General features: G+C 35.3%; 93 protein-coding genes and 2 tRNA genes (1 of these 95 running past the window's edge). 60 read left to right on the forward strand and 35 right to left on the reverse strand.

From position 1 onward, the window contains the following. Positions 1 to 584 precede the first annotated feature (584 nt). From BMY56_RS03645 to BMY56_RS03655, 3 genes are all read right to left on the reverse strand, one after another. The gene (locus BMY56_RS03645) at positions 585 to 2,576 is read right to left on the reverse strand and encodes a putative porin (RefSeq protein WP_091620091.1); all 1,992 of its coding nucleotides are present in this window, start codon (positions 2,574 to 2,576) and stop codon (positions 585 to 587) included. Positions 2,577 to 2,692: 116 nt separating this feature from the next. Continuing rightward, on the reverse strand, positions 2,693 to 4,111 hold the full coding sequence (locus BMY56_RS03650; protein WP_091620094.1) for a hypothetical protein: 1,419 nt from the start codon (positions 4,109 to 4,111) through the stop codon (positions 2,693 to 2,695). A 12-nt stretch (positions 4,112 to 4,123) separates the two neighbouring features. Beyond that, positions 4,124 to 6,940, reverse strand: coding sequence for a TonB-dependent receptor domain-containing protein (locus BMY56_RS03655; protein WP_091620097.1), 2,817 nt, complete (start codon positions 6,938 to 6,940; stop codon positions 4,124 to 4,126). Between the two features lie 207 nt (positions 6,941 to 7,147). On the opposite strand from BMY56_RS03655, the gene BMY56_RS03660 reads away from it, so the two are divergent. From BMY56_RS03660 to BMY56_RS03695, 8 genes are all read left to right on the forward strand, one after another. Beyond that, positions 7,148 to 7,735: a ribonuclease HII gene (locus BMY56_RS03660; protein ID WP_091620100.1), complete on the forward strand. Its 588-nt coding sequence runs from the start codon at positions 7,148 to 7,150 to the stop codon at positions 7,733 to 7,735. A gap of 37 nt (positions 7,736 to 7,772) precedes the next feature. After that, entirely contained in the window at positions 7,773 to 10,229 is a 2,457-nt protein-coding gene (locus BMY56_RS03665) for a hypothetical protein (protein WP_091620103.1), read from the forward strand. A 120-nt stretch (positions 10,230 to 10,349) separates the two neighbouring features. Next, a complete protein-coding gene (locus BMY56_RS03670; protein WP_091620106.1) occupies positions 10,350 to 11,042 on the forward strand; it encodes a TapB family protein in 693 nt (230 codons plus the stop codon). A 66-nt stretch (positions 11,043 to 11,108) separates the two neighbouring features. Continuing rightward, entirely contained in the window at positions 11,109 to 13,988 is a 2,880-nt protein-coding gene (locus BMY56_RS03675; RefSeq protein ID WP_091620108.1) for an ATP-binding protein, read from the forward strand. A gap of 319 nt (positions 13,989 to 14,307) precedes the next feature. Continuing rightward, entirely contained in the window at positions 14,308 to 14,652 is a 345-nt protein-coding gene (locus BMY56_RS03680) for a hypothetical protein (protein ID WP_091620111.1), read from the forward strand. 39 nt (positions 14,653 to 14,691) lie between these two features. Then, positions 14,692 to 15,306: a hypothetical protein gene (locus BMY56_RS03685; RefSeq protein ID WP_091620114.1), complete on the forward strand. Its 615-nt coding sequence runs from the start codon at positions 14,692 to 14,694 to the stop codon at positions 15,304 to 15,306. 11 nt (positions 15,307 to 15,317) lie between these two features. Continuing rightward, positions 15,318 to 17,522: a hypothetical protein gene (locus BMY56_RS03690; protein WP_091620117.1), complete on the forward strand. Its 2,205-nt coding sequence runs from the start codon at positions 15,318 to 15,320 to the stop codon at positions 17,520 to 17,522. Position 17,523: 1 nt separating this feature from the next. Then, positions 17,524 to 18,933 carry an OmpA family protein gene (locus tag BMY56_RS03695; protein ID WP_091620120.1) on the forward strand — a complete coding sequence of 470 codons (1,410 nt, stop codon included), beginning with the start codon at positions 17,524 to 17,526 and terminating at the stop codon, positions 18,931 to 18,933. A 25-nt stretch (positions 18,934 to 18,958) separates the two neighbouring features. Here BMY56_RS03695 and lipB read toward each other — a convergent pair whose 3' ends face one another. Genes lipB through BMY56_RS03710 form a run of 3 tightly spaced genes read right to left on the reverse strand, consistent with a single transcriptional unit; the run spans position 18,959 to position 20,591 of the window. Next, positions 18,959 to 19,660, reverse strand: coding sequence for a lipoyl(octanoyl) transferase LipB (lipB, locus tag BMY56_RS03700; protein WP_091620123.1), 702 nt, complete (start codon positions 19,658 to 19,660; stop codon positions 18,959 to 18,961). A 26-nt stretch (positions 19,661 to 19,686) separates the two neighbouring features. After that, positions 19,687 to 20,424 carry a hypothetical protein gene (locus BMY56_RS03705; protein WP_091620125.1) on the reverse strand — a complete coding sequence of 246 codons (738 nt, stop codon included), beginning with the start codon at positions 20,422 to 20,424 and terminating at the stop codon, positions 19,687 to 19,689. Between the two features lie 11 nt (positions 20,425 to 20,435). Next, positions 20,436 to 20,591 (reverse strand): YqaE/Pmp3 family membrane protein, encoded by a 156-nt coding sequence (locus BMY56_RS03710; RefSeq protein WP_091620128.1) that lies wholly within the window; start codon positions 20,589 to 20,591, stop codon positions 20,436 to 20,438. Between the two features lie 92 nt (positions 20,592 to 20,683). Between BMY56_RS03710 and BMY56_RS03715 the strand changes: the two genes are divergently transcribed. The 10 genes from BMY56_RS03715 (at position 20,684) to BMY56_RS03760 (ending at position 32,203) form a co-directional block, all read left to right on the forward strand. Further along, on the forward strand, positions 20,684 to 21,736 hold the full coding sequence (locus BMY56_RS03715) for a response regulator transcription factor (RefSeq protein WP_091620131.1): 1,053 nt from the start codon (positions 20,684 to 20,686) through the stop codon (positions 21,734 to 21,736). A gap of 105 nt (positions 21,737 to 21,841) precedes the next feature. Continuing rightward, positions 21,842 to 22,402 (forward strand): thioredoxin family protein, encoded by a 561-nt coding sequence (locus BMY56_RS03720; RefSeq protein ID WP_091620133.1) that lies wholly within the window; start codon positions 21,842 to 21,844, stop codon positions 22,400 to 22,402. Between the two features lie 94 nt (positions 22,403 to 22,496). Next, complete coding sequence (locus BMY56_RS03725) at positions 22,497 to 23,207, forward strand: SGNH/GDSL hydrolase family protein (RefSeq protein ID WP_245737132.1); 711 nt, start codon at positions 22,497 to 22,499, stop codon at positions 23,205 to 23,207. Positions 23,208 to 23,246: 39 nt separating this feature from the next. Next, positions 23,247 to 24,938, forward strand: a complete 1,692-nt coding sequence (gene lysS / locus BMY56_RS03730; RefSeq protein ID WP_091620136.1) for a lysine--tRNA ligase — start codon at positions 23,247 to 23,249, stop codon at positions 24,936 to 24,938. Positions 24,939 to 24,993: 55 nt separating this feature from the next. Continuing rightward, complete coding sequence (locus BMY56_RS03735; RefSeq protein WP_091620139.1) at positions 24,994 to 26,424, forward strand: SLC13 family permease; 1,431 nt, start codon at positions 24,994 to 24,996, stop codon at positions 26,422 to 26,424. A gap of 194 nt (positions 26,425 to 26,618) precedes the next feature. Then, positions 26,619 to 29,108, forward strand: a complete 2,490-nt coding sequence (locus BMY56_RS03740; protein ID WP_091620140.1) for a zinc-dependent metalloprotease — start codon at positions 26,619 to 26,621, stop codon at positions 29,106 to 29,108. 180 nt (positions 29,109 to 29,288) lie between these two features. After that, positions 29,289 to 29,468, forward strand: a complete 180-nt coding sequence (locus BMY56_RS18470; protein ID WP_143057775.1) for a hypothetical protein — start codon at positions 29,289 to 29,291, stop codon at positions 29,466 to 29,468. 161 nt (positions 29,469 to 29,629) lie between these two features. Further along, positions 29,630 to 30,076 (forward strand): hypothetical protein, encoded by a 447-nt coding sequence (locus BMY56_RS03750; RefSeq protein WP_143057776.1) that lies wholly within the window; start codon positions 29,630 to 29,632, stop codon positions 30,074 to 30,076. A gap of 1,084 nt (positions 30,077 to 31,160) precedes the next feature. Continuing rightward, on the forward strand, positions 31,161 to 31,472 hold the full coding sequence (locus BMY56_RS03755; RefSeq protein ID WP_091620148.1) for a hypothetical protein: 312 nt from the start codon (positions 31,161 to 31,163) through the stop codon (positions 31,470 to 31,472). Between the two features lie 356 nt (positions 31,473 to 31,828). Next, a complete protein-coding gene (locus tag BMY56_RS03760) occupies positions 31,829 to 32,203 on the forward strand; it encodes a MauE/DoxX family redox-associated membrane protein (protein WP_091620151.1) in 375 nt (124 codons plus the stop codon). Here the strand turns inward: BMY56_RS03760 and hemL are convergent. From hemL to BMY56_RS03775, 3 genes are read right to left on the reverse strand one after another with little or no spacing between them, the layout of a single operon-like run. Beyond that, positions 32,200 to 33,480 (reverse strand): glutamate-1-semialdehyde 2,1-aminomutase, encoded by a 1,281-nt coding sequence (gene hemL / locus BMY56_RS03765; RefSeq protein ID WP_091620153.1) that lies wholly within the window; start codon positions 33,478 to 33,480, stop codon positions 32,200 to 32,202. The genes BMY56_RS03760 and hemL overlap by 4 nt on opposite strands. Positions 33,481 to 33,485: 5 nt before the next feature. Beyond that, complete coding sequence (locus BMY56_RS03770; RefSeq protein ID WP_091620156.1) at positions 33,486 to 34,322, reverse strand: glucosaminidase domain-containing protein; 837 nt, start codon at positions 34,320 to 34,322, stop codon at positions 33,486 to 33,488. After that, entirely contained in the window at positions 34,319 to 35,224 is a 906-nt protein-coding gene (locus BMY56_RS03775) for a 1-aminocyclopropane-1-carboxylate deaminase/D-cysteine desulfhydrase (protein WP_091620159.1), read from the reverse strand. Before BMY56_RS03775 ends, BMY56_RS03770 begins: the two co-directional genes overlap by 4 nt. 536 nt (positions 35,225 to 35,760) lie before the next feature. Here BMY56_RS03775 and BMY56_RS18575 point away from each other — a divergent pair. Both BMY56_RS18575 and BMY56_RS03785 read left to right on the forward strand, forming a co-directional pair. Beyond that, complete coding sequence (locus BMY56_RS18575) at positions 35,761 to 35,919, forward strand: C1orf53 family protein (RefSeq protein ID WP_177170916.1); 159 nt, start codon at positions 35,761 to 35,763, stop codon at positions 35,917 to 35,919. Between the two features lie 74 nt (positions 35,920 to 35,993). Next, positions 35,994 to 36,563 carry a DUF4136 domain-containing protein gene (locus BMY56_RS03785; RefSeq protein WP_091620165.1) on the forward strand — a complete coding sequence of 190 codons (570 nt, stop codon included), beginning with the start codon at positions 35,994 to 35,996 and terminating at the stop codon, positions 36,561 to 36,563. 59 nt (positions 36,564 to 36,622) lie between these two features. Here the strand turns inward: BMY56_RS03785 and BMY56_RS03790 are convergent, their stop codons facing one another. Continuing rightward, complete coding sequence (locus BMY56_RS03790) at positions 36,623 to 37,090, reverse strand: Lrp/AsnC family transcriptional regulator (protein ID WP_091620168.1); 468 nt, start codon at positions 37,088 to 37,090, stop codon at positions 36,623 to 36,625. A 146-nt stretch (positions 37,091 to 37,236) separates the two neighbouring features. Between BMY56_RS03790 and BMY56_RS03795 the strand changes: the two genes are divergently transcribed. Beyond that, entirely contained in the window at positions 37,237 to 37,701 is a 465-nt protein-coding gene (locus BMY56_RS03795; RefSeq protein ID WP_091620171.1) for a DUF3291 domain-containing protein, read from the forward strand. Beyond that, complete coding sequence (locus BMY56_RS03800) at positions 37,698 to 39,470, forward strand: aromatic amino acid hydroxylase (protein WP_245737133.1); 1,773 nt, start codon at positions 37,698 to 37,700, stop codon at positions 39,468 to 39,470. The genes BMY56_RS03795 and BMY56_RS03800 overlap by 4 nt, the downstream gene beginning before the upstream one ends. On the opposite strand, the gene BMY56_RS03805 is transcribed toward BMY56_RS03800, so the two are convergent. The 4 genes from BMY56_RS03805 to alaS form a co-directional block, all read right to left on the reverse strand. Continuing rightward, on the reverse strand, positions 39,460 to 40,074 hold the full coding sequence (locus BMY56_RS03805; protein ID WP_091620173.1) for a DUF4230 domain-containing protein: 615 nt from the start codon (positions 40,072 to 40,074) through the stop codon (positions 39,460 to 39,462). The two genes, BMY56_RS03800 and BMY56_RS03805, sit on opposite strands and share 11 nt — an antisense overlap. Then, positions 40,071 to 41,030 (reverse strand): GSCFA domain-containing protein, encoded by a 960-nt coding sequence (locus tag BMY56_RS03810; protein ID WP_091620176.1) that lies wholly within the window; start codon positions 41,028 to 41,030, stop codon positions 40,071 to 40,073. Before BMY56_RS03810 ends, BMY56_RS03805 begins: the two co-directional genes overlap by 4 nt. After that, positions 41,027 to 41,872: a tetratricopeptide repeat protein gene (locus tag BMY56_RS03815; RefSeq protein ID WP_091620179.1), complete on the reverse strand. Its 846-nt coding sequence runs from the start codon at positions 41,870 to 41,872 to the stop codon at positions 41,027 to 41,029. Before BMY56_RS03815 ends, BMY56_RS03810 begins: the two co-directional genes overlap by 4 nt. Positions 41,873 to 42,019: 147 nt before the next feature. Continuing rightward, positions 42,020 to 44,635 carry an alanine--tRNA ligase gene (gene alaS / locus BMY56_RS03820; RefSeq protein WP_091620182.1) on the reverse strand — a complete coding sequence of 872 codons (2,616 nt, stop codon included), beginning with the start codon at positions 44,633 to 44,635 and terminating at the stop codon, positions 42,020 to 42,022. Between the two features lie 104 nt (positions 44,636 to 44,739). On the opposite strand from alaS, the gene BMY56_RS03825 reads away from it, so the two are divergent. Genes BMY56_RS03825 through BMY56_RS03845 form a run of 5 tightly spaced genes read left to right on the forward strand, consistent with a single transcriptional unit; the run spans position 44,740 to position 47,873 of the window. Continuing rightward, entirely contained in the window at positions 44,740 to 45,717 is a 978-nt protein-coding gene (locus BMY56_RS03825) for a M23 family metallopeptidase (protein ID WP_091620184.1), read from the forward strand. Next, a complete protein-coding gene (locus BMY56_RS03830; protein ID WP_091620187.1) occupies positions 45,717 to 46,046 on the forward strand; it encodes a MerR family transcriptional regulator in 330 nt (109 codons plus the stop codon). Before BMY56_RS03825 ends, BMY56_RS03830 begins: the two co-directional genes overlap by 1 nt. Positions 46,047 to 46,056: 10 nt before the next feature. After that, complete coding sequence (locus tag BMY56_RS03835; RefSeq protein WP_091620189.1) at positions 46,057 to 46,656, forward strand: LemA family protein; 600 nt, start codon at positions 46,057 to 46,059, stop codon at positions 46,654 to 46,656. A 7-nt stretch (positions 46,657 to 46,663) separates the two neighbouring features. Next, positions 46,664 to 47,101: a TPM domain-containing protein gene (locus BMY56_RS03840; protein ID WP_091620192.1), complete on the forward strand. Its 438-nt coding sequence runs from the start codon at positions 46,664 to 46,666 to the stop codon at positions 47,099 to 47,101. Beyond that, positions 47,082 to 47,873, forward strand: a complete 792-nt coding sequence (locus tag BMY56_RS03845; RefSeq protein WP_091620194.1) for a TPM domain-containing protein — start codon at positions 47,082 to 47,084, stop codon at positions 47,871 to 47,873. The genes BMY56_RS03840 and BMY56_RS03845 overlap by 20 nt, the downstream gene beginning before the upstream one ends. 88 nt (positions 47,874 to 47,961) lie before the next feature. Here the strand turns inward: BMY56_RS03845 and der are convergent, their stop codons facing one another. The 4 genes from der to BMY56_RS03865 form a co-directional block, all read right to left on the reverse strand. Next, positions 47,962 to 49,266, reverse strand: coding sequence for a ribosome biogenesis GTPase Der (gene der / locus BMY56_RS03850; RefSeq protein WP_091620197.1), 1,305 nt, complete (start codon positions 49,264 to 49,266; stop codon positions 47,962 to 47,964). A 51-nt stretch (positions 49,267 to 49,317) separates the two neighbouring features. After that, positions 49,318 to 50,001 carry an acetyltransferase gene (locus tag BMY56_RS03855; protein ID WP_245737162.1) on the reverse strand — a complete coding sequence of 228 codons (684 nt, stop codon included), beginning with the start codon at positions 49,999 to 50,001 and terminating at the stop codon, positions 49,318 to 49,320. 291 nt (positions 50,002 to 50,292) lie between these two features. After that, positions 50,293 to 51,177 carry a GTPase Era gene (gene era, locus BMY56_RS03860; RefSeq protein WP_091620200.1) on the reverse strand — a complete coding sequence of 295 codons (885 nt, stop codon included), beginning with the start codon at positions 51,175 to 51,177 and terminating at the stop codon, positions 50,293 to 50,295. Then, positions 51,164 to 52,528, reverse strand: coding sequence for an alanine/glycine:cation symporter family protein (locus tag BMY56_RS03865; RefSeq protein ID WP_091620203.1), 1,365 nt, complete (start codon positions 52,526 to 52,528; stop codon positions 51,164 to 51,166). Before BMY56_RS03865 ends, era begins: the two co-directional genes overlap by 14 nt. A gap of 188 nt (positions 52,529 to 52,716) precedes the next feature. On the opposite strand from BMY56_RS03865, the gene BMY56_RS03870 reads away from it, so the two are divergent. The 6 genes from BMY56_RS03870 (at position 52,717) to BMY56_RS03895 (ending at position 58,505) form a co-directional block, all read left to right on the forward strand. Then, positions 52,717 to 52,789, forward strand: a tRNA-Met gene (locus BMY56_RS03870). Between the two features lie 272 nt (positions 52,790 to 53,061). Continuing rightward, positions 53,062 to 53,322: a hypothetical protein gene (locus BMY56_RS03875; RefSeq protein ID WP_091620206.1), complete on the forward strand. Its 261-nt coding sequence runs from the start codon at positions 53,062 to 53,064 to the stop codon at positions 53,320 to 53,322. Between the two features lie 343 nt (positions 53,323 to 53,665). After that, the gene (locus tag BMY56_RS03880) at positions 53,666 to 54,430 is read left to right on the forward strand and encodes a DUF6090 family protein (protein WP_091620208.1); all 765 of its coding nucleotides are present in this window, start codon (positions 53,666 to 53,668) and stop codon (positions 54,428 to 54,430) included. 231 nt (positions 54,431 to 54,661) lie between these two features. Beyond that, entirely contained in the window at positions 54,662 to 56,182 is a 1,521-nt protein-coding gene (locus tag BMY56_RS03885; RefSeq protein ID WP_177170917.1) for a serine hydrolase, read from the forward strand. Positions 56,183 to 56,391: 209 nt separating this feature from the next. Then, positions 56,392 to 57,687, forward strand: coding sequence for an APC family permease (locus tag BMY56_RS03890; protein ID WP_091620213.1), 1,296 nt, complete (start codon positions 56,392 to 56,394; stop codon positions 57,685 to 57,687). Between the two features lie 392 nt (positions 57,688 to 58,079). After that, entirely contained in the window at positions 58,080 to 58,505 is a 426-nt protein-coding gene (locus tag BMY56_RS03895; RefSeq protein WP_091620216.1) for a response regulator, read from the forward strand. 894 nt (positions 58,506 to 59,399) lie between these two features. Here the strand turns inward: BMY56_RS03895 and BMY56_RS03900 are convergent. After that, positions 59,400 to 59,882, reverse strand: a complete 483-nt coding sequence (locus BMY56_RS03900; RefSeq protein WP_091620219.1) for an outer membrane beta-barrel protein — start codon at positions 59,880 to 59,882, stop codon at positions 59,400 to 59,402. A gap of 1,090 nt (positions 59,883 to 60,972) precedes the next feature. On the opposite strand from BMY56_RS03900, the gene BMY56_RS03905 reads away from it, so the two are divergent. Further along, positions 60,973 to 61,533 (forward strand): helix-turn-helix domain-containing protein, encoded by a 561-nt coding sequence (locus BMY56_RS03905; RefSeq protein ID WP_091620222.1) that lies wholly within the window; start codon positions 60,973 to 60,975, stop codon positions 61,531 to 61,533. Positions 61,534 to 62,715: 1,182 nt separating this feature from the next. Here the strand turns inward: BMY56_RS03905 and BMY56_RS03915 are convergent. Next, the gene (locus BMY56_RS03915; protein WP_091620226.1) at positions 62,716 to 63,732 is read right to left on the reverse strand and encodes a LacI family DNA-binding transcriptional regulator; all 1,017 of its coding nucleotides are present in this window, start codon (positions 63,730 to 63,732) and stop codon (positions 62,716 to 62,718) included. Positions 63,733 to 63,881: 149 nt separating this feature from the next. On the opposite strand from BMY56_RS03915, the gene BMY56_RS03920 reads away from it, so the two are divergent. The 5 genes from BMY56_RS03920 to amrB all read left to right on the forward strand — a co-directional run bounded on the left by BMY56_RS03920 (position 63,882) and on the right by amrB (position 69,616). After that, complete coding sequence (locus tag BMY56_RS03920) at positions 63,882 to 64,928, forward strand: sugar kinase (RefSeq protein ID WP_091620229.1); 1,047 nt, start codon at positions 63,882 to 63,884, stop codon at positions 64,926 to 64,928. A 117-nt stretch (positions 64,929 to 65,045) separates the two neighbouring features. Further along, positions 65,046 to 65,714 carry a bifunctional 4-hydroxy-2-oxoglutarate aldolase/2-dehydro-3-deoxy-phosphogluconate aldolase gene (locus BMY56_RS03925; RefSeq protein ID WP_091620231.1) on the forward strand — a complete coding sequence of 223 codons (669 nt, stop codon included), beginning with the start codon at positions 65,046 to 65,048 and terminating at the stop codon, positions 65,712 to 65,714. 200 nt (positions 65,715 to 65,914) lie between these two features. Beyond that, positions 65,915 to 67,579, forward strand: a complete 1,665-nt coding sequence (locus BMY56_RS03930; RefSeq protein WP_091620234.1) for a tetratricopeptide repeat-containing sensor histidine kinase — start codon at positions 65,915 to 65,917, stop codon at positions 67,577 to 67,579. A gap of 3 nt (positions 67,580 to 67,582) precedes the next feature. Then, entirely contained in the window at positions 67,583 to 68,248 is a 666-nt protein-coding gene (locus BMY56_RS03935; protein WP_091620237.1) for a response regulator, read from the forward strand. Positions 68,249 to 68,548: 300 nt separating this feature from the next. Next, the gene (amrB, locus tag BMY56_RS03940) at positions 68,549 to 69,616 is read left to right on the forward strand and encodes an AmmeMemoRadiSam system protein B (protein WP_091620240.1); all 1,068 of its coding nucleotides are present in this window, start codon (positions 68,549 to 68,551) and stop codon (positions 69,614 to 69,616) included. A gap of 63 nt (positions 69,617 to 69,679) precedes the next feature. Here the strand turns inward: amrB and BMY56_RS03945 are convergent, their stop codons facing one another. Beyond that, positions 69,680 to 72,949, reverse strand: a complete 3,270-nt coding sequence (locus tag BMY56_RS03945) for a WD40/YVTN/BNR-like repeat-containing protein (RefSeq protein ID WP_091620243.1) — start codon at positions 72,947 to 72,949, stop codon at positions 69,680 to 69,682. Between the two features lie 289 nt (positions 72,950 to 73,238). Here BMY56_RS03945 and BMY56_RS03950 point away from each other — a divergent pair, with 289 nt between their 5' ends. Genes BMY56_RS03950 through madM form a run of 3 tightly spaced genes read left to right on the forward strand, consistent with a single transcriptional unit; the run spans position 73,239 to position 75,853 of the window. Continuing rightward, positions 73,239 to 74,717, forward strand: a complete 1,479-nt coding sequence (locus BMY56_RS03950; RefSeq protein ID WP_091620246.1) for an acyl-CoA synthetase — start codon at positions 73,239 to 73,241, stop codon at positions 74,715 to 74,717. Between the two features lie 12 nt (positions 74,718 to 74,729). After that, positions 74,730 to 75,104: a malonate transporter subunit MadL gene (madL, locus tag BMY56_RS03955; RefSeq protein WP_091620248.1), complete on the forward strand. Its 375-nt coding sequence runs from the start codon at positions 74,730 to 74,732 to the stop codon at positions 75,102 to 75,104. A 2-nt stretch (positions 75,105 to 75,106) separates the two neighbouring features. After that, on the forward strand, positions 75,107 to 75,853 hold the full coding sequence (madM, locus tag BMY56_RS03960; RefSeq protein ID WP_091620251.1) for a malonate transporter subunit MadM: 747 nt from the start codon (positions 75,107 to 75,109) through the stop codon (positions 75,851 to 75,853). A gap of 30 nt (positions 75,854 to 75,883) precedes the next feature. On the opposite strand, the gene BMY56_RS03965 is transcribed toward madM, so the two are convergent. From BMY56_RS03965 to BMY56_RS03975, 3 genes are read right to left on the reverse strand one after another with little or no spacing between them, the layout of a single operon-like run. Continuing rightward, entirely contained in the window at positions 75,884 to 76,774 is an 891-nt protein-coding gene (locus BMY56_RS03965; RefSeq protein WP_091620254.1) for a transglutaminase family protein, read from the reverse strand. Positions 76,775 to 76,776: 2 nt separating this feature from the next. Further along, complete coding sequence (locus BMY56_RS03970) at positions 76,777 to 79,338, reverse strand: circularly permuted type 2 ATP-grasp protein (RefSeq protein WP_091621765.1); 2,562 nt, start codon at positions 79,336 to 79,338, stop codon at positions 76,777 to 76,779. Positions 79,339 to 79,350: 12 nt separating this feature from the next. Beyond that, positions 79,351 to 82,677, reverse strand: coding sequence for a transglutaminase family protein (locus tag BMY56_RS03975; RefSeq protein ID WP_091620256.1), 3,327 nt, complete (start codon positions 82,675 to 82,677; stop codon positions 79,351 to 79,353). 275 nt (positions 82,678 to 82,952) lie between these two features. Here BMY56_RS03975 and BMY56_RS03980 point away from each other — a divergent pair, with 275 nt between their 5' ends. Continuing rightward, the gene (locus BMY56_RS03980; protein WP_091620259.1) at positions 82,953 to 83,495 is read left to right on the forward strand and encodes a DUF4287 domain-containing protein; all 543 of its coding nucleotides are present in this window, start codon (positions 82,953 to 82,955) and stop codon (positions 83,493 to 83,495) included. An 80-nt stretch (positions 83,496 to 83,575) separates the two neighbouring features. Beyond that, positions 83,576 to 84,448 (forward strand): cation diffusion facilitator family transporter, encoded by an 873-nt coding sequence (locus BMY56_RS03985; protein ID WP_091620261.1) that lies wholly within the window; start codon positions 83,576 to 83,578, stop codon positions 84,446 to 84,448. A gap of 32 nt (positions 84,449 to 84,480) precedes the next feature. Here BMY56_RS03985 and BMY56_RS03990 read toward each other — a convergent pair whose 3' ends face one another. The 5 genes from BMY56_RS03990 to hisC form a co-directional block, all read right to left on the reverse strand. After that, on the reverse strand, positions 84,481 to 85,368 hold the full coding sequence (locus tag BMY56_RS03990) for a flavin reductase family protein (protein WP_091620264.1): 888 nt from the start codon (positions 85,366 to 85,368) through the stop codon (positions 84,481 to 84,483). Between the two features lie 17 nt (positions 85,369 to 85,385). Further along, the gene (gene fahA / locus BMY56_RS03995; RefSeq protein ID WP_091621767.1) at positions 85,386 to 86,621 is read right to left on the reverse strand and encodes a fumarylacetoacetase; all 1,236 of its coding nucleotides are present in this window, start codon (positions 86,619 to 86,621) and stop codon (positions 85,386 to 85,388) included. A gap of 17 nt (positions 86,622 to 86,638) precedes the next feature. Continuing rightward, positions 86,639 to 87,793 carry a homogentisate 1,2-dioxygenase gene (locus BMY56_RS04000; RefSeq protein ID WP_091620267.1) on the reverse strand — a complete coding sequence of 385 codons (1,155 nt, stop codon included), beginning with the start codon at positions 87,791 to 87,793 and terminating at the stop codon, positions 86,639 to 86,641. A gap of 169 nt (positions 87,794 to 87,962) precedes the next feature. Then, positions 87,963 to 89,093 carry a 4-hydroxyphenylpyruvate dioxygenase gene (gene hppD, locus BMY56_RS04005; protein WP_091620269.1) on the reverse strand — a complete coding sequence of 377 codons (1,131 nt, stop codon included), beginning with the start codon at positions 89,091 to 89,093 and terminating at the stop codon, positions 87,963 to 87,965. A 64-nt stretch (positions 89,094 to 89,157) separates the two neighbouring features. Continuing rightward, positions 89,158 to 90,264 (reverse strand): histidinol-phosphate transaminase, encoded by a 1,107-nt coding sequence (gene hisC / locus BMY56_RS04010; protein WP_091620271.1) that lies wholly within the window; start codon positions 90,262 to 90,264, stop codon positions 89,158 to 89,160. Between the two features lie 119 nt (positions 90,265 to 90,383). Between hisC and BMY56_RS04015 the strand changes: the two genes are divergently transcribed. From BMY56_RS04015 to BMY56_RS04030, 4 genes are all read left to right on the forward strand, one after another. Further along, a complete protein-coding gene (locus tag BMY56_RS04015; RefSeq protein ID WP_091620274.1) occupies positions 90,384 to 90,830 on the forward strand; it encodes a MarR family winged helix-turn-helix transcriptional regulator in 447 nt (148 codons plus the stop codon). Between the two features lie 105 nt (positions 90,831 to 90,935). Further along, positions 90,936 to 91,009: transfer RNA gene (locus tag BMY56_RS04020), tRNA-Arg, on the forward strand. A gap of 178 nt (positions 91,010 to 91,187) precedes the next feature. Continuing rightward, positions 91,188 to 91,619, forward strand: a complete 432-nt coding sequence (locus BMY56_RS04025) for a BLUF domain-containing protein (protein ID WP_091620277.1) — start codon at positions 91,188 to 91,190, stop codon at positions 91,617 to 91,619. 342 nt (positions 91,620 to 91,961) lie between these two features. After that, positions 91,962 to 92,405 (forward strand): response regulator, encoded by a 444-nt coding sequence (locus BMY56_RS04030; protein ID WP_091620279.1) that lies wholly within the window; start codon positions 91,962 to 91,964, stop codon positions 92,403 to 92,405. 291 nt (positions 92,406 to 92,696) lie between these two features. Here the strand turns inward: BMY56_RS04030 and BMY56_RS04035 are convergent, their stop codons facing one another. From BMY56_RS04035 to BMY56_RS04055, 5 genes are all read right to left on the reverse strand, one after another. Continuing rightward, positions 92,697 to 93,692 (reverse strand): helix-turn-helix transcriptional regulator, encoded by a 996-nt coding sequence (locus BMY56_RS04035; protein ID WP_091620282.1) that lies wholly within the window; start codon positions 93,690 to 93,692, stop codon positions 92,697 to 92,699. Positions 93,693 to 93,969: 277 nt separating this feature from the next. Then, positions 93,970 to 95,910, reverse strand: coding sequence for a PAS domain-containing sensor histidine kinase (locus BMY56_RS04040; protein WP_091620284.1), 1,941 nt, complete (start codon positions 95,908 to 95,910; stop codon positions 93,970 to 93,972). A gap of 134 nt (positions 95,911 to 96,044) precedes the next feature. Continuing rightward, on the reverse strand, positions 96,045 to 96,485 hold the full coding sequence (locus tag BMY56_RS04045) for a response regulator (protein ID WP_091620287.1): 441 nt from the start codon (positions 96,483 to 96,485) through the stop codon (positions 96,045 to 96,047). A 35-nt stretch (positions 96,486 to 96,520) separates the two neighbouring features. Then, positions 96,521 to 97,054, reverse strand: coding sequence for a helix-turn-helix domain-containing protein (locus BMY56_RS04050; protein ID WP_091620290.1), 534 nt, complete (start codon positions 97,052 to 97,054; stop codon positions 96,521 to 96,523). Between the two features lie 227 nt (positions 97,055 to 97,281). Beyond that, complete coding sequence (locus BMY56_RS04055; RefSeq protein WP_091620293.1) at positions 97,282 to 98,946, reverse strand: PAS domain-containing sensor histidine kinase; 1,665 nt, start codon at positions 98,944 to 98,946, stop codon at positions 97,282 to 97,284. A 416-nt stretch (positions 98,947 to 99,362) separates the two neighbouring features. Between BMY56_RS04055 and BMY56_RS04060 the strand changes: the two genes are divergently transcribed. From BMY56_RS04060 to BMY56_RS04070, 3 genes are read left to right on the forward strand one after another with little or no spacing between them, the layout of a single operon-like run. After that, positions 99,363 to 101,009, forward strand: coding sequence for a hypothetical protein (locus BMY56_RS04060; protein ID WP_245737134.1), 1,647 nt, complete (start codon positions 99,363 to 99,365; stop codon positions 101,007 to 101,009). Between the two features lie 25 nt (positions 101,010 to 101,034). Further along, positions 101,035 to 102,522, forward strand: a complete 1,488-nt coding sequence (locus BMY56_RS04065; RefSeq protein WP_218144547.1) for an APC family permease — start codon at positions 101,035 to 101,037, stop codon at positions 102,520 to 102,522. A gap of 3 nt (positions 102,523 to 102,525) precedes the next feature. After that, complete coding sequence (locus BMY56_RS04070) at positions 102,526 to 103,974, forward strand: aldo/keto reductase (RefSeq protein WP_091620296.1); 1,449 nt, start codon at positions 102,526 to 102,528, stop codon at positions 103,972 to 103,974. Positions 103,975 to 103,985: 11 nt separating this feature from the next. Here the strand turns inward: BMY56_RS04070 and BMY56_RS04075 are convergent, their stop codons facing one another. Next, entirely contained in the window at positions 103,986 to 106,988 is a 3,003-nt protein-coding gene (locus BMY56_RS04075) for a hypothetical protein (RefSeq protein WP_218144548.1), read from the reverse strand. Positions 106,989 to 107,404: 416 nt separating this feature from the next. Here BMY56_RS04075 and BMY56_RS04080 point away from each other — a divergent pair, with 416 nt between their 5' ends. The 9 genes from BMY56_RS04080 to BMY56_RS04120 all read left to right on the forward strand — a co-directional run. Next, positions 107,405 to 108,265 (forward strand): sigma-70 family RNA polymerase sigma factor, encoded by an 861-nt coding sequence (locus tag BMY56_RS04080; protein WP_091620301.1) that lies wholly within the window; start codon positions 107,405 to 107,407, stop codon positions 108,263 to 108,265. Positions 108,266 to 108,405: 140 nt separating this feature from the next. After that, positions 108,406 to 108,597, forward strand: a complete 192-nt coding sequence (locus BMY56_RS18580) for a hypothetical protein (protein WP_091620304.1) — start codon at positions 108,406 to 108,408, stop codon at positions 108,595 to 108,597. Positions 108,598 to 108,635: 38 nt separating this feature from the next. Beyond that, positions 108,636 to 109,451 (forward strand): pyrroline-5-carboxylate reductase, encoded by an 816-nt coding sequence (proC, locus tag BMY56_RS04090; RefSeq protein ID WP_091620307.1) that lies wholly within the window; start codon positions 108,636 to 108,638, stop codon positions 109,449 to 109,451. Next, positions 109,444 to 110,232, forward strand: a complete 789-nt coding sequence (gene proB, locus BMY56_RS04095; RefSeq protein WP_091620310.1) for a glutamate 5-kinase — start codon at positions 109,444 to 109,446, stop codon at positions 110,230 to 110,232. The genes proC and proB overlap by 8 nt, the downstream gene beginning before the upstream one ends. Further along, positions 110,232 to 111,428 (forward strand): glutamate-5-semialdehyde dehydrogenase, encoded by a 1,197-nt coding sequence (locus BMY56_RS04100; RefSeq protein ID WP_091620313.1) that lies wholly within the window; start codon positions 110,232 to 110,234, stop codon positions 111,426 to 111,428. The genes proB and BMY56_RS04100 overlap by 1 nt, the downstream gene beginning before the upstream one ends. A 36-nt stretch (positions 111,429 to 111,464) precedes the next feature. Beyond that, entirely contained in the window at positions 111,465 to 112,307 is an 843-nt protein-coding gene (locus BMY56_RS04105; RefSeq protein WP_091620317.1) for a GNAT family N-acetyltransferase, read from the forward strand. A 188-nt stretch (positions 112,308 to 112,495) separates the two neighbouring features. Continuing rightward, entirely contained in the window at positions 112,496 to 113,194 is a 699-nt protein-coding gene (locus BMY56_RS04110) for an NUDIX hydrolase (protein WP_091620320.1), read from the forward strand. Between the two features lie 41 nt (positions 113,195 to 113,235). Beyond that, positions 113,236 to 114,114, forward strand: a complete 879-nt coding sequence (locus BMY56_RS04115) for a sugar phosphate isomerase/epimerase family protein (RefSeq protein ID WP_091620322.1) — start codon at positions 113,236 to 113,238, stop codon at positions 114,112 to 114,114. 49 nt (positions 114,115 to 114,163) lie between these two features. Then, on the forward strand, positions 114,164 to 115,343 hold the 5' portion of the coding sequence (locus tag BMY56_RS04120) for a D-arabinono-1,4-lactone oxidase (RefSeq protein ID WP_091620325.1). It continues 194 nt past the right edge of the window; only the first 1,180 of its 1,374 coding nucleotides appear in the window; it begins with the start codon at positions 114,164 to 114,166; its stop codon lies beyond the right edge, outside the window.

Below are 115,343 nucleotides of genomic sequence, written 5' to 3' on the forward strand. Positions count from 1 at the left end.
GGCCCCGACTCTCGATTCAATTCCTTATATATGTAACCGAAAACTAATCCGGTCACACAGTAAATTCTATGTTTCCTTAATTCTTGTTCCTCTCGAACAGGTCCTCACCCATTCTCGATTCTTATCTCCACAATATTTCAATGAACTTCCAACAAAGGACCTATGTCCTGCGACCTTCGCCCCTTCGTTCCCCCTAGGTCTTTCCCTAAGCGGCTGCAAATATACAACTGTTTTTTAACCCGGCAACTACTTTGAGAAAAAAATAAATTCTTTTTTTATCGCCCGGTAAACCAACATCTATATGAACTTGTTTCCGACCCACGATTCCGATACAATCTTCCTCGTTTGCGGGGTGCAAATGTACACCCATTTTTCAAATCCACAAACACTTTATCCAAAAAAAATACGATACTTCACATACATCAGCATACAACCCTGATTTAACGCCGATTACACGGAAAAAATAATCAATAAAAATACAATGAATATTCATGTTGTTGATAATCAACAACATACATCCGGTAAAAACATTGAAACAACAATAAATAGCATGTTATCAGGCATTTACCAATACCACTAACCGTTTAAGAAAAGAAATTCCAGACTAAACCAAAACGAATTACAAAATCACGATAAGGATAATTTGGCGCAGCATAGTAATTGTATCCAGAAAAAGCGGAGTTAAAATGTTCTGCCTTTAAATAAATACGTGTTTGCTTGATACGTGCGTTTATGAAAAAATCCAGCAAAGGGTAACCTCCTAACTCTTCTTTGTTCTGAACATAAAACTCTCCCAAAATAGGATTGTAGGCATTCATATTATAACTGGTGAAATATTTGAAGGTAATACCTGTTTGTAAGTACATCGCTTTCTTAAAAACATCTGAAGAAAAGTATAATGTATTTCTTGTAACAATTTGAGGTAGATTCATTACTTGCTCATCTTGTGTAACGTTTTGATACATTACTGTATTGTTTAAAGCAAACATCCCGACTTTGAATTCCTTTTCATACTTGACTTTCAAATATGAGATGCCATTATTTTCTTGTAAGGGCTTAATGTATGCATTCTCCAAACCATCTTCAATTATATTCTCAGACACAGGAGCAAAATAAGTGTAGTTATCTATATTACTGTATTTAAGCATCAAGTTACCCCAGGCGCTAGAATTGAACTCTGCTTTAAGACTACTTATTCTTTCCTTTTCAAACACACTACTATTATCCCAGTTATAGTTTAAATATTCACTTTGATATAATAGATAATTAAAATTAGGCAACCTAGATGAAGAATGAAGAGTGAATTTTAATTTGTTATCCTTATTAATGGCATATGATGCCACAGCATTTAAAAGGTTCCCTGTCAAACTTCCAGAAATATTATATTTCAAATCGGCATTGAAATCAAAGTCTCCTATTCTTTTTTCATACTTACCTCCTATACCGAACTCCGTACCGTTTAATCTATTTGGAATAACAGTACCATCTTCCTTTATAAAGAGGCTATTGAAATAATAATCATAATTATAGACATTAATACCTCCTGTAAGTTTACCTAACGTTCTATTATAAAATTCGGCGTTTACTTCGTTGTAGAAGGTTTTTAAATATGCTTTATCATCAATATCAGAAAGAATAACATCTCCAAAAAGCGTGTCATTTTGTGATTGTATTAGCTGATAATACTTAGTTTCATAATCAAATACATGACCAATAGAGAGGGATGTCTTTTCAAACCTAGTTGAATCTAATTGCGTTCTTACCAATTTATATACTTGGTCTAAATAATAACGCTTACCTAATATCTTATTATCTGTATCATCTAAAAGCACATCAACTCTAGGTCTATTAATAAAATCTGGATCACCAGATTCGAACTGAGCTTCTTTTTCTGCCAAACCACCATTTTCTTGAGATAAAATATTCTGCGCAGCAATATGAGCTCTTAAAGAATATCTTCCATTTTTTGACAAGTAATTGGTCGTAGTAATAAAATTACCGGACTGTATTTGACTATTATTATACTTACCCAAGGAACGATGGCCAATATAACCTATAGAAAAATTAAGCCTTCTAGAAGTATTGAACGTTAAATTCGCATCTAACAATTGACCTTGTTCTAATGTAGTTTTAAAAAATAACTCGGTCATTGGAGTGGCAACATTATAATAATTTATCTGCTCTTTTTCCAGATATTTTCTGTCCTTTGCCGTTGCACCCAAACTTGGGTATATATTTATTCTCTCTAAATCAACACCAAGAGTATTATATGCTTGCCCAATATTTGAAAAAGACATTAGTTCAAAATCATCTTCACGAAGGTAATTATACTTATATTCTTTTTGAATGGTAAGAGTAGTATCTAGAAAGGTAGTATCTCTCTCGAAAGTGATAATTTTATAATCTTTTATAGTTATGCCAACAGTATCTGCCTTCAACTTATCTATTGGCTTAACTGGAATTGCCTTTTTTGAAAGCGAAAGGGAATCGGTCTTTTTATCTCTTCTATCTATTTTTTCTTGACCAATAATAATTGAAGATGTGAAAAACACTAAAACTAGTACTATATATTTCATGCAGCTTTGTTACCCTTGCAAAGTTAATTTTTTTGTTGCTAAGTAAATGTGAAAGTTTTAGCCATAAAAAAACCCCTTTTAAATAAGGGGCTTTTTTGTAAACATATAAGTTCGTTTTATTCAAAAGGAACAACTTGATCAGAGCTTTTATTAGCTACTAAAATATCATTTAAATTAATAGATGTAGAAGCGACACCTGTACCGATATTATAGGTAATAGCATCTAAATCTGCTACTACTGCAGAAATAAAGGATGGTATCACCGGAGTTGTTCCTAAGTCACCTTCATTGATGTTTTCATTTATCAATATCTCGTTCTCATCAATTACTAATTTAACGCCCATATCTACAAAACGAAGACCTTCTGCAATAAACACTTCTTGCCTTGTTCTATACAACAAAGACAAACCTGCATCGTCATCTTGCATCGCAGCAATGTCATCAGTCGTTAATGATGTACCTGAAACAGATGCGATATTTACTTGACCAGACTGACGGTCTAACACTAGACCTGTTCTACCATTAACGATAATATCTGCATTATCGGGTCTAGAACCTTCATCTACTTGAGAACGCTGCTCAATTGAATCATCAATAGTTCTTACCTCCCGAGTATCAACCAAATTAACCAATGCCGTTAAATTTGCTCTTGCAGCAACAATATCGTTATCTGACAATGCAGCTTCAGCTAAAATCAAATAAGCTTCCTCTGCTTTTAAATAATGTACAGGCGCATCTTCATTTGGATCCAAAAATGAATATTTTGGGTCTAAAAAGTCAAGTGTTGGAAGAGGTTGCAAATCATCAAAAGTAGCTCTCTCGTACAAAGCATCCTCAAAAGTATTACTAGGACCGTTTGATTCATCGAACAATACAGTTCTATCAAAAGCTGTATCTATTGCCAATGCAGCATTGGCAGCAACTATGGCCTCACTTTTATTACCTAAATAATAATTAGCCCTAGCTTTTGCCAAATAATATTCAGCCTTAGCATTAATTGCTATTGCTGCATCAAAAGCGACTACTGCATTTTGATAATGTTGTGCTGATGGTATTGGTGTACCAACTGGTTCTTGTGGTAGAGCTGAAAAATACATTCCCGAAAGTAAATAAGAAAAACCTTCAAAGAAATTGAATTCAGCTTCCGTCTCAGCATCATAGTTAGGATCACCTGGTCCTACTTCTGCGATACCAAACACAGCCAATTCTCTAAGACGTTGTATTTGTCTTTGAGTATCTCTCATGTCAGGATCAGTAATTTGAATCTCCAAACCGTCCATGAACTGATTAAAGAATGTCTGAGTATTTACATAATTATCCGACCCTAATTCAGATAACACTAAAGTTTCATTGAAAACTAGTGCCAATTGTCTTTCTAAACCTGTAAGCCAAATAGAAGCCGAATTAGGCTGCCCTACCACAGATGTCTCAGAAAGATTTGGATTCTCAACGTCTTTAAAATCGGTCACGTCACCAAAATCACCGGTACAACTAAATATAAATATAGCCGTACAAATTATTATTATTTTTTTCATCTTTTCTTTTTATTAAAATTCAAATCTTAATGATGCAATATATGTTCTTGGAGCAGATTCTGTTCCATAAGCGAAACCTCCACTTGCAAAACCATTCTGTGCAGAAATACCAGACCCTGTAGTTTCTGGATCAAAAGTTCCTGCAGTCCAATTAAATGGATTAGTAACCGTAACACCTAAACGAATATTGCTGAATAATGGTTTAGCTATATCTCCAAAATTATATGAAGCTCCAATATTTCTAACTTTTAAGAAATCATTATCAAAGACAAAATAATTCACATAATTAAAAGGAGAAGTTCCTAAATCAATCAATTCTTGAGGAATACCGGTATCATCGGTTCCACGTAAATGTCTCAATAAGAAACTTAAATCTGTGATTTTACCACCGAATTGATAATCTGCAGTTGCATAGAAATTAAAATCACCATAGGTATAATTTAATCCCATTGAACCAAAGTTTGGAGCAAAAGTATCACCTAAAGCAGTATTAGCCTCGAAAGCATAAGTTCCATCATCTTGTAATATTGCTGCCGTCCCTCTTAAGTATCCAAGACTTTGTCCTTCTTCAACAACAGAACCTAATACAGTAAATCCACCAACCACAAATGGTGGTGCGCCACCTGAATCTGTCACCAAGTTTTCATTTGTGTTATAAGATAGATTAATACTTAAATTTTGTTTTTCCTTTTGAATCAATGTCGCATTCAAAGCAAACTCATAACCTTTGTTCTCTACCTCACCAATATTCTGTATTTGATTCGCTTGTCCTGAAGAAGGAGGATCTTGAGGCGTAAACAATGCATCTTCAGTAATACCCATATATCTAGTACCACTCAAGTATAATCTATTGCTAAAAAAGCCTAACTCTAAACCAAACTCTGTGGTTTTAACTCTTTCCGACACTAAATCTTCATTACCTTGATTATCAAAAGTAAAAGAAGGTCCACCTAAAAATGGATTTTGAGCAAATGTCTTATCTTGATCGAAAGGTTGCGCAAAATTTGTGGCCTCACCATAATTAGCTCTTAACTTAATTGTAGAAACTACATCACTAATACCTGAATTGATGTAAAAATCATGATCACTTAAGTTATACGTAAGTCCGATTTTAGGTAATAATAGTGGATCTGTATTCGCACCCGAAATCGTATTCTTATCCAATCTACCTCCAAATTCTAAGAAAGCAACATCATAAATACCTACGTTTTCTAAGAAATACAAACCGTAGTTGGAATTTTCTAATACAAAATCTGAAAAGGTTTGTTCTGAAAAGTTGTTCAAAGATCTTGTGCCATCAACACCACCAGAACCGTTCAATCTATTTTGTCTATCTGAAGATCTAAAAAATTGGCCCCCTAAAATACTTACAAAAGATAAGTTATCAGTGTATGCTTTGTGAGTAAGGTTAATGTCTGTTGTTACTGTAAAAGCAGACCTTAAAACCCTTGTTAGTTCACCTTGGTCAGTTGTACCAGGAGCAACTGAGCCTAGCTCAACTTGTAATGCATTACTTAACAATTCTTCCTGAACCGTATTTCTATTATCAATACCTAATGTAGCATTGACCTGGAAATTTTCATCAATATCATATATGAATTTGTTGGATGCAGTAATACGATTTGTAGTACTAGAAATATCAACTAACTTTCCGATTCTTTGATACCTTGCAGTTTCTTCTGCAAATTCGGCATCAGTAAACTCATCTGTAGCCCCTCGTGCAGAACCCTCTAAATTAGAGAATCTTGAAAAACTTGTATTAGCGTTATAATCTAAATTAGACTCGAAATTTACAAATGAGAATGAACCTTGATACCTTAACTTATCTGTTACCTTAGCGGTTAGACCAAATGTGAACGTTCTTCTAATTTGCTCGTTGATATCATTATAGCTATCATCCTTATACAAACTACCACCGAAATTATAAGTGAATTTTTCTGAACCACCACTTAAGCCTACTCTGAATTGCTGTGACCAACCTGGCTGAAATATCACATCAGCAGTTCTATCATATTTCAAAAAATCTTTGGTAGCATTGATAACACCTACATTACTTTCGAAAAAAGCAGCACTTTTGCCGTCCTTACCTTTTTTAGTGATTATTTGAATTATACCATTCGCAGCATCTGCTCCATATAAAGTAGTAGCGGCACCACCTTTGATATATTCAATTCTTTCAATTGACTCTACAGGTATATCTGCCAAGGCAGAAACGTTTGCTCCACCCGTCGCAATACCTAATTGAGGGTTTGAATTTAGATTATCTACACGAACCCCATCGATAATAACAACAGGTGTAGCAGAAGATGCAGCTGAAATAGGGCCACGTGTTCTAATAATTGCAGCAGTACCAGGTTGCCCTGAGCTTAAGCGTATTTGAGCGCTTGGGGTTGTAGACTGCAACAATTGATCTATTTGATTCGCTGGAAGCTTATCGATATCTTCCGCATCCAATACATCTACAGTTGTAGATAGTTTTCTACGAGCAATACCAGAACCTTGTCCTGTTACAATAACTTCTTCCAAAGCCTCTGCATCTTCTTGTAATTGAACATCCATTTTAGCAGATGCCCCAACTACCATACTTACTGTTTTCTGACCTAGGTATGAATACCTTAAGGTCTGACCTTGATTTACATTAATAGTATAATTACCATCAAAATCTGTTTGCGTACCATTAGTTGTACCAACAACAAGTACTGATACTCCAGGTAAGGGCAACCCCCCTTGATCGGTCACAACACCGGTTACTTTTTTTTCCTGTGCAAAGGAAAATGTCATGAAGAGCACCAATATCGGTGTCAACATCAACGTCAACTTCTGTTTCATAAATTCTTTTTTTTGAATTAGCTTGCTTCAAAATTCTTAAAAATTGTTAAGCCTTACAAGACTCTTTAACAACTCAATAAGCCAATTGTTAAAAATTTATTGTTTATTATTATATTAATAATGTTAAACAAAAATATTTTTTTTATCCATAAATTTTTAACTTAAAAAAATCTTAAAAAATTAAAATTTTTAACAACTCGAATTTGAATGCTTCATAAATTCTATAAAAATCACAAGGAAACGGGAACTGATGAGGCCGGAAGAGGGTGTTTGGCCGGCCCTGTAACAGCAGCCGCTATCATACTTCCGAAATCATTCGAAAACCTGATTTTAACAGATTCTAAGCTTTTAACAGAAAGAAAAAGAGAACTATTAGAACCACTTTTGAAGAATGAATGCATCTGTTATGGCATTGCTCATATTCATCCAACAATAATTGATGATATCAACATATTAAACGCTTCAATCTTAGCAATGCACAATGCCATAGATTCTTTGTCAAAAATACCCTCTTATATTATAGTTGATGGCAATAGATTTAAACCTTATAAGGATATACCTTATATGTGCATTATAAAAGGAGACTCTAAATATACCAGCATAGCAGCGGCATCTGTTTTGGCTAAAACTGCTAGAGATGCCTATATGCTTAAATTACATGAAGAATACCCAATGTACAATTGGAAGCAGAACAAAGGATATCCTACAAAAGAGCATCGGGCGGCGATTGCAAAATATGGCGCTACAAAATATCATAGAATGAGCTTTAAGCTTTTGGCCAACAACCAATCTTAATATTACAAATAGTATAACTTTACACAAACTTTATCCCATGAGGCATACATTATTATATGCATTGATTATTTTTTCATGCATAACCTGCACTACTAAAGTAAATACAGAAAATTCTATTTTAGATATAGTGCCGAATAATGCCACTTTAGTTTTTAAGGTAAATGATTTTGAATCTTTAAAAGACGAACTATCAAGCAATGAGATCATACAAAATCTTATAACCTTAGAACCTTTTAAAAAAATTGCGAACCAATTACAACCATTAGATTATTTAGCAAACCAAAAAAAAGGACTACTTGCCATATCACCTTTAGACAGTACCAACATAGCATACACCTACATATCTAATGACAGTCTATCATTTAATAACTGGGAAGGTCTTGCCAATAAAAGTATTGAAACTCATTCTTATAAGAATTTGAATATTACTCAATATCAAATTAATGAATCTCTTTTTTTTAGCTCATCTGTTGAAAATTATTGGGTAACGTGCTCATCTGAAAAATTATTACAACAGCTTATTGACGAAATTGATTCGCCGAAAATAAATTCTTCTTTGAAAAGGTTTTACGCTATTTCCAATACAAAAAAAGTGATGAATATTTGGTTTGATATTAAGCAAGGTGAACTTTTAATAAACCAAATTCTTACTCCCGACCAAAGCATATCTAATTTTACAAGTTGGATGTCACTTGACCTTACTTTAAACGAAACAGAAATCTTATTAAATGGTGTTACAGAAATAAACATGGAAACAAACCGTTTTCTAAATCTTTTCAAAAATACAAAGCCTGTACAAAACAAAACAGCAACATTAATACCTAGTGAGGCCCATTACTATAAATCTTTTGGATTTGATGATTTTAAAAAGTTCTCAAAGAATAAACCTTCTGCCAATTACACAACTACAATTTTAGATTCACTTTTAAACACGGTTGAAGAAATTGGCTTAACTGAAGTCGGTAATGAGAAAATTTTACTCCTACGAACATATGGTACAGCTACGCTATTAGATTATATTAATGATGAGAAAGTATCTACAGAAGAATATAACGGAAATGAAATTTGGGAACTAAATTCAAATATTGAGATTTTCAAACCTCTTGAACCTATAATTGGTGCGGCTTCATTTACATATTCAAGTATTATTGAAAACACCTTTCTCTTTTCTAAAACCAAAAGTGCGCTCGAATCTTTACTTTCAAAATATAAAACGGGTGATACCTTCAATAAAACGAGCCTATATAAAACTGCTGAAAACAAACTTACTTCAGCAACAAGCATCTTAACTATATCTGACTTGAAAGGCACAATTGATATTCTTGACGAAACAGTTTCTAAATCTTTGAGTAATTCATTTGATAAAAGCAACCTCAACGACTATGTTTTTGGCTCGCAATTTATTGCGGACGATGGATTCTACCATTCAAACTTTTTGATTAAAAAAATTACAGAGGAAGATGAACAAAATACCATAACACCTGCCTTCAATGTTCAATTTAATACAGACCTTGCCATATTACCTCAATTTGTAACCAACCACAATAATCGTAAAAAGGAAATCATTGTACAAGACCAAGAAAACAATCTTTATCTAATATCAAACAGTGGAAAGATTTTATGGAAAAAGCAATTGTCTAGCACTGTTCAAGGCAAAGTACAGCAAGTAGATCTTTATAAAAATGGAAAACTACAATTTGCTTTCACCACTAATAATGAGTTTTTAATTTTAGATAGAAATGGAAATGAAGTAAAACCATTTACCATGAAATTCTCTGGTGGAAACTTAAATCCACTTGCTGTTTTTGACTATGAGAGTAAAAAGAATTACCGCTTTGTCGTAACACAAAATGAAAAGACCTTCATGTACAACAGTAAAGGTGATATTGTCAAAGGCTTCAAATATGATAATGCAGAGGCAAATATCTTAGACGCTCCTCAACATTTTCGAATTGGCAAAAAAGACTATCTCGTTTTTAAATTGGCAAATGGTCAATTAAAAATCACCGACAGGGTAGGCAAAACTAGAGTAACTGTTAAGGATAAATTTTCGTTTTCTGATAATAGCATAAAATTGTATCAAAACAAATTTACATTTACTTCTTTAGATGGTGATTTAATTCAAGTTGATACAAAAGGGGGTATTTCTTCTACCAAACTAAATTTAGCCAAAGACCACGGAATGGATGCTACAACCAGAACCTTGGCCGTAATGAACGATAATATTTTACAAATACGTGATAAGAAAATTCAATTAGAGTTAGGAGTATATTCAAAACCTAGTATTTTCTACCTTAATGATAAAATATACGTTTCTGTAACCGATATTCAAAATCAGAAAATTTACCTTTTTGATAGTCAGGCTGAATCCATACCGAATTTTCCGATTTTCGGAAATTCAGTTATAGATATGGCTGATATCAACAATAATAAAAAAGCAGAGTTAGTTTTTAAAGACCAAGAAAACACTATCCAGGTTTATAAGCTACGATAACACATTAAATTGAAGATTTTATGGTCGGTTAGCTACCGATTATACATTAATTACAAATAATTAATTTAGTTTTTTATATTTTTAAGTAGTTATTTATTAGACCCTTAACTACTATTGAAAATGAAAACTAAGTTACTTCTTATACTATTTTTTTTACTTGGCATAATTTCACTTACCGCTCAAGACAATTGTAGCAAATTCTATCCTATGACAGAAGGTGTTGCTATGGAATACACCAATTATAACAAGAAAGGTAAAGTTGAAGGTATAAGCTCATACAAGGTTATTGAAACAAATACAGTGGGTAATACTACCAACGCGACAATGGCCATCAATCTTAAAGACGAAAAAGGTAAAGAAATTTATAACACCGACTATAAGTTATCATGTACTGGAAACATGGTTACATTAGATTACGAATCTTTATTACCGAGCGATATGATGAAACAATATGGTGATATGGATATCGAAATTAGTGGTAATGATATTGAAATACCTAATGATTTAAGCGTTGGTCAAAATCTAAATGATGCCAATGTGACCATGAAAATTGGCATGAGCGGTATTAATATGAATATCGCAGTAGATATGTTAAACAGAAAAGTTGAGAAAAAAGAAAGCGTTACTACACCTGCAGGAACTTATGATTGTTACGTTGTATACAGCGAAAATCAATCTAAGATGATGATGGCAAATCAAGTTTACCCTTCAAGGGTATGGCTAGCAGAAGGTGTAGGTATGGTAAAACAAGAAACTTATAAGAAAAATGGAGATTTAATGAGCAGTACTTTGCTCACTGCTTATAGTAATTAATAACCAATCCGATTTTTAATAAAAACCGAAGCTTAGGCTTCGGTTTTTATTCTTAAAACAAATCGTATGGCATATCAAAACTATATGGAATTTCTTTTAAATATACCGAACATTTTAAAGAGTAAAACTTGTCTCATCAACTTGGTCTTCCTTTTGCACTTAGCTTCGTATGGACAAGATATGACGCTAACCGAACACCATCAAAAAGCTCTTGAAAAATCAGATGCCTTTTATCGAAAACAGCTTTACGACAGTGCCCATTATTATGCGACTATCAATTATAAGGCTCTTGACCATATTGCGCAAGATACCTTTGTAGTAAGTGCTTTATTACAGCTCATCAAAACCTCCCATAAAATTCCCTTTGAAGACCGAAAGGCATACTGTAGCATGGTAGAGCAAAAGGCAATTGAAAATAATCAAAAAAATCACCTCATCGATCTTTACAAAACCATGGGAGACCTCTATTTTGAAAAACAAAATTTTGTCGATGCCATCCCCTATTACTTAAAAGTGGATTCTATATCCAAAAGTTATGGTATTAGAAATAAGACCGTCATTGGCGCTATGCTCAATCGTGCCGAAATATCAAAATTATCATTTACCTACGAAACCACCAATATGGCGCATAGCCTGCTCTATGAGGCCTTGGATATTGCTAAGGAGATAAAGGCCGTTGAAAGTGAGCATCTGACCTATATTCAACTGGCAGACATCAATCAAATGATAAGGGAATTTAAAGAAGCCAAAAAATATATTGATTTGGCCCTACCCTATTTTAAAAAGCAGGGCAATGATATTAAAGTCGTGCGAACTCTGTTGATGAAGTCAGCATATTATATGGGCGTTGATAGCCTGAACAGAGCGGAAGAGACCCATTTGGAAAGTATTGCCTACCTCACTAACAAAGACCTTACCCTTGACCAAGCAAAGGCAGTCTATTATTATGGGAATTTTTTAAGAAGGAAAAAAAGTGCGTATGCCAAAGCCATCACACAATTGGAAATTGCAAAAGATTTGTTCCAAAAAGCGAACAAGGACAGTATTGAACTGTACCATCGTACCCTACGGGATTTGGCTTTTTGCAACCATCAATTGGGCCATTATAAAGAAGCTAGTGAATATTATCAGGCAGCCTATGACCTTAAAATAGATTTGCTCGAAAAATTCAATAGAAGCTCATCCAAAACCCTGGAGGCCCAATACCAGAACGGAAAAAAAGAACAGGAAATTGCTCTATTATCCTCACAAAAAGAGCTGGCCGAGCAACAGAAAAAAAGTCAACAGAATATTCTAATGGGGGTACTGGGAATGACCTCCTTGGCCGGCTTGTTCGTTTTTGTACTCTTTAAAAACCGCGCCAAAACAAGTGCCAAACTGAGGGAATTGGACGCCTTAAAGACCAATTTCTTTGCGAACATTTCGCATGAATTCAGAACCCCGCTCACCTTAATATCTTCCCCTATTGAAACGACTCTGGAGGAAACGGACCTGCCTACTGAAAAAAGAAAGCATTTTGAAATGGCCTCAAGGAATACCAAAAGGCTATTGTCCCTTGTGAATCAACTGCTCGACATTTCCAAAATAGATAGTGGGACCTTAAAACTTCAGCTGGAAAAAGGGAAGCCAGCACAGTTAATAACGGCATGGGGCGAATCTTTTTCATACTTGGCAAAACAAAAGAACATTGCATTTAGAATTACAGCCTCAGATAAGGATAAAGAAGGTTGGTTCGATAGGGATGCTCTCGAAAAAATTGCGGTCAATCTTTTGGGTAATGCCATAAAATATGTCCCAGAAAATGGTGAAATTGAAGTAAAAGTTTCATGCTCCAAAGACCAGATCGATTTGGAGGTTCGTAATACCGGAAAAGGACTCACCCAACAGCAAATAAAGACCATTTTTGATCGCTTTTACCAAACCGATGGCTTCAACGATGGAGTGGGCATAGGCCTTTCCTTGGTAAAGGAACTGACAGCGCTACACAAGGGCACCATCAAAGTATCGCAAGAAGAAGATCGGTGGACCACCTTTTTGGTGCAATTATGTACCGATAAAAAACAGTTTAAAAATGCGGTCATTATAGATGCTGGGGCGGGACAGGAAATAAAGCAGTTTAAGGCGGACATTACACAAGTCCCTCAATCCGTTCCAGAAATATCGGAAGATGGTTTGCCCATTTTATTGGTGGTGGAAGACAACCCCGATGTTCAGTTGCTCTTGTACGATACGTTCAAAACTACCTTTAAGGTCATAACCGCCAACCATGGAGAAGAAGGAATTAAAAAAGCCTTGAAATATGTTCCCGATATCATTGTTTCCGATGTCATGATGCCCGTTAAAGATGGCATTGAACTAACCAAAACATTGAAAAAAGATGAACGCACTAGCCATATCCCAATTGTATTGCTAACAGCAAAAGCGGGAGATGAAAACAAGTTGGTGGGGATAGAAATGGGCGCAGACGATTATATCACCAAGCCCTTTAATCAAAAAATCCTGAAGTCGAAGGTGAACAATCTCATCGCCCTTAGGATAAAACTGCAAGCCAGATATAGCCAGGAAGTCGTATTAAGGCCCAAGGATATTGCCATTACTTCGGTCGACGAACGCTTTCTTGAAAAAGTACAAGCGGTATTGGATGTACACTTAACGGAATCTACTTTTACTGTTGCGGCCTTTAGCAAGGCAGTGCATATGAGCCGTATGCAGCTCCATAGAAAATTAAAAGCCCTTACGGGTTTATCCGCTTCAGAATTTGTTCGTTCGCAGCGCCTCAAACTGTCCACGCAAATTTTAGGGCAATCCGATATCAATATCTCAGAGGTTGGCTATAGTGTTGGTTTCAATGACCCTGCTTATTTTACCAAATGTTTTAGGGAAACGTATTCCTGCACCCCTTCCGAGTACGGTAATCGGACAAAATTCAAGGCGAAAACCCCATAAATAAAGGGCCTTCTGGCCATGTTACATAATTTATAGCTTCTGTTACATCGTTCATGATCCTTTTAGGAACATGGTACTACCTTCATTCTTATAGAAAGAGACTCCCCCAACTGTAATCTAAAAGTGATGAAGCAAAAGCAAGATGGTCTTGAAGGCACACTTGATCATGTCCCCGAAAACCAAATTTACCTGAACATCAACTATTTGGAGGATGGGCAATATCGCCTGAACATTATGCACAAAAACAAGGTTATTAAGCACACCACTTTTAAAAAGAAATAATAAGGGCAACAAAAATAAATATGCAAAAACAAGAACGATGAAAACATTAAAAACATTCCTTTTAGTAGCCTGTGTGGGCGCTCTTGCCACAGTCCAGGCACAGACCAATCCAAAACTGCAAACGCCGGTCACCAATAATTTCCTAGACCTGCAGGCAGGCGAGCTCGGCGATATTTTTGGCGATTCACTTACGGGGGGTAAAGGCAAGGTCACCAATTATTTGGAACTGGTAGAAAAAAGCGATAGACCCGAAGCGGAAAAGAAACAACTGAGAGAGGCGTACTTCCTTTATTCAAAAGCGTTGGATGCCAAGGGCAAAGATTCCTTGCAAACGGTCCTTAGCAAACAGTTTTTGACCACCAAAAAAGACACCATTAAATAGATGCCCCCAACGAAAACAATACTTTAAAAATAGAATACGATGCAAAAAACAATAGGTAGTGCATTAATGCTTTTGGCAGTTATCTCCTGTGGGGAAACTGCGGAAAAGAAGGTCGACCAGAACACCAATCAAACCAGCCCTAAAAATGAAGAAAGCGGTAAGGTATTGCCTAGTGGCGATTACAGCTCTCTCCTGCTAAACTATGAATGTGACATGGATGCTGCGGAAGTCGCCAGAGTGCTCAATATCCCTGAAACAGATGTTAGTATTCCAGAATTTACCCAGGCGGGCAACTGTAGTTTTGAAATTAAAGGGTTTGGCGAAAATGCCTTAGGTGGAACGATTCTGTCATGGGGTGCTACGCCATTTAGCAAAGCAGATAGCAAAAAAGAAATTCAAAGTGCTTTAAAAGACAAAGAGAAAAACGAAAATATCTTCGGCATGGACATCGAACTCAGTGAAACAGGGGATTGCTATATACGAATCTTACCACATGTTGGTCGCGTTATCATATACAACGAGAACTACGACCACGCCTTCTTTTTTACTTATTCTCAAAGGGGAATTTACAAGAGAACCGAGGAAGAACACGCCGCATTGGGAGCGAAAACCATTGCACTGGCCAATTATTTATTGAAAAAACATAAAAGATAAATCTATTCCCAATGAAAGAGGTGAAAAATATATGGATGGGCACAATACTGGTTTTTGTGTTATCATCAAGTGCTTTTGCTCAAAATAAAAAAATACTAATCCCAGAATTAGATGCTAAGAAAAACACTTACATCTTAAAATTCACTCCCGATCCCCAGAATGAAAAAGTTATTTCAGCTTATATGGAAGGGGAAACAGAATTAGATAGTTTAAGATTTAAGGCAGAAATTTCAAAAGTTGTAGAGCGAGTTATGGTAACCGTTATAACTAAAGATCCGAGTCAAGAAATAAAAATAGACATCGTAAAAAACAATTGGCACGATGTTAAAAGAAGTGGTAAGACAACAAATGGTATTTATCAGATTTCATTTGATACTGCCGAAAAATTCGGGATAGTTCTTACCAGTTCGGACAGTAAGGTGCCATTTAACCTAGGAGTATGGACCAGTGGGGCAATTATACCGAAATCAAATTTATTTTATGCAGTAAATAACTCAAATTCGGTAGTAAATACGAATTTAATATCAAGTGAGGATACAGAACAAGTTGAAAATAATGGAAGTCAAGAAAATAATAAAACGCTATACTATATAGTAGCATTGCTGGCTATAATAGTGATTTTATTGGTCTTTATTTTATTAAAAAAGAAGTCTAATAAAAGCAGTCTGCTACTTATACTATTTCTTTTAAGCCAAACAATAATTTATAGCAATGCCAGGAGATCAAGTTCCGGGGGTTTTCAACAAGCAATAGTGAATGCAATGAAAAATAGCGATGAATTTATGGAGGTAATCTTTAAAATGGATGACTATGCCAGTGCATTAAATGCACTTCAACAAGGAATGGACGATATGAAAAACTATCTGGATGAAATGGATAAAGATTCGAAAGTCGATATGGATCCCGCCGGTCAACCTAGCTTACCTTCCTCTTGCTTAAGCTCGTACACCAATCGCGATCCAAATATCCAAGAATCAGATGGAAATGAGAATGATGTCATTGAGAATGAAAACGACGATACTAATTTTAATGATTCGGCAAACGAAGGATCTAACCGTCAGAATGAAAACCAACCTATTGTAGCCTCTGGAAACAACGCTAATGACAAACCTGATAATGGTCCGGGTGTATTACAAAATCCAGGGAATTCAAAACCACTTCAATTGCCACAATATGATACACAAGGAAACTTGAAAAACCCGGGAGATTTTCCAAATGCACCCTCAAAAATAAATCCAACAAGCAATTCCCCATTAGAAAACCCGTTTATTGAAGGCGGAACTGAAAGCACCACAAAATTAATATCCCCCGAATATGATCGCAACGGTAATCTTAAAGATCCGGGAGATTATCCAAATGCACCTTTAAGGGTTGATCCTGAGACTGGAATTCCAATTATGAATCCATTTGTAGACGGTTCGGAAAGTACAAGTGTTCACGTAAGACAACCGAAATATAGTAAAGAAGGCAATCTTATTGATCCTGGTGACTTTCCTGATGCACCACAAAAGATAGATCCGAATGCACTTAATAGCCAAGTCAATCCATCAACTAACGATGAATCTGAGCAATCGGAAAACAGTATAAAAACAAAGGCAATTAGCAGTTCAGGAAATGGCGGCACCTCGGGCTCCCCTAACTTGTCTTCCAACAACCCCAATAATACTAGCGGTGGAAATAGTCCTGGTTCTGGAGGGGGAAGAGGATCAAGAAATCCTGAGGGTGGGAATGGTCCTAATCCTGGAGAAGTAGGAGGACCGGGAAACCCAGGAGATGGAAAGGGTCCTGGTTCTGGAGGCCCGGGAAGTTCCAGAGGACCAAGAGACAAAGATGATACCGATAAAAAATCAGGTTGTACGTGTTTAGAAAAAGCCTACAAAAAATTAGACAATAGAAGATTTTTACTAGAACAATTGCGCATTATTACCGCAAATATAGACCGTTACACAGATTATAAAATAAAATTTGGCGATGATGTATCATCAGTACATGGGGTAGTTGGTATTGTTTGGCAGAATCAGAAAATTGAAATTCTGAAAGCCATGAAGCAATTTGATATCACTTATGAAAAAAAACATGAAGAAATGATAGCTGATCTCCATCAAATTCTTCTTGAAATAGATAGATGCGAAGCTATGCTGGGTTTTGAAAATTGGTATAGCAATTCAGGTTTTATCTACTATTCATTTATGAAGGATAAATATAAAAGAAACTGATATGAAAAAGTCAATATTAACAGCTTCACTGATAGTAATATTTAGTTTCTCTTGTAAAAAAGAGCTCAAAAATACCGAGCCTAATATTGAAACTAAAACTACCCTAGAAAATACCGATGGACCGGTGGATGGCGCTGAACCTGAAATCGATATGGGCGATATTATGAATGTTGTGGGAGGGCTATTAAACCCGAGCACTGCCCCAGATTCTAACAGCAAAAGCCTGTTCACCCCAAGTGGTGCGCTCAATATAGCCTACCTAAAAAGTGAGGAGGGCAAGTCGCTTCGCAAGACTTTTGCCGACATCGCAGGGGTCTCCGAGGAGGAAGTGGACCTTTCCCTGACCTTGATGCCCGATGACAATATTGTGAGTGTAAAACATGCCGAGGCCATTGAGAAAGATTTGAACAATCCCGAAGTGGAAGCATACATTAAAAGCGGGAAGGCTTCCAACAATTTTTTGGATTTGATCAAGGAAAGTAAGGAGAAGGCGATGGTGCGCACGGCAAGTTTTAAAAAAAGGGCCCAAAAAGCGAAAGAACAGTTTTATAAAGACAATCCTTCTTGGTTTGCTTTGGATGAAACGACTGAAGACACCTTCATCGATTCACGGAAAGAAATGGTTTATTTGCCCTTGGGGAATTTATCCTTTGCAGATTCAGTTATAGTTTTTTCCCCCGGAGAACCATCGGGCCGCTCGCCCGAAAAAGGTTTAGGTCCTTCGCAAGGGGACGCAAGTCTCCAGACAGATTGCGCCTTATTAGGCCTAGGTGGATCGGTAATATACTTTTTTAAGGACAATGCGATTACAGATATTAACGGTCCAGATCTTTATGTATTTGAAATGGGACAAAATATAGAAGCAACCAATCTTGAAATTTCCAAAGATGGTGTCAATTGGGTCGACCTAGGTAAGATCGAAGGTGGAACAGCTAGTTTAGATATTTCGAATTTTGCAAAAAAAGGTGAACGCTTTAATTACATAAGGCTAACCGATCTAAAATCCGGTTTTGGCCCTCCCCCTGGAGCTGATATCGATGCTGTCGCCGCGATTGGAGGTGCCTTGCGCATGAACCTAGACAGTGCGGTACTCTTTGAAACTGGAAAACATGAACTCAAAGAGGAGGGTAAAATGGCCATCAAGATCCTTGCCGAACAAATGAAAAATTTGCAAAAGGGCGCCATTACCGTCGAAGGCCATACCGATGATATGGGCAGTGACACCACCAATAAAACCTTATCGCAAAAGCGGGCTGCCAGTGTTGCCGCAGAACTTAAAAAGGCTATCAACAAGCCTGCTTTTAAATGGAAAGAAGTGGGTTATGGGGAATCCAAACCATTGGTAGAGAACAACTCTGATGAAAACAGGGCAAAGAACAGAAGGGTAGAGATTTTGGTGACGCCTTATTGATTCATAGAATTTACACTTCGGTTTTTTATTCTATCAACTCTGCCTCAAAAAAAGATAAAAAATGACTGAGAAGTCTTTCTTTCACTTCATTTATATCAATTTCTTTCTTACCTAATTCTACGTTTAAAGAAGTTACTGCCTTGCCTTTAATTCCACAAGGGATCATCATATCAAAATATCCTAAATCAGCATTTACGTTTAAAGCAAAACCGTGCATTGTAACCCATCTACTGGCACGAACACCCATGGCGCAAATCTTACGTGCAAACGGAGTACCTACATCTAGCCAAACACCTGTTTCTCCTTTAGAACGTTCAGCATTTAATCCATAATCGGCTAAGGTTAGAATAACCATTTCTTCTAAAAAACGTAGGTATTTATGAATGTCTGTGAAAAAATTATCCAAATCTAAAATAGGGTATCCAACAATCTGTCCAGGACCATGATATGTGATATCTCCTCCTCTATTTATCTTATAAAACGAAGCACCCTTTTCCTCTAAGACCTTTTCATCGACCAGTAAATTAGAAATATCACCACTTTTGCCAAGCGTATACACGTGAGGGTGTTCAACAAAAATAAAATAGTTAGGAGTATCTATACTTTCCTCTTCTCGCCTATTCTTAATTTTAAGATCGATGATTTCCTTAAAAAGTTTCTCTTGAAAATCCCAAGTTTCCTTATAGTCTTTTAACCCTAAATCTTGAAGTTGAACCCTTTTATTCATAATACAAAGATACAAAAAGCAGTTGCCTATTTTTCAAGTTCTACTTCTATCAATAACGATTCTGGGTCTTTCATCATATCCAAGAAATTCACCTCATGTATCATCGTCTTACCATCCATCGAAAAAGTAGCTTCTTCAATGTTAGTTGACTTTACACGCTTTGGGAAATGATATTTGAAGGTGTAGGTAGAACTTGATAGAAACATTTCAGCACTAGCAAGACTATCTATGCTTTTCTTAAACATTTCTTGGTTTAGAATAACCGTTTCTCGTTTAAATTTATTCTTCTTAAAACTATAATTAACTTCTGTAGTCTCGTCAGCTACATTTTCGGGCATTGACTGCCCACCAGCAATAGGACCAACTGAACTGGCATTCTGAAATGCATTAAATGCATCATTTACTTCTGACACATCTTTAAAATCAGTATACATGTCAAAATTCATTATACCGTTCTCTGGCTCTACTTTCATATGAAGACTAAATGGCTCTAACCTTTTTAACTTGGCTTGCTGTTCGGTAGATAATTGAGAAATACTATCTTTCTTATCCCGTAGTAAATCTTTGAAAACAAGTGTAGAGTCTATTGCCTTGTCTAACTGTGTAGAATCTGTCGAAGGTAGCATCTGCATCATTTCACCACCGTCAAAACTGATACTCATTTTACCAGTTCCGTCTTCATTGAAGTAAATTTCTTCTGTAAAATTACAAGCAACAAAAAGTGTTGCGATAAAAATCGTAGTTAATACTTTAAAAAATCTCATGGAATATGGTTCTAATTAGGATTGTTCAAAATTACCAATGCGGCTATGACACCAGGCACCCAGCCACAAAAAGTCAAAAGCAGAACAATTAGAAAAGACCCACAACCTTTGCCTAAAACTGCCAAGGGTGGGAAAAAAATAGCGAGCAAAACTCTTAATAAACTCATTTGATTATTATTTTGATTGATGTACCTTATAGGTCGCAAATTTAACCGCTTTGTTACAAAATCATTTATTTTAGAGGTTCATTATCTATTCTATGTATAGAAAGTTAATTTTCATTTTATTTATTCTACAAAGCACAAAGGGTTTTTCTCAGTATAGTTTTAAAGGTCAAATTGCAGATAAAGCAACTAACAACACTATATATCTTTCCATTATTGAAGATTATAGGAAGTTAGGCCGAATATCTATGGAGCAAATTCTAAAGAAAACCACCACTGATTCTTTAGGTAATTTTAATTTCGAAGGTAACAACCTGATTAATGAAAATCGTATCTATAGAATTCATTTAGATGAATGCCCCGAGACTGTTTTGAATTCAGAGCACTTTTTCGGAAGTTGTGAAAACAGCAAAAGTATTTTATTCATTGCCAATAACAACGACACCATTACTTTCCCTACATCATTTGCCAATGAAGCACTTTGCGAAATCATATCTACCAACAAACAATCTGCCTTGTTGCTTGAAATTGACATCTTGAAAGAGCAAATGGCTTTTGATTTTAATGATTTTAGAAGTGATGCCAACAGAAAGCTAAACTCTAAAAAATGGTTTTCTACTTTTCAAAATTTTGGGAAAAGTATAGATGAGCCTTTGGCCGAACTTTACATCTTCAATTTTTTATCTGATAAAAGAAATGAAACATATAGCTACTATCAGAAAGACATTACCACCACCGATTATTACTCAGGCCTAGGTGAGCGGTTAACATCAAAATACCCGAACGCACCATTTACCGAATTGTATACATCAGAAATTACTATTGACCAGCAGTTGACAAAAAATAGAACCCCAGAGAATACTATTTGGAAATGGTTATTACCTTCTTTATTAACATTGTCAATTTTCCTAAACATTTTCTTGGTTCTTAAACAAAAGAGGCTTGCGAAAAGTATGCTAAATAATTCTTTAGAAAAGCTGACTGAACAAGAACAAAACATTGCGCAGGAAATTCTTAAAAACAAAACGAACAAAGAAATTGCTATTGACATGTTTATCAGTGTAAGTACCGTAAAAACTCATATTAATAATCTTTATAAAAAACTAAACGTCAATTCGAGGGAAGAAATAAAGCAACGTTTTCAGTAGATTTCGAATATCCATCTAGGGACTAGTCCCTATTTCCACCCCATCAAATCAAGATTCAATCAACAATTTCTAGAATTTTCAGATCTAATACTAAAACTGAAAATCATGAAATCATTATTTCTTTTTACCTTTTTTATTTTTACCTCAACTATTATTTCTTCTCAAAAAATCAATCAAGAAATTAGTATTGAAAATCAGCAGCCCTTTTTAGTAGGTGAAATCAATATTGAAGGACTCTCGTCTAACTCATACAAAGAATGGTTTCAACCTAATTCAGCATCCTACTCTGTAAGCACGACTAATTTAGAGCAGATAAAAGATAAAATAGCAGAACACCAAATTCTTATCTTCATGGGTACGTGGTGCGGTGATAGTAAACGAGAAGTACCACGATTCATTAAAATTTTAGAATCTGTCGATTATCCTATGGAAAACCTTAAAATAGTTGCAGTTGATAAACGGAGAGATTTCTACAAGAAAAGCCCACAAGGTGAGGAGTGGGGACTTAACATACGTCGTGTACCAACATTTATTTTCTATAAAAATGGAAGAGAAATAAATCGAATTATTGAAACCCCTGTAACCACATTAGAAGTAGATATTGTTTCAATAGTTTTACAACAAGAATACACCCCAAACTATTCTAAATCTCTTCACTACGATTGAATTTAAACACCAAGATGAAACTTCGTCGATTTAATGTACTTTATAAAAACCTTATTATCTTAGTTTACGTTATATGATTATGAAATTGACAACTATGATATTCAAGCTACCCTTATTAATTATATTATTAGGGTTAATGCCCTCATGTAGTGATTCTGATATTGAACGCTCAGAACCTACCATAAATGATGAATCCAATTTAGAAATATTAACCTATTTAGCCCTTGGCGATAGTTATACCGTTGGTGAAAGCGTTGTTTATGAAGAAAGTTTTCCTGCACAATTGAGCACTCGCATTGAAGAATACGAAGATGTTAGGGTAAACACTACGGTTATAGCACAAACGGGATGGAGAACTGATCAATTACTATCAGCTATTGGCAATCGAGAATCTGCTAATTATAATTTAGTCACTTTATTGATTGGTGTAAACAATCAGTTTCAATCACGACCATTTTCACAATACCAGACCGAATTTACAATTTTGGTGGACAAAGCTATCAATCTGGCTGGTAACGATTCTAACCATGTTGTTATACTTTCAATTCCAGACTATTACTATACAACTTATGGTCAAAACAATGGCTCTTTAGAAATCTCTACTGAAATAGACCGCTATAATGATTTTGCAAAATCAATAGCAAAATCTAGAGGGATAACTTTCTTAGATATTACCGATATCACTAGAAAAGGATTGGAAGAACCTGAACTTGTAGCCACAGACGGATTACATCCATCAGGTATTGCCTATGAAAAATTTGTTGAAAGACTATATCCTTTAATACGTTCGAAATTGAAAGATTAAACCATATCGATTATATTTGCCAGCTAAATAAACGTCGGCATGCAATTATCGGAGCAAGAGCTTATCAGAAGGGAAAAATTGGAGAAATTAAGAGCATTGGGTATTAATCCTTATCCAGCAGCGTTATATCCATTAAATGCCACATCGGCAAGTATAAAATCCAATTATGAGGAAGGCAAGCAAGTAATTGTTGCCGGAAGACTTATGTCTCGTCGTATTCAAGGTAAAGCATCATTTGCTGAACTTCAAGATAGTTCGGGGCGTATACAAGTTTATTTCAACAGAGATGAAATTTGTACTGGCGAGGATAAAACTTTTTATAACGAAGTCTACAAAAAATTACTTGATATAGGTGATATCATCGGTATTGAAGGATACCTTTTCACCACTCAAGTTGGTGAAAAAACTATTATGGTAAAGAAATTTACTATGCTCAGTAAATCGTTAAGACCATTACCATTACCTAAGAAAGATGCTGAAGGTAACGTATATGATGAATTCAATGATCCTGAATTGCGCTATCGTCAACGTTATGTTGATTTGGTAGTCAACCCAAAGGTTAAAGAAACATTTATTAAAAGAACTAAAATCACTAACAGTATTCGTGAGTTTTATAATAGCAAAGGGTACTTGGAAGTTGAAACTCCGATTTTACAACCGATTCCTGGTGGTGCAACTGCACGACCATTTTTAACACATCATAATGCGCTCAACATGCCTTTATATTTAAGAATTGCCAATGAGCTTTATCTTAAAAGATTAATCGTTGGTGGTTTTGACGGTGTATATGAGTTTTCAAAAGATTTCCGTAATGAGGGAATGGACCGTACGCACAACCCAGAATTTACCGTAATGGAATTGTATGTTGCTTACAAGGACTACAATTGGATGATGGACACCACGGAAAAGTTGTTAGAGAAAATAGCCATGGATGCTAATGGCACCACATTAGTTACAGTTGGCAAACATGAAATAGAATTTAAAGCTCCGTATGCACGTATACCTATTTTAGAAGCCATTAAAATTCATACCGGTTTTGATGTTGCAGGAATGCCAGAAGATGAACTTCGCGAAACTGCCAAGAAATTGGGTATAGAGGTTGATGACACGATGGGCATCGGTAAATTAATCGATGAAATTTTTGGAGAAAAATGTGAGCATCACTACGTGCAACCAACATTTATTACCGATTACCCAAAAGAGATGAGTCCGTTAACGAAAGAGCATAGAAACAATCCTGCTTTAACCGAGCGTTTTGAGCTTATGGTGAACGGCAAAGAGTTGGCAAATGCCTATTCTGAGCTAAATGACCCCATAGACCAAAGAGAACGTTTTGAAGAGCAATTGAAACTCTCTGAAAAAGGCGATGACGAAGCCATGTTCATTGATCAAGATTTCCTTAGGGCCCTTGAATACGGTATGCCTCCTACCTCTGGTATTGGTATCGGTATTGACCGTTTGGTAATGTTAATGACCAATAATGCATCTATACAAGAAGTATTGTTCTTTCCTCAAATGAGACCAGAGAAACAGCCTCTTCAGTTATCTGATAGTGAAAAAGTAATTTTCGAAATCTTAAAGACTGAAAAGAAAATGGAACTTGATATTCTTAAAACTAAGGCAGATTTAAGTAATAAAGCTTGGGATAAAGGCATCAAAGGCATCACAAAACATCAACTAGCCAAAATCTATAAAGATGGCGATGTTCTTTTTGTTGAAATATTAAGTTAGATTTTAAAAGGATAATTAAAAAATAGTAGCTTAGAAGCTGGCAAAACCAACCAGCATGAATTTAAGTAGCAAAATAGGTCTGTTTACGGGCCCTATGATATTTTTTATACTCATTTTTTTACCTAATGTTCTGATTACCGAAAATGCAGATGCCGTAATAGCTGTTGCACTTTGGATGGTCATTTGGTGGGTTACCGAAGCGGTCTCCATTTCGGTAACCGCGCTCCTACCATTGCTACTTTTCCCTATTTTAAAGGTTATGCCCATTGGCGATGTAGGTGCAAATTATGGCAGCCCTATTGTATTTCTGTTTTTTGGCGGCTTTGTTATGGCATTGGCTTTAGAAAAGGTAAAGCTTCACAAACGAATTGCCTTAAATATTATTCGCCTTACCGGCACAACAGCCAATAAAGTGGTGCTAGGTTTTATGATCGCTACCGCTGTTTTAAGCATGTGGATCAGTAATACGGCAAGTACCGTAGTTATGCTTCCCATTGCCATGTCGGTCATTAATTTACTGATTGAAGATGAAGACGGATTCACAAAACGGGACCGTAATTTTGCATTAAGCGTTATGCTAGGTATCGCTTTTGCGGCAAATGCCGGTGGTATTGCGACGGTTATTGGCACACCACCAAACTCTGTATTAATAGGTCTATTGGAAAATGAATATAACATTGAAATATCCTTTTTAAAATGGATGATTATTGGGCTACCTTTTTCACTCTTCATGATTGCCATTTGCTATTTTGTGCTGGTGAAAGTGTTTTTCCCTACTCAAAATTTAAAGTTTAAAGCATCTAAAACAATCATTCATGAGGAACTTGAAAAACTAGGACCTACCTCTGGGAAAGAAAAAATGGTGCTTGCCATATTTGGGGTAACTATATTCCTATGGGTATTTAGAACCTTGATCAATTCCATCTTCCCGAGTTTAGGTTTGTCAGATACGCTCATTAGTATTTTTGCTGCTATAGCTCTATTTACCTTACCCTATAATCTTAAAAAAGGAGATTTTATCTTGAAATGGCAAGACACTCAAAAACTGGCTTGGGGAATATTAATTCTCTTTGGTGGTGGATTATCATTAGCCAACGGCATGTCGGTCTCTGGTATTGTCGATTTAGTCGCTGATGGTATTGCACAAAGCAATCTAAGTATTCTCTTAACCGCATCACTTCTAATTATTTTAATGCTCTTCATGACCGAATTGATGAGCAATGTCGCCTTAGTGGCCGTACTTGCCCCTGTAGTTGCGGGTATCGCCATTGGTCTAGGTATACCCATCACCTATTTACTTATACCTATTACTATTGCAAGTAGTTGTGCTTTTATGTTACCTATGGCAACGCCACCAAATGCAATAGTCTTTGCTAGTGGATATATCAAAGTGCATGAAATGGCACGTGCCGGTCTTATTTTAAATTTAATTGCAGTTTTATTATTAATAGGATTGTTTCAATTTATACTTCCTCTTTTGTTCTAAATACTACCAAAAAAAATAAAGCCTTTGCAAATGCAAAGGCTTTATAATTGACTAATTCAGAATGTATAAAATGATTATTCCTATTTAATAGACACCTTCTACCTTCTATTGTTACAAAATAGGCTTAAGAAATTATTAACTATTTGTTTCATATATTATTTCAATCTTTGAAAGTTTACCAAACTAACTCACAAATGAAAAGAAAATTATTATTAAAATTATTGCTATTACTATTCGTTTTCGGCTGCCAAACTGCAGAAGCACAAATTTTCAAAAAAAAGAAAAAAGACACTGAAAAAGAAGCGAATACCTCATCTAAAGATAAGATTCAACCTTACGACAAGGTCATAACAAAAGATGCAGTTTCTGATGAAGGGCTATTTACCAGCCATCTAGTCGAAGAAAATTATTTTTTCGAAATACCAGATTCCCTATTTAATAAAGAGATGTTGATGGTAAGTCGCATTTCTAAAACAGCTTCTGGTATTGGTTTCGGTGGAGGTAAAATAAACACCCAAGTATTGCGATGGGAAAAAAAAGATAAGAAAGTATTATTACGGGTTGTTTCACATGATGTAGTCGCTGCAGATTCCTTACCCGTTCATGAGGCAGTTATCAACTCTAATTTTGAGCCAGTACTTTATGCATTTGACATAAAAGCTTTTAAGAAAGACTCATTAAACCCAAGTACGGTAATTGAAGTCAATGATATTTTCATAAAAGACACCAAACCATTTGGCATGCCCGAACGTTATCGCAAACAATATAAAGTTTCACGTTTAGACGAGGGTAGAGGATATATTGAATCTATAAAAAGTTATCCTTTAAATGTTGAAGTCCGTCATGTAAAAACTTACCTAGCTAGTGAAGCTCCAAGTAATGAAAGTTTAGGTTCTATTTCTGTTGAAATTAACAATTCTATGGTATTATTACCAGAAAAACCTATGAAGCGACGTTATTTTGATGAACGTGTTGGATGGTTTGCTAGAGGACAAGTAGATTACGGTCTAGACGCACAAGAAAGTAAAACGATTAAGTTTTTAGACAGATGGCGTTTAGAGGTCAAAGATGAAGATTTAGAAAAGTATAAGAACGGTGAACTCGTAGAGCCTAAAAAACAGATTATTTATTATGTAGATAGAGCTACACCAAAGAAATGGGTACCGTTCATAAAGCAAGGTATTGAAGATTGGCAAACTGCTTTTGAAGCGGCTGGTTTTAAAAATGCAATTATTGCAAAAGAACCACCAACCAAAGAGGAAGATCCAGAATGGTCACCAGAAGATGTACGTTATTCTGTTGTTCGCTATTTGGCATCACCAATACCAAATGCAAATGGCCCACATGTTAGTGACCCCCGTAGTGGTGAAATACTAGAATCTGATATTAATTGGTACCATAATGTCATGACACTACTAAGGAACTGGTATTTTGTTCAAACTGCCGCCATAAATCCAGCTGCTAGAGGAGTCTCTTTTGATGATGATATTATGGGGCGGTTAATTCGATTCGTATCGTCACATGAGGTTGGGCATACTCTAGGGCTACCACATAACATGGGTAGTAGTGTTGCCTATCCGGTAGATTCTCTTCGCTCGAAGACTTTTACCGAAAAAAATGGGACCGCTCCATCAATTATGGATTATGCACGTTTTAACTACATCGCACAACCAGGAGACGATGGTGTGGCTTTGATGCCAGATATTGGTGTTTATGATAAATATGCCATTCAATGGGGATACAAGCCTATCTTAAATACAACTGCCGAAGAAGAAAAATCAACTTTAGATCAGTGGATTATGGCACATTCGGGAGATCCTCTCTATCGTTTCGGACATCAACAAGTAGGCGATATTGTTGACCCTAGTTCACAAACAGAAGATTTAGGGGATGATGCTATGAAAGCTGGTGCGTATGGTATTGCCAACCTTAAAAGAATTGTTCCTAAATTGATTGAATGGACTGCTGAAGACGGAAAAAATTATGAAGACCTGAATAAACTTTACGGACAAGTATTTTCTCAGTTTAATAGGTATATGGGACATGTTTCTAATAATATTGGAGGTGTTTATGAGAACCATAAAACATACGACCAAGAAGGTGCTGTTTATACTGCTGTACCAAAAGCACACCAACAAAAAGCAATGGCATTCTTAAATGAGCAATTGTTCAAAACCCCATTATGGATGTTAGACCAGAATATACTGGAACGTACCGAATACTCAGGATATTTAGAACAAATGCGTTCAATGCAAGTACGTACATTAAACAATGTATTAAGTCTAGGAAAAATGGCCCGACTTATTGAATTTGAAACATCTAACCCTAAAGAGGCATATTCCTTAATACAAATGATGAGCGAAATTCGAAAGGGTATTTGGTCTGAACTTAGAAATGGAGTTGCCATTGATACGTATAGAAGAAACCTACAAAAAGCCCATGTCGACCGTTTAGAATATTTATTAACGGCAGATAACCAGACTAAAGCATCTGATTTCGGTGGCTACAGAAAATCAACAGTTGTCAACACTAGTCAATCTGATATTAGAACCATTGCAAGAGCAGAATTAAACATATTAAATAGGGATATTAAAAATGCACGAAACCGAGTGTCTGATATGATGACAAAATATCACTTAATCGATGTTTCTGAACGCATTAACCTCATTTTAGAACCAAAATAGTGGAACGAATATAAGGTCACTTTTTTGACTCTATCGATGAAAAACCAATATCATCGATGAATGAAATCACCTTACCACAATTTAAATATCACTGACATCAAAAAAGGCCCATTTCACAACAATGGGCTTTTTTATGCGTTTATGTTGTATAGATTAGTGAAAAATAAAAAACCCCAAATCATGACCAATAAATTAAAAAGTCTTATTTATTTAGCTTGTTTCATATGTGCTTCAGTGGTATATCACCAAAATACTAATACAGAGGTGCAAAAAGAAATAGTAACCAATTCCTACGAGCAAGATGCTGATATTATAATTAATCCATATAAAAACCTTGAGAGTAGAAATCAAACCAATTAAAATATCTACAAAACTTACCTACTTAAAAGCGCGGCCTAAAAGCCGCGCTTTTTGATTTTAAACATTGTACAAATGGAGTTAAATATTTACTAAAAAGAATTTCAGCCTTAAACCTATCTGAAAAATTCATGTCAAAGAAACAAATACATAAAACAATTAATATGAAAAAAATAGTAATGGCTATTTTAGTAATGGCAGCAATATCGGTAACGGCACAAGATCATAATAAGAAGGGAAAAAGAGGTGACATGAAAGATTTAACTCCTGAACAGGTAGCCACTCTACAAACCAAAAAAATGACTTTAGCCTTAGATTTAAATGAATCTCAACAATCAAAAATAAAATCTATACTTACAGAAGATGCAAAGGCTCGAAAGTCAAAAATGGAAGCATTTAAGGAAGAAAGTAAAAAAGTGATGACTACTGATGAAAAATATACTAGGCAAAATGAAAGATTAGATCATCAAATTGCTCGTAAGAAAGAAATGAAATCTATACTTACCCCAGAGCAATTCGAGAAATATGAAAAAATGAGCCATAGAAAGGATATGCGCGGACATATAAAAAGAGAAGGCGGCAGAAAAGGAAAACGAACTGAAAAAAAATAGATTAATTGATTGGTTAAAAAAAAGACCTGCTGAAATCAGGTCTTTTTTGCATTTAAGCGTACGCTACTTATTTTCAATTAACCACCTATATCTATATATTTTAATGAATTGATTCATTCATGGGTAAAATTGTATACTTGGCCAATATTTTAGATTGAATAAGGTTATAAGGTACTTAGTGGGTTCAAATTTTAGGTTAAGGTGAAATCGCCGAACGTTCTCAAAAATTGAGCTTTGAAAATTAAGCCTTATGATAGCAAAGAGATTATGTTATTTATCACTTATAATAGTTTTAAACTTGTTAACGAGTTGCCAACAAGAGCTATACAAATATAATATTCCTGAAAAGAGTACGAAGAGCCTCTTTTTCTAGGAATGCAAGGTCGTAGTTTTGATAATAAAACAGTACACCGAGGTTTTGAAGGCTCCAACTTCTCAAGTAATGTTAATGTATTGGTTAGTGCATATAACCATAATGATTACCCTGTAATAATTGAGAATAAAGTAGGAAATGGTAAACTAGAAAAAAGAAGGGTCACTCCATAGGCTTTACTTCGTCTGCAGTGGCTGATAAATTTAATCCTACCTTATTTAATAATATCTTCCATTTTGGTTTTTATAATAAAAATTAGACATGCACCGTTTTTGAATAGCACAGGGTACTACTTATTAAGTTCTTAAAGACACCATTGTACTTAACGATATTGATAGGGATGTACTCGGCATAGAATATTTATACAAAACAGAGTTTAGTTTAAAAAGTCCTATTTATATTGGGGCAAGAATAGAACTAGATAATTTCAACAAAATATTCATTCACTTTAAATCAGGCATAGAGTTTATTGGTAAAACCAACATAACCTCTTTAGAACTTAAAGATAACCCGGTTACCACAGGACCGGGATATGATTTAAAACTTTATGACCTAGGAGTAAAAGCAGCTCAAGAATTTGAATATTCGTCAAACTTAAAACTCGTGTTTTCAATTAAAGGAGATTACTACACCGATAGTCAATACTATACTACTGGTGGCACACGATTAGAATAAAATCCTATAAATCTTGATAAGTTTAAACTTGGCCCATTGACAGAAGGCGCTTATGCTGTTGGCTCAGAGGATAGGATAAATGGTTTCCCATATCGGCTAACCAAAGACCGACTTTATGCAGGAGGTGGATTACTATTGCAAATTGGCGATAATGATTCTGCTTTTAATTTAAAGAGTGATTTCTCAATTTTCGCAGAACAAGATGAAGCCACCTTTCAACGCTATGAAGGAATACTCTTTTACCGAATAAAAAATTTCACTACAAAAAATTTGAATTATACGTATTTCACCATATATCAGCTTTTCTCAAGCGCTTTTCAATTGGGTATTCAATATAATTTCAAATAGAAAACAACAATTTCAGAAAAACTAAATAAGTTCTCTATTAAAGGGCTTATTTAAGTTTGTAATTTTTTTAATTATAATGGTATTCTAACCTATATTTTTTTTGATGTGAAATAAAAATTGTCTTCTTACCAAAGTTTTAATCATATTCAAAGATAAACCCTAATATTTATTGTTCCGCAGAAATGGCCGGTACATCAATATCTTTAAGCGGATAACATATTCAATCGGATACCATTCCTAATTTAAAATTAGGTAGAAATGTAGCTAAGGAAGCGCGGAGTTTTTACATAAAACACATTGGAGAATAAATTATTTTTAAAATGCTACCTTAGATTGAAAACAATAAACCAACCAACATGAAAATATTTCAACTTATAGTACTTTTTATTTTAGCTTTTTTAATGCTCGCAGGGGCTTTTAATCATCTTTACGCTCCGGAAACTTACAAAGAATTTATACCCGAATTTTTTCCTGAAACTCTTGCCCATATGTTATCGGCTATTGCTGAAGCAGCTATAGGATTTGCCCTTTTAATCCCAAAGTACAGAAAATGGGGCGGCCTTGGTCTTTTTATACTTATGATAGCTTTCTTACCAATTCATGTATGGGACCTAACTAAAGACACACCGGCGATAGGGTCTAAAGTCGCAGCGATGATTCGTATTGCTGTTCAATTTTTATTTATAGCTACAGGATGGTGGATATATAAAACTTACCGAACAAAATCTTAAAGTTGTATCCCTTCTAAAGCTTTAATGGTAGCATCTAAATCAGCATAGGTTAAGGCATCATTTAAAAAATAGCTTTCAAATGCACTTGGCGGTAAGTAAATACCTTTCGCTAACATACCATGAAAATAAGCTTTAAAAGTCTCATTATCACCCTTAGCAGAAGAAGCAAAATCAACTACCGGCTCATCAGTAAAATGAACTGAAATCATACTGCCAAATCGATTAATTTGGTGGTCTACACCTTTTGCCGTTAAAACTTTGGCAATGCCTTTATGCAAGTATTCGGTCTTATCAGATAAACTTTGAAATACGGCTGGCTTATTGTTCAGTTCGGTCAACATTGCCAAACCTGCACTCATTGCCAATGGGTTACCACTTAATGTTCCCGCTTGATAAACAGGACCATCTGGCGCTAAGAAATCCATAATCTCCGATTTAGCAGCAAAGGCACCTACCGGTAAACCTCCACCGATTACCTTCCCGTAAGTAACGATATCTGCTTTTACATTCAAAACCTCTTGTGCACCACCTCTCGCTAAACGAAAGCCCGTCATCACCTCATCGAAAATTAACAGAATATTTTCTTGGGTACAGATTTCACGTAAGCCCTTCATAAAAGAATCTGTTGGTACAATGCACCCCATATTACCAGCAATCGGTTCAATTATGATTGCAGCTAACTCTCCTTTATTAGCTTTTACTAGTTTTTTTACACCTTCTAAATCGTTATAATCCGCAAGCAAAGTATCTTTAGCCGTACCTTGTGTTACACCAGGACTATTAGGACTACCAAATGTAACCGCACCACTACCCGCTTGAATTAAAAACGAATCTGAATGGCCATGGTAGCATCCTGCAAATTTTATAATTTTATCCTTACCAGTATACCCTCTAGCTAAGCGTACCGCACTCATACAAGCCTCGGTACCACTATTGACAAATCTAATTTTATCCATATTAGGCACCATGGAAATCGCCAATTTAGCCAGTTCTGTTTCAATCTCGGTCGGCATGCCAAATGAAGTTCCATTTTTTGCCTTTTCGATTACAGCATTAATAACTGGTTCGTATGCGTGACCTAAAATTAATGGGCCCCATGATGCTATGTAATCAATTAACTTATTACCGTCTTCGTCATATAAATAAGCTCCTTTTGCCTTCTTTACAAAAATGGGATCTCCGCCTACAGCTTTAAAAGCTCTTACTGGAGAATTTACTCCTCCTGGTATATATTTTTTTGCCTCTGCGAATAAAGCACTACTTCTTTGATAGATCATTTCTCTTAATTGATTTTGCTAAGTTTCACCTTAACTCGCTGTCCTATTGATAAATCGGAGCTTCTTAAATTATTCATTTGCATAATTTCATCAACACTCATATAATATTTTCTAGATAATGAATATAAGGTATCTCCCTTTTCAACGGTGTGCATTTTATCAGATTCGGTCGAAACAATTGTAGTGTTGTTATAGCCAGCATTTTTAATTTGCTTGTCATACTTATGCAGACCGTGTTTCTCTATTAAATAAATAAGTTTTTGTGGATATTTTGGATCGGTAGCATATCCTGCTTTTCTCAGCCCTTTGGCCCATCCTTTATAATCATTATGCTTTAAATTGAATAGAAAGGCATACCTAGACCTAGTAGTCAAGAATATACTATGGTCTCGAAAAGAATACATTGGGTGATTATATTTTCTAAAACATTCGCCCTTTTCATCATCATCATGAAAGTCATAATCACCCTCCCAACCTTTATGGCATTTAATACCAAAATGATTATTTGTTTTCATGGCAAGCTCACCCTTACCATACCCACTCTCTAAAAGACCTTGAGCTAATGTAATACTTGCTGGTATACCATAACCCATCATCTCTACCTGTGCGGTTTCGGCAAAAGTTTCTATATATTCGGAAGGAGTTTCGATTCTAAATGGAATAAATTTAGATGGCTCTGTAGGCAACACAACTTCTCGCGATATTAGTGGCTTAACGTCTTCTGATTTCTTTCGTTCATTGAGTACATTCTTTGTACGCAACTGATCTGAGTACGCTTTTTTAGATTTACAGGAAGCAAAACTGATTCCTATAATTAACAGCAATAATATTTTCTTCTTCATATATCTAACAAAGGTAATTTTTTCTTTTTCAGTACACTATTCATGCCAGCAATACCTTGTAGACCACCAGTATGTATTGCTAAAATTTTAGTTCCTTTTACAAAAGTATCACGCAAAACCATATCGAACAACCCAAACATCATTTTTCCAGTATAAATAGGGTCTAACGATATGTTGGTTTTTTTTTTAAAATCGTTGATAAAGATAATTAGCTCTTGAGAAATTTTAGCATACCCTCCAAAATGATACTCTGAAATTAAGTCCCAACGGTTATTAACAGTTAATCTCTTAATATCCTTATTTAAAAAATCTCCTTTTAAAGATGAAAATCCTAGTACTTTCTGATGCGGAAATGATGAATTTATCAATCCTGCTGCCGTTCCGCCAGTACCCACACTAGTGCAAATAAAATCAAATCGCTCATCCCCGCTTACTAATATCTCTTCGCAACCCTTTATAGCTAGTTTATTTGTTCCGCCTTCAGGTATAAGATAAAAATCACCAAATTCTTTCCTTAAATCAGCTAAAAAGCCCTCCTCTTCTTTTTTTCTATAATCCCCTCTATTTACGAATTTGAAAATCATTCCATCCTCATGGGCTTTAAGCAAAGTTGTATTTTGACGCCATGATTCTTTCAGCTCTTCACCACGAATGATTCCTATTGAACTAAATCCTTTTTCGTTAGCCGCATAAGCGGTCGCTGCAATGTGGTTTGAGAAGGCACCTCCAAAAGTCAAAATGGTGTGACACCTCTTTTTGTTGGCCTCCAACAAATTGTATTTCAATTTGCGATACTTGTTACCTGAAATAAATGGGTGTAGTAAGTCTTCCCGTTTAAGGGCAAGTGTCACTTGCTTTTCTACAAATAACGGTATTTGAACAAGTTGATTCTCTATTTGCAAACGCGTCGTAATTTAACGACAAAGATATTTAATAAAGCTGAAGGATTTTCTGTTTGACAAATAGTCTAAGTTATTCTCATGCGAATATGCCTCTCGCTCAAAACTAAGATTCTGATACGCCTTGTAAGAATCTAAATACCAAATAGTACGAACGCTCCATTCTGATAAGTACAGAATATAAAATGGAATAATCAATAATTCTTTTTGCTGTCGTAAATGAATTTTTTCATGATTAATTAGAACCCCGTCATTTTTTAAACTTCTATTTTTTAAAAATATAAAGGGCCATAGTGATAACCCCACATAATTTTTGTAAAAGAAATGTCTAAAAACTAAAATCATAAATTTACTTTGGGTATTCTATGACAAAGATAAGGCCAAATAGCAGTTGTAAGAAAATTACTAGATTTTGTTGCCAACAATGCCGACAAAAGGTTAAAACGCTACACAAGCTCTATTTCACCTAGAACCAAAGGAATGTAGTTTAGGTTATCAACAGAATAAAGTAACTTTATACCATTAAAATATAACTGTAGATGAAAGAGATTATTCCTATTGAGGAAGGTGATTTTTATTGGTCTGAAAATGGCTTTAGAGTTTTTACAGCGCAATACCACTATAAACGTGGCTATTGTTGTGAAAGTGGTTGTAGGCATTGCCCTTTTGGTTATGACTTAAAAACCAATACACAGTAGCTTCGAACTCGCTCATTCGGCATGATTATTGTAACTATTTAAATAGAAAATTTAGTACTTAAAAAAATAAGCTTATGAAAAAAATTAAACTCCTTGGTTTTCCATTATTGCTTCTGGTATTCATTACTTCATGCACATCGATAAGAGTTTTATCTGATTATGACCAGAAAGCAGATTTTAAAGGGTATACTTCGTACGCCTTTTACAAAACAGGAATCGACAAAGCACAGATATCAGATTTAGATAAAAAACGAATTCTTAGAGCAATTGAAACTGAAATGAGTTCTCGAGGTTTTGTAAAATCTGAGAACCCAGATTTGTTAGTCAGCATTTTCACCAAAGAACAAGAAAGAGTAGATGTGTACACCAACAATTATGGTTGGGGTGGCGCTTGGGGGTGGGGTTATAACCCATGGGCATGGGGACCGGGTTTTGGCTGGGGCGGAAGCACAGTTAGCGCAAGTACCCAAGGCTCTTTATATATAGACCTAATAGATAACAAGACAAACGAACTGGTTTGGCAAGGTAAAGGTGAGGGAACGCTTCAAAGCACAAGTAATGTAGCTAAGAAAGAAGCACGCATTAAGGAATTTGTATCTCAAATATTAGAGCAATATCCACCAAATACTGTTGCTTTAAAATAATACACCCCAATTTTAATAGAAGCGATAGTTAATAATAACCTTATTAACTATCGCTTTTTTTATAATAACGGAAATGTTGTATTATTCTTTACCTCATTTAAAACGAATGCACTTTTTACACTACCTATACTGGGTAATGAAGCTATCTTAAACTTTGCGAAATCGTAATACGCATCTAGATTTTTCACTACTACTTTCAGAAGAAAATCAAATTCACCACCCACCACAAAACATTCAACGACTTCAGGATAACTTTTAACATCTTCAAAAAATTCATCCATCATTGCACCTTTCTGTGTTTCCAATGAAACAAAACTAAAGACCGTAATACTTTCTTCAATTTTATCTTTATCCAAGATGGCAACATAATTCTTAATGAACCCATCTTGCTCTAAACGTTTTATACGCTCATAGACTGGCGTTTTTGTCAGCCCTAGTTCTTCAGCAATTGATTTTGCTACTGTTTTAGCATCCTTTTGGAGGATTTTTAAAATCGATCTATCAATTTCATCTAATTTAACTGCCATAATTTTTCCTATTTATTACAATAAATCAATCTCTTATTATTACTAATTCCTATTTTATCATAACAATATAGTTTTTTTTACCAATCATATGATTATTAACAAATATTAAATACTGTTTCCTTAAATTTATTAGAAATATCACATGAATGTACTACTTAGCTCAAGCCAACATTGCCCGTTTTAAAGCACCATTAGACAACCTCCTAATGAAAGAATTTACAGATTTTTTAGAGCCTGTAAATAAGTTAGCTGAGGAAAGTAAAGGATTCATATGGAGACTAACTGATACCGATGGCAAGTCGGCTTCATACATAGAGTCTCCATTCAAAGATGAATTAATGGCCATCAATGTTAGTGTTTGGGAAGATTACGATTCTCTCTCTAATTTTGTTTACAGTTCTGTGCATAGTTACTTTCTACGAAATAAAAAGAAATGGTTCGATTTAGGCGGGCCCTCTCAATTCATTATGTGGTGGATTCCGGTCGGAGAAACCCCTACCTTAGAAATGGTTAAGAAAAAACTACTCCACCACGAAAAACATGGTGATACACAGAGTGCATTTTCAATCAAAGAAATGTTTGATACTCAAGGTAATAAAATAAAAATATGAAGCAGATGACCGGAAAAGGCTATGAGAGTAATCCTATTTTAGATAAACTCCCAAAACATCTTATACAGTACATTAAGCCTCAAAACTATGAGACGTATACACCCATTAACCAAGCGGTATGGCGTTATGTAATGCGTAAAAATGTTGCTTATCTAAGTAAGGTGGCTCATAAATCGTATTTAGAAGGATTAAGAAAAACAGGTATTTCTATTGACAACATCCCCAACATGTACGGCATGAACCGTATTCTTAAAGATTTAGGTTGGGCCGCGGTAGCCGTTGACGGATTTATTCCACCGGCTGCATTTATGGAGTTTCAGGCCTATAATGTTTTGGTCATCGCTTCTGATATTCGTCAGCTTGAAAATATAGCTTACACCCCAGCACCAGATATTATTCATGAAGGAGCTGGTCATGCCCCAATTATAGGAAATCCCGAATATTCAGCCTATTTAAGACGATTTGGCGAAATTGGCTGCAAGGCCATATCAAGCGCAAAAGATTTTGAATTATATGAAGCGGTAAGGCATTTATCAATTATTAAGGAAGCAAAAGGAACAGCATTAGAGGAAATTGAAAAAGCTGAAAAACACATTGAATTTTTACAAGAAAATATGGGTGAACCAAGCGAGATGGCGCTTATTCGAAATCTTCATTGGTGGACCGTTGAATACGGACTCATTGGCACAGTAGAAGACCCTAAGATTTATGGTGCAGGACTTTTATCTTCTATTGGTGAAAGTCAATGGTGCATGACCGACAAGGTTAAAAAACTACCTTATTCTATTGATGCAGCTAGAACTTCATTCGATATCACAAAACCACAACCTCAACTTTTCGTAACTCCAGATTTTGCTTTTTTAAGTCAGGTGTTAGAAGATTTTGCCAACACTATGGCACTACGTAGAGGTGGTCTTAGTGGTTTGCAAAAATTAATCACCTCTAAAGAACTAGGAACAATTGAACTAAGTACGGGTTTACAAGTATCTGGAAATTTCGAAACGTTAATTGAACATGACGGCAAACCAATCTACTTTCAAACCAAAGGAAAATCTGCACTTGCCTTTAGAGAGAAAGAATTAGTAGGTCAAGATATTAACCAACATGAAACTGGGTTTGGTTCGCCAATAGGTAGGTTAAAAGGTATCAATATTCCTATTGAAGAAATGAGTCCAAGAGACCTTAAGGCCTACAAAATTTATGAAGGTGAAGTCGTATCGTTAGATTTTACAGGAGGCATTAATGTTACAGGTAAAATAGTCACAGGCACACGTAATCTGCAGGGGCGTATCATTTTAATCACCTTCGAAAATTGCAAAGTTACCCATAATGGCAAAATTCTTTTCGAATCGAACAACGAGTTATATAATATGGCAATTGGTGAAGAAATTGTTTCTGCATACCACGGGCCAGCAGATTTAAAAAGTTTTGATTTACTAGACCACACACTAAGTACTGGGTCTTTAAGTAATGACAATACCAACTTAAGTGAGCTTGAATCGTATTATAAATTAATACGTGATTTTAGGGAAGGCAAAAACACTATCATATCTAGAACTAAGGTGTTTCAAGAAATACAACTGAAATATCCGTCAGATTGGTTATTGCCTATAGAAATATATGAATTGGCCGAAAAAAGTGGGGACAAGGTATTGACTAACAGTATAAAAATACATCTTGAAACCATTAAACAAAAGCAGCCTAACTTAGGTCGATTGATAGATGATGGCTTGGAATTAGCTTCCCCAGAGCCTAAAACTACGGCTTAATTACCTGCAAACCCTTTAAAGATTCAATGGTTTGTTCTTGATACGTTAATCGCCAACCCATAGAATTTGTAAGAATATAGAACTTCTGTAATTCACTTAAAAGTCTATTTTCTGCATTGCTTCGAAGCGAAGAGGCTTCCACCTTTTTCATCAATGAAGCGTTTACCGTTTTTTTAATTTTATTGTAGTCGGCTGCATCGAACTGATTCAGATAGTCTGCGGTAACATCATAATATTGAAAATCTGGATTCAACTTAATCTCTGCTTCTGGTATGCTATTTATTTTAACCGTTTTAGTTTTTTCATCAATTTCAAAATCTATTTGACTTAAATCGTAAGCAACAGTAACGTCGGCGTTTACAACCACCAGTGCTTTCTTCTCGGCACGCAATAGTTGACCAAAAAGCTCTTTAGAGTCTTTATAATTATACACCTCAGCAAAATGACCTTCAGTAACTATCAATTTAGAAACGTTCGTAATTTCTTGCTGAATTAGCATAGAGTTCTCTTGCAGAATCGACTTATCTACTTTACCGTCATTACAAGAACGAACAATAAAAACAATTGCCAAGGTAATTATGACGCCAGCTATAAATTTTTTCATGCCTCGGGAAGTTTGAAATCCATAAACGGATAGGTTTGTTTTATACACGCAATTTTACCCCGTAACGATGTTAAAAATTTTTGATGAGCCAGACCTTCCGGATTAAAAGCCCGATGCCCCAATCCTCGCTGTATCTCATCAATCTTAGTCATTGCATCACCAAGACTATCATCAATCCAAACCTCACAGAATTTTTCCCAAATATAATCGACAGCTATTTCATTAGGATGCAGCATGTCTTTGGTATAAAAACGATAATCACGCAACTCGTCCATCATTAGCTCATAACTTGGAAAATAAGAAATCTTATCGGTATCAACTACTTGATGAATAGCAGAAATCAAATGCGCCTTGCTCAATTGATTCTGAACAAACCCATCTTTTAAATGCCGTACCGGAGAAACCGTTAAAATACATTGAACTGCCGGATTTACTGAATGAACCAACGCGATAGTCCGCTTTAAACTTTCTTTTAGCTCTTCAACACCCAATAATTCTTTCGTAAAATTTGACTGAGGTACTTTATGACAATTTGCAACTACTTGCTTGGTAGAAGTATTTCGATATACCCAGGCGGTACCAAAAGTGATGATGACGTGACTTGCCTTTTTCAATTGAACCAATGTACGTTCAACCGCAAAATTCAAATCGGTTATTAATTTCTCTTTAGACGGATTACTTATCTCTGAGTGCGCATCAAAACAATGCCATTGCTCATTTATATAGAACACATCATTTTCAACATAAACATCTTGTTGAAACGCCTTTTGAATTAATTTTTCAATTGCCAATGGATGAAATAAAATCCCAAACGGATTCTGTAACTCTTGAAACTTATAATGCTTAAGTTTTGCTCCAATATTTTCAGAAAAGCAAGAACCCAATAGAAATAATTGACTTGAATAATCAATTGTAGATTTTGCTCTTGAAAGTGGAATTTGGGTTAAAAGTTTCATTTTGGTCGCACACTTTCGTTTAGCTTATGAAAAACTTGATATGGATAAATCTCATAAATAACGTTATCCTCATTAATCGTATTATCCCCATTTTCAAATGCCAGTTTCTCCCACTTCACCCCTTCTTCCACATCACCTAACTTAGTCATGCTCCTACCTTTAAAATAAAGTGCATCTGCAAAATTTTCATAGACCATTAAAGACATATTAAAAGATTCAATTGCCTCTTGATAATTACCAAGCTCAAAATCTGCAATACCCAAATAATACCAATCTAAATAATGACATGCCTCTTGTGGCGGGTCTTTAGGAAAATCTTTAAATTGCTGTTCTTTACTCAACAATAAAAACTCTTTTGCTTTAGAAAATTCATTTAATTGAAGGTAATCTAAGCCGATGTAAAAATTATAGGTATGGTCCATTACATAACCATCGCCATACTCTTTTTTGGCTCTCATGAATTCCGAGATAGATTTTATATAATCCTTAGAAAATATACATTTCATAAATCCGCTATAATCCAACCATTTTTTAGGATCATGCTCAACAGCTTTCTCTAAAAATGGCTTACCCAACTGATACTTTCTTGCCTTATATAATGGCATAGCCTTTTGCTGCCAAAGCCAACCGTTGTCTGGCTGAATGGCAAGAGCTGAATCTAAATATTGTTGATGTTCTAAAGAATGTAAAGGCGTGCCGAACGCTTTTTGAATAAAACCTTTAATCTGCATTGAATCGATAGAAGTAAGTGCTATAACTTCAGAACCTACTGTACTATTTTGGTCTTTGGTTGCCAGATTGCATGAGACAACACTCAGTAAAATAATTAAATACTTTTTCATAAAACTATCAAGTTATATAGCTTCTTCAAATTAAGAAAAACGAAGTGCTTCTATCTACATTTTGAAGATAGTCTTAAATTTTTATTTAATAGGATTACCGCGCATGAACGAATCTTCATCTATGTAAAACATCAGAACAAATAAGTTTTATTGTAAATATTGCTTGGCTGTATCTAAGGCCTCACTTATACCGTCAGGATTCTTGCCACCCGCCGTTGCAAAGAAAGGCTGACCACCACCGCCACCTTGAATATATTTACCCAATTCCCTTACAATCGTGCCGGCATTCAACCCTTTAGAGGACACAAGTTCTTTTGACACATAGCAAGACAATAAAGCTTTACCATTTTGTTCCGTTCCAAAAAGCAGAAAAAGGTTGTCCTTATTATTGCCCATTTCAAAACAAAGGTCTTTTACACCACCTGCATCTAAATCAATATGTTTGGCTAAAAACTGCACTCCATTCACTTCTTGAAGCTCCTGTAACAATTCTCCTTTAAGATTCTTTGCCTTGTCTTTCAACAATTCGGCAACTTGCTTTTTAAGATTGCTATTTTCATCTTGCAAACTAACCACACTTTTTACAGGGTCTTGAGAATTTCCCAAGACATCTTTTATTTTAGACAAAAGCTTATCATTATCAAGATGAAAATCTTTCACTGCATCGCCTGTTATAGCTTCGATTCTTCTAATACCAGCTGCAACCGCACCTTCCGATTTAATTTTAAATTGCCAGATATCGCCTGTATTTTTCACATGGGTTCCTCCACATAATTCAATGGACTGTCCAAATCTTATCGTACGAACCGCATCACCATATTTTTCACCAAACAATGCCATCGCACCTGCTTCTACAGCATCTTTCATTGGTACATTTCGCTGTTCCTGCAATTGTAAATGACCATCTATTCGTGCATTCACAAAATTTTCAACATCACGTAGTTCCTCAGCGGTAAGCTTAGCAAAATGAGAAAAATCGAAACGTAAATATTTTGAATGCACCGAAGAACCCTTTTGCTCAACATGTTTACCTAAAATTTCACGCAATGCTTGATGTAGCAAATGTGTTGCCGTATGATTCGACTCTGTTCTACTACGCTGCTTTTTATCTACTACAGCTTTAAAACTTTCACCTAAATGTTTTGGTAAGTTCTTAGCAAAATGAATGATTTCGTTATTCTCTTTTTTGGTATCTGTTATATAAACCACATCACCATGTGCATCTTCTAAATAGCCCTTATCCCCTACTTGACCTCCACCTTCGGCATAAAATGGGGTTAGATTAAAGACCATCTGAAACTGAGTTCCTTCTTTCTTTGAAACTATTTTACGATACTTTGTAATCTTCACCTCAACATCAAGTAAATCATAACCAACAAATTCTTGCTCGCTATCATCTACTAAAATTTCCCAATCTTGCTTTGAAACAACCGATGCAGATTTAGACCTATTCTTTTGTTGCTGCATAGCGGTATCAAAACCAGCTTCATCTAATTCATAACCTTTTTCACTTAAAATCAATGCAGTCAAATCTATAGGAAATCCGAATGTATCATATAATTCAAACGCCTTACTACCATCAATAGTTTTACCTTGTGTATTTGCTATTATGGTATCAAGTAAGACCAACCCTTGATCAAGGGTTTTTAAGAATGAAAACTCTTCTTCTTTTATTACGTTTTCTATTAATTGCTTTTGTTCTTTCAATTCTGGATAAGCATCCCCTAAAGAATCGGTAAGCACATTCACCAAACGATACATAAATGGCTCTTTCGTATTCAAAAACGTAAAACCGTAACGTACTGCTCTTCTCAGAATTCTTCTTATCACATATCCCGCACCTGTATTGCTAGGCAATTGACCGTCGGCAATAGAAAAAGATACCGCGCGTATATGATCGCTGATAACACGTATTGCAATATCAACTTCTTCATTTTTACCATAATCAGAATTAGTTATCGTTTCAATTTCACGAATCAGCGGTGTGAAAATATCGGTATCATAATTGGATTGTACCCCTTGTAAAACCATACAAAGGCGTTCGAAGCCCATACCCGTATCTACGTGTTTTGCTGGTAAACTTTCTAAGGAGCCATTAGCTTTTCGGTTGTACTGCATAAATACCAAGTTCCAAATTTCTACAACTTGAGGATGATCTTGATTTACTAAACTGGCACCAGAAACTTTAGCCTTCTCTTCTTTCGAACGAATATCTACATGAATTTCGGAACATGGCCCACACGGACCTTGATCCCCCATTTCCCAGAAATTATCCTTTTTGTTTCCCATGATAATTCTATCTACAGGAACAATTTTTTTCCATAAAGCATAAGCCTCATGATCTTTTTCTAATTTATCGGCATCGTCACTTCCTTCAAAGACTGAAACATACAAACTTTCTTTATCGATTTTTAAAACTTCCGTCAATAACTCCCAAGCCCAAGTAATCGCTTCTTCTTTAAAGTAATCACCAAAACTCCAGTTGCCCAACATTTCGAACATGGTATGATGGTAAGTGTCTTTACCTACTTCTTCTAGGTCATTATGCTTACCACTCACCCTTAAACATTTTTGCGTATCAACAACCCTTGTATTTTTAGATTGACTAATGCCCAAAAAATATTCTTTAAATTGGTTCATACCCGCATTTGTAAAAAGTAGGGTCGGGTCATCTTTTATGACCATTGGCGCTGAAGGAACGATTTTATGTCCTTTACCTTTGAAAAAATTCAGAAACTGGGTTCTTGTATCCTTGGAATTCATCTAAAATGCTAAGCTTTTACAAATTTTAACGGTTTATATAAAACTATTTTTATATTTGTTTGTTGCGTTAAAATTAAATAACAAAAATAGGATAAATAACATTCATGTCTAAGGTAAAATACTATTACGACCCGGACACCCTGTCGTACCGTAAAATAGAACCCGAAAAATCTAAGCGTTATAGAAATATAACTTTCTTTATTTTGGGATCATGCCTTTTTGGATTTTTAGCACTTATTCTTCTTTTAAACACAAACCTCGTTAATACCCCTAGGGAACTTTCTTTATCTCGTGAAGTAAAAAATTACGAGCTTCAATATGAACTATTGAATAAAAAAATGGCCCAAATCGAGGAGGTACTAGGAAATATTGAAGAACGCGACAACAATATCTACCGACTATATTTTGAAGCAAACCCAATACCAGACGAACAAAGAAAAGCAGGTTTTGGAGGTATTAATCGTTACAAATCATTAGAAGGCTTCAACAATTCAGAAATGATAGTGTCTACCACAAAAAGATTAGATATTATAAAAAAACAAATGGCCATACAATCTAAATCTTTAGATGAGATTACTAAGTTGGCGGAAGAAAAAGAAAAATTATTGATGTCTATTCCTGCAATTCAACCGATTAACAACGAAGACCTTACTCGTATGGCTTCTGGTTATGGCTGGAGGTCAGACCCTTTCACCAAAGCAAGAAAGATGCATTACGGCATGGATTTTACAGCACCGAAAGGCACACCTATTTATGCAGCAGGTGATGGAAAGGTAACTCGTGCCGATAACAATTCTTCAGGATACGGTAAACATATACGTATTGAGCATGGATATGGGTATTTAAGCCTATATGCTCATTTGAGCCAATACAACGTTAAGAAAGGGCAAAAAGTTAAACGTGGTGATTTAATAGGTTTTGTAGGTAGCACAGGACGTTCAGAAGCACCACACGTACATTATGAAGTCTGGAAAGACACAGACAGAATCAACCCAATCAATTTCTACTATGGCAGTTTATCTCCAGAAGAATTTGAAAACATGTTGAAATTCGCTAATCAAGAAAACCAATCATTGGATTAATGCAAATAGAACTTCCAGAAAAAAGGTATTACGGCATCGGCGAAGTGGCCCGTGCTTTTAAAGTCAACGCCTCTTTAATTCGGTTTTGGGAGAAAGAATTCGATGTGCTTCAGCCTAAAAAAAATGCGAAGGGCAATAGAAAATTTACACCCCAAGACATTAAAAATCTTCAACTCATCTACCATTTGGTAAAAGAAAGAGGATTTACCCTTGATGGTGCCAAAACACATCTTAAAGAAGAAAAACAGAAAACACTTTCAAATTTTGATATTATTCAAAAATTAGAACGGGTAAAAGCGGAATTAAATAAAATTAAAGACCAATTATAACACAACCATTATGAAAAAAGGAATTATTGCATTAATAGTAATTGCTGTCATAGCATTTGGGCTATACCAATGGGGCGTAGGCTTTAACAATACTGCCGTAGCATTGAAAGAAACATCTACCAAAACCTGGGCCAATGTGGAGAGTGCCTATCAACGGAGAAATGACTTAATTGGTAATTTGGTAAAAACCGTACAAGGTGCAGCCGATTTTGAAAGAGGAACATTGACCGATGTCATAGAAGCAAGAGCAAAAGCTACTTCAGTTAGTATTGACCCGTCGAATATTACTCCAGAACAGTTAGCACAGTTCAATCAAGCTCAAAGCGGACTTAGTAGTGCCTTAAGCAGATTATTGGTAACCGTAGAGCGTTATCCTGATTTAAAGGCCAATCAAAATTTTCTTGAACTTCAATCTCAATTAGAAGGTACTGAAAATCGAATAAATGTAGCTAGAGATCGATTCAACGCAACTGTTGAACCTTATAACTTACACATTAAAAAATTCCCGAATTCGATACTGGCAAGCTTCTTAAACTTTAATGAATTGGCTTATTATAAAGCAGATACAGGTTCTGAAAACGCACCAGATGTGAATTTTGAATTTGATTGATTCACTTATGTCCAAAGTAGAAGATTTTTTGACCGTAACAGAAGAGCAAGAAATAGTTGACGCTATTTTAAAGGCTGAAAAAAACACTTCTGGTGAAATAAGGGTACACATAGAAGCGCATACCCAAAAAGACCATTACAAACGTGCTAAAGAAGTATTCCACTTGCTGAAGATGGACAATACCAAGCAAGAAAATGGCGTACTCATCTACGTTGCCGTAAATGATAGAAAGTTTGTTATTTGTGGTGATAAAGGGATTGACAAAGTAGTTCCTTCAAATTTCTGGCAAACTACTAAAGATACCATTCAAAGCCACTTTATTAAAGGAGCATACAAAGAGGGCATTATAGCCGGTATTTTAAAAGCCGGTACGGAATTGAATAGCCATTTTCCATGGCATTCAGATGACACCAACGAATTAAGCAATGAGATATCTAAAGGTTAGCCTTATACTACTTTTTCTTTGGTGCAAACCTGTTTGGAGTCAATTTGAGATTCCTGAAAAGCCAGCGCTACAAACAAGTGTTTATGACTACACTAATTTACTGACGGACCAACAAAAAAAGGAGTTAAGCCAGAAGTTGGTTCGATATTCTGACAGTACTTCTACACAAATAGTAATCACTATTATCTCAACCACTAAAGGAGAGGATATTAATTATCTCGGTGCTAACTGGGGACAAAAATGGGGTATTGGCCAAGAAGGAAAAGACAATGGCATTTTAATCATTTTAGCCCAGGATGATAGAAAAATCGCCATTAGTACAGGCTATGGCGTTGAAGGTTCATTAACCGATGCTCTTTCGAAAAGAATTATTGAAAATATTATTCTACCAGAGTTTAGAACTGGTAATTTTTATGGTGGCTTAGATAAAGGATCCGATGTTATTTTTCAAGTACTGAATGGAGAGTTTCAAGAAGAGCGAATCTATGATGATAAAGATGGTTTCCCTTTTTCGTCAATCTTACCTTTTATCATTTTTATTGTCATTTTATTTATTCTTTGGAATAGAAAAGGTGGCAACAACAATGGCCGTGGTGGAAGACGTGGAGGTTTAAGTCCGTGGGACATTATTATACTTAGCAATATGGGCCGCTCAAATGGCTCTGGTGGCTTTGGTGGCAGCAGCGGAGGCGGAAGCTTTGGCGGTGGCGGATTCGGCGGAGGTTTTGGCGGAGGTGGCTTCGGAGGTGGTGGTGCTTCAGGCGGATGGTAAATATTGGTTGTTGTTTAACCAAAATAAAATTAGTCAAATAATTTTATTCACATAAAACTACTTGACCAATTATTAATTCTCAAGAATACTACTTCTTACGCATAAATACCGTAATCGGTACTCCTGTAAAATCGTATTCCTCTCTAATCTTATTCTCTAAATAACGCTTGTAAGGCTCCCTAACATATTGAGGAAGATTACAGAAAAACGCAAATTGAGGATATGGTGTAGGCAACTGAGTACAGAATTTTATCTTCACAAACTTACCTTTGTATGCTGGTGGTGGATAATGCTCTATAATTGGTAACATGGTTTCATTAAACTTACGTGTAATGATTTTCTTGCTCCTATTATTATAGACCTCTACTGCTGTTTCAATGGCCTTAAAAATTCGTTGTTTTGTAAGCACTGAAACAAAAAGAATTGGAACATCTGTAAATGGCTCAATTGCTTTTTTGATTTTATCCGTGTAGTGTTTTATGGTATTGGTTTCTTTGTCTTCTACCAAATCCCACTTATTCACTAAAATGACAATTCCTTTATGATTACGTTGGGCAAGCCAGAAAATATTCTCTACCTGGCCATCAAAACCCCTGGTAGCATCCAAAAGTAATATACAAACATCACAATGTTCTATCGCTCGAACAGAACGCATTACCGAATAAAACTCTAAATCTTCCTTTACCTTAGATTTACGACGTATACCTGCCGTATCGACTAAATTAAATTCAAACCCGTAACGATTGTATTTTGTATCGATACTATCTCTTGTAGTACCTGCTATATCTGTGACAATATATCTTTCTTCACCAATCAGTGCATTTATAAAAGATGATTTACCCGCATTAGGCCTACCAACTACTGCAAATCTTGGCAACTCACTTTTCTCCTCAACAACATCTGGCAATTCCTTAACTAGCGCATCCAATAAATCACCAGTGCCACCACCATTAATACTTGATAATGTATAATATTCCCCTAATCCTAGTGAATAAAATTCAACAGCATCCTCTGCACGTTTTGCATTATCTACTTTGTTTATTGCTAAGAAAACTGGTTTTTTAACTTTACGTAGTAATTTCGCAACATCTTCGTCCATGCCGGTTACACCGGTTTCAACATCTACCATAAAAATAATGGCATCGGCTTCATCAATAGCCAACTCAACTTGCTTATCAATCTCCTTTTCAAAAACATCATCACTACCGATAACATAACCCCCAGTATCAATAACCGAAAACTCTTTGCCGTTCCAATCACTTTTACCATAATGACGGTCACGTGTTACACCACTAACGGCATCAACAATAGCTTCGCGTCTCTGAATCAATCGATTAAATAAAGTAGATTTACCTACATTAGGTCTTCCTACAATGGCAACAATAGCACTCATAGCTTAAATTTGGCGCAAAGGTAGTACTTAAAGTGGCAAATACAATAAAACTTAAATAGAGAGATTAGACCTAAGCTCTTGAAGATTTCTTAAACTTGATAAGGATTGTTTTTTAGAGGTTGACAAATAAGGCTCTCCAATTATTCTTTTTCGGATTATTTTAGCAGGTGAACCGTAGGCCACTATATTATCGCCAAAGCTTTCTACTACCAAAGAACCGGCCCCAATAACTGAATGTCTCCCTATTTCAATTCCATTAATAATATTAACTCCTAAACTAACAGCAGAAAATTGACCAAGATATAAGTTACCTCCACAACATACTGAAGGCGCAAGACTTGAATAAGATTCCATTAGTCCATCATGCCCTAGGGAAGAATTCGTATTTATTATACAGAAATCATGAATTGTACAATTGGCATTAACTATTGCTCCTGGCATAAAAACGTTACCACATCCCAAAAGCACATCTTTACCCAATATAGACTTCGGATGCACTGTATTTACAAAATTAAAATTGGGAACTATTTTTAATATTCTATCAACAATTAGTTTTCTTATCCAATTGTCCCCGACCGCTACAATACCACCAACTATGTTAAACCTATTAATTAAATATGGAAGGTCAAACTCACTACCAAGAACCTCATATCCATTAATTATTGAACCTTTTTTTTTGTATGAATCAACAAACCCAATAAGGTTATATTTACCTTCTTTTTCTAAACAATCCAGAACAACACTACCATGGCCAGAGGCTCCAAAATAATCACATTCTGCATTTCATCGGGTTTTTTGTGCACTTAATCGATGATTCAAATGTAAAACATTCTTTTCTATTCAAATAATTTAAATCTTGATTAAGGCAATTATTTTATTTTGAAGGTCAAAAAAAAATATACAAATCCATACTACCCAATTGATTATTGGAAAGAAAAAAAATAGCCTTAAGACCCTAAAAGCATAGTAATAAAGAGAATGTAAAAAAATCGTTCTGAAGTCTGAGCAATATTATGGACTATTGAACTACTTATTATACCCAAAACGTCTGAGTTGCCTAGAATCACTTCGCCAATTCTTATTCACCTTAACATACAGTTCAAGATGAACTTGTTTGCCAAAGAATTTTTCCAAATCTTTTCTAGACTCAACACCAACCCGTTTTAATGCGGCACCTTTATGACCAATTATAATTCCTTTTTGGGAATCACGCTCAACCATAATTACAGAGCGCATGCGAATAATATCCTCATCTTCAAAAAACTCCTCTGTTTCTATTTCTACTGCATATGGGATTTCTTTTTTGTAGTTTAAAAGGATTTTCTCACGAATGGTCTCATTAACGAAAAAACGCTCAGGCTTATCAGTTAACTGGTCTTTTGGGTAATACGCTGGCGAATTGGGCAACAATTCTATAATACGCTCAAATACACCTTTGACATTAAAATTAGATAATGCAGACAAAGGGTGTATTTCAACATTTGGTAACATTTCTTGCCAATATTGAACCTGCTCTTCTAACAACTCTTGAGTAGCAGTGTCTACTTTATTCAATAATAGCAAAACGGGAATTTTACTATTCTTTATTTTTTCAAAGAATGCCTCATCCTTCAGGGCCTTTTCCCCTATTTCAACCATATACAGTAACACATCGGCATCTTCAAATGCAGACTTGACAAAATCCATCATACTACTCTGCAACTGGTATGCTGGTTTAATAATACCAGGAGTATCGGATAGAATCATTTGAAAATCATCCCCATTAACTATACCCAATATACGATGCCTAGTTGTTTGGGCCTTTGAAGTAATTATTGACAATTTCTCACCCACAAAGGCATTCATCAAAGTAGATTTACCAACATTAGGGTTTCCGATAATATTTACAAAGCCTGCCTTATGATCTGCCATCCTTATATTTTATTATATATTTTTTCAATTCCACATTTACTTTTGGAGCCAACAAAAGTACGGCAATCATATTCGGTATCACCATTAGCGCATAAGACAAATCAATTAAATTTTTCACTAACTCTAAAGAGGCAACTGCAGCAAAGACAATCATAATTACAAAATACCAATTGTAAAACTTTCCAATTTTAGCATTGGTTAAAAATGAAAGTGATTTAACACCATAATATGAATACGTAAACAAGGTAGATAGCGCAAAGGCAGTAACAATCACCATTAATAGTATATCTCCCCATCCAAACAATGTCGTTTCAAATGCCGACAAGGTCATAACTATACCACTAGAATCTTCTAGGTACGCCCCGCTTAATATAATTACGATTGCAGTGAAAGTACACACCAATATAGTATCTATAAATGGACCTAGCATGGCAACCAACCCTTCTCGAATAGGTTCGTCATTTTTAGACTGGCCATGATACATAGGTGCACTACCTAAACCTGCTTCGTTAGAAAACATCGCTCTACGAACTCCGATGATAACAAGACCCCAAAAACCACCAGTTGCTAATGATTTAAAATTCCAAGCCTCGGTAATTATCATTTTTAAAGAAGGAAGAATTTGTTCTGAATTCAAGGCCATGACCACTATTACCGCCACCAAGTATACCGCTACCATAAAAGGCACAATAGCTGAGGCCACTTTAGCTATTTTGGTTAACCCCCCAAAAATCACGAAAGATGTTATGATAGCCAAAATAACACCTATTGTCCATTTCCAATTCTCATCGCCCATATCAAATAAGGTTGTCGAAGGCTCCACTACACTCATAAACGTTTCAGTAAATTGATTCGCAGTAAAAACCCCTAAAAAACCAAATATGCCACATACTGCGAAAAAAGTTGCCAACGGACGGGCCCTTTCACCTAAACCTTTAGTAATATAATACATTGGTCCGCCTTGCATTTTACCATCAGAATCTGTGCCCCGATACATAATTGCCAAAGTACAGGAATAGAACTTTATACACATACCTATTAATGCTGTCATCCAAATCCAGAACACTACACCCGGACCACCATCATGTATAGCAATGGCAACCCCTGAAATATTTCCCAGACCCACAGTTGCCGCAACTGCGGCCGACAATGCCTGAAAAGAACTCACATCTCCTTTTGAGTTTTTATTGTCATATTTACCAGCAGTAATAGCAATAGCATGTCCAAAAAAGCGATATGGCATTAACTTGGAATAAAAAACGAGGAAGAGTCCGCCGCCTATTAACAAAAGAAACATAGGCCATTCTGTATACGGTAGCGCGTTTGCAATAAAATCATTGATTGTGTCCATAAAATAGTAAAAATCCGAAGTTATGGATTTTAAGTTTTTTAAAAGATACTGGTCCTAAAAAGATTCTTTAAATAAGTTTTGAATATAGAGAAAATGTATTGTATCTTTGTCGCCCGTTACAAATAGTAGCGCTCATCTTGTCAGCGTAATGAACTGAAGTTGTAAAACAGGAAAGATGAAACCCATATCGCGGGGTAGAGCAGTAGGTAGCTCGTCGGGCTCATAACCCGAAGGTCGCTGGTTCGAGTCCAGTCCCCGCTACTAAGTTTAAAGTATTCAAGAACAACGGTTTAGTTTTCGCTAAACCGTTTTTTTATGCCTAGTTTTAACGAGTTACTTACCTTTGAATACGAAAGTGCATACGATTTGTCTGTAAAGAGAAGCTTTTCCATCCCTAAAATATATTCCGCGAATGGCGATTTGAAAAAACGCTGGTATATGTATTTTTCTTTCGCGACCCCAAAAACGAAAAATTAGAACGGCAGACTCCGTTCTATGGAAACGCCAATAAATATAAGACCAAGGAAGATAGAATGTCCGTACTGGTTACCTATAGAAATGTTTTATTAAGACTTCTAAAACAAGGTTGTAATCCTTATTCCGATAACTTAGAGTTACACCAAAGTTTACTCACTAAAAACAATATAGCTGTTACTTCAGTTTCGCCCGATAAGGATTACAAAAAATCCGACCCTACACCGGATAAAACAATAATGACCGTTCAAGAAGGGTTTGATTTTGAAATAAAGCTCAAAGAAAAGATAGTAAACCAAACAACCAAAAGGGGGTTATGAAAATAAACTAAAGATTTTTTTAGAGTGGCTTTCAGTTAATCACCCAGAAATAAAGTTCATCTCCGAACTTAAAAAGAAACTTATTGTAGAATTCTTAAATGATGTTTTGAACAGGAATAGTGCACGAACAAGAAATAATTACAAAACCGACTTAAGACGTGTATAAAACATAGCTAATAATTCATAAACTCTAAGATTCGTGAGTATTTGTAAAGTCCGCCAAATTTTTAATTTCGCTATATTTAGAAAAGAAAATTAAACATAAAAATTAGGATTGTGCTATATCTGAAAAGTTATCGCTTATTTTCATGTACGAGACGTTGTGCTTTATGATGAATAACCAATGATAAAATTATTTAGAACAATTAGACAAAACTTGCTTTCAGAAGGAAAAACTGGTAAGTATCTCAAATATGCCATTGGCGAAATTATACTGGTGGTCATTGGTATTTTAATTGCGCTACAAATTAACGATTGGAATGAAAACAGGATTAACCGAAAACAAGAACATCAAATACTGTTGCAACTGAAAAGTGAATACACCGAGAACTTAAACGAACTTGACAATAAAATTACGATGCGAAATAACACGATTGACGCTTCGTATAGAATATTTTCGGTTAAAGAAGGACTGAATGAAAACGTTCCTGTTGACAGTATTGCATTAGATTTAATAACTATAAATAGCACACCAACTTTTGATCCCGTTACTGGAACAACAAATGAAGTATTATCATCGGGTAAATTGTATCTATTAACCAATGATATGCTCAAAACCTTGCTGACCAATTGGTCCGGACAAGTAAATAGGCTTACGGAATACGAGCAAGATTTACGCAACTATAGCATTAATCATTTTTATCCGTACCTAACAAAAAACCATAACATTAAATTATTGTTTAACGGATTGTGGTGGATAGATAAATTCAATTTCAAAAATAAAGACAAACGTATTGCGGTCACTAAAATAATTGAAGATGATGACATTGACGATTATATTTTGACCATAACGGAACAATGTGGCATTACTAATAATGAGGCAGTACATGTTAGAAACAATATAGAATCCATTTTGCAATTGATAAACGCTGACCTTGATAAAAAATAACGAAAGTACAACACCATGTATAAAACATAGCTAGTAGGTGCTAAATTAAAAGGTTTGTGTTTATTTGCGAAGACCGCCAGATTCTTAAATTTGGCTTTTAAAATTGATAAAGTAAAAACAAAATATAATCCCGAAGCGTCGGGACGGCTATGTGTTAATCCAAAAAATTAGTGCCTTTTTACACGCTACGTTTTATGCTCAAACCGTTATACTCAATTGAAAAAAATGAAAATGAAAATATTCTTCTTTACCATAATTGGGTTATTGTTCTCTTCCAATTCAATCTCCCAACAAATACAATTAGATTCACTTGATTTACAAATTCATAAACTCATAAATGACTTTGATATACCCGGTCTTTCTATTGGTATTGTTCGGAATGATTCTATAATATTTTCCAAAGGTTATGGAAACTTGGAAATTCATAAAGAAAGAAAAGTTGATGAAAATACAATTTTTGGAATCGGCTCAATCTCCAAGTCATTTACTGCTTTAACATTGGGAATATTAGTAGATGAAGAAAAAATAGATTGGGATGATAAAGTTAAAGCATATCTACCTTACTTTGAATTGTACGCTCCCTATGTAACGGATAATTTTACAATTAGAGATTTACTCACCCATAGAAGTGGTCTTAAAGATGTTAGTGGAGGAACACTATGGTACCACTCGGATTATTCAAGAGAAGAAATAATAAAGCGTCTTAAATATTTGGAACCAGCATCGGGCTTTCGAGAAAAACCAGCATACCAAAATGTGATGTATGTAGTTGCTTCTGAAATAGTAGAAAAAGTTTCTGGAATGTCGTGGGATGATTTCCTTAAAACAAAGGTGTTTGATAAACTGAAAATGAATAATAGCACACCTCTTTCAACTGAAAGAGAATCTAATAGAAACCTAGCCCAACCACATATTTGGAATGAAGATTATGAAAAAGTTGCAATAAAACAGGAAAAGGGAGATAATCTTGCTCCAGGTGGCTTTATATACTCTTCGTCAAACGAAATGTCAAATTATATGAGACTCTTGCTGAATAATGGAACATTTGATAATGATACTATTGTTAGTCCGCAAATAATTAATGAAATTTTCAAACCTCAAATTATATATCCTATAGGTGGTGCTCCATTTTACAATGAATTCACATCTTACGGATTTGGTTGGTGGCTAACCCCAAAAAAAGGACATAAGATAATTGAACATAGTGGAGGTATTGATGGTATGTCTGCTAATCTTGTTATGATAAAAGATATGAACCTAGGGTTTGTAATACTTACCAACGAAGCGGAAGAGCCCGCAACTTTTTTATTGACAGCTAAAATATTGGAAGAGCTATTTGATGATGAGTCGTTTGATATATATTCCAGAGTAATGGATTATAGAAACCAGAATTTAAAAAAGAAAAAAGAATCACCTGTTCAGATTTTTAAAACCCCTAAAACAAAACCTTCATTAAAAATTCAAAATTACGCTGGAAAATACATCGACAAAATGTATGGAGACATTTTAATAAATTATACCGAGAGTGGTGGATTAGAAATTTCATTTTCTCATTCACAAGTATTTAAAGGAAAATTAGAACATTGGCATTTTGATACGTTTAAAATAGATTGGAATGACATACGAGTTCCTGATGGCTTTTTAACTTTCAACTTTAATTCAAAAAGAGAAATATTAGGGTTCTCCGTCGATCAAGAAAATCTACTTGATGTTGATTTCGGAGAACTGAACATTCTGAAAAATAAAAACTGAGTTTAACCATGCTTATATCAAATAGGACATAAAGTAATAAATTTAGAGGCTTGTCTATATTTGCTAATCCTGCCAAATCTTTTGGATTTGGCTTTTAAATTGAAAAAGATAAAAACGAAACAAAAAGCTTTGGCTACGAGCGTAGACGAAAATGAAAGGTTTCCTTGCCTGCCCTACTCGCCATAGGCACAATTAGCCCAAAAAACTGAATGGAGGATAATAAAGAAAATTTAAAAAGAGTAGTTGGAATTTTTGGATTCAGTACTAACATCATTAATATGGTGGTTGGTTCCGGAATATTCGTACTACCAGCAATTGTTGCTGCTGGACTTGGCACTTCGAGCATTTTTGCATATTTACTATGTGGATTTCTTGTGGCACTTGTTATGCTTTGTTTCGCAGAAGCTGGAAGTAGAGTAACAGATTCTGGAGGTGCTTATATCTACATTAAAACAGCTTTTGGTCCATATTTTGGTTTTCTCACTTCTATACTTTTTGTTTTGGCAACTATTTCGGCTGATGCTGCTGTAGCCAATGCTATCGTCGATATAATTGGCTCTATAATTCCAGAATTCAAAATAACATATATCAAAATACTTATATTCCTTATCCTTTTTGCAGGTTTTGGGTTTGTCAATATAAAGGGAGTTAAAAACGGAGTTAAGGTTGTTAAATTCGTAACTGTTGCAAAATTAATTCCATTACTGTTGCTAGTTTTATTTTCTTGGGGCGATGTCTCCCTTGATAACCTTTCAATCGGAACTGTATCACCTTTCAATGATATAGCAAAAATGTCTTTAATTCTATTTTTCGCATTTCAAGGAGCTGAATCTGGATTTTCTATTAGTGGCGAGGTCAAAAACCCCAAAAGGAATATTCCTAAAGGAATTTTCTTAAGTATTATTATCATACTAATTATTTATATCCTTATACAAGTTGTATCACAAGGAGTACTTGGGGATTCATTGGTTACTTTTAAGGAAAATCCTTTAGGTGCTGTTGCAAATCAAATCTTTGGGCCTATTGGATTCACCGCAATGACATTAGCAGCAGCTGTTTCTATGCTAGGCTACTTAAGTAGTTCAATATTGAGTATGCCAAGGATACTGTTTCGTGCATCAAAAGACAATGTTCTACCTATTAAATCTCTGACTAAAATTCATTCAAAATTTAGCACACCATACATCTCTATAATTTCTTATGCATCTGCTGGATTCTTATTTGCCTCCATTGGTGGTTTTGAACAGTTAGCAATTATTTCGAGCGCGACTGTTTTATTAATCTATCTAGGAGTGTCATTGTCTGTAGTTAAATTGAGAAAACTAAATATTGGCTCTGGAAATGAATTTAGAATTCCAGGTGGTTATTTAATTCCAGTTTTGTCCAGTTTGACTATTCTTTATTTATTATCTAACCTTGCTCGAAATGAATTTATAATTATTTTAATAGCTATAATTATTTTGACCTTTGTTTATTTTTTAAAAACTAAACCGAATAAAAAATAACTGTGCCTAACAAAGAACTGAGGTATAAAACATAGCTAATAATTCATAAACTCTAAGATTCGTGAGTATTTGTAAAGTCTGCCAAATTTTTAAATTTAGCTTTTAAATAAAAATGTGAAAACAAAGCATAAAAATTCGGCTCTGTGTTAATCCGAAAAGTTAGCGTCTTTTTACACGCTAAGTTTCATACACAATACCGTTATATGCAAGCCAAACAGAAATCTCCGAATTCAATAACTTAACGCAACAAATCAGAATTTTAGATTTGTTGTATGAACACAAAGGACTTTCACTTAAAGAGCATGTCATTATCCAGACACTTTTGGAAGACTAACCATATTAAGCATACCTTTAATAATCAGATACTATTAATTTTTAAAAAATAAAATCTTATGAATAAAAATGGCGCAATAGTATTTATTGAAGACGACATTGACGACCAAGAACTAGTGGCGGAGGTATTTGAAGAACTTGATTATAAAAATGAATTACTTTTTTTTGGAGATGGTGAATTAGCATTAGAGCATTTAATAAGCAATCGAATAGAACCCTTCATTGTTTTTTCTGACATTAATATGCCAAAACTCAACGGCTTGGAACTAAGAGAAAAAATTCACAACAATGAGGATTTAAGATTAAAGTGCACACCGTATTTGTTTTTTTCTACAAGTTCTGAACAGCAGCATGTAATTGATGCATATTCAAAATCAATCCAAGGTTTTTTTGTTAAACCCAATAGTTATTCTGACTTAAAAAACACTTTAAAAATTATAATTGATTATTGGAAAGAATGTGTTTCTCCAGATTATGTAAAGTAGTCAGAATCGAAAATCCAAAGGAATTACGACTGAAATGTAGTTGCGGAATTGAAACCGAAATAAAAAACACAGCGAAATTTTTTGCTGAATATCTCATCCGAAGTCCCTTCAACAAATCGAAAATTTAGCTTTCACCAAGTTTCGGCTGAATAACAGGAATGACAAACATTACGGCTGAACTGTGCGCTGAAAGGATTTGAAAAGGTCAGTTCATTATATCTAACATTGTGAAAACCAAAAAAGTTTAGGTTGAAAAAAATGGAATTTACTGAGAATCAAACTTAAGAAGAACTGAGGCATTTAAGATAGTTAATATAGGCTTCCCAAGAGGTCTGTATATATTGGAAAAGTCTCCAAATTGAAAAGGTAAAACAAAAATTCAGCTCTGTTTTAATTCGAAAAGTTAGTGCCTTTTTACATACTACTTATAATATTGAAAACATATGTGTGGTAGATGATAGTTATCATTGATTACCTCTTACAACATTAATATAATTATCTATTAATTTTTCTTTAGGAACCCCTTACCAAATGCACTCAGTGGGTTTTCTATTCTAAACCATTATTTTGACCAGAGCGATATTTAATATCCGCTTTTTTCTTTATTTTAAGTTTTTACTTTATAACTATCACTTTATACTTCTGGGCGTTCAACCATAAACGTAATGCAAATAGCAGCCAAATGGCTGCTATTTATAGTTAAAAAAGAAAAAAGGCACTAAATAGTGTATATGTAACCTTAGTCTTAATAGAAATCGACAAAATTACAAGCCTACCACATACATAAAAATATGGCTTCTACTGTTTCCCAAAAAAAACTTCCCTTAAAGAATTCTAAGAAATGGATTTGGGAACCTACCCCTGACTTTTACTAGTTTTGATAACCTAATATTCTTAAAACCTATATCGTATCCCTAATGCAATATCCAGTCCCAAATCGTCACGATAATTATCGTTGAACGCCAATTCTGGTCTAAAATCCAACGAAAATTGTAAAGGCACATTTAAATTATATTCAATGCCAATATCCCCTGCTAATAAAGCAAATGACCCATCATTAAAATTATCTTTAGAACGGTTATTAAAAGAACCTATTCCTCCTCCAAGACCAACATACCAATTAAAATGGTTTTCCAATGGCATAACCCATTGATGGAGTCCAACTAATTTATATGCCTCTATATCATTTGAATCTCTCCATCCCAAATCCAATTCCAAACGTGTTTTGGAGCTTAGACGTGGTTGATATGAGATTTCGCCTCCAAATCCGTCATTATCTCCTAATCTAAGCCCTAATGCATTTTTTGAGATATCCTGGGCATTGATAGTAAAACCTATTGCTAATGCTATTACGGCTGTCATTATTGATCTTTTCATGTTTTTTAATTATTTAAGTTGATTTTAATTAATATTATTTTTGTGAGACTGAAACAGTTAGAGTTGTCCAAAATGAAAGAGTGTGAAAAGCTCTTCTAATTCAAATAGATTACCATACTTGAGGCCTATATTTGACCAATTATTGTTTCCCTACTTTCATTTTAAATTGATTTATATTTTTAATTTGGTTAATCTCATTTTTTAAATAAAACCAGCAGCAATATGACCGCCAGGTAGCCAATAAAAAAAGTGAAACATTTTCGCATAAGGAGTATGTATTAATAATAATTGAGGCTTTTTTATTGATTTGTTTTGGATGTTTCCAAAACAAAATTGGTTAACACCTCATTTTGGAGCTTCCCAAAAAGATGTGCACTATAGTGCTCATGATGTAAAAACTTTAATCTTACACCTTATCAATTTGTTTACCACTCTTTAAATCAAGTAGGACTGTTTTTAGGTCTTTGGCAAATTCCTTCTCCTTTAAAGTTATGGAGCTACCGTTATAATATATTGGTCTAAGAAAAGCCATTGTATAATTCAAAATTTCAAAAAAATCTTTTTTCATTATTATCACAAGTGTCACTTAATTAGGAAACTGCATATCTAAATATAACAGCAGTCAAAAGTGCGATATGATATCAATGGAATTACTATATAACTATTTTTAAAAATTACATAAATCACATCTTTTTATATTATTTATTCACTTTCCTGATTTGGAGCTAAAACTTAAATAAAACAAACTCTTCTTCTTTTAAAATTCCTGTAGTCCTTTATGGTTTCTTACAAATACCTTTAGATTTGGCCCTATTAAAGGTTTAAAACATGCTTCAAGTTTGTTGACGAAATTATGTAAGAGGTTATATTTTATATAGAGCCCTTTTTCGATAAAAATAACGTACCTTAAAAAGGAATGATAAGGGTTAAAAAATCTTTCAAACCAGTATCATGTTTTTTATTCCTATGATGTACTTTCCATCAAAAAACTTTACATCCCTTTGTTTTTTGATTAGGAACAAGAGTAATTTACATCACATTTTTTTAGACAACGTTCCATTTGCTTGCGGACAATTAATATTAAACCCCAATGATTATATATGTAAAATACATGGTGAGTTTACGCTGTAAAATGGTCGTAAAGCAAGAACTTCAAAACCTTGGCTTACATTGTATAAATATAGAACTCGGGAAAATCGAAATTCTTGAAAAAATCACTGATGCCCAAAAAGAAAAACTAGGTGAAAAACTAATATCCTATGGACTTGAGTTGCTAGATGATAAGCGGAAGATTTTGATTGAAAAAATCAAATCAGTGATTATCGAAATGGTGCATTATTCGGATGAAATACACAAGGTCAACTTTTCTGAACATATAAGCGAAAAATTGAGTTATGACTATACCTATTTGGCAAATATCTTTTCCGAAGTTAAAGGAGTTACTATTCAGCAATATATCATTTTACATAAGATAGAAAGGGTAAAGGAACTGTTACTCTATGACGAGTTGAGTCTAAAGGAAATATCATATCTGCTAAACTATAGCAGCATTGCCCATTTATCTTCGCAGTTTAAAAAAGTTACAGGGCTTACCCCATCGTATTTTAAAAAACTAAAAGAAAAACGCTTTGTTAACCTAGAGGATTTGTAATGCCTAGTAACATTATATCTAAAATCAATCTTGATTTTAGATATAATGTTTTTAAAAGCGGAATTCTTCCTTCATCTTCCTAATCCTATAAATCCAAATCAGCCAGATTATTTTAAAAACCGAGCCAAAACAGAACTTTCAAAACGTGGTATTCCGAAGGCAGGCTACAGGTACAGACTAGTTCTCAAGATTATAAATTTTTATGGTAAAATGTACTCTGAAAAAATTGAAACATTTTTAAACAATTGAAACTTATGTGCTTTAATAGCTAAAATTTAATATTTCAGTTTATAATAGAAATCGTGAATTTTAACCTTCTCAAACAATTTAGGCTATCATTGATTATTATTCTATAGCTTCAATAAACTTCTGTTGCAATGGGTAATCTTTTACTAAAAGCAACTTCTTTTTATTTTGCTTTTTTCAATCTCTTTTCTTCTTTCTTTTCCTTAGCGGTTTTTACCGGTGCTTTTTTGACATTCTTCTTTGAGTCTTGACTTTTTGCCATAGTATTATTTATTAATAGTTTAATTATTTTTTCGCGTATTTACTATCAATCTTTTAATTTTAATTTATTCTAAGATTTTCAAAATTTCATAACCACCTAACCTTATTGAAAAACATCAATTCCATTATAAAAGAATAAATTTGTAACTCTAAATTCTGTTCATTGGTACCCAGAAGACATACCTCAAAATCATACTTATTTGTTCAATTTAGAGTTAAAGTACAAACTATTTAATTGGCACTTTAAATTAAACGCTATTAACTGAAAGAACAGAAACATCTATTTTTATTTTATGGGCATTTATTGCGGATTATTATACTAACCAAGAAACACTAAAATAGTTGGAGTATTACAAATTTTCACCCCTACCCCTAAAAAATACTAACACTCTTATCGAATACTGACGAAAAAAATCAGAAACATCTTAAGCTATTTAGACGAAAAAAGTTTTACAAATAACCCTATCATTATCTTTCCATTCAAGAAAGGAGAGTCATTTGAAGAATGTGCTTTTACGCTCTAGTCAAATTTCAAATACTAAACGTTAAGTAAAGATGCAACACTCATAACTGCTGAAACTATCTAAATTGGTGGTGTCAAGCTTTAGGAGGCTAAAACAAAAATATTACATAAGTATTGAAAAAAGCGTTATTGTAAATTACACTAACGCTTTTTTATTCAGAAGAACTTCTAATAATCAATTCTGAATCTAAAATTATTTTATTCAAAGATTGAACAACAATATCCTTTTCTATATAGCCTAAAAAAGTTTCCGCAGCCAATCTACCAATTTGCTCACTATGTTGACTAACACTGGTAATGGAAGGTGTAACCAGTGAAGTGAACGGTTCATTACCAAAACCTACCAATTTAATATCCTCCGGTACCTTTATATTTTTTTCCTTCAAAACTTGAAGTGCTCCTAAAGCAGCATAATCACTTGCTACATAAACAGCATCAGGTCTATTTTCCAATGCCAATAATTTTTCCATCTGGCGCCTACCATCTTCTAAAGTCAGACTACTTTCAATCAATAATTCATCATCATGTGGCAAGTCGTGCTTTTTTATCGCATCAACATAACCGCGTATCCTGTTATTAAAAATTCGTGTTCTTCTATATCCACCAATATGTGCAATACGTTTACATCCTTTAGACACTAAATGTTCAATAATCATATGGCTGCTATCATAGTCATTAATACCTACATAATCGACATTTAAATTGTTCTCTCCCCTATCAAAAAGAATTAAAGGAATTCCATTGGATTTTATTTTTTCATAATATGATAAATCGACCGTTTCATTGGCCATTGAAGCTATGATACCATCTACTTGTGTATATAACAGCGTATCAATATTTTTACACTCCTTTTCAAAAGACTCATTAGATTGGGTAATAATAATATTATACCCAGCTTTGTTAAGTACCTCTTCCATATTTTCAACTACAGAAGAAAAAAAACTGCTATTAGTTCTAGGTACTATTACGCCCACCAAATTACTTTTCCCTTTTCTAAGCGCACTTGCCAAATGATTAGGCTGATAGTTCAATTCCTTGGCCACTTGCTTAACCGCTTTTTTTGTTTTTACGCTTATGCGCGTGTCATCGTTCAAAGCTTTGGAAACCGCTGCGGTAGAAATACTTAAAACATTGGCTATGTCTTTTAAAGTTGTTCTTTTTATATTCAACTTCTTTATATATATTTGTTTAATCGATTAACCAAAAGTAAGGCTTTAATTCCCGTAATCAAAAAATGTCTTTTTTGGTTATTTTTTATGATAATTGGTTAATCGATTAAACAACAATATTTTATTACATTTCAAACTTAATAGTCAACATGAAAAAAGTAGTAACATTCGGTGAAATTATGCTTCGTTTAGCACCACAAGGATTTTTAAGATTTTCACAAGCCAATAGTTTTGATGTAGTTTACGGAGGAGGAGAATCTAACGTAGCTGTTTCTTTAGCTAATTATGGTGTGCCTGTCGATTTTGTAACACGTTTGCCAAAAAATGATATTGGTGAATGTGCCATGATGGAAATGCGTAAAAGAGGAGTTGGAGTAGATAAGATAGTTTACGGTGGTGATCGTTTAGGAATTTATTTCTTGGAGACCGGAGCGGTATCTAGAGGTAGTAAAGTAGTTTACGACAGAGCACATTCTGCAATTGCAGAAATAAAATCTGGAATGATCGATTGGGATGCTGTTTTTGAAGGTGTAGAATGGTTTCATTGGACAGGTATTACTCCTGCTATTTCTCAAGGAGCTGCAGATGTTTGTTTAGAAGCTGTAAAAGCGGCTAGCGCAATAGGAATTACAGTTTCTACAGATTTAAATTATAGAGCTAAACTTTGGACGTATTGTGATGATGCGCATAGAGAAAAAGTAATGTCCGATTTAACTTCGTATTGCGATATTATTTTAGGAAATGAAGAAGATGCAGAAAAGCATTTTGGAATTCATCCTGAAGGTTTAGATGTGCATAAACATGGGCACGATGTTAAAGCAGAGGCTTTCTTATCGGTTTGTAAGCAAATGATGGAAAAATTCCCTAGAGCAAAAAAGGTGATTACAACCTTAAGAGGTTCCATTTCTGCATCACACAACACATGGGCAGGTGTACTTTGGGACGGTTCTAAAATGTATGAAACCCGTCAATACCAAATTACGGATATTGTTGACCGTGTTGGTGGTGGAGATTCGTTTATGGGAGGTTTGATCTACGGATTATTGAAATATCCTGAAGATGATCAAAATGCACTTGACTTTGCTGTAGCTGCATCATGTTTAAAACATACAATTAAGGGAGATGCCAACTTGGTTACTGTAGACGAAGTCAACAAGCTTATGGGTGGCGATGCCTCTGGTAGAGTTGCTAGATAATACTGCGGGAATCTTCTGTAGACCTTCTAATACTAAAACCAATGTCTAAAAAATAAAATGATAATCCAGAAAATTCCATTTCAATAAAACTTTATTAGAGAAATAAAAAAACATAAAATGGCACAATATTCAAGAATAGAAGTAGCAAGAGTCATGAAGGAGTCTGGTATGGTTCCTTTATTCTATCACCCAGATATCGAACTAGGCAAAAAGATTTTGCAAGCCTGTTATAATGGTGGTGCACGATTAATGGAATTTACCGCACGTGGCGATTTCGCTTTTGAAGTATTTACCGAATTGAACAAATACGCAATAAAAAACCTACCTGGTATGATTATGGGCGTAGGTTCTATTACCGATGCTGCAGCGGCTTCCTACTATATGCAAATAGGGGCTAACTTTATCGTAACGCCATCATTAAGAGAAGATATTGCAATTGTTTGTAACCGAAGAAAAGTTTTATGGTCACCTGGCTGTGGCTCATTAACCGAAATCAACAAAGCTGAGGAAATGGGCTGCGAAATCGTAAAATTATTCCCTGGTGACCTTTACGGCCCTGGTTTCGTGAAAGCGATTAAAGGCCCGCAACCTTGGACTAGCGTTATGCCTACAGGTGGTGTAAGTACAGACGAAGCCAACCTAAAAGCTTGGTTCGATGCGGGCGTTACATGTGTTGGCATGGGCTCGAAACTTATTAGTAAAGAAATTTTAGCTAATAAAGATTACGCTGGTTTAGAAGCCTTAGTAAAAGAAACCTTGGCTAAAATAAAGGGATTACGAGGTTAATTAAGTTTTTAGGGGCCTAACTATGAAATAGTTCCCTTGCTCCTACAGTTATCTTAAACTTTCATTACATCAATCACCTTATAAAATTATATCATTTATAATTTTATAAGGTGATTTCAGTTTTACCAAAGCCCAAATTTATTTGACTAGACTACCACAAACTAAAAATTTTATAGAAAATTTGTTGTTACTTTAGAGGAATGAAATACACAAAAGTTTCATTACTTTTTCAAACCATATTATTCAGTTTTTTCGCAATTTCATTGCCTTTAGTATCAATAGCACAAACACCTATTGATAGCTCTTATTATTATTATGGAGCAATTAATAATCCGGTACATCCAAACGATTTACCATCTGGAATTAATTTCTATATCCAAAAAAAAATAACTGATTTAAACTCAAAAGATACACTAAGTGCTATCAGTGATTTAAGACTTTTAGCTATAGGAGAATTTAAAATCGGCAATAATTTCAACAGTGAAAACCATATTGTCGAAGCCTTAAATCTTATTCAATCTATGTCTTCAAAAGACACATTGATCGATGCTAAAGTTGGGCTATACAATCAATTAGGCCGAATTTATAGAGCATCGAATAATCCATCTGAAGCTATTAAATCTTACGACAATGCATTACAAATAGCCCGTAAATTTAATGACAGTGTTATTTTACTCAATAACAAAGCGAACATCTATAAAGATCAATTGGATTATGAAAATGCACTTGATATTTATAACTTAATATACCAAAAACAAGTATACTCAAATGATAAATTTCAAATAGCACTGGTTTTAGATAATCTTGGGTTTGTGCAATCAAAACTTAATTTACCCAGTGCACTACAAAACATACTAAAAGCATTAAAATTTAGGGAGGAAACCAATAATTTGGTTGGTCTTTACTCTAGCAATAAGCATTTAGCAGAATATTATCTGGATAGAAAAGACACTGCAAAGGCGCTTATATATGCAGAAAAAGTACTGTCATTGGCAAATAAAATAAATAGCAGCTCTTTAAAACTAGAAGGTATTTCTCTTTTTATGAGCATGAATAAGAACCCTCTAATTCATGAATATAAAAGATTGACAGATAGCATTTCTAACACAAAACAGATTGCTGAAAATAAAAACGCATTTTTAAAATATAATATAGCTGAAGAACAGAAAAAAACCCAAGCCAGTCAATTGCTACAAGAAGTTGAATTCCGAAAACGGCTTGTTTACCAATTTCTAGTATTATTTGTATTAATGATTCTTATTGGTTCCTATTTTATATATAGAAATAAATATCGTAAAGCAAGAATTGAAGAAATCTATAAAACCGAAACTAGAATTTCTAAAAAAGTACATGATGAAGTAGCGAATGATATGTACAAAGTTATGACCTCACTTGAAAATAATGTTGGAATAGACAGCAAGGTTATTGATGAAATGGAAAAAATCTATGCTAAAACCAGAGATATTTCAAGAGAAAATAGTGCTATTGACTTTCATCAAGATTTTGGCATCCAATTAAATGATTTGTTATTTGGTTATAAAAACAATACGGTAACTGTAGTCACTCGTAATCTGTCAAAAATAAATTGGGAGGGTGTACCAGAACTTAACAAAACAGCTATTTATAGGGTCTTACAAGAGCTAATGACCAATATGCGCAAGCATAGCAATGCTACCTCAGCAGCCTTAGTATTCCATAAAAATGGATCAAAAATTCAAATAGATTATCGTGACAATGGAATTGGATGCGACCTTTTCAAAAAAAATGGACTCCAACATACGGAATCCCGTATCACATCTTTAAATGGAACTATTATTTTTGAATCTAAGCTAGGTCATGGCTTTAAAGCATCTATAATTATTTAAGACATGTTCAAAAAAGTTTTAATTGCTGAAGATATGGAAGACATCAATAAAGGTGTTCATACTCTATTGAAAGAATTGGGCATTTTACATATTGAACAAGTGCAATATTGTGACGATGCATATTTAAAAATTAAAAGAGCAGGTTTAGATAATGATCCTTTTGAAATGATCATTACAGACTTATCTTTTAAAGCTGACCATCGCTCACAAACATACCCAACCGGCCAAGCATTAGCAGAAAAACTTAATGCGGAATTTCCTGAATTAAAGGTTATTGTTTATTCCGTTGAGGATAGACTCCAAGCTGTGAGAACTCTTTTCAATCAGCACCATATTGATGCTTATGTTTGTAAGAGTAGGTCTGGCCTTAAGAATTTAACTAAAGCCATAACCGAAGTTGTAAATGGCAATACCTTTTTATCACCAGAAGTTTCAAATGCATTTCACAGTACTAATGAATTAGAGATAGATGATTATGATATTTCGCTCTTAGAAAACTTAAGTAAAGGATTGTCGCAAGAAGAAATTAGTGCGCTTTATAAAAAAGTAAATATTTCGCCTGCCAGTTTAAGCTCTATTGAAAAACGGCTCAATAAATTACGTATTCAATTCAATGCTAATAATGCCATACACCTTGTGGCTATTGTTAAGGATTTAGGCCTTATTTAAAATTAACTTTAAATTTTACAGTGGTTACGGAAATCCGTAATGTCTTTTCACATAATGCCCTTAGGTTTGGATAATGAAAAATATGGGTATAAACACTAACCTCTAAGTACAGCTTATATTTCTTTGGCCAGCCTACTGGAAAGGTATTTCGGGGGAACTACCGATTTGGTAGGTTTGGCCTTTTTACTATAAATCTGCCTAAAGCGAAAGATTCATTTATTCAAATACCTTAAAACAATTCCTAGGATTACTAATTAAGTGACAAACATTACATTTGGAAACTAAATAAATTAAACTGTCATGAAGTATTTTATTATTTTATTATCCATTTCGCTTTTTGCCATAAGCTGTAAACAAAATCTTAAAAATGATATTTTCTTAAAACAAAGCAAGATTCGAGAAGCTAAAAATTATGCCCAGCATGATTGGCAAATGGATTCAATTTACAAAAGGCTAGACATAAATGACACTCCTAATAATTTAAAATGGAAAACCGCTATTACGCCTCATGACAACTATCGATTTACTGACCAACTTTATTATGAATCTTTAAGAGGCATCAATGCTCCAAATATTATACTTATAGGAGTGGCACATAGAGCCCGTAATTACGACCTACAGGATAAGCTCATTTTTGGAACATTCACAGAATGGGAATCACCATATGGCGGCATAAATGTATCTCCTTTAAATAATGAAATTATTTCTCGGTTACCTAAAGATAACTTTATAGTACATGATAGCATGCAAGAAATTGAACACTCACTCGAAGCAATCATACCATGGTTACACAAAAAAAACAGAGAAGCTGAAATTGTTCCAATTCTTGTACCATATATAAATTACACAACCATAGATTCTTTAAGCCATAATCTTGCTAAAGTAGTGCATACTATATGTGCAGAAAAAAACTGGGAATATGGAAAGGATGTGGCTATAGTCATTTCAAATGATGCCGTTCATTATGGGGACCTAGAATGGGGAGATAGCAAGAATATGGCTCCTATGGGCACTGATTCTCTTGGTACTCAAAAGGCAGTTGCTATGGACCTAAAAATTATAAATGACTGTTTATCAGGACCTATAACAAATGAAAAAATTAAAAAATTTACCGAGTATACGGTTCAAAAAGATAACTATAAGGAATATGAATGGGTATGGTGTGGTAGGTATTCTGTTCCTTTTGGTTTATCCTTTGCAAACAATCTGAATATATTAGAAAATCAAGAAAACCTTCAAGGCTCCTTTTTAGGATACCAAACCAGTATTGACCATCCCCTCATCGAAGTTGAAGATTTAGGTATGGAAGTAACCGCACTCTCAACCAATAGGCACTGGGTTGCTTATACAAGTATTATTTACCAATAAAATTTATTGGTAAATAATACTGTTTACTTATAAAGACCCAAATCTTAAAAATAAATTTGAAAATTAAAATTTCCGGTTAGGAGTGTAAGGAGCCCCTATTTCCTCTAAATTTGACTCAAATACTTCAAAATTCATGAGATAATTTCGCATTTCTGATTGAAATTTATCAAAATCATTTGTAGCAATATCAATATTCGTTTTTTGAGTTTCCGTAGGCGATTGGGTGGTCTCCCAATGTGAATAGCTTACTTGACCCACTCTAGACCGAATAGAAGGTATAGTTGCCTCATCTTTTGATTGCTTAACACTATCTCCATTCAATTTTGTCATTAGCTCACTTAATTCTAAACTCAACTTTTCTAATTCTTCAAATAAACTTGCAGTTGCTTTTGGTGTATTTACCAATGCAGCTTTCATGTAGCGAAGACGCTCACTAACCTCACCCAATTTTTGACCTGCATTTGATACTTGCCTAGAAAGTTCGGCAGTCTTTTTTTGGAAGGAAGAAATTGACTTATAATCTGTTTCTGTTTTTTTAACTGGTTTTACAAGGAAGTTTTCTGAAGCTCCTTGCGCTTTTAAATCCCCATTAAATAAAACATATAGTTGCACACTATACCGGCCAGGCATGGCCAATGGACCTTGAGCTTCGCCCGCCCATGGTGGTCTAAAATCTGGCACTGTCAAATCAATAGGATCCGGTGGCGAAAATCGTAGATCCCAATTTACTCTATGGATTCCTTTTTCAGAACTACCTTCAATCCATCTTACTGGTTGGTTATTTTCATCACTAACTAATAGTAATACACGTGGCTCATTCTCTTTGGCCTCCTCTCCGAGTTGTTTCCATCCTGGAAAAGGGATACTTAAATTATTCTTTTTCAAGGAATTTTCATTCTCCTTGCGTGAAACTTTTAAGGTCTTAGGCACATCTGCTAAATAATACGTAAACAATGCTCCAAACGGAGGATTCTCCGTTGCAAAACTCGTACTACCTAATGTAGGCATTCCTTTGGCCTGCATAGGCGTATTAGGAATATACCACCATGCGTCTCTCACAGAAAACAACGTATTCTTCTTTGCATTAAGCGAAGTCGCCATTTCTCTTAAAGGAGAATAATCATCTAAAATATAAAACCCTCTTCCAAATGAGGCAGCTACTAAATCATTATCTCGTGGATGTAGTTCAAGATCACGAAAAGGAATAGTTGGCACTCCTGATTTTAGTTGAATCCAATTATCACCTTTATTGATTGAAAAATAAATCCCAAATTCTGTACCTATAAACAGTAAGTTGGCATTGATAGGGTCTTGTTTGATAACCCAAACAATTGTTTCGTTTGGAAGATCTCCCACTATTGATTTCCATGACCTACCTCTATCTGAACTCATGAAAAGATATGGTTTGAAATCACCAAACTTATGCGCATCTGCACTAATAAAAACAGTGCTCGCTTCATGATTTGACGGTTCTATATCATTTATAAAAGAAAGCGCCGGTACTTTAGGAAGCGCAGCGCTTTTTCTCCAATTATCACCACCATCTTCGCTAATATTCACTAATCCATCATCAGAACCAACATATAATAAGCCCTTAACTATTGGTGACTCAGAAATTGAGGTTAGCGTTGCATATTTTGACATGGCACTATTATCGTACAAAGCATCAACACTCCAAACTTTACCCATCATCTCCAACTCATACCGATTGCGATTCGTAGTTAAGTCAGGGCTTAACGATTTCCAAGAATTACCTTGATCATCACTACGCCAAAGTCTTTGAGAACCATAGTAAAGCCTTTTGTTATTGTGCGGGCTAATTAATAACGGACTGTCCCAATTCCATCTTTCTGCCATTTCGCCTATACCTGGTTGGGGTTGTATATCCATCCCTTCTTCTGTTAAACGATCATAACGAACAAGATTACCCTCTTGAATTTCCATATAAACCGTATTAGGATCTTCAGGGTCAAAGGCATTATCATAACCATCAGCACCCAATGGAACATACCAATCACTATTTCTAACTCCCTCAGTATTCATTGTTCTCGAAGGACCGATTAAGGAACCCAAATCTTGTGCCCCTCCAACAATATTGTAAAATGGCTCAGAATTATCTAAATCAAGTTTATAAAACTGTGCAATAGGTAAATTAGGAAAATGACGCCAAGTACTACCTTCATCGAAAGTTTCGTATAATCCGCCATCCGAACCTGCTAATAAATGTTTGCCATTTTCAGGGTCAATCCATAGTGCATGGTTATCACTATGCTTTTCTCGGCCTGTACCCAATACTTTAAAATTTTCACCTCCGTCCCGTGATACTCGAATAAAAACATCCATTTGATAAATCAAATCTGGATTGGTCGGTGAAACTTCGATCTCTTGATAATAATGAGGGCCTGTTCCACCAGAAATATATTCGTTCTGATGTTCCCAACTTTCTCCCTTATTTATAGATTTATAAAATCCTTTTTCAGAATTCTCGGCTTCAATAGTCGCATAAACAATATCAGAATTAGCAGGAGTAACCGCTAACCCAATCTTACCCATTTCGCCTTTAGGTAAACCTGTACTCTTTTTAGACCATGTTTCACCATTATCTGATGATTTATAAATTCCTGATTTAGGCCCACCAGAAAGTAGTGCCCAAACATGTCTTCTTCTTTGATATGCAGCGGCATAAACTATATCGGGATTAGAAGGATCAAATTCAATATCGGTAACTCCTGTGTTCTCATCAATTTCTAGTACCAGATTCCACGTTTTACCACCATCAATTGTTTTATATAAACCACGATCTCCGCCTGCAGACCATAATGGACCCTCTGCGGCAACAAACACCACATCGCTATTTCTTGGGTCAACTAAAATTTTACCTATATGCTGTGATTTAAAAAGCCCCATACGATTCCAACTTGTACCACCATCGTTACTCTTATACACACCATCTCCCCAACCGACATGCCTTCCACTCACATTTTCACCAGTACCTACCCAAACCACTTGTGAGTTATTAGGGTCAATAGTAACCGATCCAATAGAATATGAGGTCTGGCTATCAAAAACAGGTTTCCAAGATATACCATTATTATTGGTTTTCCACAAACCCCCAGAACCAACTGCTACATACCAATTACTTGGATCCTGTTCGCTTACCGCTATATCGGCAATTCTACCACCCATTACCGCTGGCCCAATTGAGCGTATTTTTAAACCCTTAGCCGCTTCAGTTATAGTAGCAATATCTATTGTTTGAGATTTGACAGATGAGGAAACTGAAATAATAAGAAAAATCAAGAGAAAGCCAAAAGAATGATTATTATCTGACATGAATTTTAATATTTAAATTATTGAAAGTACAAGGTTTGAAATCATTTAGTAAATTTCAACATCTCGAATAGTAAAAATAATTAACTACTCTGAAACAATTAAAAATATAAGCTTTTTTATAAATTTCCATTCCGCAGAAATCTATGATTTGAGCTTAAACCCAACATCTAAATTAAGAAAACGAATATTATTGCAGCTCCATTAATAAGTAACTTACAATCTATTTTGCGTTTTACCGTATTCGTACTTACCTTGTTAGACTGACACATTTATTAAGCACCTATACCAAATGATTACACTAATTGAAAGAGCCTCTTCGTTCAAGGATAGAGTTGCCATCAAAAGCGATGGTAAAAACTACACATACAATCAACTATTAGCGCAGTCAGAACATGTTTCTGCGCATCTATTGCAAGACAAAAAAGATTTAAACCTGGCTAGAATTGCTTTTTTAGTTCCTGCGAGCTTTTCTTACGCCGCAGTTCAATGGGGAATTTGGAGGGCGGGTGGTATTGCCGTTCCTCTTTGTGAAAAACATCCGTTACCCTCCATTCAGTATGTACTGGAAGATACCGAAGCCACAACAGTAATTTATACCGAGGCTTTCGAGCAATTACTTTCGCCTCTATTCAAAAGTACTAACATCCGATTTCTCAAATATGCTACTATTACTCCCAAAATATGCGAATTACCAAAGATTACTATAGACCGTAGCGCGCTTATTCTTTATACAAGTGGTACTACTGGGTTTCCAAAAGGTGTTGTTACTACCCACGCCAATATTGAGGCACAAATTACGGCCTTAACGACTTCTTGGGAATGGAATAAAAATGACCACGTTCTAAATGTTTTACCACTTCACCACGTGCATGGCATAATAAATATGTTAAGCTGCGCCTTATGGAGCGGAGCCTGTTGCGAGTTCTTACCTAAATTTAGCCCGAAAGCCATATTTGATATTTTCCTGAAAGGTGAGGTGAATGTATTTATGGCCGTACCTACGATTTACTTTAAATTAATTACCTATTTCAATGAGCTTCCTCAAGAAGAACAACAGGCTATCTCAAACTATCTTTTAAAATTTCGTCTTATGGTTTCTGGCTCGGCCGCACTGCCTGTCAGTGTTCTGAAGGAATGGAAAGAAATTAGTGGACATACTTTATTGGAACGCTATGGCATGACTGAAATGGGAATGGCCATTAGCAATCCATATAACGAAACACGTAGGCCCGGTCACATTGGTCAACCTCTACACGGTGTCTCTATTAGGCTAGCCGATGAAAAAAATCAAATTGTTACAGCTGGTGAACCTGGAGAAATTCAAATTAAGGGACCTAATGTTTTTAAAGAGTACTGGGGAAAGCCAGAGGCTACTGAAGAAGCTTTTACTGTCGATGGTTGGTTTAAATCTGGTGATATAGCCATATTCGATGTCGATAGTTACCAAATCTTAGGTAGGAATTCAGTAGACATCATTAAATCTGGAGGCTATAAAATATCTGCATTAGAAATTGAAGAGGTACTTCGAACACATCCCCAAATTAAAGATTGTGGTGTAGTTGGCATTCCCGATTTGGAATGGGGAGAAATTATCGGGGCTAGCATCGTTATAAAGTCTGGTAAATTATTTGCTGAAGATTTAACATCGTGGATTCAGGAAAAATTACCTGCATATAAAACACCTAAAAAGTATCTTTTCCAAGAAGATTTACCCAGAAACGTTATGGGAAAAGTAACTAAGAATGATATTAAAAAACTATTCATATAAATAAACCAACCTATGAAAATATACGGGGTAGCATTACTAGCCGCTTGTTTCTTACTAGGGAAATTTCTGGGAAATTTGCTAGGTAAACTCATCAACATCAATAACGATATTGGAGGCGTTGGCTTTGCAATGATCTTGTTAATGGCATCGAGTATTTATCTTAGAAAAAAAGGCTGGTTAATTCCTGAAACTGAAAAAGGTGTTTGGTTTTGGAGCGCCATGTACATACCCATAATTGTTGCTATGGCTGCGACACTTAACGTTAAAGCCGCAGTTTCAGGAGGTTTTGTTGCAGTTGTTGCCGGAATCGTCACCACCGTAATCTGTATGCTATTGGTTCCTTTTTTATCTAAAATAGGCCGAAACAATGAAATTCCAAAAACATAGGTATGGATATCATTGAAAAGATTATTTCTAAGAACGGACTCGTATTCGCTTTTCTATTTGTAGGCATCGTGATGCTTATTTCTTTTTGGATTTCCAAAAAAATATTGAAAAATAAAATACCTGGGGTTGCCATTGCAATTCTAATAGGATTATCATTAGCATTTTTTGGCGATAAGAAGGGTATCGCAGATATCACCATTTTTGCAGGTATGGCGATATTGGGTGGGTCTATGTTTAGAGATTTCGCCGTTGTTGCGACAGCAATGAGTGCCGATATTTCTAAAATAAAACAAGCCGGACTTGCAGGAATAATCTCGCTATTTATTGGAGTCACTGTAACCTTTTTTATTGGGGCTATAATTGCTTACTCTATGGGTTACACAGATGCGGTTAGTATGGCAACAATTGCAGCAGGTGCTGGTACATATATTATAGGCCCTGTAACTGGTACTGCACTGGGTGCTAGTTCAGATGTCATTGCCATAAGTGTAGCTACTGGAGTCGTAAAAACAATTTTTACCACAATAGCAACCCCATTGATCGCCAAACGAATTAAGCTAGACAATCCACATGCTGCCGTTGTGTTTGGTGGATTAATAGGTACTACCAGTGGTGTAGTTGCAGGCTTGGCTGCTACAGATGAAAAGCTTGTTCCTTATGGAGCATTAACCGCAACATTCTATACAGGAATTGGTTGTTTATTATGTCCTTCCGTTTTTTATTTGATATTGAAATTTTTCGGTTTTTAATTTTTCTATACATCAATAATCGAAAATATTTTACTCGACCGCAGCAATATCTACCGATACTTTCAACTTACTTTGGCCGCTTCCATACACCACACCTTTTAAGGGAGGCACATCATAATAATCCCTACCCCAACCAACCACAATGTGCTGATCTTTGGGTATCATGTTATTAGTGGGGTCAAAATCTACCCAGCCAAAACCTGGTATAAATATAGCAAACCATGCATGCGATGCATCTGCACCTACCAATTTTACCTTACCAGGAGGTGGCAGGGTTTCAATATAACCACTAATATATCGTGCAGGCAATCCAACAGAACGAATACAAGCAATGGCAATTTGCGCGAAATCTTGACAAACTCCCTTTTTTTCTTTCATAACTTCTTCTATGGGAGTCGAAATAGTAGAAAACTCCGAATCGAAATCGAAATCGGTATAAATTCGTTGCATTAATTCGTAAGCTGCATCAAAAATGGAACGGTTTCCTTTAAAAGACAATTCGGCATACTCACGTATATCCTTATCTGTGCGTCGTATGAATATTGATTCAAGTATATACTGCTTTGCCTCAAGTACCTCTGGATCCATTCCCTGTAAAGCCAACAAAGCATTGTTCATCGTGATGTTTTTACATGTTGGACTTTTGAAAGATTCCTGGAATTTCGCATAGTCCCTTTTGATTTTACTTCTGGTAGTTACCTTCAGTATTTTATGTTCCGTTTGTATGGAAAAACGGGTGATGTAATTACCAAAAAAGTCGATACGCTCAGATATTTCAGTGGGTTCTGGAGTAATCTGTATCGTATAATCTAAAAGCTCTTGTCCCTTCGATTCTCTTGGCCTAAGCGTAGCAATATTATGACAATAACTTACCGGGGCATTATATTCGTATTTGGTAATATGTGTTACATTAAATATCATGCTTAAATAGGGAAAGACTGTGTAAACAATTGGTTTTGCTTGTCTGTATGATTGAAATAGGTGTTTGATATAGATTGCGAAGTCTGATATAAAAGCTTAGAAAGAGCTTTCATTAAATTATCAAGTTCTTCTCTAGAAAAATCAGTTTCAGATTTTGTTTTGGCTAATTTTGATGATTCTGCTAACCTCAACTTTGAAAAGGCCTCGAATACAAATTTCTGATAATTACTTAATTGATGGTCTTGTTTCGAATGTGGTAAACGAGATATATCTTTCTGCAATCGATTTATCATAAAAGTTAAAGAACGCGCATAGTCTAAATCTAACACTACTAAATCAAGTACATGCTCCAACTCAATATGCGAACGATAACTATATCGATAAATATTTAAACTTTCGTGGCTTGTCAATAGATACTCTAACAATTCATATTCTACCTGATCGTCGTATTTAATCGTTAGTAAGGCACGACATTTAGTAATGGTCAACGAACTTTGTTCTAATTGCAATCCTATAAAATAAAGCAACAAACCTTGTTGCACCATAATACTCTCCTCAATCAGCCCCATAAAAGCAATTAAGCGGGTAATTAATTGATTCAAAACTTTTAAGATTCGATTAATAGAATGATCCTCACTATCTACCAAAGAATTCCAAAGTTTCTGAATATTTTCAAAAACACGCCACATATCCGAAGACCAAAGATTACGAATAGAATAGTATGAATTGCTGAACATACTTATGGTATGGGCTAAACTGCCCACTCTTTTTTTATCTAAGATAACCGATAACATTTCTTCATAAGGGTTATCCATCGCCAGTTTGCCATCCTTATCCTTCTCTATAAAACCTGGGTAGGTACCCGTCAATTGGGTAACAGCTTTGAAGAGTACTTTTAGCTTTTCAGAATCGGGTTTTTCATCCCTATTCTGTACTATGGCCATTTGGCGCATAACCGTACGTAAAAAACGAGCGTTAACTAAAGTACGCCCAACATAACGCCCTGCCCAATACAAATTTTCTGCCGTGAGACTTGGCAAATCATTTAATCCTGATATTGCAACCGATGATTTCTGTTGCCATTGTCTAGTCTTGTCTTCTTTTGTGAAGGTCTCATCTAATATCCATAAATCTTTACTTGTACCACCTCGCTGATTCGAAACCCTAACGGTTTCACTATCTGACGCTACCCTAACCAAACCACCGGGCATTACCGAATACTGGTCTTTTGAAGCAATACAAAATGCGCGGGCGACTACATTTCTAGGCTCTACGTTCCCATTGGTAAGATTCGGAGCGGTAGAAAAATTAATGTGCTCTTGAGCAACAAAACGATACGGTCGTTCTAAAATTACTTTTTTAAGGGCTTCTATTTCTTTGAGAGTCATTAACTCTCCGAAATAGATACTTTCCCTATTTGTGCGATCTATTCTTTTTACAACTAATTTCGATAAATTTTCTAATACGTAATTTTTCTCTTTTTCTTGTCCGCACCACCAAGAGGCTATTTGCGGTAATAACAACTCTTCTTTCAAGAAATATTTTGCAATCGTTGGCATAAAAGGAATTAACCCAGGATTTTCAATAACCCCACTTCCTACTGGATTGATGACCGTTACATTTTTTCTTCGCACCACATCTAATAATCCTGCGACTCCTAAATGTGAATCTTCACGTAATTCTAATGGATCTGTAAATGCATCATCGACCCTTCGTAATACTACATCTATCTGTTTTAACCCTTGTAATGATTTCATCCAAAGAAAACCATCACGCACTACTAAATCATTGCCTTGTACTAATGGATATCCTAGAAATGAGGCCATATAGGCATGTTCAAAATACGTTTCATTATGTGATCCCGGAGTTAGAATTACGATATTCGGATTCTCTTTTTTACCTGGGGCCGCGCCAACAAGCATCTGATTGAATTCTTGAAAAAAACCAGACAACCGTTTAACATGCATTTTCGCGAACATCTCAGGAAGAATTCTACTGCTTGTAGATCTATTCTCTAATGCATAACCCATTCCTGATGGTGCTTCTGTACGATCATTAACTACCCACAAACGACCGTCGGTACCGCGACACAAATCTGCTGCATATATGGATAAAAACTTTTCTAGATTAAGCTCCATTCCTGAGCATTGTCTTAAAAAACCACGATGCCCATAAATAACTTCATAGGGTACAATACCATCTTTAATCAGCTTTCGTTCGCCGTAAACATCTTTTAAAACCAAATTAAGCAATTCGGCCCGTTGTTTTAAACCTGCCTCTACCCTATTCCACTCTTCTTGATGCAGAACAAAAGGAACCACATTCAAGCTCCAAGGCCTGTGCATTCCTTTTGGGTCATTGTATACGTTATAGGTAACGCCGTTCTCAGACAATAACCAATCAATATCTTTCTGGCGTGCCGTTAATCCGTTCACCCCAAGTTTATCAAACCCCTTAAATAATTTGTCCCAATAAGGTTTTAACTCATCGTTCAATGAATACATTTCATCATTGCCCTGATGGGTTTTATAGCTATTTAACCAGCTAGTCTTCGTTGTTGGCATTGCCTTTTTCAATTACTTCTTACGTAAATCGGTTACATGTGGATACTCAGGATTGACTGGCATCTCCTTATATACAAATGTATTTGAACCTGACTTAGGTTCAACCATTCTACCTGTAAAATTTGTTGTAGCGACCAATTCTTTCGGTGTTTCTTCATCTTGTGTTAAACCAATATCCCAAAACCTATTTATTCTTCGCGATTCGGCTTCAAGACTGTTTATAGGGTAATTATCATAGGAAAGCCCGCCAGGGTGTGCTACAAAATAAGTACAACCTCCAATAGATTTTTGATTCCAATCATCTACAATATCAAAAACCAAGGGCGTATCTACACCAATAGTTGGGTGTAATGCTGACCACGGATCCCAAGCTTTAAATCGTACACCTGCCACATACTCACCTTTTGTTCCCGTAGGACTAAGATCTACTTTTACGCCATTACACGTTAACGTATACCTTTCTACTGTGAAGTTATTAAGTTTCACCTGTATGCGTTCTAGAGAAGAATCGACATAACGCGACGTACCACGCCCCGTCATTTCTTCGCCCAGCACATTCCAAGGTTCGATGGCCATACGAAGTTCTAACTGCATTGCATTTATTTCTACCATGCCATACAATGGAAAACGGAATTCAAAGAACGGGTCGAACCAATCTAACTTAAATGGATAACCCGCATCGTTCAATTGTTCTACAATATCTTTTATATCCTCTTTTACATAATGCTCTAATAAAAATTTGTCATGAAGTTCAGAACCCCAACGAACCAACTTATGCTTATAGGGCTTTTTCCAAAACCAAGAAACCAATGTACGCACCAACAACATTTGCATTAAACTCATTTGTGCGTGTGGTGGCATATCAAATGCACGAAGTTCTAGTATGCCTAACCTACCTGAAGAAGAATCTGGCGAATATAATTTATCGATACAAAATTCTGCCCGATGAGTGTTTCCAGTAATATCGGTCAATAAATGACGGAACAACCGATCAGTCAACCAAAATGGTACTTCTTTATCTTCGGGTATTTGCGAAAATGCAATCTCTAGCTCATATAAGTTTTCTAATCTAGTCTCATCAACTCGTGGTGCTTGACTCGTTGGCCCTATAAATGCCCCAGAAAATAAATAAGAAAGTCCAGGATGATGTTGCCAGAACGTCAATAAACTTCGCAACAACTGTGGATTTCGCAGTAACGGACTATCACCTGGCGTAACCCCACCTAAGGTAACGTGATTTCCTCCTCCTGTACCGGTATGCTTACCATCTAGCATAAATTTTTCAGTACCTAAACGTGCTTTTTTAGCCTCAGCATAAAGCGTCAATGTATTGTCTGTTAACTCTTGCCAGTTGTTTGCCGGATGTACGTTTATCTCAATAACACCAGGATCAGGAGTTACTTTTAATACTTCTAATCGATTATCGCGTGGTGGCTCATACCCTTCTAAAATAATAGGCGTATTTAATTTTTTAGCCGTTGCCTCTATACTCGCTACCAAATCCAAAAAGTCTTCTGCGCTATCTAAAGGCGGTAAATACAAGTATAACTTATCTTCTCTAACCTCAGCACAAATTGCAGTACGAACAAAAGGCTGATTTTTATTTTTTCTTGTTTCTGTTTTCCTTCTGTTTCTTCGCTTTAAATCGACTCCGTATGCCGGTAAAGCAGGTCGTTTTTCAAAAAGTTCCGGCTCTGCTGTTGGCTCTGATGGAATTTCTGGATTTTTTGGCAAAGAGTCTAATGGTAATCGCAACCCTATTGATGAATTACCAGGTGTCAATAATAAATGCTTTCCTCTAAACTCCCACCGATTGGTAATCCATCTGCCGTTTTTTTTAATTAATGGGAATACATGACCTACAGCCTTACCGATACCTTGCTCTAAAATATCACCTAATTTACGTCGTAAGTGGGTATCGTTCTTATTGTATTTTTTGGGATCTACATCAATGGGTAGTTTACCTTCTTCCCATAAAAAGTAAAAAGCATCTTCGAAAGCAGGTATAACAGTTTCATTATCTGCTCCTAAAAATTTAGCTAATGTATTCAAGAATGCTTCGGTAATATTTACCGGCAATTTATAATTTTCAGCAAAAGAGGCCAGTAATTTTGGTTCTCTCCAAATTGGCTCTCCATCTTTACGCCAATGAATACCTATTAACCAACGTGGTAAAGGTTCTCCAGGATACCATTTTCCTTGTGCATGATGTAAGACCCCGCCTTTACCGAACACATCCATTAAACTTAATGACAATTTACTTGCCAGTTTGCGTTTGTGCTCACCATCGGCCTCGGTATTCCACTCCCCAGACTCCATATCATCTACAGATACAAAAGTAGGTTCACCACCCATGGTTAGTCGAACATCATTCGCCTGTAATTCATCTTCAACCACAAAGCCCAAATCATAAATGGCTTTCCATTGCTCTTCTGTATAGGGTTTAGTTACACGTGGAGATTCAAAAATACGGGTTACAGAATTTTCAAATTCAAAGGTAGTTTCCGCAAAATCGCTAAATCCACTAACAGGTGCTGCACTTTCATAAGAAGGTGTACATGCCAAAGGAATATGACCTTCACCAGCTAATAGTCCAGATGTGGCATCTAAACCAATCCAACCCGCTCCTGGTAAATATACTTCTGCCCACGCATGTAAATCCGTAAAATCTTCTTCAGGACCCGATGGTCCATCCAATGATTTTTCGTCGGACTTCAATTGAACTAAATATCCAGAAACAAAACGTGCAGCCAAACCTAAATGACGTAGCGTCTGTACCAACAACCAGGCATAATCTCTACACGAACCCAATTTACTACTTAAGGTTTCTTCACAAGTTTGCACTCCAGGATCCATACGCAAGGTATAGTTCAAATGATTATACAAATCGCTATTCAAACCAATTAAAAAGTCGATACTACGCTTAGGTGTCATATCTATTTTCGCCAACCAATCTTTTAGAAGCGGGCCACTTTCCACTTTTTCTAAATAGGGTAGTAATTCCTTTTTCAATTCTTCGGAATACGTAAAAGGAAATTCTTCTACAGCTTCTTCAACAAAGAAATCGAATGGATTAATTGTTTTTAAATCTGCAATAATTTCGACATCTACAGAAAGTTCAGTAGTCTTATCTGGGAATACGATACGTGCTAAATAATTACCAAACGGGTCTTGTTGCCAATTGAAAAAATGATTCTCTGGCTTAATCTTTATGGAGTACGATTCAATGGGTGTTCTACTATGTGGTGCAGGCCGTAATCTAAATATGTGTGGAGATAAGTTTATACTTCTATCGTATTTATATTTTGTCTTATGTTTAATTGCAACTTTTAATGCCATAGGTTAGTCGTATTTCTGTCTTACCTAATATAAGCACTAATAATTATAATTGCATGCGTAAATACGTTAATCGTCTTATTTTTATTCATAACAGAGCTGGAACGTTTTTTATTGCTAGATTGATAATCCAGAAGTTGATTTTCCATTCTTTCTATGGATAAAGCACCTCTATTACAAGCATTGAAAACTTATTTTACCTGCTAATTTGCACATATGAAAAATTAAATCATTATTAATTTTCGTAAATTAAAGTTCAATTTCAAAACATCGACAAAATGGAAAAGGCACTTAAAACCATGATTGATAATATGCCCGAAAAAACAGGCAAGTCTTTAAAGGAGTGGAAATCGGTTTTAAAATTAAAATCATTTGACAAGCATTCTGAAGCTGTCAATTTTCTCAAAAAAGAACATGGTGTAACCCATGGTTTCGCCAATGCCATTGTCACTTTATCCAAAGAAGATAATAATACTCCTACAGACTTGGTTGACCAACAATACAAAGGGAAAGAAAACTTAAAACCAATTTATGAAGCCATTTTAAAAGTGGTGAAATCATTTGGCGATGATGTTACCATTACTCCTAAAAAAACCACTGTCAGTTTGATACGGAAAACACAATTCGCCCTTATTAAACCGGCTACCAAAACTAGAATTGACCTCGGACTCAAAATAAAGGATAAACCAACGACCAACCGACTCGGGTCATCTGGCCCTTTTGGTGCCATGTGTACCCATAGGGTTCAACTCACTGATGCAGCGCAAGTCGATAATGAATTAATTGAATGGCTTACTGAAGCTTACGAAAAAGCAACATAATAGCTGTATATATTCTTTAAAGTTGATATTAAATGTTTATAAAAATATTCTGTGATTTCTGATACTACTACCTTTGCATTATGAGTATTGAACAGACGGCAATTAAGACCACTTATTTCAGCATTATCGGTAACATATTTCTGGCCTTAATTAAAGGGTTTGCTGGTTTTTTCGGCAATTCATATGCACTTATAGCAGATGCAATTGAGTCTACTACCGATATTTTTTCTTCCATTTTAGTGCTCTTGGGTTTCAAATACGCAGAACGCCCAGCAGATGAAAATCACCCGTACGGACATGGAAAAATAGAACCAATTGTTACATTTTTAGTCGTAGCATTTTTGGTTATTTCCGCAACGGTTATTGCCTATGAAAGTATTGAGAATATTCAGACTCCACATAAGGTTCCAAAAGCATGGACATTAATCGTGCTAGGCTTAATAATTGTATGGAAAGAAATCTCATACCGCATCGTAATCAAAAAAAGTGAAGAAACGAATAGCACTTCTTTAAAGGCAGATGCTTGGCACCATAGAAGCGATGCAATTACTTCTGTAATGGCTTTTATTGGCATTTCAATTGCCGTTATTTTTGGCAAAGGTTATGAAACTGCAGATGATTGGGCGGCATTACTTGCATCGGGGTTTATTCTTTACAATAGTTATTTGATTTTAAGACCTGCGCTTGGTGAGATTATGGATGAACAACGCTATGATGACCTTTTAGAAGAAATACGCTTAAAATCATTAGAAGTTCCTGGAGTCACAGGAACAGAAAAATGCTTTATTCGTAAAGCCGGAATGAAATTTCATGTTGATTTGCACGCCATGGTAGATGGTAATATCTCAGTAACCAAAGGGCATGATATTGCCCACCTGTTACAAGATCATCTTAATAAGGAAATTCCTAACCTAGAACATGTGTTGATTCATATAGAACCTGATGATCTATAATTGAAAGCAATATCTTCTTATGGAGTTAGAAATTACAAATGAAGTAATGCCAAAGCATCTTCAGTCTTTCCTTGTTCCAACCATTTTTGGGCTAGCTTATGAATATCAACAGAATTTTTATCTGCCAAAATAGATTTCACCTCTGAATGTGCTGCAATCTTGCTAATAGCCTCTTTGGTGGGCAGCTCTTCTAAATTACCTAATCTACCTAAATTATTTCCTGTTAAAACAGTACTATTACGAACGGCTTCCGGTAGCATATCCACCCCGATTCCTTTTGTACGTATTGGTTTTGGAATTTCAAAAAGCGCATCACCATTGGCTCGGCAATACCAATTACCACCCATGCGTGCAACTAAATCCAATTTTGGAGTGTCCAGATTTCCATCGGCATCTAAATATGCTTTTTTTACATGAATTTGAACCACTTTAGCCAATACCAGGTTACCTGCTCCCGGTCCGTCACCTAATGCAATTACTTTATCGACAACACACTCAAAAGCAACAGGAGCCTCCCCCACTCTTGGTGGTTTCACTTTATCGCTAGGTACTTGTGTAAAGCCAGCTTTTACGAATTCATTTACGCCTTCATCATATTCGGTACTTGATAATGACATTTGCTCTACCATATCGTAATTGACGATATTGATGACTGTTTCTTTTACTTCCAGTACATTTTCTAAGGTATGTTTGGTGGTATTATCACGACCTCTTCGCGAAGGAGAGAAAATCATGATTGGCGGATTTACACTAAATAGGTTAAAATAACTGAACGGACTCAAATTCACGTTTCCTTCCTTGTCAATGGTACTGGCAAAACATATGGGTCTTGGTGCAACTGCAGATAATAAATAACCATGCAACTCTTGTTGCGAAATGGAAGTCGGGTCTATTGAATTTATTTCCTCGTTATTTGACATTGCTTTAGAATTCTAAGTTATTTACTTGGTACTATGGTTCCAGATACTTCCCCAAAACCTACTCTCTTTCCATCTTTTTCTGCGAAACCTCGAATCGTAATCGAATCGTAATCTTCAATAAATGTACGGTCGCTACCATCCTTCAATTTAAACGGTTTTTTACCTCCCCATGAAATTTCCAATAAAGAACCATAAGAGCTTTCAACTTTACCTGAAATAGTACCAGATGCCATTACATCACCCACATTTACATTGCACCCATTTACGGTATGATGCGCCAGTTGTTGCATCATATTCCAATACATATATTTGAAATTTGATTTGCTTATAACAGTTTCATCTGAGGTTTGCGTAGACATACCTACTTCTAATTGAATGTCATAATTTTTCTTCCCTTTATATTTTAAATAGGATAATACCTCTGGTTGTTGCTCAGGACCTTGAACTTTAAAAGGTTCTAATGCCTCCAAAGTAACAATCCATGGCGACATGGAAGACGCAAAGTTTTTCCCTAAGAACGGACCTAAAGGAACATATTCCCATTTTTGAATATCACGTGCAGACCAGTCATTGAACAACACTAAACCGAAGATATGTTCAGCGGCATTTTTGGTTGAAATACGCTCACCTAATTCGGTGCTTTTGCCAACTATAAAACCCATTTCCAATTCAAAATCTAAATTTTTAGAGGGTTTGAACGAGGGCAATTCTTCAGTATTTGGTTTTACCTGACCCATGGGTCTGTGAATATTGGTGCCACTGACCACAATTGAAGAAGCGCGACCATGATACCCTACCGGTATATGCCTCCAGTTCGGTAACAACGCATTTTCTGGATCACGGAACATCTTACCCACGTTGGTGGCATGCTCTATACTAGAATAGAAATCGGTATAATCACCCACATGCACCGGTAAATGCATAGTTGCATCTTTTTGAAACAGGAAAACTTCAGGATGATTTCTCAGCGGAGATTTCTCAGAAACCAACAAACCTTGTATATCTAAACGAACCTTATTGGTAATTTTCTTTCCTAAGGCAATGAAATCATTTAAGGTTTTCTGCCTGAAATATGCGGCACTTACCTCTAACAACCCTAAATCGGATATTGCCGCCAAATCTAAAATCTGGTCTCCAATAGCCATACCTGCCCTTGGCTCATCATTTTTTAACGAGAAGATACCAAACGGAAGGTTATAGATTGAAAAATCTGAATTTTCGGGTACGGAGACCCATGTCTTTAATGTTGCCAAATGTTTACTTATTTCTGTTATAACCAAGATTGGTAATAATCGCCGTCATCTAATTTTAGTGCATTTTCGGTCACCATTAACGGTTTAAACGTATCTATCATTACCGCTAATTCTTCCGAACCTTTTTGACCTATACTCCGTTCTGCGGCACCAGGGTGCGGACCATGAGGTATACCCGCCGGATGTAATGATATATTACCTGGCTGTACGCCATTTCTACTCATAAAATCACCATCTACGTAATACAACATCTCATCAGAATCTATATTCGAGTGATTATAAGGTGCCGGTATAGAAAGCCGATGATAATCATATAATCGTGGTACAAACGAACAGATTACAAAGGCATTCGTCTCGAATGTTTGATGAACTGGTGGCGGTTGATGAATTCTACCTGTGATAGGTTCAAAATTGTGAATGGAGAATCCGTATGGGAAATTATATCCATCCCAACCCACAACATCAAAAGGGTGACCAATGTACACCATTTCATGCATGACACCTTGCTTCTTCACCTTCATTAAATGTTCATTGGTATCGATAAACGTTTCCAGATTTTGCGGTAATTTATAATCACGCTCACAAAAAGGGGAATGCTCCAATAACTGACCAAACCAATTGCGATAGCGTTTTGGTGTGTATATCGGCGAAAAGGATTCGGCATATAAAATACGATTGTCCTCTGTATTAAAATCAATCTGATAAATAGTCCCTCTAGGAATAATTAAATAGTCTCCATATTCAAAGGGAATCTGTCCAAAAATGGTTCGTAACGTACCTGTTCCTTTATGAATGAACAACATTTCATCGGCATCGGTATTTTTATAAAAATAATCTCGTAACGATTTTCTTGGCGCTGCAACTCCTATAATAATATCACTGTTCACCAATAATGGTTCACGAGCCTCTAAGAAATCATCTTTTGCAGGGGCATTAAAACTCACCAATTTTAACGAACGAATATTCTTTTCCAAAGCAATTTTTGGAGAAACATCGGTGCTCTTTAATATCTCCTTGACCATGGTAGGTCTATTGTGGTGATATAATAAAGAGGACATACCGTCAAAACCAATGGTACCGAACAATTGCTCAGAATATAATTCACCATTTGGTTTTCTAAACTGCGTATGCCGCTTAGGTGGCAATTCTCCTTGTTTATGATATATTGGCATATTCGTTAGTTTAATCGATAATCGAGATTAAATACTTCATGGCTTACCTCGAAATCTTAAAGTTATTTTCTAAGGAATACCTCGTGGCTTTGCCACGAGGTATTTTATTAATCAATAAAGCTTCCTTTAAAAGTAATCTATTCTTAGATTTTCAAGAAATCTGTTGAACTTATAAAGTTCCTCTCAATTCTTGCTCACGCTCAATAGCTTCGAACAACGCTTTGAAATTTCCTTTCCCAAAAGAAGTAGCTCCTTTTCTTTGAATAATCTCAAAAAACATGGTTGGTCTTGCCTGTACCGTCTTGGTGAAAATCTGCAATAAATAGCCTTCATCATCACGATCCACCAAAATACCTAGTTTTCTTAATGATTCTATATCCTCATCAATTTCACCAACTCTTTCGGTCAATACATCATAATACGTTGTTGGTATGGTAAGAAATTCTACTCCTCTACTTTTAAGATCTGAAACTGTTTTTACTATATCATCCGTTGCTACGGCAATATGCTGTACCCCTTCACCTTCGTAGAATTCTAAGTACTCATCTACTTGAGATTTTTTCATTCCCGGGGCAGGTTCGTTTATAGGAAACTTAATACGACCGTTTCCATTACTCATTACCTTACTCATCAATGCCGTAAACTCTGTTGAAATATCTTTATCATCAAAGGACATAATCTGCTTAAAGCCCATTACATTGGCATAGAAATCTACCCAATAGTTCATTTGACCTTCATTCACATTACCTACCATATGATCTACAAATTTTAAACCTGTTGAAGTTGGCTGGTAATCACTTTCCCATTTTTGGTACCCTGGCAAAAATGTTCCGTTGTAGTTTTTACGCTCTACAAAAATATGCACAACCTCACCGTAAGAATAGATTCCCGAACGAACTACTTTACCGCTCTCATCTTCCTCTATAACTGGCTTCATGTAGCTTTTGGCCCCTCTTTTCATAGCCTCTTCATAAGCATAGGTAGCATCATCTACCCAAAGTGCAGTCACTTTTACACCGTCACCATGCTTATCAATATGCCTACCTACATCCGTTCCACTTTTTAATGGAGATGTCAAAACCAAACGAATCTTGTCTTGTTCTACAACATAAGATTCCAAATCTCTACTACCAGTCTCCAAACCCTTATAAGCTAGAGATTTAAAACCGAATGCAGTTTTGTAATAATGTGCCGCTTGTTTTGAATTACTTACGTACAGTTCCAAATAATCTGTACCATTGATAGGCATAAAATCTTGTGCCTCTTTGTGTTTATTTTCTACTGCTGTTGATGTTGACATACTGTTGAGTTTTATATTTTTGTTTTACTTATTGTTGCTTCTGCAACATATATATTAAAAAAAGTTATGCTGTTGTTGTTTGGGTTTTCATTAATACTTCTAAAGCAGCTAATAGCGCTTTGTTCGCCTCTCTTACGCCGAATGAAATACGGACTTTACCTGGAGCACCAAAATTACCTACTGGGCGTACCATGATCCCTTTTTGTTCTAAAAAAGCGGTAAACTCCATGTCATTAATTGGTGGATCTATTAATACAAAATTACCCTGTGTTGGCCAGTATTTTATATGTAAAGCATGAAGTCCGTTCAAAACGAATTCTCGCTCTTCTTTTACCAAGGCTACCGTTTTATTTACAAAATCAACATCTTCTAAAGCCGCAATGGCACCTTCTAAAGCCAAAGAAGAAAGTAAGAATGGCTTACATATTTTTCTCATGTAATTACTGATTTCCAATGGAGCATAGCAATACCCTACACGCAGACCTGCCAAACCATACGTTTTTGAAAAACTGTTTATGGCAATTACATTTTTACCTTCTACGACAAAAGGAATTCCTGAAGTGTAATCTTCTGCTTCTGCAAAATGCCTATACACTTCATCTAATACCAAAACTACGTGTTCAGGTAACTTCTCAATAAACTTCCGCAAGTCTGCCAAAGGAATATAATTTCCTGATGGATTATTTGGGGAGGCAAGAAAGACTAGCTTCGTTTTATCTGTAATAGCCTCAAGAATACCATCTAGGTTATAATTATAATCTTCGGTCATAGGCACATTGATCGCCTTTGCTCCCATCCATCGTGTAAAAGCAGTATACGGCAGAAAACAAGGCTGACTAACAATTACCTCATCATTTTCACTTAGGAAAGCCTTAGAAATCATATCAATAATTTCAGAACCACTATTAGCGGTTATAAAATTATCGGCACCCAACACCCCGTCAAAGTCTTTAACTAGTGCCTCTCTTAATCGTATATCGGTATTATCAGGATAGAAGCTTAAATCATCTAACGTGTTTGCTAACGCCTGCTTCACTTTCGGTGAATACCCTAACGGATTTTCATTTGAAGAAAGTTTGTGTACTGTAACACCATCGGGCATTACAATTTTTTTACCTCCACCTTTGTAAGTGCTGTCTTCTAAAATATAATTCTTAAAACCTAATTGCATATACCCAATTTTAGACCTTCTCGGCAGTAGTAAAATTACAACTATTTTTTAATTTTGTTGCATTAACAACAAAATTAACGATAAACTCCGTTACTTTTGGGAGAATAAGCACGAAAATTATGGACAGGACTGAGGGATTCGGCGTTTACATTGACCGTACCCTAAAAAAAGTACAAAGTACTTTTTTACAGGTATTTGCAGAAAACAATATAGATTTAACTATTGAGCAATGGGTTATTTTACAACGTGTACACTTAGAAGGTAAAGATGCCTCACAGGCAGATATTGCCAAATCAAATTTTAGAAATCGAGCAACAACATCTAGGGTTATAAGTGGTTTATGCAAAAAAGGTCTATTAAGAAAGTCCAGATTTAGAGATGACCAAAAACGCTTTAAATTGGTAATGACTGAAGAAGGCACTAATCTTATGAAAGAGGTTATGCCCTTTATTAAGGATTTAAGAAAGGCTAGCACCTTGGGTATCACCGAAGAAGAATTTGAAATATTCTATAAAGTCTTAGATCAATTATGGGAGAATTTCGACCAATATGATAGCAGGTCCTAGCCGTATTTTAGCACATACACGAAATAATAAAATTTTTAATTGATTTTGGTTTTACCAGTCTATAAATTTCACTAAGTTTGCACCCACATTTGAAAAAATGGTGTCGGTCGCATAGCTCAGCTGGATAGAGCATCTGCCTTCTAAGCAGACGGTCGGAGGTTCGAATCCTCCTGCGATCACTTTAAAGCCCCTTCTAGGGGCTTTTTTGTTTTAGGTTCTCACTTCCCCTCTATTTCTTAATTGCAACTTTAACTATAGGTAATCGGTAAAACCTTGTAAAAATATCACCGTTAGGTAACTATATTTTCGTTTTAACAATTTTACTAATTTTGTCGATTAGGAATAATTTGTTTGGATATGTACACCTTAACTTATGAGTCTACTGCAACCAATACTGTGCAGGGCATAGAAATGGAAGAGCTTTTAGAAAAAGCTCGTTTTAACAATCAACGTGATGGTATAACAGGGTGTTTAATTTATTACAATGGAGGATTTGTTCAATTATTGGAAGGTGATAAAAAAAAGATTGAAGCACTTTATGTAAAGATCAAAGAAGATGATCGTCATAAAAATGTAACACTTTTCTCTGATGATGAAATTAGCAAACGGACGTTTCCTAACTGGGGCATGGCCTATTATCCAATTAACGAGAATCACGCCACCAAATATGAATTTGAACAATTTAGAAGAAATTTAAGTATGCTATCTGACTTGGTCGAACCTACTAGTTCTACTGCAAAACAATTTTGGAAGAAAATCAAAAATCTTATTTCAGATCCACCGTTGTAAGTTTCATCAACCTTAATTCTTGAATGAAATAAAATGTGTATCTCTTTAACAGCAGGTATTAATTTGTCTGCGACAATAAAAATTGTCAGATTACTGAGTTAATCATATTCATTACTAACGTACATCCTTAAATAATAACAGACTCAATTTATAATTATAGGTAGGCTAACTATTTACATAGTGAATAAAAAATTAAATAGATTTAAATAATTAGGTTTTGAGTTAGATTTTTAGTGAATAGCATTACTGATTGAAACTCCTAATTTTTAATTTGCAGTTGTGTTTTACTATAACTTTTTTATGTATAACACCTAGTTTTTAAGTTTAATTGATTTATTTATAATGAACAAAGCTTTACTAAATGTCTATCTCGCAGACGATGATAGTGATGACAGAACTTTTTTTTCTGATGCACTACGGGAGATACCAATACCATCTAAAATTTTCGAATTTAACAATGGTGTTGATTTAATGGCTGATTTACTTTCTGCAACTATCGAAAAACCAGATGTTATATTTTTAGATTTGAAAATGCCTATGTTGGACGGATTTGAATGTCTTTCTGACATTAGAGACCTTGCCAAATATGCTCATACACCAGTAATCATATATTCAACTTCTTATCATCCTAAAGAAATTGATAGATTAAAAGAAATGGGTGCTTCGCTATACTTACAAAAGCCATCATCATACAATCAACTTAAGACACTACTTCATAAATGTCTTCGTTATGTAAACAGTACTGAAGGAATAAAAGTAGAACCCGAATTTGTTATTTCTATTTAAATGAATACCGTCGTTTACCAACCATCTTCTGCTATCGGTTATAGAAAACCACCAATTAGTTTTTTTTAATTCAAGTTTACTTGATTAAGGATGCCCCCCAATTTGCTTTTGCAAGCAAATTAACAACTTGGCCAAATTATCTAAAAAATACAATCCTTATCAGAAAGTATAGATTTTTATATATTCTGTTTACAAAAAGCACATTACAACTTTTATATCATCATAAAACAAACTTTTTAAAATAAGAAAAGCCAGCTATAGCTGGCTTTTTCTCTAACTTAATATTTGCACTTATGCAGAAAGTGATACTTTTCTAATGTTCATTAAATATGTTTTAGGAGTACACTTATATTTATTTCTAAAAATCTTTGAGAAATAGCTTCTACTTGTGAATCCTATAGAATAAACTATCTCAGAAATATTCATGTCCGACGTTTGAATTAATTCTTCTGCCAGAATAAGACGCTCATTTCTTATGAAGTTTGTTACCGTAGTACCTTCCATAACTTTAAACCCTTCTTGTAGTTTTGTTGGCGAAAGGCCATATTCTTTACTTAAATCTGTAACGGTATATGGAAATTCGGGTTTTCTTTTAATTGCATTTACAGCTTCCTCTATTCTTAAAAGCTCTTTTTTAGTTAACAACGTACTTACTTGACCTTCACTTTCAATATCTTGCTTACAGTGAAGAATCTCGAGAGCTAAAGTGAAATTAACAATACCTTCAATTAACAGTTTTCTAACCAATCCCTTTTGAGTAATAGCACGAATTTGTAATAACTGCTCCTTAATCTTCAGGTTAAAAGTTCCAATATGAGCACTATTATCTTCATTTAAGAACGATGTAAATAGTTGATCATACAATTCAGAACCATCATTATTTTTAACCGAGTGCTCACTATCTTGAGTCACCTTTATTACAGACAAGTTAGATTTTGTGCCCTTTCTTAATTTAATATTAATAATCTCATTTGAACCACCAACTACCACTGTTTGTAAGGCCTCTACTTTAGATATTTCTCCCCCTTTGGTAAAATTAAAATTACCTTCTAAACAATAAATAAAATACAAACTACGGTTCTCATCCAATTTCAAATCAAAATTAAAATCTTCTACCAAGTCCAAATCATATTCAGAATAAGATATACCAGAATTTAAAGAAACTGTTTGAATTCTACCTGTTCCTTTTTCGTTATCATATTGTAATATACGATCACCTTCAAAACTTGAAATACTTCCTCCTAAAATATTATTAAAGTAACTTAATTGATTATGAACTACTTGCATGATATATTGTTTATAGTGTTATTGATTAAATTATGTTCTGAGCTTTTGATGCTCTCAACAAAACCAGTAGTACTTTGATGATTATTTGCCGACTGTCTGTAATTAGCTTTAGTTCTTACAGTACCAACTCTAGCGTATTGAAGATTTTTCATAAAGACCGATTGTTTGCTGTTACAAATATCACCTCTATGACGTGTTAATGTGTTACACCATTTTTAAAAGGTGTTACACAATTTTAAGACTTAGCAAAAAATATAGCTTTAATCTATACCTTATCTTAAATTAATGTTGGCAAGTATACTGTAAACTCGGCTCCTTTATTTAACTCGCCTTTTGCTTGTATTATTCCGTTATGCGATTGTACAATCTTTTTACAAATTGATAATCCTAGACCAGTACCTGAAAATTCAGTTTTACCATGTAGTCTTTGGAAAATTTCAAATATTTTCTCCTGGTACTTTTTCTCAAAGCCTATACCATTATCTATAAATTGTAATTTAACGTAACCCCCTCCGAAAGATAAAAGTTCAGGTGGTAATTCTTCATGGGATACAACTTTACTTTTTATTTGAATTTTAGATTTCGTTTCCTGATGTACGTATTTTAAAGAATTGCCTATAAGATTGGCGAATAATTGTTCGAGCTGAAATTGCACGCCATTTACAACCGGCAAAGCATCTGAAGTAATATCAGCATCCATAACGTCTATTCGCTCACCTAAATCATCTAATACATTTGTTAGCACATCATTTAAATCTATTCTTTTCGGTTGCTCTTCAACCTCATCTACTTTTGAATAGGATAGTAGATTATTAATAAGATTACGCATTCTATTAGAAGAAGATTTTACTTTCTCTAAATATCCTTGAGACCTTAAACTCATCGTGTCTTTTTCTTCTTCATTCAAGCGACTGACAAACATTTGAATTTTACGCAAAGGTTCTTGCAAGTCATGACTTGCAACACGATTAAAGGCTTCCAAATCTGAATTTGTTCTTTTTAATTCAGCATTTTTCGCTTGTAGTTTTGACTCTGCCTCTATTTGCTTGGTAACATCACGTATTACCCCAACCATATACCAATTTCCACCTTTTTGGTAACACTCCCCTATAGTATTCATATACTTCAAATCATTAGATTTGGTATATATGCGAAAAACCAAGTCAGTTTTAGCTTTACTAATTCGAGACTCATGAAAACTATTTTTTACTTTTTCAATATCATTGGGGTGTACAAAAGCTAATAAACGGTCATATTTGCTATCGAGTTCCTTAGGCTCAAAGCCGAACATGTGATACAAATTTTCAGAATATTTGATTTCTTCCTTTCCTAAATTCCAGCGAAAACTTCCAATATTCGCCACATGTTCAGCCTCTAACAGCAATCTATTCTGTATAAATAATTGTTCTTTGTTTTTCTTTTCTTGGGTTATATCTTTTGAAAAAAGTATGATACCGTCATTCATCTTTACGGCCTTATTACTCAACCAGTATGGCTGTTTGTTAAAGAAAAATTCCTTAACGTAATCTTGATTATCTCCACTATAATAACATTTCTTTAATATCTCAAATACCCCATTTTCTAAGTTTTTAGGATAATACTCATAGAGCGTTTTACCAATAATATATTCTGGCTCTTCTTTGGTAATATCGTCTATTCGATTATTGATATAATCTATTCTAAAATCAGATATTACCTTATTATCATCAAATATTGGTTTTAAATAAGAGACTATACTATCATAACTATCTAAAACTCGGTAACTAAATAAATTAGAAATTTCAAGCTCATTTATTCTAGCTTTTAAATCGCCCTCTGGCAAATTCGATTCTTTATCGACTACATAATACACCTTAGCTTCTGTAATGCTTAGTAATAATCCGGTATCATGACTTTCAATTTTAAAGTGCATGTTCAAATTCTTGTGACCGACCTTTTGAACAAAATTGAAAGCTTCCTGTTTTTTTGACTTTATTGCTGAATTTAAATGATTTAGTAACTCGCCAAATTCGAAAAACTTGGGCAACTCTTTTATTATCTTATTCTGAATACTTTCTTTCGTATTTCCAAAAAGTGATTCAGCTTTTTTATTTGCATATGTAATTACATAGTGATTAATGTCTTTCGAATTTTCAGCATTAGGACACACAAATACTAAAGCGTCATTAGAACCATCGACAATATTCTTAAAAAAACTATCTGATGTAATTCTTGTCATAGGTATACCTGAAATTTAAACCTCAAAAATAGATTACTGCTAAATACGTGGTATTAATTCGAATTGACTAATGCTAAAACTAAAAAAGTTGCTCCTAACGAAACAACTTTTTTAATTCAGTCTAATATGAAAAATTATATTTTCAATAAAAAATTCTCTTTTTTGAAATCATTTAAATGATATGCCCAATTCATTTTGACCACTTGTTTCAATGATTTTTTCAATTCACTAAAGCTTGAAGGCTTTTTAATATAAATATTTGCACCTTTTTCAAAAGTTTCTTCAATATCTCTTTCTGCAGATGATGTTGAATATATGGCCACTAATAAATCTTTTAAATGGGGTGTACGACGAATTGCTTCTAAACACTCGAAACCATTCATAATAGGCATGTTCAAATCTAGAAAAACCAAATCTGGCGGATTATCAGTTTCTTGAAGCAAATACTCCATACAGCTTTTACCATTCTCTAATTGACGTAATTCTGTATTAAGCGCAATACCCTCTAATGCATCTGCAAAAAATTGCCTGTCATCTTCATCATCATCTACAAGAAGTATTTTTAATTTATTCATTTTCAAATTTCATATTGGTTGAAGAATAGTTCTTCTTATTTTTTTCTAAACTTTAAGTATTGGGTTATTGTTAACCCAGTTACTTTTTTGAATTGATTAGATAAATGTGGAACGCTACTAAAACTTAAATCATGTGCTATTTGACCTAAGCTTGTGTTTTCTAGGAGTACTAATTCCTTCACCTTTTCTATTCGCACTAATATATAAAAATTCTCTATAGACGTATATGTCTTACTAGAAAATAGATTTGAAAGATATGGATAACTGAAACCCAATTGATTTGAGAGTAGTTCTGAAATTTTCACATTTCGAATATCACCGTCATGCACCATTCTCTTTATATAAATCTTGATTTCCTCAACGATATCACGGTTCTCTTTCGTTTGAATTTTAACACCAAAATCATCAAGCTCATTAGAGATTGATTTAAGCTTCTCTTCACTTAAATCATCTAAAAACTTAATGGTTCCGTCTTGCAAAATTTCAAAATCAACCCCGGCTGCGACCATTGTTCTATGAAATAATTCATTAACCATCTTTTCAGAGTCATATATGAAACTATACTCCATTCATCACATTACAATTAATACGCTTCTTAAAAGTTTGTAAACTTATTGTTTTCAAAAAACATCCAATAACAAAATACGGCAAATTATTACCACTTTTGAATCCAGCCTTAAAAAAATATACTTTTTCAATGTTTTCAAAAGCACATTTCGTGCTATTGAAAAAAATAAAAAGTTCTTATAAATTCTAATCCATATAGTTTCCTTATAAAAAATTGAAAACAGTTTTTTTAAGATATGGCTAACTGACTACTTGGAATAATGATTTGAAATACGGCACCGATATCAGGTTCACCATGTGCACTAATGAAACCATTGTGGTTCTGAACTATCTTCTTAACAATAGCCAAACCAATACCTGTGCCTATATATTCTTGCTTTGAATGTAACCTTTGAAAGACTTCAAAAATTTTCTCAGAGAATTGTTTATCGAACCCTATACCATTATCGGTTATTGTAATTTTAGCGTAGCTTATACCTGTTATTAAAAGCATATCATCACTATCTGAACCATCTATGGTCTCCCCTAAAATTCTAATGACAGGAGGTACATCTAACTTAGAATATTTTACCGAATTCGATAAAAGGTTATAAATTAATTGACGAAACTGAAATGGGACTACCTCAAGCTTGCAGCTACTCAATACTTCGACTTTACCTTGTTTTTTAGCCAACTCTTCACCTAAATCATTTTTAACCTCATCAATAACCGTTTTTAAATCGATAAGTTCGAATGTCCTTTTTTCAGTATCGGCTCGTGAATAAGCCAAGAGGTCATTAATCAACGATTGCATTCTATTTGCTGCAGATTGTATTTTCTCGAATTTCACCTTACCTGCTTTAGATAAATTATCATACTCACGCTCCATCAATACTTCTGCGAACATTTGAATTTTCCTTAGCGGCTCTTGAAGGTCATGACTAGAAATATAGGCGAACGATTGAAGTTCTTTGTTCATTAGTTCTAGTTTTATATTGCTATCTGCAAGTTCTCTAGTACGAATATCAACTTCACTTCTTAAATGATTTGAGAAAGATTTTTGCTGTTCAATATTCATGGCAGTGCCAATAAAACCAATTAATTCATCTTCTAGTAAACGTGGAACGGCTAAAACTTTAAACCATTCAAAACCTTCTGTTGAGGCATTCTTAACTCGAAATTCCACATCAATTTCAGCTTTATTTTCTACAGCTTGAGCAAAACCAGCATATACTAAATGTATATCATCAGGGTGTACAACCTCTTTCCATACTTGCCCTGTAAAATCAGAGAAGTGCTCTATGCCTATATATTTAAGTAGCTCCTTATTTGCATATTGAACATTTATTTCGGTATCGGTTATCCATATCCAAACCGGTGACAGGTCGGCAATCTCACGAAAACGACGCTCACTTTCACGCAAATTATTAGCTGCCTTAAAGGCTTCAGTCGTATCAGTACATAGTGTTAATACACCTGCAACGTTACCTGATTCATCTTTAACTGGGCTATAACTAAAAGTCCAATAAATATCTTCGATTCTACCATTTCTATAAAAAGGAATGAGTTGATTTTCTCTCCAAATAGAATTTCCTTTGTCAGTAACTGATTTTAACAAAGGTGAAATATCATCCCAAATTTCTGGCCAAGCATCTTTACCGCTCATACCTAAAATCGACGGGTGTTTTCCATTTATTCCAAGACTTGGTCTATACGCATCATTATAAAAACATTTTAGTTTTTTACCCCAAAAAAGAAACATTGGAAAAGGGGAATTTAACATTATACTCATTGTTGTTCTAAGGGCTGGCGGCCAAGTTTCAGGCAATCCTATTAGCGTTTTCGACCAATCCTTATTACGCATCAATTCGCCCATTTCACCACCGTCTTCAAGAAAATAAAAGTTTTTATTCATAATTGATATTAGATTGCTCTATCGTTAAAAGATTTCCAATGAAAATTGGATCAGCGCTCAGATAATACATACCTGTATTACAAGATTAATACAATTTTGTTTAACATATTTCAAATATAAATTACAAATAAAGCAATTCACAATTAAAAAATTAACTCAAAAAAAACAAGGGATGCTTTGGTTCTTTATGGGTTAATAATACTTCTGTCAATTAAATACCTATCAAACACATTTTAACTTTCGACCTTTCCCTTTTTATTCTATAAACCTCGTATACGTATTCTTCCTTTTACACAACTAATATGAAAATCTTATAAGTATATACGAATAGATTATTTTCAAGTAACATCTAAAGAATATTGGTTCATTGATTCACTATTCTTATTTTGCATTCATATACCAATCACTATCTAAAAATGACCAACTCCACCTTTCCGAAATCAGTTTTTTATTTGCTCATCTTGCTAGTAGCCAATTTTCCGAATTCTGCCATATCCCAAGACAAAGATTCGAATGAAGAGTTGGTGAAAATTTTTAAAGAATGGCGATTATTCGAAAAACCACCTTTGAGAGATGGTGCTCCTGATTACACTGAAACAACCTTTGTTAATAGAGACCCTCAATTCAAAACTATTCAGCAAAAACTTTATGCTATTGACACCACAGGCTGGTCAATAGCAAACAAAGTAGATTGGCACATTGTCAATGCCGAAATGAATGGGTACGATTTTAACCAAAGAGTGCTTAAGCCTTGGGTGAGAGATCCTGCGTTTTATACTACCATATGGACAGACCGTAGTGATGTGCCAGCACATGAAGGTCCTGCGCACCACGCAATTATAGATGTATGGAAATACACCTTTCCGCTCGACAAAGAAAATGGGGCAAAATTACTTGCCGCTTTAAAGGTAATTCCGGTTATTAACGACCAGGCTAAAATAAACTTAACGGGTAATGCCAAAGACTTATGGGTTGCCGGTATTCGTGATATTGAAACTCAAAGTATAAACCTGGAAGACATGAAAAGTCTTTCAGGAATAGCAGAAAATAGAAAATTAATATCCGCTATTGATGACGCTATAAAATCTACAAATAGCTTGGCCGATTGGCTTCGGGAAGAGGCTCGCTCCAAAAATGGTCCATCTGGTATTGGTAAAGAAAACTACACCTGGTATTTGCAAAATGTGCATTTAGTTCCTTTAACATGGGAAGATGAAGTCATGCTCTTGAAAAGAGAACTTACCAGAGCATGGTCTGCTTTAAAATTAGAAGAACATAGAAATCGAAACCTACCACCATTAAAAGATGCCAGTTCTCCTGAAGAATACGATACTAGGGCAAAAGCTTCCGCTAAAAGTCTTCTTACTTTTCTCGACAAAAATGAAATGGTTACGGTGAAAGATTATTTTGAACCTGCCCTTAATGAACATTTAGGCGCCTTTGTTCCTAAAGAGAAAAGAAACTTTTTTTGGATAACCGCTCATTACGATCAACGTCCATTATATTCCCATTTTTACCATTGGTTCGAATTAGCTAGAATGGACAATGAACCAAATTCTAGAGAAATCAGAAAAGAAGCTTTACTATATAACATATTCGATTCTAGAAATGAAGGTACCGCAACAGCTGTTGAAGAAATGTTTATGGATGCCGGATTGTATGATGACCAGCCGCGCTCTAGGGAAATCGTTTACATTATGATTGCACAACGTGCGGCAAGAGGTTTGGGTTCCTTATACGCGCAAGCCAACGAAATGACCTCTGAAGAAGCTGGTAGTATTCATTCGAACTACACCCCGAGAGGATGGATGAAAACAGAAAAAGATCTATTACTTTTTGAGCAACATCTATATCTTAGACAACCAGGTTACGGCACTAGTTATATTACTGGAAAATATCTTTTAGAAAATACACTAGCAGAGTATGCGCGAATGAAAGAGTCAAAAAACGAGCCTTTCGAGATGCGTGCATTTTTTGACCAACTAAATGCTATGGGTAGCATTCCTATTTCCTTAGGCCGTTGGGAAATGACGGGAGTACGATCTTATCTTGGTCAGGAATAGCAACTAAATTGCAATTCAAATCATCATGACCAAAATAATTTCTAAAAAACTAACACGTCAAATGGGGCTCTTGGCCCTTACCGCTACAGGAGTCTGCTCTATGTTAGGTGCTTCTATAAACGTTGTTCCTTTTATGATTCAGCGCAATGTACCCGGCATAGGGCCTTACGTTCTTCCCGCATTTGCCTTTGCCGCCATACCTGCATTATTTGCAGCATTGGCCTATGGTATTTTAGCATCTGCGATGCCACGAGCTGGCGGTAGTTATATTTACGCAAGTCGTGGCTTAAATCCATATTTAGGCTTTGTTGCCAGCTTCTCTCAATGGTTTGGACTTTCTATTGTTATTGGTGTTATTGCCTATGTAACCGTACCTTTTATTCGCGACGTAACCCTAAGTTTAGGTTGGGAAGAAATTTCGAATGGACTAGAAGTTGGATGGATAAGGGTTACTATTGCCTTATCACTTATTTGGACTTTTGTCGCTGTTAACGTGCGTGGCGTTAAAAGCTATGAACGCATTTTACTCCCTATGATGTTTTTAATGTTCGCCTTAGGGGGAATTGTGATTGTAGCAGGTCTACTATATGATTCTACCGATTTTTTAACCGGACTTCAAGAAAAAACGGGACGCACTTTCGAACCTATTACAAACATACATTTTGACTGGCGTATATTCCTATCGGCAGCCGCTTTGCTTTTCTCTAGCTTTATTGGTTTTGATTCTATTGCACAAGCAGGTGGCGAAGCTAAGAATCCGACAAAAACACTACCAAGGGCTATTCTTTTAGCTATTGTTGGTGTTGGTCTTTTCTACTTCTTATTCGCTTCGGCAGTCTATCATATTGTACCGTGGAGCTTTGTGGCCGAGGAAGCTATGGTAAAAGATATTTCAGCACCTGGCCTTCTGAGTTACGTATTACCATCTGGATTGGGAATAGCCATTTTAGCAGGTGCCGCAATCGCATTGATCAATGATTTACCGGCCATGCTTCTATCGGTTTCAAGATTAATGTTCGCTTGGGCAAAAGATGGTATTTTTCCAAAATCTATTGCTAAGGTTCATCAAAAAAATAATACGCCACATATTGCACTTTTCGTTGCTGGGACAATGGCTAGCATAGGTGTTTTAGGATCGCATTATGCAGGCGATTTCTTTTTAGGCATCGATATTATGGTAACTTCTATGATGGTTAACTTTCTGCTCATGTGCATCACCTTAGTAGCGATTACCAAAGTCAATCCTGCCTTGGCAAACCAAATTTCAGTTTTAAAAAACAGGACTTTACAATTATGGATCGGGTGGCTTGGCATTTTTACACTCGCTGCCTTTTTAGGCATCCATACCTTTAAAGACTTAACCGCCCAAACCACAGCTTGGTATTTTCACTCTACTCCTATTTGGCTTATCGTAATGGGAATAGCAAGTATTATTTTCGGTGTTAATTGGAATAGACTGAAGAAAAAGAATGCCCAATTAAAAGAATTATTTTTAAAACTTCCTGAAGAATAAAAGATGCATACAAAAATTCAACTGGCAAAAGACTTAGAGATTTCTAGAGTTGTAACAGGCTTATGGCAAATAGCCGATATGGAACGAAATGGTAACACTTTAGACCCGATAGCAACCGCTAAATTTATGGCGCCTTATTTAGATGCCGGACTCTCTTCTTTTGACATGGCAGATCATTATGGATCTAGTGAAATAATTGCAGGAACTTTTAAAAATAGTCTTAACGATAAAGACCACGTACAGCTGTTTACAAAATGGGTGCCAAAACCAGGGAAAATCACTAGAGAAGATGTCAGGGCGGCAGTTAATACAGCTCTAGATAGAATGCAACAACCATCGATTGATCTCTTGCAGTTTCACGCTTGGTATTACCCAGATGCAAGCTGGTTAGACGGACTTTTTTATTTGAAGGAATTACAGGATGAAGGATTAATTAAGCACTTAGGGGTAACCAATTTCGATGCTGCACATTTGCGTATTGCACTTGCTAGTGGAATTCCCATTGTAAGCAATCAAATTTGCCATTCTTTAATCGACCAACGTGCAAATGGAAATATGACCACTGTATGTCGTGAATACAATGTAAAATTATTAACCTTCGGAACATTAGCAGGTGGCTTCCTAACCGATAAATGGTTGGGGAAAAATGAACCTACTGCCGAAGAATTGACCACTTGGTCACAAATGAAATACAAACGCTTTATAGATGCAGCAGGAGGTTGGACTCCCTACCAAAACCTATTGCAAACAGTAAAAAAGATTGCAGATAAGCATGATGTCTCTATAGCGAATATTGCCAGTAGATTCATTTTAGAAGGTGAAGTAGTCGCTTCGGTAATCGTTGGGGCCAGATTGGGAGAAAGTGAGCATATTGATGATAATAGACGAATGCTCGACATTCAACTTGACACTGAAGACATCGACGCCATTAAACATGCCCAGCTTCAATTAAATATGATACCTGGGGATTGTGGAGACGAATATAGAAAACCGCCATTTTTGACTGCCTCTGGCGATTTAAGCGACCATTTAGAAACCATACCAAAGGCTTTCACACCTGTCAAAACTGGAAAAAATAGAGAGCAGATTTTTAGTGGAACCGAATGGGAAGAGTTTGCAGGATATTGCAGAGCAGTAAAAATCGGAAATAGCATTCATGTTTCTGGCACTACCGCTACCCATGGCAGTGAAATGATTGGCGGCAGCGATCCCGCAGCACAGGCCCATTTTATTATTGATAAAATTGAAGGTGTTATCACCTCATTCGGTGGCACACTGGCAGACGTAGTGCGTATCCGAATTTTTGTGAATCATCTCGCTGATTGGGAACTTGTGGCCCGAGCCCACGGCGAGCGATTTAAAGGCATTAATCCCGCAAATACCTTAGTAGAAGCTAAATTGGTAGGCGATGGTTATTTGGTAGAAATAGAGGCCGATGCCATTTTACAATAGTTGACCCTTACTTATTTTTCTTCCCAATTTAGGTTGCTACTTTTAATAGCGGTTTCAAATGACACCCATTCATTGGACACAAAACCAGTTACTGTTTTTGAAAATTCGGTAACTAGTGATTTTCCTTGTTCGAGTATTTCGGTATGTTGACTTGAAATCAAATTTGTTTGGGCAGCCGCTATACTAAGGGCTTCCCTAATTTTCGTATAAGGTGACGTTTCAAAAGATTGCCATGCACCTACTTGCCTTTCTGGCTTTGGAGTTTGCCCTTTTGCCCGTAACGCAGTTAAAGACTGTTTCATTGCTTCAAGTTTCGGTATTAAGCCTTGGGCAGTTTTATTGTCAGCTTCATGTACTTGTTTTAGCAAGCTCGCTACCTTTTTATTTTTAGCATCGATATCGGATAAATGCTTTGACAATATTTCTACCTGTCCATCAACTGATTTTCTATAACGATAAAGCTCCTCGTCTACTTTAGATTCTAATTGAAATCTAGGGTCTGGTATAACTTTAACGCTCGAAGTATCGGTAAACGAACCATTTTTCAAAACAATACGATATTCTCCTGGCAAAACAGGAATATCTCTTGAAAAATCATCTTCCCAAGAACCAGACAATGAAGAAGAAGACTCATCTAACTTCCATATCAAGTAATTTAAACCTTTAGTTAATTCTTTAGCTTCTATCGTGTTTATCAGCCTATTTTGATTATCATAAATCATAGCAATAGCCGTGGATTCTGCCTTAGGTTCATTAGCTATAAAAAATGGAATTTGGGTTTTCTGAAAAACCTTATTCTCACCTTCAAAAGTGGTGTGAAAACCTGTCCATATATTTCCTGGAGGATTAATAAATAATCCTTTTACCTGCACAGCATTATTCATCGGCAATGCGGTTAGTTCAGGCTTTAATCTATTTGCCGCAATTTCCCTTAAGCTCAGCAAATCATCTAGTACCCATATCGCCCTTCCAAAAGTACCGACAACCAATGCAGATTCTGTTTCTTGAATTTTCAAATCCATCGTAGAAACCGAAGGAAAACCATTCTTAAACTGAGACCACGTAGTACCTTCATCAATACTAATCCATAATCCGTTCTCGGTACCTAAAAACACTAAATTGGGTTCTTTAGGATCTTGAATGATACTCAAGGCATACCCGTTAACCATAGATTTATCAGCAACCCTTTTCCATGTTTTCCCCAAATCATCGGTTTTAAAAACATAAGGTTCATAGTCTCCTTTTCTATAATTGTTTACCACCATCCATGCTGATTTTGGATCGTATTTAGATGCTTCTATTTGTACTACCCAACTTTCATCAGGCATGCCTTTAACTTTGGTCGTAATATTTTTCCAACTTTTTCCCCCATCTATAGTGAGCTGAACTTGACCATCATCGGTACCCACCCATATTACATCTGCATCTAGCGTACTTGGCGAAATGGTCAAAATAGAATTGTAACGTTCTGCACCGGATACATCTAGAGTGAGTCCGCCATAATCTGGTTTTTGATGTTCAGGATTGTTGGTGGTTAAATCGGGCGAAATTATCTTCCAAGAAGCGCCCTTATCATTGGTCACATGAACAAATTGTGACCCATAATAGGCTGAATTATCATCTATAGGATTTCTTGCAAAGGCTGCATTCCAATTGAAACGCAGCGCCGTTTTTAAATCTGGGGCTGGTGGTTTTATACTCACATAATAGCCTGTTATTTTATCATAGCGATACAAATCGCCATTTTGTGAAGAGCCATAACCATATCTAGAATTATCTAAATCTGGGGAAATATCAAATCCATCGCCACCTACTAAATACTGCCAGTATAACGTTCGTATACCTCCTCTTTTCCAAGTATAGGCAGGTCCAGACCAATTGCCATTATCTTGCATACCGCCATATACATTATATGGGGTATCATTATCTACACCCACATGATAAAATTGAGCAACAGGAATCGTCTCTGGAAAATACCAACTTTTACCATGGTCATAGGTAATTCCCAATCCGCCATCACCACCAATAATAAAGTGTTTGGCATCTTTAGGATTCACCCAAAACGCATGAAAATCGGCATGAATACCTTTTGTTTCGTCGGCAGGTATCATGGGGATGGTATCAAAAGTAGCTCCCCCATCATAACTCACCGACAAGGGCTGGTAGATATTATAAACTCGATCTGCATCTTCTGAATCTACCGCTAGGTCTTGAAAATAAAAAGGTCTGTTATTAGCGAATTTAGGATTGTCATTAATCATTCTCCAATTCGCCCCACTATCATCGCTACGATAAATAGCGTTCTTTTTAGCTTCAATTTTAGCATAAATTCTATCAGGTTCAGAGGGTGCAATTGCAAAGCCTATTCTACCTAAATTACCTGATGGCAAACCTTCTTTCTCTCCTAATTTTATCCAGTTTTCTCCGGCATCTTCAGAGACATATAATCCAGACCCTTCACCACCAGAAGTAAAATAGTAAGGTGTTCGTTTATGTTGGTAAAGAGCTACATACAATTTTTTATGATTTGATGGGTGCATGACCATATCACCAATACCAGATGTATTATTAGAGTATAATATCTTTTTCCAATGCAAACCACCATCTATTGTTTTATAAAGACCACGATGTTCATTGGCTGTAAAAGGGTCTCCCATCGCTCCTACATATATAATATTTGGGTCTGTGGGATCAATACTAATTCTATGTATGGTTTTGGTAGCTTCTAATCCCATATGCTTCCATGTTTTTCCACCATCGATACTTTTAAAAATACCCATCCCCAAATTCATAGAATTACGAGGATTACCTTCTCCTGTACCTACCCAAATAATATCAGGATTACTTTGCTGAATGGCAAGTGACCCAATGTTTTGTGTGGGCTGCTCATCAAAAATCGGTTTCCATGCAGACCCTCCATTTTCAGATTTCCATACACCACCTGATGCCGCACCGACAAACATAATTTTCGGATTCTCCGTTACCACATCTATTGCAGTTATACGCCCACTCATATTTGCAGGACCTACATTACGAATGTTTAGATTTTTTAAAGTAGAAAAATCAATTTTTTGTGCGAATAAAACATTTGATATACAAAAAATGATGAGAAAGATAGGTATGCGGATTTTCATGCTTAGATAGATATTTTTTTTTTAAAATAAAACACAGCCTCTAAAATAAGCCACATTCCTTTTTAAAATTGCATAAATCTTAAAAGACTTTTAAACCAGATACAGATATCAAAAAAACCAATTATCTCAATTAACTATCCCTAAATCAGAAAAAACGAAAAATTGAAAAATGATTGTTTTTATTAAAAAACAAATCAAAAACCCTTTAAAATAGACAAATAAATCACAAAACCGTCAATAAACTTGCATTTTAACTAAATTATGTTATGTTATAAAGACTAATCCAAAAAGTATATATGCGACAACTAAAGATTACCAAACAAATAACTAACAGAGACTCCAAATCATTAGAAAAGTATTTTCAAGAAATAAGTAAAATTGATTTAATTACTGCAGATGAAGAGGTAGAACTGGCTAGAAGAATTCGTGAGGGTGATCAAAAGGCGCTAGATACGTTAGTAAGTGCTAATTTAAGATTTGTGGTATCTGCCGCTAAACAATATCAAAATAGAGGCTTACGACTTACCGATTTAATAAATGAAGGCAACTTAGGCTTGGTCAAGGCTGCCAAACGTTTTGATGAGACCAGGGGGTTTAAATTTATATCATATGCCGTTTGGTGGATTAGACAATCCATTCTGCAAGCGCTTTCTAATACATCACGGGTAATTCGTTTACCACAGAATAAAATCGCTACCAATACTAAGATATATCAGGTGTATTCAATTTTAGAACAAACCTACCAAAGGCCTCCAAGCCCTACAGAAATTGCCTCAGAACTTGACATTAGCGTTTCTAAAGTAAAAAGCTCTATTAAATCTTCGGTTAAACACATATCCTTAGATGCTCCTTTTAAAGAAGGTGAGTCTTCATCATTATATAATGTTATAGAATCTAAGAAACTAAATAGTCCTGATAAGGAAATGATCGATGAATCTTTAGAGACCGATATCGATCAAGTGCTGAATAGAATTCCTGAAAGACAGAGTGATGTTCTTCGACTTTACTTTGGTCTCGGCAATCAACAACCAATGAGCCTAGTTGAAATAGGAGAGCTGTTCGATGTTACTAGAGAACGCGTTCGTCAAATTAAAGACAAAGGTATTAGAGCACTGCGTCGTAAAGGCAATACAGAAATGCTACGGTCTTATTTATAAGACAACTTCAATACGATAAGCATTAATTACTGCTTATAAATCAATTATTAACCCTACTAACGATAGTATAACATAAGCTTAACACGTCTAATTAGGACGTGGTTAAACATATGTTATGTTGTACACTATACTATTACACCATGAAATTTATTTATGTTAAAAGACAAAGCAGTACCAAAGAATTATATAGAACAAGAACAAGTCTTAAAAACTTAAAGGTTACTTCGATCACAAAATACTTTTTGGGTATACCTATTAAAAAGGTGCATACCTATAGGCAAATCTACTATGGCAGAAAAAACAATGCTATTGAAAAAATGCTATTTATTTAAAAACATAAAATAATACGATTAATACAAAATTTGAATTTATGAAGATATTAGTAATAGGAGCTGGAAATATGGGATTGACCTATGCAGAAGGCATGTCGAAATCTAAATTATTGAAGAAAAGAAATATAATGGTTTTGGATACTTCCGAAGAGAAATTGGAAGAATTAAGGGAGAATCCACAATTTGATGCGTTCGATGATTTAAAAAAGTGTGCCCCACAGGCAGATATTATTTTCATTGCTGTTAAACCTTATCATGCAGAGAGTGTTTTTTTAAAATTAAATCCGCTGGTAAAACCTGGGCAGATTATAATTTCCATTATGGCGGGTGTTACTATGGAAACTATAAAAAATCTAACCGGACTTACTAAAATAGTTCGAGCCATGCCCAACTTACCGGCTTCAATTGGCAAAGGATTAACGTCTTTTGTTGCTTCTAATGATGTCACGAGAATTGAATTGTTGACCATTGAAAGTTTATTGGATACTACAGGGAAATCTGTTTTGGTGAGCGATGAAAATTTTATTGATGCCTCAACAGGTATTTCTGGAAGCGGACCTGCCTATGTTTTTTACTTTATGCAAAGTATGATGGAAGCTGCACTGAAAATGGGCTTTACACCAAACGTATCAAAAATTTTAGTGGCACAAACCTTTACCGGTGCCATCGAACTTTTTAATCAGAATGAATTATCACCAAATTCTTGGATGGACAAAGTTGCCAGTAAAGGTGGTACTACCCGTGCGGCGTTAGATTCTATGGAAAATAATAATGTTGGAGAATTAATTAAAGAAGCGGCATTCGCAGCTTTTGAGCGTGCCGTTGAACTAGGTAAAGAAAAAGTACATGTATAAACAGAAAATTGTAGTTAAAGTAGGTACGAACGTAATGACCAATAAAGACAACCGGATCGTAAGACCCGTGTTACGGAATTTGGTACAACAGATTGCTGAACTTTATGAACGAGATATTTTGACCGTACTTGTATCCTCTGGATCCGTAATTGCAGGTAAAGAGGTTTTAGGTACATCAAGTATTGAGAATGACACACAGCGCAGACAGGTATATTCCGCCATTGGGCAACCTCGTATGATGCGTCATTATTATAATATTTTTAATGATTATGGAATGAAATGTGCGCAGGTACTTCCTACTAAAAGAGATTTTACTCCTGGGGTACACAGAGAGAACATGATTAGTTGTGTTGAAGGTTTGTTGTCCGAAGGTGTTATTCCTATAGCCAACGAAGATGATGCCGTTTCGGTGACAATGAGTATGTTTTCTGACAATGATGAGTTGGCTAGTTTAATCGCGCAACTTATCGATGCTGACAAACTTATTATTCTAACGGATATCGACGGACTCTATACTGGGCACCCGAATGCAGAAAGTAGCGATCTTGTTCAGCATGTGAATCCTGAAGAAAATCTAGATAAATTTATAAAGGATAGCAATAAGAAAGCTGGCGAAGGCCGTGGCGGTATGGGTTCTAAATTAGATTATGCGCAACAAGCAGCAGCTAATAACATACCTACCTACATAGCTAACGGTAAAAAAAATCGCACGCTTATTGATATTATAGACGGTAAAAATGTGGGCACAAAAGTGACCCTTGAAGAAAAAATAGAAGTATAATGAAATTACTATCTACAGAAATAAAAAACAACGTATTACAATGCATGGAACGGATTCTTGATGAAAATCGGAAAGCCATTCTTGATGCCAATAAAAAAGATTTAGATCTCTTTAATTTGGAGGATCAAGCCATGTACGACAGATTAATTGTTACCGACGCTAAAATTGATGGAATGATCACATCTATCAAAGAAGTGAGGTCACAAGAAGATCCGGTAAGCAAAACCATTTCAACGAAATCTTTAGAAAACGGTTTAGAAATCAACAATAGAACCGCACCCTTTGGCACCATCATGATTATTTATGAATCTAGGCCAGATGTAACTATTGAAGCTGCGGTTTTAGCATTTAAGGCGAATAACAAGATATTTTTAAAGGGAGGCAAAGAAGCGTTGCACAGTAATACCATCCTTACTGAACTATGGCATCAGGCCTTGGAAGAAAACGGATTGTCAAAAAACTATATTCAACAATTAGTTTTGAACCGTGAGGAAACCCAAATGTTTTTGAAAAATCCACCAGAAAAATTAGATTTAATTGTGCCAAGAGGCGGTGAGCGCCTAATTAACTTTGTTAAGCAAAATGCCACCGGCGCTGTGCTTGTAAGTGGACGTGGCAATAATTTTCTATATGTAGATGAAAATGCAGACTGGGAGAAAAGCGTAAAAGTTATTCTCAACGCAAAAACAGCTAAAATATCGGCTTGTAATGCGTTGGATAAAATCTTGATCAGTTCCAAAATTGAAAATTACACCGAAAAACTTAAAGACCTCTATAAGCTGTTACAAGTGAACGGGGTAGAAACGTTAGTGGATAACGATGTCAACATTTTAATTGAAGGATCCAATCTCATTAAAGATGCATCCGTTTGGAAAGAAGAATTTCTTGCAATGAAATGTTGTTTGGGCGCTGTTGATTCTCTCGACGAGGCCATTGAAAAAATCAATATGAATTCCGGTGGCCATTCCGCAACCATCATGACCTCCAATAAAGAATCGGCCATGCAATTTATGGAAGAAGTGGATTGCGCTGCGGTATACCAAAATGCATCTACACGTTTTACCGATGGCGGACAAATGGGTGTTGGGGCAGAATTAGCTATTAGTACCGATAAGCTACACCATAGAGGTCCATTGGGTCTAAAGCAATTGGTTACCAATAAATATTATGTATTTGGTGACGGTCAAATACGTTAATAAAATTTTCAGTTACATAAATCCAAATCAGAATTAATGTTCGAAAAAATAGAAACCATTGAGGGTGCATTAGTATATCATGGAAATATACATAATCGCATTTATTTCTCTGAAGCAAACAAAGTTGATTTAGGTATATTTCTTCCTAAGATGAAGGACCTCGCAAAGAAGAAGAACTATGAAAAAATTCTAAGTAAAGCACCCGAAGAGTCGATGGATATCTTGACATCCAACGGTTATATAGTAGAAGCAAAAATTCCAGGTCTATATAATGGCACTATAGATGGTTACTTTCTTGCAGACTTTATTAATAAAGAACGATATATTAACAACGAAAAGAATCTGAAAACAATTGCTACGGTCAAAACCATTGCAATTGCGGCAAATAAGCCCAATACCGATTCTCATTTCGAGTTGCCTGTAAATCTGACCATCAAAAAACTTACCTCAATCAATTTTGAGCAATTAGAAGAATTACACCAAAAGGCCTATAAGTATCATCCTAATCAAATAAAGGATATAGCCTACTTCTCAAGGCTGAAAGAATTGAATCATCAATTCTATGGCCTTTTTGAAAATGAAGAATTATTGGTTTCTGCCATCTTAGCCGTTCATGAAGATGAGGCAAATATGGAGATTGTAGATTTTGTTACCCATCCAGATTATCGCGGGCAAAACCTCTCTTATTTTCTCGTTCAAAATATAAAAGAAGAGATGAATAGTTTAGGATGCCAAACAGTTTACGCCATGGTAAGGGCAACTTCATATGGTTTAAATATTACCTATAGTAAACACGGTTTTATTTTAGCTGGTACTTTAACCAATAATTGCATGGTACGCGACACATTAGAAAGTATGAACGTTTGGTATCTCAAATAACACATTGAGAATAAACACAGATTCTTAATAGTGGTAAATAAATACCCAAAAGAGCTCATTATGGATGTGATGAATCATCCGAAATGAGCTCTTTTAATCTATTGTCTCATTTTATGACAATAATTCTTTGATTAGATGATAAATTGTACTTAATTTGAAAACGTATTCAAATTTTATCAAATTAATCAATGAAAGGTTTAGAAAACAAGAATTTCATACCCAACCTTTCCTTTGATTGTGTCATTTTTGGTTTTAACGGAAAGCTTCTTAAAATACTCATTTTAGAATACCAAAACACGGGGGTATATGCCCTACCTGGTGGTTTTATAGAAATTGACCAAAGTATAGATGATGCCGCAAAACAAGGAGTTAAGGAACGTACTGGTTTAGATAATGTCTACTTGGACCAGTTCTATATTTTTGGTAATGTCGATCGGGCAGACCCAGGGCATATGAAACGTATTCTAACTGCAAACAATGATAATACCGAAGAGAATAGTTGGATGTTGGAGCGTTTTAATACCGTTGGCTACTACGCCCTTATAAATTACGAGGAAGTAACCCCTACACCAGATGAATACTCAGATAGTATAGGATGGTATGCAATAGATGAACTACCAAAATTAATGATGGATCATAATAATATTGTGGAAAAAGCCTTGCAGGTACTTCGTAGCAATCTTAGCGAAAAGCTTATTGGTATGAACCTACTGCCTTCAAAATTTACCATGAAACAATTACAAATGGTTTTCGAGGCGGTTCTAGACCAAAAATTAAGACGTACCACATTTCAAAGAAAAATGCTATCGCTAGACATTTTAGAACGGCACGAAAAACTTTTTCAAGGTAAGGCACATAAAGCCCCTTATCAATATAGCTTTAAATAAACAGTAAAAACTTAATCATAACACTTAATAAAACAACAAAAATGAAAAAATCAACACTTAACAACATTTTAAAATGTATCCTACTCGCCATATTCATGTGCGGTACGATAACAACCTACGCACAAAAGAAATTTGGCGGACTAGCACTGTATACCGTTAGAGACGACATGGGTACCAATGCAAAAGCAACGTTACAAGCGGTCGCCGATGCCGGCTTCAAAAATATTGAGGCTGCTGGGTATGAAGATGGTAAATTTTATAATATGAGTCCCGTAGAGTTTAAAAAATTGCTAAAATCTTTGAAGCTTAAGCCAATTAGCACACACCAAGGTTCTGTTACCTTAGAGAATGCAGACCAGATGATGGCTGATGTAAAAGCTGCTGGCTTCAAATATTTCGTAATTCCTGTACCACCAATGGGCATGTTCGAGTTCAATAGAGAGAAAATGAGCATGGGCATGAACGGCACAATGGAAGATTTGGCCAAGATTTTAACTACACTAGGTGAAAAAGCCAATAAAGCAGGATTAAAATTATTATACCATAACCATGATTTTGAATTCAAAAAGAATGCCGATGGTATTGTACCAATCGATTACTTATTAGAGAACGTAGATTCTAAATTATTAAACTTTCAAATGGATTTATATTGGGTGACCAAGGCAGGAGCTAATCCTATTGCCTATTTCAACAAATACCCAGGACGTTTCAAAATCTGGCACGTAAAGGATATGGATGACCAAGGAAGATTTGCCCCTGTAGGTAAAGGTTCAATTAACTTTAAGAATATTTTGGACAACAAAAAACTATCGGGTATGAAATATTACATGGTAGAACAAGACATGACTTTTGATGGATTAAAACCATTGGATGCTATTAAAATTAGCCATGACGGACTTAAAGAAATAGGCTTCAAATAAAATTTTCAAAAGCGCTTTTACTTTTCAATCGCGCAAAAATTCAATTAGGATGAAAAGAAAAGATTTTATAAAGTCCTCGACCACTTTTGCAGCAGGTACTGTATTGTTTCCTATGATTTCTTGTAGAGATGAAAAGAAAACAATTGCTGAAGAAGTTACTGCCCAAGTAAGAAAAAATTGGGCAGGAAACTATACGTATACTGCTGAAAATCTTTTTGAACCCTCTACCGTTGAAGAAGTACAAGCATTGGTCAAGAAACTAGATTCTCAAAAGGCCTTAGGTTCTTGCCATTGTTTTAATAACATTGCCGATAGTCCTTTAAACCAGATTTCAACGAAAAACCTTAAAGGAATTATTGACTTAGATGAAAAGGCCATGACCGTGACAGTAGGTGCCGGAGCTAAATATGGTGATTTTGCTACCGAACTTCACGATAAGGGCTATGCTTTACATAACCTTGCATCTTTACCACATATTTCAGTAGCAGGCGCTTGTGCAACTGCAACACATGGATCTGGGGTTACCAATGGTAATTTGGCCACTAAAGTTGTAGCCATTGAATTGGTTAATGGAAAAGGGGAAATAGTTCAAATTAGCAAAACGGATGATCATGAACTTCTCAATGCCTGTGTAGTTAGTTTGGGTGCCTTAGGTATCATTACAAAAATGACATTGGAGATTGAAAAAACCTTTGATGTTAGACAAGATGTGTTTCAAAACCTTCCCTTAGAATCTTTAAAAGACAATTTTAACGCTATACTATCTGGTGGATATAGTGTTAGTCTTTTTACCGATTGGCAAGACCAGAACATAAGTCAAGTTTGGGTAAAAAGAAGAATGGACCAAGAAATAAAAGATTTAGGTTCCGATTATTATGGTGCTACAGCAGCAACAAGAAATTTACACCCAATCACAGAACTATCTGCAGAGAATTGCACCGAACAAATGGGCGTACCCGGTCCATGGTACGATCGTTTACCACATTTTAAAATGGGCTTTACCCCAAGTAGTGGTAAAGAGTTACAATCTGAATTCTTTATTCCACGTGAAAAAGCACTAGATGCCATTCTAGCTTTAGAAAAAATAGGAGAAAAGTTCAAGCCTCAATTAATGATTACCGAAATACGGACTATTGCAGCAGATGAGCTTTGGATGAGCCCCTGCTATCACCAAGATTGTGTAGCTATACATTTTACTTGGGAACAAAACCCCAAGGAAGTCGGTGAAT

Origin of the sequence: Maribacter orientalis (assembly GCF_900109345.1) — a bacterium.
GTDB classification, from domain to species: domain Bacteria; phylum Bacteroidota; class Bacteroidia; order Flavobacteriales; family Flavobacteriaceae; genus Maribacter; species Maribacter orientalis.

Excerpts from the sequence above, each read along its gene's own strand:
- BMY56_RS03770 (WP_091620156.1), bottom strand. The coding sequence starts at position 34,322 with ATGAAGAAGAAAATATTATTGCTGTTAATTATAGGAATCAGTTTTGCT.
- BMY56_RS03785 (WP_091620165.1), top strand. The coding sequence starts at position 35,994 with ATGAAAAAAATTAAACTCCTTGGTTTTCCATTATTGCTTCTGGTATTC.
- BMY56_RS03715 (WP_091620131.1), top strand. The coding sequence starts at position 20,684 with ATGTATAGAAAGTTAATTTTCATTTTATTTATTCTACAAAGCACAAAG.
- BMY56_RS03970 (WP_091621765.1), bottom strand. The coding sequence starts at position 79,338 with ATGCCAACAACGAAGACTAGCTGGTTAAATAGCTATAAAACCCATCAG.
- BMY56_RS04080 (WP_091620301.1), top strand. The coding sequence starts at position 107,405 with ATGCGACAACTAAAGATTACCAAACAAATAACTAACAGAGACTCCAAA.
- hemL (WP_091620153.1), bottom strand. The coding sequence starts at position 33,480 with ATGATCTATCAAAGAAGTAGTGCTTTATTCGCAGAGGCAAAAAAATAT.
- amrB (WP_091620240.1), top strand. The coding sequence starts at position 68,549 with ATGAAGTATTTTATTATTTTATTATCCATTTCGCTTTTTGCCATAAGC.
- BMY56_RS03845 (WP_091620194.1), top strand. The coding sequence starts at position 47,082 with ATGAGATATCTAAAGGTTAGCCTTATACTACTTTTTCTTTGGTGCAAA.
- BMY56_RS03875 (WP_091620206.1), top strand. The coding sequence starts at position 53,062 with ATGTCCGTACTGGTTACCTATAGAAATGTTTTATTAAGACTTCTAAAA.
- BMY56_RS18575 (WP_177170916.1), top strand. The coding sequence starts at position 35,761 with ATGAAAGAGATTATTCCTATTGAGGAAGGTGATTTTTATTGGTCTGAA.
- madM (WP_091620251.1), top strand. The coding sequence starts at position 75,107 with ATGGATATCATTGAAAAGATTATTTCTAAGAACGGACTCGTATTCGCT.
- BMY56_RS04055 (WP_091620293.1), bottom strand. The coding sequence starts at position 98,946 with ATGAATAAAAACTTTTATTTTCTTGAAGACGGTGGTGAAATGGGCGAA.
- BMY56_RS04025 (WP_091620277.1), top strand. The coding sequence starts at position 91,188 with ATGTACACCTTAACTTATGAGTCTACTGCAACCAATACTGTGCAGGGC.
- BMY56_RS03880 (WP_091620208.1), top strand. The coding sequence starts at position 53,666 with ATGATAAAATTATTTAGAACAATTAGACAAAACTTGCTTTCAGAAGGA.
- BMY56_RS03705 (WP_091620125.1), bottom strand. The coding sequence starts at position 20,424 with ATGAGATTTTTTAAAGTATTAACTACGATTTTTATCGCAACACTTTTT.
- BMY56_RS03905 (WP_091620222.1), top strand. The coding sequence starts at position 60,973 with ATGATTATATATGTAAAATACATGGTGAGTTTACGCTGTAAAATGGTC.
- BMY56_RS03935 (WP_091620237.1), top strand. The coding sequence starts at position 67,583 with ATGTTCAAAAAAGTTTTAATTGCTGAAGATATGGAAGACATCAATAAA.
- BMY56_RS04045 (WP_091620287.1), bottom strand. The coding sequence starts at position 96,485 with ATGAATAAATTAAAAATACTTCTTGTAGATGATGATGAAGATGACAGG.
- BMY56_RS03665 (WP_091620103.1), top strand. The coding sequence starts at position 7,773 with ATGAGGCATACATTATTATATGCATTGATTATTTTTTCATGCATAACC.
- BMY56_RS03810 (WP_091620176.1), bottom strand. The coding sequence starts at position 41,030 with ATGAAACTTTTAACCCAAATTCCACTTTCAAGAGCAAAATCTACAATT.
- BMY56_RS03800 (WP_245737133.1), top strand. The coding sequence starts at position 37,698 with ATGAAGCAGATGACCGGAAAAGGCTATGAGAGTAATCCTATTTTAGAT.
- BMY56_RS03795 (WP_091620171.1), top strand. The coding sequence starts at position 37,237 with ATGTACTACTTAGCTCAAGCCAACATTGCCCGTTTTAAAGCACCATTA.
- BMY56_RS04035 (WP_091620282.1), bottom strand. The coding sequence starts at position 93,692 with ATGCAAGTAGTTCATAATCAATTAAGTTACTTTAATAATATTTTAGGA.
- BMY56_RS03710 (WP_091620128.1), bottom strand. The coding sequence starts at position 20,591 with ATGAGTTTATTAAGAGTTTTGCTCGCTATTTTTTTCCCACCCTTGGCA.
- BMY56_RS03865 (WP_091620203.1), bottom strand. The coding sequence starts at position 52,528 with ATGGACACAATCAATGATTTTATTGCAAACGCGCTACCGTATACAGAA.
- BMY56_RS04040 (WP_091620284.1), bottom strand. The coding sequence starts at position 95,910 with ATGACAAGAATTACATCAGATAGTTTTTTTAAGAATATTGTCGATGGT.
- BMY56_RS03680 (WP_091620111.1), top strand. The coding sequence starts at position 14,308 with ATGAAAACATTAAAAACATTCCTTTTAGTAGCCTGTGTGGGCGCTCTT.
- BMY56_RS03885 (WP_177170917.1), top strand. The coding sequence starts at position 54,662 with ATGAAAATATTCTTCTTTACCATAATTGGGTTATTGTTCTCTTCCAAT.
- BMY56_RS03830 (WP_091620187.1), top strand. The coding sequence starts at position 45,717 with ATGCAAATAGAACTTCCAGAAAAAAGGTATTACGGCATCGGCGAAGTG.
- BMY56_RS04060 (WP_245737134.1), top strand. The coding sequence starts at position 99,363 with ATGACCAACTCCACCTTTCCGAAATCAGTTTTTTATTTGCTCATCTTG.
- BMY56_RS04105 (WP_091620317.1), top strand. The coding sequence starts at position 111,465 with ATGTTCGAAAAAATAGAAACCATTGAGGGTGCATTAGTATATCATGGA.
- BMY56_RS03670 (WP_091620106.1), top strand. The coding sequence starts at position 10,350 with ATGAAAACTAAGTTACTTCTTATACTATTTTTTTTACTTGGCATAATT.
- BMY56_RS03975 (WP_091620256.1), bottom strand. The coding sequence starts at position 82,677 with ATGGCATTAAAAGTTGCAATTAAACATAAGACAAAATATAAATACGAT.
- BMY56_RS04070 (WP_091620296.1), top strand. The coding sequence starts at position 102,526 with ATGCATACAAAAATTCAACTGGCAAAAGACTTAGAGATTTCTAGAGTT.
- BMY56_RS03740 (WP_091620140.1), top strand. The coding sequence starts at position 26,619 with ATGAAAAGAAAATTATTATTAAAATTATTGCTATTACTATTCGTTTTC.
- BMY56_RS03660 (WP_091620100.1), top strand. The coding sequence starts at position 7,148 with ATGCTTCATAAATTCTATAAAAATCACAAGGAAACGGGAACTGATGAG.
- BMY56_RS03750 (WP_143057776.1), top strand. The coding sequence starts at position 29,630 with ATGAAAAAAATAGTAATGGCTATTTTAGTAATGGCAGCAATATCGGTA.
- BMY56_RS03990 (WP_091620264.1), bottom strand. The coding sequence starts at position 85,368 with ATGTCAAATAACGAGGAAATAAATTCAATAGACCCGACTTCCATTTCG.
- BMY56_RS04115 (WP_091620322.1), top strand. The coding sequence starts at position 113,236 with ATGAAAAAATCAACACTTAACAACATTTTAAAATGTATCCTACTCGCC.
- BMY56_RS03980 (WP_091620259.1), top strand. The coding sequence starts at position 82,953 with ATGGAAAAGGCACTTAAAACCATGATTGATAATATGCCCGAAAAAACA.
- BMY56_RS03690 (WP_091620117.1), top strand. The coding sequence starts at position 15,318 with ATGAAAGAGGTGAAAAATATATGGATGGGCACAATACTGGTTTTTGTG.
- BMY56_RS03985 (WP_091620261.1), top strand. The coding sequence starts at position 83,576 with ATGAGTATTGAACAGACGGCAATTAAGACCACTTATTTCAGCATTATC.
- madL (WP_091620248.1), top strand. The coding sequence starts at position 74,730 with ATGAAAATATACGGGGTAGCATTACTAGCCGCTTGTTTCTTACTAGGG.
- BMY56_RS03685 (WP_091620114.1), top strand. The coding sequence starts at position 14,692 with ATGCAAAAAACAATAGGTAGTGCATTAATGCTTTTGGCAGTTATCTCC.
- BMY56_RS03925 (WP_091620231.1), top strand. The coding sequence starts at position 65,046 with ATGGCACAATATTCAAGAATAGAAGTAGCAAGAGTCATGAAGGAGTCT.
- proB (WP_091620310.1), top strand. The coding sequence starts at position 109,444 with ATGTATAAACAGAAAATTGTAGTTAAAGTAGGTACGAACGTAATGACC.
- BMY56_RS03825 (WP_091620184.1), top strand. The coding sequence starts at position 44,740 with ATGTCTAAGGTAAAATACTATTACGACCCGGACACCCTGTCGTACCGT.
- BMY56_RS03645 (WP_091620091.1), bottom strand. The coding sequence starts at position 2,576 with ATGAAATATATAGTACTAGTTTTAGTGTTTTTCACATCTTCAATTATT.
- BMY56_RS03735 (WP_091620139.1), top strand. The coding sequence starts at position 24,994 with ATGAATTTAAGTAGCAAAATAGGTCTGTTTACGGGCCCTATGATATTT.
- BMY56_RS18470 (WP_143057775.1), top strand. The coding sequence starts at position 29,289 with ATGACCAATAAATTAAAAAGTCTTATTTATTTAGCTTGTTTCATATGT.
- BMY56_RS03720 (WP_091620133.1), top strand. The coding sequence starts at position 21,842 with ATGAAATCATTATTTCTTTTTACCTTTTTTATTTTTACCTCAACTATT.
- BMY56_RS03655 (WP_091620097.1), bottom strand. The coding sequence starts at position 6,940 with ATGAAACAGAAGTTGACGTTGATGTTGACACCGATATTGGTGCTCTTC.
- BMY56_RS04050 (WP_091620290.1), bottom strand. The coding sequence starts at position 97,054 with ATGGAGTATAGTTTCATATATGACTCTGAAAAGATGGTTAATGAATTA.
- BMY56_RS03965 (WP_091620254.1), bottom strand. The coding sequence starts at position 76,774 with ATGATATTTAATGTAACACATATTACCAAATACGAATATAATGCCCCG.
- BMY56_RS03675 (WP_091620108.1), top strand. The coding sequence starts at position 11,109 with ATGGCATATCAAAACTATATGGAATTTCTTTTAAATATACCGAACATT.
- BMY56_RS18580 (WP_091620304.1), top strand. The coding sequence starts at position 108,406 with ATGAAATTTATTTATGTTAAAAGACAAAGCAGTACCAAAGAATTATAT.
- BMY56_RS03725 (WP_245737132.1), top strand. The coding sequence starts at position 22,497 with ATGATATTCAAGCTACCCTTATTAATTATATTATTAGGGTTAATGCCC.
- BMY56_RS04030 (WP_091620279.1), top strand. The coding sequence starts at position 91,962 with ATGAACAAAGCTTTACTAAATGTCTATCTCGCAGACGATGATAGTGAT.
- hisC (WP_091620271.1), bottom strand. The coding sequence starts at position 90,264 with ATGCAATTAGGTTTTAAGAATTATATTTTAGAAGACAGCACTTACAAA.
- BMY56_RS03900 (WP_091620219.1), bottom strand. The coding sequence starts at position 59,882 with ATGAAAAGATCAATAATGACAGCCGTAATAGCATTAGCAATAGGTTTT.
- BMY56_RS03945 (WP_091620243.1), bottom strand. The coding sequence starts at position 72,949 with ATGTCAGATAATAATCATTCTTTTGGCTTTCTCTTGATTTTTCTTATT.
- BMY56_RS03895 (WP_091620216.1), top strand. The coding sequence starts at position 58,080 with ATGAATAAAAATGGCGCAATAGTATTTATTGAAGACGACATTGACGAC.
- BMY56_RS03815 (WP_091620179.1), bottom strand. The coding sequence starts at position 41,872 with ATGAAAAAGTATTTAATTATTTTACTGAGTGTTGTCTCATGCAATCTG.
- BMY56_RS03790 (WP_091620168.1), bottom strand. The coding sequence starts at position 37,090 with ATGGCAGTTAAATTAGATGAAATTGATAGATCGATTTTAAAAATCCTC.
- BMY56_RS03805 (WP_091620173.1), bottom strand. The coding sequence starts at position 40,074 with ATGAAAAAATTTATAGCTGGCGTCATAATTACCTTGGCAATTGTTTTT.
- BMY56_RS04100 (WP_091620313.1), top strand. The coding sequence starts at position 110,232 with ATGAAATTACTATCTACAGAAATAAAAAACAACGTATTACAATGCATG.
- lipB (WP_091620123.1), bottom strand. The coding sequence starts at position 19,660 with ATGAATAAAAGGGTTCAACTTCAAGATTTAGGGTTAAAAGACTATAAG.
- lysS (WP_091620136.1), top strand. The coding sequence starts at position 23,247 with ATGCAATTATCGGAGCAAGAGCTTATCAGAAGGGAAAAATTGGAGAAA.
- BMY56_RS03760 (WP_091620151.1), top strand. The coding sequence starts at position 31,829 with ATGAAAATATTTCAACTTATAGTACTTTTTATTTTAGCTTTTTTAATG.
- hppD (WP_091620269.1), bottom strand. The coding sequence starts at position 89,093 with ATGTCAACATCAACAGCAGTAGAAAATAAACACAAAGAGGCACAAGAT.
- BMY56_RS03920 (WP_091620229.1), top strand. The coding sequence starts at position 63,882 with ATGAAAAAAGTAGTAACATTCGGTGAAATTATGCTTCGTTTAGCACCA.
- BMY56_RS03890 (WP_091620213.1), top strand. The coding sequence starts at position 56,392 with ATGGAGGATAATAAAGAAAATTTAAAAAGAGTAGTTGGAATTTTTGGA.
- BMY56_RS03650 (WP_091620094.1), bottom strand. The coding sequence starts at position 4,111 with ATGAAAAAAATAATAATAATTTGTACGGCTATATTTATATTTAGTTGT.
- BMY56_RS04075 (WP_218144548.1), bottom strand. The coding sequence starts at position 106,988 with ATGAGTGGGCGTATAACTGCAATAGATGTGGTAACGGAGAATCCGAAA.
- BMY56_RS04065 (WP_218144547.1), top strand. The coding sequence starts at position 101,035 with ATGACCAAAATAATTTCTAAAAAACTAACACGTCAAATGGGGCTCTTG.
- BMY56_RS04015 (WP_091620274.1), top strand. The coding sequence starts at position 90,384 with ATGGACAGGACTGAGGGATTCGGCGTTTACATTGACCGTACCCTAAAA.
- BMY56_RS04110 (WP_091620320.1), top strand. The coding sequence starts at position 112,496 with ATGAAAGGTTTAGAAAACAAGAATTTCATACCCAACCTTTCCTTTGAT.
- BMY56_RS03695 (WP_091620120.1), top strand. The coding sequence starts at position 17,524 with ATGAAAAAGTCAATATTAACAGCTTCACTGATAGTAATATTTAGTTTC.
- BMY56_RS03835 (WP_091620189.1), top strand. The coding sequence starts at position 46,057 with ATGAAAAAAGGAATTATTGCATTAATAGTAATTGCTGTCATAGCATTT.
- alaS (WP_091620182.1), bottom strand. The coding sequence starts at position 44,635 with ATGAATTCCAAGGATACAAGAACCCAGTTTCTGAATTTTTTCAAAGGT.
- BMY56_RS03950 (WP_091620246.1), top strand. The coding sequence starts at position 73,239 with ATGATTACACTAATTGAAAGAGCCTCTTCGTTCAAGGATAGAGTTGCC.
- der (WP_091620197.1), bottom strand. The coding sequence starts at position 49,266 with ATGAGTGCTATTGTTGCCATTGTAGGAAGACCTAATGTAGGTAAATCT.
- proC (WP_091620307.1), top strand. The coding sequence starts at position 108,636 with ATGAAGATATTAGTAATAGGAGCTGGAAATATGGGATTGACCTATGCA.
- BMY56_RS04000 (WP_091620267.1), bottom strand. The coding sequence starts at position 87,793 with ATGCCAATATATCATAAACAAGGAGAATTGCCACCTAAGCGGCATACG.
- BMY56_RS03840 (WP_091620192.1), top strand. The coding sequence starts at position 46,664 with ATGTCCAAAGTAGAAGATTTTTTGACCGTAACAGAAGAGCAAGAAATA.
- BMY56_RS03930 (WP_091620234.1), top strand. The coding sequence starts at position 65,915 with ATGAAATACACAAAAGTTTCATTACTTTTTCAAACCATATTATTCAGT.
- era (WP_091620200.1), bottom strand. The coding sequence starts at position 51,177 with ATGGCAGATCATAAGGCAGGCTTTGTAAATATTATCGGAAACCCTAAT.